The sequence below is a fragment of the Microbispora sp. H10670 genome (assembly GCF_014161385.1).
Taxonomy (GTDB): domain Bacteria; phylum Actinomycetota; class Actinomycetes; order Streptosporangiales; family Streptosporangiaceae; genus Microbispora; species Microbispora triticiradicis.
In genome coordinates this window covers 337,625-446,472 of sequence record NZ_JABBWW010000002.1, presented here as the reverse complement: position 1 = coordinate 446,472, position 108,848 = coordinate 337,625, and the positions used below count along the sequence as shown (strand labels likewise).

Genomic DNA, 108,848 nt, shown 5'->3' with positions numbered 1-108,848 from the left:
AGGCCGGCCCGCCGCATCTACAACAGGATGTTGTCGAGGAAACGCCGGGGAATGCCCTGGGCCGACGCGCCGCCCGCCGCGGCGACCAGGCGTTCGAACCCCTCGGTGCAGGAGGCGGCGTCACTGATCACCGGGAGACGGCCGCCCTCGGTGGCGGTCAGCAGGGACTCCCGCACCCGCTCGCGCATCACCTCGTAGCCCTCCGTGAACCCCTTGGACGACCACGGCGTGCCGCAGCACAGGCTCTGGACGCCCTCCGGCACGCGCAGGCGCAGACCGGCCCGTGCGGCGAGCCGTAAGACCGCGGCCATGACTCCCGGGCCGCCGTCGGCGGGGGCGAACATCGTGTTCAGGCACGACGGCACGTACACCGCGTCGGCCCGCTCCGCTGGTGCGGCCCGCCGGGGGACGCCGCCGCGCGGCAGGTCGCGGCTCCACTGGGGGACCGAGTCGGGGTCGCCGGCCGCGCGGGCCGCCCGGCTCGCCCGCTCGGCGAGCCCGGCCGGGGCCGCCGCGGCGGCGTCCATGGCGAGGTCCATGGCCCGGGTCACCGCTCCCCAGTGCCGGGCGGCGGACGTCCAGCCCGCCCGCGCCGCGCGTCCGTGGCGCTCGGCGCGCAGCCGCTTGGTGAGGTCGCCCGTGTTGATCAGTACGGGACACGCGGTGGCGCACATGCCGTCCACGGCGCAGGTGTCGACGGCGTCGTAGTCGTACTCCCGCTCCAGCCGCCGCGCGAGCGCCTCGTCGCCCGCCGCCCGGGCCGCGGTGATCTCGCGGCGCAGCACGATCCGCTGACGCGGGGTCGTGGTGAGGTCGCGGCTGGGACACACCGGCTCGCAGTAGCCGCACTCCACGCAGCGGTCCACCTCGGGCTCGACGGTGACGACGGGCTTGAGGTCGCGCAGGTGCGCCCGCGGGTCGTCGGTGAGCACGACGCCGGGGTTGAGCGTGCCGCTGGGGTCGCACAACCGCTTGACCTCCCGCATGACCTCGTACAGCTCGTCGCCGTACTGGCGGCGGACGAAGGGGGCCATGACCCGCCCGGTGCCGTGCTCCGCCTTGAGCGTGCCGCCGCGGCCGAGCACGGCGTCGACCATCTCCTCGGTGAAGCCGGCGTACCGCTCCGGATCGTCGCCGAAGCGCTCGTTCAGCATGAAGTGGAGGTTGCCGTCCTTGGCGTGGCCGAAGATCACGCTGCGCTCGTACCGGTGCCGGGCGAACAGCCCGGCGAGGTCGTCGCAGAGGTCGGCGAGGGCGGGCACCGGTACGGCCACGTCCTCCAGCAGCGCCGTCGTGCCACTGGGCCGGGCCCCGGCGACCGCGGCGTACAGGCCCTTGCGGATGCGCCACAGGGCCGCCCGGCCGGCGGCGTCCCCGCTCAGCCGGGCCGGGGCGGCGAGGTTGAGGCGGGCGAAGACCTCCGCGGCGTCCCGCTCGCGGGCGGCGAGCACCTCGGGCGCGGACTCCTGCCACTCGACCAGCAGCGCCGCGTGGTCGCGCACCTCCAGCGCGCGCAGGACGCCGTCGGCGCCCGGGTCGGTCCGCGCGACCCGCAGCGACTCGGCGTCGAGCAGTTCGACGGCGGCGGGACCCGCGGCGACGATCTCCGGCACCGCCGCCATCGCCGCCCGCAGGGTCGGGAAGACGACCAGGCCGGTCGCGGCGAGCCGGTGTGCCGGCACCGTACGCAGGACGGCCCGGGCGACGAACGCGAGCGTGCCCTCGCTGCCCACGACGAGGCGGGCGAGGATCTGGGCCGGGGAGTCGTGGTCGAGGAAGCTGTTGAGGCCGTAGCCCATGGTGTTCTTGAGGGCGAACTGCGCCTTGAGCCGCCGCACCGACTCGGGGTTGCCGCGGACGCGGTCGCGCAGCCGTTCCAGGCCCTCGGCCAGCGCGGGCTCCAGGGCGCGCAGCCGCGCGTCGGCGTCGGGCGCGCCGGTGTCGACGACGGTCCCGCCCGGCAGCACGAGGACCATCGACTCCAGCGTCCGGTAGGTGTTGGCGTGGGTGCCGCAGGTCATCCCGCTGGAGTTGTTGGCGACGACCCCGCCGATCGTGCACGCCGCCTCGCTGGCCGGGTCGGGCCCGAGCCGGCGGCCGTACGCCGCGAGCCTGGCGTTGACCTGCCGCAGCACGGCGCCGGGCTGCACCCGGACGCGGGCGCCGTCGTCCAGCACCTCGATGTCCCGGAAGTGCCTGCGGGTGTCGACGAGCAGGTGCTCGCTCACGCCCTGCCCGCTCAGGCTGGTGCCGCCGGAACGGAAGGTCAGCGGCAGGCCGGTCCGCAGCAGCGCCGCGACCTGCTCGGCGTTCTCGGGCACCAGCACCGCCTGCGGGGTCAGCAGGTAGTGCGAGGCGTCGTGCGCCATGCCGAGCCGGTCGCTCGCCCGCGCACGGGTGATCCCCGGGACGGCCGCCTCCACCGCCGCGAGGGCGGCGGGGTCCGGCTGGGTCAGCCGGCGCGCTCCGGCATCGGTAAGGCTCATGATCTCATCGCTTTCCCTCAGAGGCGGGCGAGCGCCTCCGCTATCGCCGCGGATCGATGTGGATCTTGGGGCCCGGCCCGGCGCCCGCCGGGCGTCGTCCCGCCAGCACCTCGGCGGCGTCGCCGAGCCCGACGGTGGCCGCCACGAGTGGATGGGCGTCGACCGATCCGTCCGCGTACGCCTCGATGGTTCCGGCCAGGCCGCCCGAGCCACTGAGCACGCCGACGGCGGTGACGTCCTTGAACACGAGGTCGCGGGTGTCGACGCGGCTGGGGGAGGCCGCGATTCCGATATACACTACCCGGCCCGCGGGCCTGACCAGGTCGAGCGCGAGCGCCGGGAGGTCCGCCGCGTTGGACGCGTCGACCACCGCGTCCCACGGGTGCGACGGGAGTGACGGGCGGGTCCACACGTCGCCGAAACCGAGGTCGCGGGGCAGCCGCAGCGCGGGCTCGTCGCGGCCCAGCAGGTGCACCTCGGCCCCCCGCGCCCGCGCGAGCAGCGCGACGAGCATCCCGATCGTGCCGGTGCCCAGCACCAGCAGCCGGTCGCCGGGCCCAGCGGCGGCCGCCCGTACGGCGCGCAGCGAGTTGGCGCCCGGCTCGACGAGCGCGCCGAGCGTCGCGTCGATCGTCTCCGGCAGCGCGTGCAGGGCCGACGCCGGTACGGCGAGCCGCTCGGCCAGCGCTCCGGGGAAGCCCATGCGGATCCCGATCTCGGCCCGGTCCGGGCAGACATGACGCAGGCCGGCCAGGCAGAAGCGGCAGCGGCCGCAGCCGAGCATCGTGTCGCCGGTGACGCGGCGGCCCAGCCAGCCGGGGTCGACGCCCTCCCCGAGCGCCGTGACGACCCCGCACCACTCGTGCCCCGGGCGCAGCGGATACCACGCCTGGCCGGAGTGGAGATAGCTCATCGCGCCGCTGAACAGTTCCAGGTCGGTGCCGCAGACACCGGCCCGCTCGACGTCGACGACCACCTGCCCGGGCGCGGCGACCGGCGGCTCGACGTCGAGGACCTCGGCCGCGCCGGGTCCCGTGATGACCAGTGCCCGCATGCGCCCGCCCCCTACCGGTGCGGCCGGACGGTACGGCCGGGCGGGAGGACGGATGCGGCTGCGCCGACGGGGGAGTGGTGGTGCAAGTGGTTCTCCGTGCTGTGGTTCTCCGTGCCGCGGATCGGTGTCCGCCGCCCGCTCACGATCTGCTCACGGGCGGAGCCTCACGATACGGAAGGGGCGACCGGCGGCCTCCAGTAGGGTGCCGGAAGGCCGCGTACGCCGACCCTGGCGGTGAACAGGTGCCCCGAACCGGGGTGCTCGGCCAGCTCCCGGGGAGACATGTTCTCGGTCGCCGTGGTGATCACGAGGATGTCGAGATCCGACCCGGCGAAGGCCGGGCAGGTGGGCTTCGGGGCGCCGACCTCGACCACGGCGAGCAGGCGGCCCGCCGGATCGCGGCACTCGACCCGCCCGCCGCCGAAGACGGCGATCCAGAGGTTGCCGTCGGCGTCGGCGCACATCCCGTCGGGCAGGGTGCCGGGCGGCCCGTCGTCCAGCGTGAACAGCTCCCGCCGCGGCCCGGTCCGGCCGCTGGCCGGATCGTAGTCGCGCGCCCACACCACCCCGGGGACGCTGTCGACGCTGTAGAGGCGGTCGCCGGAGGGGCTCCAGGCGAGGCCGTTCGACAGGGTCAGGTCCTCGTCGAGGTGGACGAGGGCCGTGCCGTCGAGCCGGGCCAGCACCTCCCGGCCCTTCCGGTCGTCGAGGGCCATGCTGCCGATCAGGAAGCGCCCGGCCGGGTCGACGGCGCCGTCGTTCAGCCTGCTCCGTACGTCCGGGGGGAGCACCCGGGCGAGTTCGGTGCGCCGTCCGGTGACGCCGACCCTGGTGAGGACCGCCTGTTCGGCGACGACGAGGTCGCCCTCGGCGGAGACGGCGACCGCGCCCACGGTGCCGCCGAAGGTGTGCAGCGTGGCGGCCTCGATCGCGCCGCTCGCCGGGTCGAGCCGTCCCTCGTGTACGGCGCCCGCGTCGATGTCCACCCACAGCAGGCGCTCTCGGGCGGGATCCCACACGGGACCCTCGCCGAGTGCGTACACGTCCCGGCCGGCCTGGGTCGCGGTGAACCGCCTGGTCATATTTCCGGATATTAGGTCGTTTGGCGCCACGATTGCGACTGGGAGAAAAGTGGATCACTTGGCTCTTTCGGGACAAGTGAGGCGTGGGTTAGCCTCGCAGAGTCGTTGACCTCTGTCTCTGACATCTGTCTTTGACCTCCCGAGGAACCTGGGTGCCGCATGGGGACGCGAAGCGCCGAGTGGTACGGCGGAGCCGGCCGCAACTCCTACATCCATCGCGCGTGGATGCGGCGCGGGCTGCCGGCCCATGCCTTCGACGGGCGCCCGCACATCGCGATCGCCAACACGGCGTCGGACCTCACCCCCTGCAACGCGCACCTCGACGAGGTCGCCGAGCACGTCAAGCGCGGCGTGTGGGAGGCGGGCGGCGTCCCGCTGAACCTGCCGGTGGTGTCGCTGGGGGAGACGCAGGTGCGCCCCACGGCCATGCTGTGGCGCAACATGGCCGCGATGGCCGCGGAGGAACTGCTGCGGGCCAACCCGGTCGACGGGGTCGTGCTGCTCGGCGGGTGCGACAAGACGATCCCCGCGCTGCTGATGGCCGCGGCGTCGGTGGACCTGCCCGCGATCGTCGTTCCGGGCGGGCCCATGCTCACCGGCCACTTCCGCGGCGTCCCGCTCGGCTGTGGCACGGACGTGTGGAAGCTCAGCGAGGAGGTCCGGGCCGGGACGCTGACCGAGGCCGAGTTCATGCGCTCGGAGTCGTCGATGATCCGCAGCAGGGGTCACTGCAACACGATGGGCACGGCCTCCACGATGGGGCTGCTCGCCGAGGTGCTCGGCATGACCCTGCCCGGCGTCGCCGGCACGCCGGCCGCCGACAGCAGGCTCCTGGAGGCCGCCCACGCCAGCGGCTCGCTCGCCGTCGAGATGGTCGCCGAGGACCGCCGTCCCAGCACGGTGCTGACCCGCGGGTCCTTCCTCAACGCCGTCGTCGCGCTCGCCGCGCTCGGCGGGTCCACGAACGCCGTCGTCCACCTGCTCGCCATCGCCGGGCGCCTCGGGGTGGAGCTCACCCAGGACGACTTCGACCGTACGGGGTCGGGTGTGCCGCTGCTGGTGGACCTGCTGCCCGCCGGGCGGTTCCTGATGGACGACCTGCACCGCGCCGGAGGCCTGCACGCCGTCCTGCGCGAGGTCCGCGACCTGCTCGACCCGGAGGCGATCACCGTCACCGGCCGGCCGCTGGTCGACTGGCTCGGCGCCGCGCGCATCCACGACCCCGAGGTCATCCGGCCCCGCGAGACGCCCCTGCTGGAGAACGCCGGAATCGCCGTGCTGTACGGCGACCTCGCCCCCGGCGGCGCGGTGATCAAGCCGGCCGCGGCCTCGCCGCACCTGCTGCGGCATCGCGGGCCGGCCGTCGTGTTCGACTCCGTCGAGGACTTCCACGCGAGGATCGACGATCCGGACCTCGACGTCACGCCCGACTCGGTGCTCGTCCTGCGCGGGTGCGGGCCCCGGGGCTACCCCGGCATGCCGGAGGTCGCCAACATGCCGCTGCCCGCCAAGCTGCTCGCCCAGGGCGTACGCGACATGGTCCGCGTGTGCGACGGGCGGATGAGCGGCACCGCCTACGGCACGGTCGTCCTGCACGTCGCGCCCGAGGCGGCCGCGGGCGGCCCGCTCGGCCTCGTCCGCGACGGCGACATGATCGTCCTCGACGTCGACGCCCGCAGGCTCGACGTCGAGGTCCCGGCGGAGGAGTGGGCCGCCCGCGAGCCGTCCCCGGCGATGACGAGGGCCTTCGCCGCCCCGAGCCGCGGCTGGGAGCGCCTGTACGTCGAGACGGTCGGCCAGGCGAACACCGGCGCCGATCTGGGCTTTCTCACCGGCTCCAGCGGTCACCCGGTGCCGCGCGACTCGCACTGATCGCCAACGCCGGCCTGCGAACACGACCTGCCAACGCCGGCCCGGGAACGCGACCCGCGACCGCCGGCGCCGTCGTCAGTCGGGCTTGCCGGGGTGCAGGACCACCTTGGTCCAGCCCCGGTCCCGCGCGTCGAAGCGCGCGTACGCCTCGGGCGCGTCGTCGATGTCCAGGTCGTGGGAGACGATCCAGGACGGCCGGGCGCCGACCTCGTGGATGAGGGCGCACAACTGGCGGTTGTAGTTCTTCACGTTGCACTGGCCGGTGCTCATCGTCTGCCCCTTCGACCAGAAGGTCCCGTAGTCGATCGCCACCGCTCCCCGCCGGTAGAGGGAGTCGCCGCCGCAGGGGTCGGTCGGGACGAACAGGCCCACGACCGCGATGCAGCCGGTGAACTTCACCGATTTGACCAGGTTGTTGAGGGTCATGCTGGGATGCTCGTCGCCCTCCGGGTCGTGGGCCTGGAAGCCCACGCACTCGCAGCCCCGGTCGGCGCCCGCGCCTTCGGTGAGCTCCAGGACCTGCTCCACCGGGGAGGACACGGAGTCGTCGATCGCGATCGCGCCGATCTCCTCGGCCTTGGCCAGCCGGTCCGGATGGTGGTCGATCACCATCACGCCGCTCGCGTTCCTGAGGAGGGCCGAGTAGGCGGCCATCAGGCCGACCGGTCCCGCGCCGTAGATCACGACGGTGTCGCCCGGCTGCACTCTGGCGAGCACGGTCGCATGCCAGCCGGTGGGCCAGACGTCGGCGAGCATCACGTAGTCGTCCTGCCTCTCCCGCGCGTCCTCGGGCAGCACCAGGCAGTTGAAGTCGCCGTACGGCACACGCAGCAGTTCGGCCTGGCCGCCCTGGTAGGGGCCCATGTCGGCGTAGCCGTAGGCGGCGCCTGCCCGTCCCGGCTCGGGGTTGGTGGTCAGGCAGAAGGCCGTCAGGCCGTTCTCGCAGTTGGCGCAGAAGCCGCACGAGACGTTGAACGGCATGCAGACCATGTCGCCGACCCTGACCCGGTCGACGGCCGCACCGACCTCGACCACCTCGCCGAGGTTCTCGTGACCGAGGATCCGGCCCGGCTCGAAGTCGGTGCGGCCCTCGTACATGTGCAGGTCGGAGCCGCAGATGTTGGCCGCGGTCACGCGGACGAGCACGTCGGTGTGCCGCTCCAGCCGGGCGTCCGGCACGGTGGCGACACGGACCTTGCGGGGACCTTCGTAGACCACGGCTTTCATGGCTGCCCTCGAACGCGATAGTTGCGCCGGACGGCGTGCGGGCGGTGCGCCGCCTCCGTACGCCGCACGCCGGGCGGGCACTGTCGGCCCGCGCGCCGGCGATACGCCGGCAAGGAAGGCGTACCCCCGCCGGACGTGCGAAAACGGCGGTACGCCCGGCCTTCGCCGGCCGTGTCGCCTCACTTGAGGGGGAGCCGGGCGGCGATCGTGAAGCCGCCCTCGGGGGTCGGTCCGGCGGAGAACCGGCCATGGGCGAGGCACACGCGCTCACGGATGCCGGCCAGCCCGAACCCCCCGCCGAGGGAGGGCGCGGCGCGGACGTCGGTCCGGCCGGGCCGCGCCCTGCCGGGGGTGTCGGTCACGGAGACGGCGACCTGGTCGCCGACGGTCTCGCAGGTGACCAGCACCCGGGCGCCGGGCGCGTGCTTGCGGATGTTGCTGAGCCCCTCCTGCACCAGCCGGTAACACGCGTGTGAGACCTGCCTCGGCAGCCCCTCCGCGGGGACGTCGAGGCGGAGGTCGACCTCGAGGCCGCTCGCCTTCGCCTCGCCGACCAGCCGCGCGATGGCGTCGACGCCCCCGGCGAGGTCGCCCTCCTCGTGGCGGAGCACGGTGAGCAGCTCACGCAGCTCGCTGAGCGCCTGCACCCCCTTGTCCTCGATGACGGCCGTCAGCTCGCGCACCTCGCCGGGCTCGGTGGCGTCGCGCGCCATCCCGGCGTTGAGCACCATCGCGGTGACCGCGTGCGTGACGGTGTCGTGCATCTCCCTGGCGATCTTCCGGCGTTCCTCCGCCGCGGCGATCTCCTCGCGTTCGCGCACGCCGTGCCGCAGGTCCTGGATCAGCCGCCGGTAGGCGTACACCCAGGTGCCGACCAGGGCGGGCAGGTAGATGAGGGTCAGCGCGCGCACGACGTTGAGGTAGACGGAACGGTCGGTGTGCGGGTTCGCGTAGTCGACGGCGCCGTAGACCACCACGAGGGCCAGGGCGACGTACTGCCACCGGCGCGGACGGTGCTCGGCCGTCATCGAGAAGACGGCGAGGATCATCGGCACGGTCTGCCCGGTGACGCAGGCGCAGACGGCGGAGGCGACGACGGCGGGCCACGGCGTGCGGCGCCGCACGAACATCGTCGCCGCCGTCACCGCCCCCGCCAGGATCTCGATCCAGAACGGCGCCGTGCCCCACACGGCGAAGCTGTAACCGCTGGCCGACGTCGGGATGGTGAACGCCAGCACGGCGCAGGCGAGCAACGCGTCGACGACCGGCTCGTGATTCGCTGGAACCATGCCCGCTTTATCCCGCATAGTGCTAGTTTGCTCTGTTTGGTGATTGCCGTCACCCCTCTCGCTCGCGTCGGCCGTTCGCTGCCTCTCGGTCTTGACGGATTCAAATGAACGGTCTTTTAATTCCGTTATGGGGCGGATCGCGGGAGTCACCGCGGCCGAGACGCGCGAGCGGCTGCTGCGCGCGGCCGCCGAGGTGTTCGCCCGGCGCGGGTACGACGGCACACGCGTCGCCGACATCGCCGCCGTGGCCGGGGTGAGCAACGGCGCGCTGTACGCGCACTTCGGCTCGAAGGCCGAGCTGATCGCCGCCGCGCTGCACGCCCACGGGCCGGGCCTGCTCGCCGAGCTGCTCGCCGCCGATCCGGTGCGGCCGGTCGCGGACCTGCTTGTCGCCGTGGGCCGCAGGCTCCCGCACCGGCAGGACGCGCGTAGTTCACTGATCGCCGAGGCGCTGGTCGCGGCCCGCCGCGACGAGGACGTCGCCCGGCCCATGCGTGAGTACGTCGGGGAGCGGGCCGGGTGGCTCACCGGCCTGGTACGGGCCGCCCAGGACGACGGCGCGATCGACCCCGCGCTGTCGGCCGGCGCGCTCGCCCATCTCTGCCTCCTGCTCGCGATGGGCAGCGTGATCGTCACGCCGGACCTGCACGGGGTCGGCGACGAGGAGTGGAGCGCCCTGCTCACCCGTCTCGTCGCCGCTCTCGCCCCGGCCGGACCCAGTCAACGACCAGAATCGGAAAGCACGGGAGCGACACCATGAAGGTGCAGATCGACCCTGGCCGGTGCCAGGGGCACGGCCGCTGCTACGACCTCGCCCCCGGCCTGTTCGAGGAAGACGACGAGGGGTACGGCCGGGTGCCCGGCGACGGCGCCGTACCGCCCGGCCAGGAGCAGGCGGCGCGGCTGGCCGCGGCGAACTGCCCGGAAAGAGCGGTCGTCCTCACCGAGGAGGCGTGACATGACCGTCGACGACCGCTTCACCGGTGGTTTCCGGAAGCAGGGGCCGCCCGCCGGCACGCGCAACGAGATCGTCACCGGGCCGGTGTCGGACTGGGCCACCGACTTCTCTCACCTGGAGCCCGAGTGGGCCGCCGACCCGTACCCGATCCAGGACGACCTGCGGGCTCGCTGCCCGATCGCGCACACCGGGAGGTTCGGCGGCGGGTGGCTGCCGACCCGGTACGAGGACGTGGCCGCGATCGCCTACGACACCGAGCGCTTCTCCTCGCGGTCGATCATCATGAGCAACTACCGGCCGCCCGCGGAGACCGCGCCCGTGGGGGCCACTCCGCCGATCTCCTCCGACCCGCCGTTCCACCACGACGCGCGGAAACTGCTGCTCCCGGCGTTCACGAAGAAGGCGGTGGCGAGGCGGGAGGAGGCGACGCGGGCGTTCTGCCACTCGCTCGTCGACGCGCTGGAGGGCGCCGACGTCGTGGACGCCGCCCGCGACTACGCGCAGCACATCCCGATCCGGGTGATCGCCGACATGCTCGGCTTCCCGCCCGAGGACGGGCCGCGCTTCAGCAGGTTCGTCGAGAGCGCACTGGAGGGCGTCAACCTGCCGCCGGAGGAGCGGATGGCGCGCATGGACGAGCTGTTCGACTACCTGTACGACCAGATCCGCGACCACGTGGACAACCCGCGCGACGACCTCACCACCTACCTGGTCGACGCCGAGCTGTACGGCCACAAGCTGCAGCCCAACCACGTCGCCGGCACGATCGCCCTGCTGCTCATCGCGGGCATCGACACGACGTGGAGCGCCATCGGCGCGTCGCTGTGGCACCTGGCGAAGACCCCGGCCGACCGCGAGCGGCTGGTCGCCGAGCCGGACCTGCTGCCCACGGCCATGGAGGAGTTCCTCCGGGCGTACGCCCCGGTCACGATGGCCCGGCTGGTGAAGGAGGACATGAGCTGGCGCGGCGCCGACATGCGGGCCGACGACTGGGTCCTGCTGTCGTTCCCGGCCGCCAACCGCGACCCCGAGCAGTTCGAGCGGGCCGGTGAGGTCGTCATCGACCGAGAGGTCAACCGGCACGTCGCCTTCGGCCTCGGCATCCACCGGTGCGTGGGGTCGCACCTCGCCAGGATGGAGCTGCGGGTCGCCCTGGAGGTCTGGCTGGAGCGTATCCCGGTGTTCGGCCTCGCCGACCCCGCGGCGGTGACCTGGGCCGCCGGTCAGGTGCGGGGCCCCCGCACACTGCCGCTGCGCCTGGGCGGTGCCTGACCGTCATGTCCTGCCGCGCGGGGCGCGGGCGTCGCCTCGCGGCCGCGGGCCCGGGCGCCCCTCACGGAGGCGGTACCCGGGACCGTCATCAGGGCCGTTCCCCGGTCCCGGCCGCGGCGGCGTACACCGCCAGGGTCCGCTCGGCGGTGCGCGCCCAGCCGTAGCGCTCGCGCACGTACGCCGCGCCCCGCAGCGCGAGCCGTTCCGCCTCGCCGGGGTCGTCCAGGCAGCGCAGCAGTGCGGCGGCCAGCTCGCCGGGGTCGTCGTCCGCGCAGCGGAGCGCGCCGTCGCCGACGACCTCGGGCGAGTAGCCGGGCCCGACGACCACCGGGCGGGCGAGCGCCATCGCCTCGACGGCGACCAGGCCGAACGGCTCGTACACGGACGGGAAGACGCACACGTCGGCGGCGAGGAAGTGCGCGAACACCTCGGGGGAGGGGAGGAAGCGGTTGCCGGCGACGACGTGCCCGCCCGTCCCCGTCCGCTCGATCAGCCGGGCGACCCCGGCGGCGTCGGCGGTCTGCGGAAGCCCCGCGCCGACGAGCACGAACCGCGCGTCACCGTGCTCGGAGACGACCCTCGGCACCGCCCGGATCAGCGTCCCGACCCCCTTGTGCGGCGACGGGCGCCCGGCGAACACGACGAGCCGGCCCCGTCCGCCGGGCAGGTAGCGCCGACGTACCTCCGCGCGGGTCCGTTCGCGCTCGTCGTCCGGCAGCGTGGCGAGCCTCAGCAGGTCGGGGTCCTCGAAGCCGTGCGGCACGACGACCAGCCGGTCGCCGGGCCACCCCTGGGCGGCGAGGTCGTCGCGCATGCGGGCGCTCGGCACCACGATCAGCCGCGCCGTCCGTGCCTGCGCCGTCTCCAGCAGGTCGAGCAGGGCGGCGTACGCGGAGCGGCGCGCTCCGGGCGCGTTCAGCTCGCGGGTGTGCACGTGGAACACGACCGGCAGCCGTCCGAGCGCGCCGCACAGGATCCCGGCCACGCAGCCCATCCAGTCGTGCACGGCGACCACCGCACGTCCCTCCCCGGACCGCCTCTCTCCGCGTGGTCCCGGCCGGCGGCGGGCCGCCTCGGCGCGCAGGATGCGGGCGGCGGCGCGGACGTTGAACACCAGCAGCCCGGCGACCCTGGCCGGCCGCCGCAGCACGGCCGGGACGGGGGAGCGGGCGTCGATGCCGTAACCGGGGGTGGGTAGCCGCCGGAGCGTCACGTCTCCACGACGTTCGGCCGGGGGAGCCGCGCCGCGGCGGGCGGCCCCGAAGACCTCGATCGGCACGCCGAGGTCCCGGAGGGCGGCCATGATCCGCTCGGCGTACCGGCCCAGCCCGCCGACGACGCCGGGCGGCACCTCCGAGCACACGACGTAGACCCGGGCCGGACCGTCCATCAGCCCGCTCCGGCGGCGGTCGGGAGATCATCGGTGAGCGCGGACACGAGGCGACGCTAGCGGGGCCGGGCCCTCCCCGCCAAGATCCGCCGTCCCTGTCCCGCGTTCGCGCCCGCTTGTAGTCTCGCCTCGTGCGGAACGACTCACGCGGCGGGGACTCACGGGGCGGCGGCGCGGACCCGCGCCGGCATCTGCCGGCCGGTGGGACCCTGCCCGGCCACCGCCTGAGGTTCGGGTTCGGCGCGGCCGGCATCGAGCGTCTGGAGGCCTCGCTGACCGGGGAGGGGTTCGCTCCGCACCGCCACGACACCTACGCGATCGGCATGACGTTCCACGGGGTGCAGACGTTCCGATATCGGGGCGAGGCGCGGCACTGCCTGCCGGGGGAACTGCACGTGCTGCACCCCGACGAGGTGCACGACGGAGTGGCCGGCACCGACGAGGGGTTCGGTTATCGGATCATCTACCTCGACCCGTTCCTCGTGCAGGAGGCGCTGGGCGGAGGCCCGCTGCCCTTCGTCGCCGATCCCGTGATCGGGCGGCGCGACGTCGACCCCGCGCTCGCCGCGTGCCTGCGGGACATCGACGAGCCCCTGGACGGCTTCGGCCGCCTCACGACGACGCTGCTCGCCGCCCGGACACTGGTCAGGTACGCGGCCGTGCGCCGCCCGGGCAGGCCGGCTCCGCTGGCGCTGGAGGCGCTGGCCCGCGTACGGGACCTCATCGCGGAGGATCCGGCGGTGCGGCACTCCCTCGCCGAGTTCGAGGCGGTCTCGGGCCTGGACCGATGGACGATCGCGCGGCAGTTCCGCACGGCCTTCGGCACCAGCCCGACCCGCTTCCGCACCATGCGGCAACTGGACCGGGCGCGGCGCCTGCTGCGCGACGGCGTGCCGCTGTCCGAGACGGCCCAGCTCGCCGGTTTCGCCGACCAGGCCCACCTGACGCGCATGTTCAAGCGCACCTACGGCCTCACGCCCGCCCGGTGGACCGCCGCGCTCGCCTGACCATTCTTGCCTGACCGGCTCACCTGATCGCTCGCCTGATCGGCGTTCGCCTGGTCCATACTCATCTGGTCGGCGTTCGCCTGGTCCATACTCACCCGATCCTGGCACGCGGTCATCGGGGGCGTCGCGACGCTCCGGTCCTCGCCGCGCTCCTCGCTCCCGGTCATCGCCGCGGGCCGGGAGGTCAGAGCCCTCCGGCGACCTCCAGGACGGCACCGTTGACGTAGGACGCGCGGTCCGACAGCAGCCAGCGGACCGCCTCGGCGATCTCCTCCGCCTTCCCGGGACGGCCCAGCGGCACCCGCGCCGCGACCCGTGCGGCCCTGCCCGGCTCTCCGGCCCGGGCGTGGATCGTCGTGTCGATCGTCCCCGGCGAGACGGCGTTGACCCGGATACCCGCCGGGCCGAGCTCCCTGGCCAGGCCCACGGTCAGCGTCTCGGCCGCCGCCTTGGTCGCGGCGTAGGCGACGTACTCGCCCGGCGAGCCGGTGCGGGCCGCGACCGAGGTGACGTTGACGATCACCCGGCCGATCGTCCCACCGGTCGCTGTGCCGGTCGCTGTGCCGGTCGCTGTGGCGGTCGTGGGCGTACGGCCGGACCAGCGGCGCGCCGCCTCCCGGCACAGCCGCACCGGCGCCACGAGGTTCACCTCGACCACCCGCCGCAGGTCGGCGTCGGTCAGTTCGGCGAAGGGGCCGAGCCTGCCGGTGACCCCGGCGTTGTTCACCAGGCCCGTGACCTCGCCGGCCGACTCGGCCAGGTCGAACAGCCGGGCCGGCGCGTCCTCCTCGGTCACGTCCAGGCGTACGCCCCGGACCAGGGCGCCGCGGCCGCCGAGGTCGTCCTCCAGCGCCTTGGCGTCGGCGTCGGAGCCGGAGTGCGTGAACACGACCCCGTAGCCGTCCGCGCACAGGAGTTCGACGATGCCGCGGCCGATGCCGCGGGTGCCGCCGGTGACGACGACGACCGGGCGAGAGGTCATGCGCATGCTCCTTCCTGGAGTGTTCCGCCTGTCTCCGGCGCCCCCTGCGCCTCCCGCGTCCTCGCCTCGATCGCGTGGACGACGGCCGCCATGTCGAGCGCGCCGTGGCCCAGCCCGAGGGTCTCGCCGAACAGGGTGTGACAGACGTCCAGCAGCGGCGAGGCGATGCCGGCCTGCCGCGCCGCCTCGGCGATGAGGCGGTTGTTCTTCAGCACGTCGGCGATGGCGGCCTGGGCGGCGAAGTCACGCCCGGCCAGCTTCACCGCCTTGACGCGGGAGACGTCACTCGCCATCTGGCCCGAGTTCAGCACGTCCACGAGCAGCCCGAGGTCCAGGCCCTGGCGCTCGCCGAAGTGCAGCGACTCCGCCAGGCCGGTGACCGTGGTGATCAGGAAGATGTTCACCGCGAGCTTCGTCAGCAGCGCCCTCGGCGCCGGGCCGCACACCACCGTCTTCCCGCACATCGGTGCCAGCAGCGGGCGGACCTCCGTCACCGTGTCCGGCCGCCCGGCCAGCATCGCCACCAGCCGCCCCTCCTCGGCGGGCACCCGGGAACCCGAGATCGGCGCCTCGGCGTAGCGGCCCCCGGCCGCGAGCACGTCGGCCTCCAGCCCGGCCGAGTAGGCGGGGGAGGTGGTGCCCATGTGGACCACCGTACGGCCCGCGACGAGCCCGGCGAAGCGCGGCGTGCCGCGCTCCAGAACGGCGTCGACGGCGGCCTCGTCGGCCAGCATGAGGAGAACCGTGGAGGCCCGGCGGAAGACGCCGGCCGCGTCGTCCGCGACCACCGCGCCCGCGGCCCGCAGCGGCTCGCTCCTGGCGGGCGTGCGGTTCCACACCACCAGCGGCGTCCCCGCCCGGGCCAGGTTGAGCGCCATGGGCTGTCCCATGATCCCGAGTCCGACGAAGCCCACGTCCATCGTCCGCCTCCGCGCGCAGATGCCCGCGCCGACCGCCATGGCCGGCGCCGGAGACCGTTGTAGCGCATGCCGAGGCGGTGGTCTTGAACGATTGTGCCGCCCGCCGGTGACCGAGCCGTCCCCGTGGTGGAGGCTCGCTGTGGCGGCCGGTGGCGGCGGCCCGTGGCCGGTTGCCCCTGGCGGGTGGCAGAGGCGGGTGGCGGTGGTCAGCGGGTGGTGGTCGTCAGCGGGTGGCGGCGCGGTGGCCGCACCACCAGCCGAGCGCGTAGCCGGCGACGAGCCCCGCCGCGGCGGCGAGCGCCTTCGGCGACGACATCGCGGACTTCAACTGCTTCAGGCCGCCCTTCGGGTCGGCGACGGCGCCCGCGACGCTCCCGGCCGCCGACACCACCGTGTCGCCCAGGTTCTTGATGGCGGTGTTCAGGGATTCCATGGTCGGCTCCAGTCGGCGGTGCCCCTCGCGGTGTTCCCGGGGGTGCCCGTGCCCGTGTGCCGGGATGCCCTTCCCGCCGTTCGCCCACGTAAACGGCGGGTCCGCCCGTGCGCCCCGGCCTCCCGGGCGGGACACCGGGGTTCTTTTACCTCTCCCGGAGGTCCGCCTGACCCGCGAGCGGTACAACTGACCCTGGTCGGGGTGCTAGGGTGCCGTTCGTTCAGTATTGGATCGGCGTGGGAGGGAGGTGAGGTTTGATGACCGCGGTGAAGACCGCTGCCATGCGCAGCGCCCGGACCAACCTCACGTCCCGGGCCCCGGTCTGACCTGCTTCTTCCCCCAGCCTTGAGCTATCGGGCTCGCCAGGCGGGGTGATGTCCGCGTCTCGTCGGGGCCCCTTCTCCGCAAGGGTCTCTCACGTTGCCATATACGTACACCGATCCATCCGGCCTGTCCCGGTATGGGTGGACCGGCGCACTCGACCAAACCTTCACCGAGCACTACGAAGCGGGCCTCGTGCCGGCCCGGATCTCCCGGGTCGATCGCGGCCTGTGCACGGCGATCACCACGTCGGGCCCGATGCGGGCCACGTTCGCCGCGCCGCACCCGCCCGACCCGCTCCTGACGCCCTGCACCGGCGACTGGGCCGCGCTGCGGCCGGGCGCCGAGCCGCACCTGGTGGCGCTGCTGCCGCGGCACAGCGCGATCGTGCGCTCGTCGGCGTCCAGGTCCTCCCACGGACAGGTGCTCGCCGCCAACGTCGACACGGTCGTGATCGCCCTGTCCCTGGCCACGCCCCTGGACGCGGCCAAACTGGAGCGGCTGCTCGCCCTGGCCTGGGAGAGCGGGGCACAGCCGGTGATCGTCTTGACCAAGGCGGACCTGGCCCACGATCCCGAGGCCGTCCACGCCGAGGCCGAAGCGCTGGCACCCGGCGTGGACATCCTGGTCACCAGCGTCGCCACCGGTCACAACATCGACGTGCTGACCGCGATGATGCACGGCACGACCGTGCTGCTCGGCCCCTCGGGCGCGGGCAAGTCCACCCTCGGCAACAAGCTGCTCGGCGAGGAACTGCTGGCCACCGGCACGGTACGCGAGCAGGACGGCAAGGGCCGCCACACCACCGTCCGCCGCGAGCTGCTCCCCCTGCCCGGCGGCGGGGTCCTCATCGACACGCCCGGCCTGCGCGGGATCAGCCTGCACAACGCCGCCGACGGTCTGGAGCAGGTCTTCGCCGAGGTCGAAGAACTCGCCGCGTATTGCCGCTTCGGCGATTGCTCCCACGACACCGAGCCAGGATGTGCGGTGCAGGCCGCCATCCAGGCGGGTGAACTGCCCGAACGTCGCCTGCGCAGCTACCACAAGCTGCAACGGGAGAACGCCTGGGCGGCCTCGCGTACCGATGCCCGGCTGCGCGAAGAGCGCGTCAACCGGCAGAAGGCCATCACCAGTCACCTGCGCGCCACCTACAGGTTCCGGGACCAGCAGCCATGACCGGCCGCATCCCACCGACCTTCCCGACCGCTCATCATCCACCAGAAGCCCGTACCACCATGCCCGAAAGCCCGCACGACCCGATCAGCGACCCCACAGTGCGGACTACCAGTACACCGGCTATGTCCTGCATCCGCAGAAGGACAGGGAGACGAACCTGATCATGACCTCTTCCCTCACCACCCGTCCCGAGAGCGCCGGCGACGTCGGCATCATCCGCGACATCAACCTTGCCGCCTTCCCCACCCCGCTCGAGGCCGACCTCATCGAGGCGCTGCGGGCCGACCCGCAGGCGTGGCTGGCCGGCCTGTCCTGGCTGGCCGAGGCCCCCGGCGGCGAGCCCGCCGGATACGCGCTGCTCACCCGCTGCCACGTCGGCGACTCACCCGCCCTCACCTTGGGCCCGTGCGCCGTCAAGCCCGACCATCAGCGGCGGGGCGCGGGTTCCGCCGCCATCCGCGCCGCTCTGCAAGCCGCCCGCGAGCAGGGCGAGAACCTGGTGCTCGTGCTCGGCCACGCCGAGTACTATCCGCGCTTCGGCTTCACCCCGGCCTCCGGATTCGGCATCCGCCCGCCCTTCGACGTCGAGGACAAGTACATGATGGCGCTCGCCCTCAACCCTGAACAGCCAGTCCCGAGCGGCGTCATCCGCTACCCGGCGGCGTTCGGCGTCTGACCTCCCGCTCTTCGAACGCGTCGAACGGCCCCCAGCACCGCTGGGGGCCGTTCGACCGTCGCGAAGGTTGGCGGCCTTGAGGCCGAGCATCCGTGGTGCGAGACGTGGGACTGGCCTACCTCGGACGCGGTCACGAGCTCGCGTGGGCGAGCAGCGACACGATCGGGATCCAGGTGGGCGTCGGACAGGGCCTTCCTCGCCACCCCGCGCACCGCCAACCCCGACACCCACCGCGCCTACGCCTCGGCCATCGACCGCGTCGCTGCGCTGCTCGGCCGCGACCGGCCGCTCGCCGAGGTCGCCGACGCCGAGATCGGCACCGCGCACGCCGTGCCGCGGAAGGTCGGTCAGGCCGCGGCCACGCTGGTGGGCCGGCTGCGCGACCGCGCCGGAGGCGAGCACCCCCAGTAGCGGCTCCGGCGGCGGCCGCCGGGGACGGCGGTCCGGCCGGTCAGCCGGGATGGCGGCGCAGCAGCAGCATCGCGGCGTCGTCGGGGACCGGGCCGCCGACATGGCGCAGCAGGTCGGCCCGCAGGTCGTCCAGCGCCGCCTGGGGGTCGGCGCCCCGGGCCAGGTGCGCCCGCTCGGCGAGAGGATAGAAGCGTCCCGCCCGGTCCCGCGCCTCGATCACGCCGTCGGTGTAGAAGAGGATCTGGTCGCCCTCCCCGAAGGGCAGCCGGTGCGGTTTGGGCCGCGGCGAGCCCAGCGCGCCGAGCCCGAGCGGGAGGGCCTCCTCCTGGGGTTCGGCGAAGTAGGCCGTGCCGTCGGCCCGCAGCACGAGCGGGGCCGGATGGCCGCAGTTGAGCAGAGAGATCTCTCCATCGTGGACCTCGGCGAGGATCGCGGTGACGAACTTCTCCCCGCTCAGATGGCGGCCCAGGCTGGCCTCCACGCGCTCGGCCACCCCGGAAAGCTCGGACTGGTCGTAGGCGGCCTCCCGGAAGGCGCCGAGCACCCACGCCGCGGTCTCGACCGCCTCCAGCCCCTTGCCCTGCACGTCGCCGATGAGGATCCGGACGCCCTCGGGCGTGGTGACCACCTCGTACAGGTCGCCGCCGATCTGGGCCTCCGCCGCGGCCGAGGTGTAGGAGAGCGCCACCCGCAGGTCGCCGGCCCGGCGGGGGACCGGGCGCAGCAGCACTCTCTGGGCGGCCTCGGCGACCAGGCGGACGTTGGCGAGCTCCCGCTCCCGCCGGTTCCGCAGCCTGCTGGCCAGCATGCTCGCGGCGGTGACGCCGACGATCGCAGCGATCGTGAGGTTGTTCTGCGTCCGGCCGAACAGGCCGTCGTAGACGGCGAGGGGGAGACAGATGGCCAGGGCGAGCGCGCCCACCAGGGCCGTACGGCGGACGCCGCCCGCCACCGAGGCGAAGGTCGGTCCCAGGGTGAGGAGCGGCAGGAAGCCCACACCGGGCCCGCTGATCAGGTCGACGACGACGACCAGGGAGATCGCGATGAACGGCAACGCGCGCAGGAGGCTCTGAGAACTCATCGCGACTCCAATGCCGGCCCCCGCGCCATTACGAGACACCTTCAGTGATGGCTTTACTCCTTCCCGGCTCCGAAGCGGACACTCCCGATCTTCCGCGGCGTATGACGGCTTTTTTGGATCATCCCACCCAGGTGGTCACGCGAGACGTTCGATCACTACGAGTGATGACGTTACTCGAATTCGTGATGTGGCGGGGTGGTAAAGGCGGACATTCGCGCCATCGGCCGGACCATGGACTCAGGGCAGCTCGGCGAACCGTTCGACCCGGTCCGTACGGCCGGACACGATGATCACATCACCGTAGCCGAGCTCCGTCTCGGCGGTGGCGTAGGTGAACTCCTCGTCCGGCCGTTTCACGGCCACGACCGTCACGCCGTACTTGCGGCGCAGGCTGGACTCGCCGAGGGGAACGCCGACGTACTCCTTGGGCGGGAGGGTCTTGGCCAGCGCGAAGTTCTCGTCGACCTCCATGTAGTCCAGCATCCGCCCGCTCACCATGTGGGCCACGCGCTCGCCCATGTCGTGCTCGGGGAAGACGACGTGCTGGACGCCGATCCGGCTGAGGATGCGGCCGTGCTGGCTGCTGACCGCCTTGGCCCAGATGTCGTCGATCTCCATCTCCACCAGCAGCGACGAGGTGAGGATGCTCGCCTCCAGGTCGCTGCCGATGGCGCAGACCGCGCGGTAGAAGTCGGGCAGCCCGAGCTGACGCAGCGCCTCGGGGTCGGTGGCGTCGGCCCTGGCGATGTGGGTGATCTGGCCCGCGAGGCTCTGCACCACCTTGGGCCGGTGGTCGATGGCCAGCACCTCGGTGCCGCGCCGCACCAGTTCGAGGGCGAGCGAGGTGCCGAAACGGCCGAGACCGATCACCGCCACGGGGTCGTTTCTCTTGTCAGCCAACGATGACGTCCTCCTCCGGTAATTCATAGCGGCGGGTGCGTTCCTTGAGCGCCAGCGCGGAGCCCAGCGTGAGCGGGCCGATCCGGCCGACGAACATCAGCAGCGTGAGCAGCGTCTGCGCGGCGGGGGAGACGGCGGAGACGACGCCGACCGACAGCCCGGCCGTGCCGAAGGCGGAGACCACCTCGAAGAGCACCTTGCTTGGGGCGTGCGGCGTGAGCACCAGCAGGATGTAGGTGAAGAGCGCGACCAGGCCCACGCTCAGCACGGTGAGCGAGACCGCCTGCCGCTGCGCCGCCTCGGTGAGGCGGCGGTGGCCGATGTTCACCTGGCTCTCGCCGCGCAGCTCCGCCCACACGATGAACGTGAGCAGGCCCAGCGTGGTGACCTTGATGCCGCCGGCGGTGCCCGCGCTGCCGCCGCCGACGAACATCAGCAGCTCGGTGACCAGCCAGCTGGACGGGTGCATCTGCGCGATGTCGACGCTGTTGAAGCCGGCGCTGCGCGGCATGACGGCGGTGAAGAAGGCCGTCAGCAGCTTGGCCTCCCCGTCCAGTGGGCCGAGGGTGCGGGGGTTGGCCCACTCGGTGACGAGGAAGACCAGCGTGCCGCCGGCCAGCAGGACGGCGGTGACCGCGAGCGTGATGCGGGTCAGCAGCGACCAGCGCTTCGGGCGGCGCCAGGACCGGCGCAGCTCGAACACCACGGGATAACCGAGCCCGCCCACGATCACCGCCACCGCGACGGTCAGGCAGATCCACGGATCCGCGGCGAACCGGACGAGGCTGTCGGGCCACAGCGCGAAACCGGCGTTGTTGAACGCCGAGACCGCGTGGAACACGCCTAGGTAGAGGCCGCGGCCGGGGGACTCGCCGTACCCGACGACGAACCTGAGCGTGAGGACGGTCGCCGTCACGGCCTCGCAGAGCAGGTTGAACACCACGACCTTGCCCACCACCCGCCGCAGGTCGCCTGCGTTGAGCACCCGGGTCTCCGCCTGGGCGGACAACCGGGCGCGCAGGCCCAGCCTGCGGGAGACGAGGAGGGTGAAGACGGTGGCGAGGGTCATGATGCCGAGGCCGCCCACCTGGATCAGGGCGGCGATGACCACCTCGCCGAACGGTGACCAGTGCGCGGACGTGTCCACGACGGTCAGCCCGTTCACGCACACCGCGGAGGTGGCGGTGAACAGGGCGGTGACCCAGTCGGAGGGCCTGCCCGAGGTCGTCGCGAGCGGACTGGACAGCAGGGCGGTCCCCAGGAGCACGGCCGCGCCGAACACGGTCGTGATCACCTGCGCCGGCTGGGTGAAGCGCCCCAGCACCGCCCAGAACAGCCTCATGCCGGCAGCGGCGCGCTCATCGGCGGCCCGCCGTGCTCGCTACCACCCGGAAACCTCCCCTGTCCGGAAACGGCGGGACGTCGCCGACCGGACTTCCCGGCACACCGCGGCTAACCGTAACAGCATTTATGTCGTGTAACGCACCAGGGGCGATGTCATGCCGAGGCGGTCCGGCACCGGAACGCCCCCCTGTAAATTTCACCCTCCGCTTCCCATCGACGGTCCGGGTCCCGTCCTCGAACCGGCAGATGGGGCGCGTTCCCGGCGTCTCGGCCGAAGGGGGAGGCGGCGCACGGACCTTGACGGGGTGTCACCGCCTCGTGTTTGCTCCGCTGCACCACCACCGTCACGACCCGACAGAAGAACGGCCTGTCCTCCTCGAAGACTTGTTAGCGCTAACACTTCAGGCCCCCCTGTGTTAGCGCTAACAACCCTTCTCCTCGCAGCCCGTCCGGGAGCGCTCATGAAGATTCCTCGTCTGCGGCTCTGGATCGCCGCCGGGGTCGCCGCCGTCATCGGCGCGGCCGGTGCGCTGACCACGACCACCGCCCACGCCGCCACCGGATGCCGGGTGGACTACTCGGTCAGCAGCCAGTGGCCCGGCGGCTTCGGGGCGAACGTGACCGTCAACAACCTCGGGGACCCGGTCAACGGGTGGCGGCTGACGTGGTCGTTCCCCGGCGGCCAGACGATCAGCCAGCTCTGGAACGGCACCTACACCCAGTCCGGCTCCCAGGTGACGGTGACCAACGTCTCCTACAACGGCGGCATCCCGAGCGGCGGCAGCACGAGCTTCGGCTTCAACGGCAACGGAGACGGCGCCACCTCCACCCCGTCGGGCTTCGCCCTCAACGGCACGGCCTGCACCGGTTCGACGGGACCTTCCGGCACACCGTCGAGCACGCCGTCGAGTAGCCCCTCGGCCAGCCCCTCCGCGAGTCCCTCGGCCAGTCCGTCGTCCACCCCGCAGGGGTCTTCCAAGCCCTGCGACATCTACGCGGCGGGCGGCACGCCCTGCGTGGCCGCGCACAGCACGACCCGCGCGCTCTACCGCGCCTACAACGGCAACCTGTACCAGGTCAGGCGGTCGTCCGACAACGCGACCAGGAACATCGGCGTGCTGAGCGCGGGCGGCGTCGCCAACGCCGCTTCCCAGGACTCGTTCTGCTCCGGCACCACCTGCGTCATCACCGTCGTGTACGACCAGTCCGGGCGGGGCAACGACGTCTGGTACCAGGGATCGGGCGGGGCCGGCGGCAGGGCCACCCCCGCGAAGGCGACGACCGAGTCGCTGACGGTCGGCGGCAGCAAGGCGTACTCGCTGTACATCAACCCCGGCAACAGTTACTGGCGCGACGGCCACACGACCGGCGTGCCGACCGGCAGCGCTCCCGAGGGCGTCTACATGGTCACCAGCGGCACCCACGTCAACAGCGGCTGCTGCTTCGACTACGGCAACAGCGAGACCACCCGCAAGGCCGACGGCGCCGGCGCCATGGACGCGATCTACTTCGGCACGAGCTGCTGGTTCGGCGGCTGCTCCGGAAGCGGTCCGTGGGTGCAGGCCGACCTCGAGTACGGCCTCTACCCCGGCGGCAGCAGCTCCTGGAACCCGAACCAGCGGGCCTTCACCAGCAAGTTCGTCACCGCGACGCTCAAGAACAACGGGACGTCCCGGTTCGCGATCAAGGGCAGCAACGCCCAGTCCGGCAGCCTGTACACCCTCTACGACGGCGCGCTGCCCCGCGGCTACAGCCCGATGAAGAAGCAGGGCGCGATCATCCTCGGCAGCGGCGGCGACTGCTGCGCCACCAACACCAACCTCAGCGCCGGCACCTTCTACGAGGGCGCCATCGTCTCGGGCTACCCCTCCGACGCGACCGAGAACGCGGTCCAGGCCGACGTGGTCGCCGCCGGCTACCGCTGAGGTGCCAGTCGCACCTCCGCTCCGCGGGTCCGTCCCCTGAGATCGCTCCTGAGACCGAGAAAGGAAGGCTCCTCGTGACCCTGTCCCGGAGAGACTTCACCAAGGCGGCCCTCGGTTCCGCCGCGCTCGTCACCGCGGGCGCGGCGGGCTTCCCGAGGGCGGCGCGGGCGGCGACGTACGCCGGCTACGTCTTCGCGTACTTCACCGAGTCGCCGTCGGGCCAGGGCGCGGACTACGGCCTGCACCTGGCGGTCAGCCGGGACGGTCTGAACTGGACGCCGCTGAACCAGAACAACCCGGTCGTCACCCCGACGGCCGGTCAGCTGGGCCTGCGCGACCCGCAGGTGTTCCGGAAGAACGACGGCACGTTCGTCGTGATCGCCACCGACCTCAAGGGCACCGACTGGAACTCGAACAGTCAGTATCTGCACGTCTGGGACTCGGTGAACCTGACGAACTTCACGGGATACCGCCGGGTGCGGATGCAGACCACCAACGACCACACCTGGGCGCCGACGGTCTTCTGGGACGCCTCGCGCGGGCAGTACGGCATCGTCTACTCCGCGGCCGAGGTCCTCAGGGTGAACTACACGACGGACTTCGTGACCGTCGGCGCCGCCCAGACCTTCTTCAGCCCGGGCTTCGGCGTCCTCGACGGCGACATCGTCGTGGACGGTGGAACCACCTACCTCTACTACAAGAACCTCGGCGACGGCCGTCTGTACGGCGCGCGGTCGTCCACGGGCGCCCCCAACAGCTTCACCACCTACACCAGCGGCCTGATCCAGGGGAGCGGCATCGAGGCGCCGCTGCTGCACCGGACCAACGAGGGCGGGTGGCGGCTGTGGGGCGACTCGTACAGCCCGGTCAACAACGACTACTACGCCTGGGGCTCGGCCAACGTCGGCGCCAACTCCTGGAGCGTGCTGAACCAGCGCGACTACACCCCGCCGCTGAACTCCAAGCACGGCTCGATCGCCCAGATCACCGACGCCGAGTACAACGCCCTGGTCAGCCGGTGGGGGACGCCGAGCTGGGTGCGGCTGAAGTCCTCCAACTACCCCGACCGGTTCGTACGGCACCAGAACAACGTCGCGCGCATCGACGCCTATCCCTTCGATCCGTACCGCGACCAGATGTGGCGGATGGTCCCCGGCCTCGCCGACTCGGCCGGGGTGTCGTTCGAGTCGGTGAACTACCCCGGCAGCTACCTGCGGCACTACAACTACGAGCTGCGGCTCGCCGCCAACGAGAACACCGCGACGTTCCGCGCCGACGCCACCTTCTACCGCACCGCCGGCCTGGCCGACTCGGCGTGGACGTCGTTCCGCTCCTACAACTACCCCGACCGCTACATCAGGCACTACGACTACCTGCTCCGCATCGACCCGCTCAGCGCGTCCTCCAGCTCCGTCGACCGGCAGGACGCCACCTTCCGCATCACCTCCTGACGACGTATCCATGCCGTCCAGCCTTGAATATCATGCCTTGCAATATATGATGGGCGCATGACATCACGGCCGATCACCGAACCCGCCTTTCTCGTCCTCACCGCACTGGTCGACGAGCCGCGGCACGGCTACGGCATCGCGCAGGAGGTGGAGCGGCTCTCCGGAGGGCGTGTCCAGCTCAAGATCGGCACCCTGTACGGCGTGCTCGACCGGCTCGCGGCCGACGCCCTGGTGGAGCCCGACCGGGAGGAGGTGCGGCAGGGGCGGCTGCGCCGCTACTACCGCCTGACCGACGAGGGGGCGCGGGCGCTGGAGGAGGAGGCCGTCCGGCTGGCCGACAACGCCCGCCGCGCCGTCGAGCGGCTGCGCCTCCGGCAGGCGGGAGGCCTGGCATGAGCGTGCTGGAGGAACGCTACCGGCGGGTGCTCCGGCTGCTGCCCGCGTCCTACCGGGAGCGGCGCGAGGAGGAGATGGTCTCGGCCTTCCTCGACGGCGCCCGGCGAGCGGAGACGGGCCTCGACGACCAGCGGGTGCGGTGGGCGGAGATCGCCGGCGTGGCAGCGCTCGCGCTGCGGGTGCGGCTCGGCGGACCCGGCTCGCCGCCGGGGGAGTACGCCACGGGAGAGGCGGTCCGGGGGGCAGCGATCCTCGGCCTGGTCTTCTGGACGATGGCCGGCACGCTGTTCGCCGCGCAGACGGTGCTCACGTACGGCGTCGTCGCCGGCGTGCTCCCCGACGGGCTCATGGGAATCGGCGACCCCGGGTCGCCCGAGCGGCTGCGTCAGGTGCTGTCCGGCCTCGCGCCGCTGTTGTGGGCCGCGAGCCTCGGAGCGCTCGTCGCCGGCCGGGCGGGCACGGCCAAGGCGTCGGCCTGGGCGGCCCTGGTCCTGCCGTACGCGCTGGAACCCGCGACGGCCGGCGGCCCGGCCCGGGTCGTGGGGCTCCTGACGGCGCTGCCGGCCCTGGTGACGGTGCTGGCGCTGACGGCCGGGTTCCACCGCGACGCTCCGCCGCCGCGCCTGCGCGGTGCGGCGGCCGCGCGGGTCGTCGCCTTCCCGGCCGCGGCGGGCGTCCTGCTCGCCCTGGCCGTCGGCGTGCTCGGCGCGGCGGCGAGAGCCGGAGGCGAACCGACCCCGCTCATGCTGCAGCCGTGGCTGTGGCTCGACCCACAGGGCCTCGCCTGCGTCTCGCTGCTCGCGGTGACGGCGTGGTGCGTGGCCCGGCGCCGGTCCGCACCCCGGGCTTCCGCCACCCCCGCCCCGGCCACCCCCGCCCCGGCGACCGCGGCCCCGGTCTCCGCGCCGCCGGTCGTGGCCTCCGGCTCCGTCGCACCCGCGGCGGCGATCCTGGCCGTGCCCGCCGTGGTGGCCCGGGCCGCCACTCTGCACCCGGGCGCGGAGGGGTACCTCACCGGCCTGATCACCCTCGTCGGGTCCCTGCAACTGGTCCTGCTCCTGGCGTGCGGGGTCACGCTCGTCGCTCTCGCCGTACGGACGCGGGGGGCGACGGCGCGGGACGACCTCACCGGCACCCGTGAGCAGCCCGGCTGACGAAACCGGATGCCGGACCAGAAACTCGCATATTCGACGACCTGGGAGACGGCTGTTCCGGCTGGATCGATATTTGTTGTCGTCTGGGACCGTAACGCCCAGACCGCCATCTGGGACGTCGCCGGTCAGCAGCCGCAGGTCCAGGCACGCAGCTTCGCGATGGTGCACGGAGCGGTCTACGACGCGGTGAACGCGATTGCCGACGCCCCTATCGGCCGTACCTGGCCGGTGGGCACCCGGCCCGGTCAGTGGCGGCCGGCGCCGCCCGCGTTCGCCTCGGACGGGGCATGGGTCGGTCACCTCAAGCCGTTCCTCATCCCCAGCGCGTCCAGTTCCGCACGTCCGGCCCGCCGCCGCTCACCAGCCGCCGCTACGCCCGGGACCTCAACGAGGTCAAGACGGTCGGCTCGGCGACCAGCACGGTCAGGACGACCGACCAGACCCAGGCGGCCATGTGGTGGCACGACCGGCATCTGGCCGAATGGGAGATCAAACGTCAGCTCGCGACGCGGCAGCGCCTCAACGTCCTGCAGGCGGCGCGGATGTTCGCGATGGTCGACCTGGCCGAGACCGACGCCACGATCGCCTGCTACAACGAGAAGGCGGCGTGGAACTTCTGGCGCCCGGTCACCGCGATCCGGCTGGCCGACACGGACGGCAACCCGGAGACGGCCGCCGACCCCGCCTGGACGCCGTTGCTCGTCACACCGCCGCATCCCGACTACACGTCCGGGCGCACCTGTTTCACCGCGGCGAGCATGTCGGCGTTGCGGCACGTCTTCGGCCGGGACGACATCCCCTTCAGCGGCTACAGCGCCGACTCGGGTACCACCAGGTATTTCCGGGGTTTCTCCCAGGCGCTCGCCGAGGTCGTCGAGGCCCGCGTCTGGGGCGGCATCCACACCCGCACGGCGGACGAGCGGGGCGCGAAGATCGGCGCGCAGGTCACCGCCTACATGGTCGCGCACTACTTCACGCCGAGGCCGGGGAGCCGGTAGGGCCCAGCCGTCCGCCTACCGGTGGTGGCGGTGGTGACGGTGGGAGTGGCGGTGGGGGCGCCACGGGGACCGGACGGGGGCGGTGGCCGCCGACGTGGCGACACCGCTCTCGTAGCCGGGGGCCGAGGCCGTCACCCGTACGGACAGCCGCGTGCCGCGGTCGCGGCCCGTGACATGGTAGGCCCGCCCCGTCGCGCCCCTGATCTTCGCGCCGTCGCGCAGCCACTGGTAGCGGATCTTCTTCGGCGAGGGCGTCCACGCGCCGGGAGAGGCCGTCAGCCGCCGGCCGACCCACGGGACGCCGCGCACCACCGGGGGCGCCGTGCTGACCAGGGCGGACGGCCGCGCGTCGTGCAGGTCCACGTCGGCCGCCCGGACGAACACCTGCCGGTGGGCGTACCAGAGCTGGTAGTACCGGTCCTGGCCGGTGACGTCGGTGCGGTCGCCCGAGGCCGACCCGTCGAAGGACGTCGCCCGGTAGTAGTCCGTCACCACGTCGTCGTCGCTCACCGCGTACGTCTGCCCGGCGGGGATCGTGTACTCCAAGGGCGAGACCGCCTGCACGGGGACATCGGTCCCGGTGTACGCCGCCGATTCGGGATAGGCGCGGCCGTAGACGGCGGCGGGACCGGCCGCGCCCGCCTTCACGGTGACCGTCTTCGCCGCCGCCTGGAGCACGACGGGCCGGTCGGCGGGGTTGTGCAGCCAGGCGAGTGAACCCGCCCACCACACGCCCAGCCAGTCGCCCCGCACCTCCGCGACGACGAGCTTGTGCCCGGAGACGACGCGCGCGCTGACGTCGCTCACGTACGTCGTGCCGGCCTCGCCGGAGGGCTTCCAGCCGGGGTCGGCGGCGAGCGGGGCGTCCTCCGACGGCGCCTGGCGGAGCGGCAGGAAGTTCGTGCCCGTTCCCGGGACGCACTCCGGCGAGGGCGGCGACGCCGCGGCGCAGCCCGTGAGCGGCTGCCGATTGTCCTGGTATCCGGTGCGGACCTCCACGACGTCGCCGGCCGAGACCTGCGTCGTGGCCGCCCGGCCGCCGCCGATCGGCGCGCCGAGGAGCTCGAAGTAGTGGTCCCAGTCCCAGTACGGCCCCGGGTCCCAGTGCATGCTCTTGGTCGCGCCCGGGACGGTGCCCGGCACCTGGTCGTGGCCGATGACGTGCGCCCGGTCGAGCGGGATGCCGTATGTCGCGGCGAGGTGCTTCACCAGCGTCGCCGAGGTCTGGTACGCCGACTCGGTGTACCAGGTCGCGTCCCCGGCGAAGCCCTCATGCTCGACGCCGATGGAATGCATGTTGACGTACCAGTTGCCGGCGTGCCAGCCCACGTCCTTCGGGTCGAGGTGCTGGGCGACATGGCCGTCGGAGGAGCGGATCGTGTAGTTCCACGCGAGGTACGCCGGGTCCTGCACGAGCCGCACCGAAGGGTCGTAGTAGCCCTCGGTGTCGTGGATGACGATGTAGTCCAGCTTCGGCCCGCCGGACCCGGTCCGATCGGCGATGTCGTGGTTGCCGTACTTGGTGGTGTTGTCCGGATCGGTGGGCGTGAGCTTGGCGTACGGCGCGGGGATCGCCTCACAGCCGAGATCCTGCGGGCAGCCGGTGTCAGGGGCGGCGGCGGTCTCGGCCGGGGGGAGCGGGACCGAGTCGTCGGCGGGGAGCGTCACCGTCTGGCCGTCGGCCGTGACCCGGCTCTCGCCGCCGCGCAGGGTCTGGTAGACCTGCCGGACGAAGTCGTGCCCGGCGCCGAAACGCCCGACGGCGTCCCGCCAGGCGGCCAGGTCGCCGCCGCTCCGGAGGCCTTCCCGCCGCGGGTTCTCGCGCTGGTAGGAGGCGAGCAGCGCCGCGCCGCCGCAGACACCCGCGTTCGGCACGCGCATGAGGGCGTCGGCCGTCAGACCGGTCAGCTCGGCCGCCCGCGTGATCTGGCTCTTCGCCTCGGCCACGCGGCCCTTGTCCGCGTCGGTGCCCGGGCCGGGCGTACGGTCGCTCAGGTCGAAGACGCCGTAACCGCCGTCCGCGCTGGGCCGGCCCGAGTGGTCGTCCCACCGGGAGAGCATGTAGGAGACGGCCTTGAGCAGCGGCTCCGGCACGCCGGTGTCCTGGGCCGCCGCGGCGAAGGCGGCCTCCCGGGTGGGCGCGGACAGCGTCGCCGCGCACGAGACCGGTGCCCCGGACTGTGCGCCGGTCGCGGAGGCGGGCGCCGCGGACACTGCGGACACTGGGGGCATCGAGGGCATGGCGGGCAGCAGCAGCGCCGCGACGGCCAGGGCCGCGCTGCGGGTCGCGCGTCTCACGTGGCGGGCCTCTTCCTGCTGAGTTCCTGCGGGGATTTCCTACTCGGGTTCCTGCTGGATCTCCGCCGGCGGCGGACCGGGTGAAGCACATCCCGGACGGGTACGCCGTGCCACCGGGTTGGCGGAATCTCGCCAAGATCGTAACCGAGTATGGACACGCCGAGTCAGGAAATATCCCTTTTCACGGACCACCGGTCCCGGAAGAGGTCAGACGACGCGCCAGGGGGCGGCGGTCTCCTCCCTGAACGTGAGCCCGTTGCCGGGGCCGGCGCGGTCGACCGGCGCCTCGCCGCCCACCGGCGAGGCGGCCCCGTCGAACACCATGCTCTCGATCCGCACGTGGTCGTGGAACCACTCCAGATGCCGGAGGTTCGGCACCGCGGCCGCGACCGCCAGGTGCTGGTGCGGGGCGCAGTGCCCGGAGACCTCCAGCCCGTGGGCGGCGGCGACGGCCGCCGCGCGCAGGAACTCGCTGATCCCGCCGCACCGGGTGACGTCGATCTGCAGGCAGTCCACGTATGGCGCCATGCGTTCGAAGTAGACGAGGTCGTAGCCGTACTCCCCGGCGGTCACGTCGGCCCGCACGAGATCGCGGACGAGCCCGAGGCCCTGCAGGTCGTCGGAGGAGACCGGTTCCTCGAACCACCGCACGTCGAGATCGGCGGCCCGGTCCAGCAGCCGCACGGCCTGCTTGCGGGTGTAGGCGCCGTTGGCGTCGACGAACAGCTCGGCGTCGTCGCCGATGGTCCGCCGCGCGGCGGCCATGCGCTCCAGGTCCCGCCCGGGGCGCCGCCCCCACGACTCCCCGATCTTGATCTTGACGCGGGGGATGCCCAGCTCGTGGGCCCAGTGGGCGAGCTGCCGGTGCTGCCGTTCCGCGTCGTAGGTGGTGAAGCCGCCGCTGCCGTACACCGGCACGGCGGTGCGGGCCCCGCCGAGGAGGCGGGCCAGCGGCAGCCCGTGCCGGCGCGCCTTGAGGTCCCACAGGGCGTTGTCGGCCGCCGACAGCGCCAGCCCGGCGATCCCGGGCCGTCCCGCGTTGCGGATCGCGCGGGCCATCGCCGTCCACGCGCCCGGCACGTCGTCCGGGTCGAGATCGGCGACGGCGGGGGCCAGCACGTCCGTCACCACCGACGCGGTGGCGGCGGGGCCGTAGGTCCAGCCGAGCCCGCGCACGCCGCCGGCGCCCGCGTGGACGACCACGATCGTCGTGCTCGTCCACGCGAGCGTCCCGTCGGCCTCGGGGAAGTCGGCCGGGATCGTGTACGCCCGCGCGCTGAGCCGTGCGGGCGTTTCGGGCCCGGTCGTCACCGGCTCACCTCCGCGGCAGCCGCCGCCCCGCGAGCAGCGCGCCGCCCGCCACGGCCGCGGCGGTCGCGACGGCGGCGGTCGCGACTGCCCGGGCCGCCGCCGAGGGTGGCGCGGGCCGGAGGGCGTACGTCTCCTCCGGGCACGGCGTGTCCCCCCGGTCGCCGAGCAGCCCGGCGCGCAGCAACTCGGCCAGGTGCATCGCGCGGCGGCCGTCCGCGTCGCCCTGCTCGATCTGCGTACGGCAGCTGAACCCGTCGGCGAGCAGCACCGTCGCGGGATCGGCCCGCCGTACGGCGGGCATCAGCACCCGTTCGGCGCAGGCCTCCGACACCTCGTGGTGCCCCTCCTCGAACCCGAAGTTCCCCGCCAGGCCGCAGCAGCCGGAGTCGAGCACCTCGGCGTCCACCCCGGCGGCGTCGAGCAGCGCCTCGTCGGCCCGGTGCCGCATGACCGCGTGCTGGTGACAGTGCACCTGCACCAGCGCCTCGCGCGGCACCCTCGGCGGCTTCCATCCCGGCGTGCGGTCGTGCAGCAGTTCGGCGAGCGTCACCGTGTGGCCGGCGAGCCGCCGCACGTCCTCGTCGTCGGGGAACAGTTCCGGCGCGTCGCCGCGGAAGACGGCGGTGCAGCTCGGCTCCAGGCCGACCACGAGCGTGCCCGCCCGCAGATGCGGCCGCAGTTCGTCGAGCGTACGGCGCAGCACCTTCTTGGCCGTCGCGAGCTGGCCGGTGGAGATCCAGGTGAGGCCGCAGCACACGGCGCGGTCCGGCACGCGGACCCGCCACCCGGCCGACTCCATCACCTCGACCGCCGCCCGCGCGACCTCGGGGTGGAAGTGGTCGCTGAAGGTGTCGGGCCACAGCACGACCTCCCCGCGCGACCCGTCGCCGGCCGGTTCGCGGCCCGCGAACCACTCCCGGAAGGTCCGCGGCGCGAACAGCGGCAGCTCCCGCCGCCGGTCCACCCCCGCGGCGGCCTTCGCCAGCCGGGCCGTCCCCGGCGCGTGCGACAGCGCGTTGGCCACCCGCGGCGCGTACGCCGCGAGCCTCGCCCACACGGGCAGCCACCCCATCGAGTAGTGGGCGCGCGGGCGCGGCCGCCCCTCGTAGTGGTGGGACAGGAACTCCGCCTTGTACGTCGCCATGTCGACGTTGACCGGGCAGTCGGACTTGCAGCCCTTGCAGGCCAGGCACAGGTCGAGCGCCTCGTGGACGGCCCGCGACCGCCAGCCGTGCGCCACCGCGCCGCCCCGCGCCGTGCCGTCCAGCATCTCGAACAGCAGCCGGGCCCGGCCCCGGGTGGAGTGCTCCTCGGCCCGGGTGACCATGTAGGACGGGCACATCACCCCGCCCTCGTGACGGCGGCAGTTGCCCACGCCGACGCACCGCAGCACCGCGCGGCCGAAGCTGCCCCCGTCGTGGGGATACCCGAAGTGCGTGGCCACGTCGCCGTGGTTGTAGTCGGCGCCCAGCCGCAGCAGGTCGTCGAGCGGGTACGGCGCGGCCACCTTGCCGGGGTTCATCCGGTCGCCGGGGTCGAAGATCGCCTTGAACCGGCCGAACGCCTCGACGAGTTCGTCGCCGAACATCTTCGGCAGCAGTTCCGCGCGGGCCTGCCCGTCGCCGTGCTCGCCCGAGAACGACCCGCCGTACGCGACCACCAGGTCGGCGGCCTCCTCCAGGAAGGAGCGGAACGCCGCCACCCCCTCGGCCGACGTGAGGTCGAACGGGATGCGGCAGTGCACGCAGCCCTGCCCGAAGTGCCCGTAGACCGAGGTCTGCCCGTAGCCGTACCTCTCGAACAGCTGATTGAGATCGCGCAGATAGTCGCCCAGCCGGTCGGGGGAGACCGCCGAGTCCTCCCAGCCCGGCCAGGTGTCGGGCAGCCCGGGCACGCGGGCCGTCGCGCCGAGGCCCGACTCCCGGATCTGCCACATCTGCTCTTCCAGCTTCGGGTCGTCGAAGACGGCCACGCCGGCGTCGCCGCGCCGCCTGCCGAGCGACCGCAGCACCTCCTCGGCCCTGCGGTCGGCGTCGTCCTTGTCCTCGCCGCCCATCTGGATCAGCAGCCACGCGCCGCCCTCCGGCAGCTTCTTCAGCGCCTCGGCGTTGAGGTGGACCTCGCGCTGGTAACGGATCAGCTTGTCGTCGATGCCCTCCAGGGCGATCGGCCGGTGCGGCAGGACCGCCGGCACGGCGTCCCCGGCGGCGGCGATGCCGGGGAAGGCCACGTACGCCATGGTGCGCGCCCTGACCACCGGGATCAGCTTCAGCCTGGCCCGCAGCACCGTGACGAGGGTGCCCTCGGAGCCGATCAGGGCCTGGGCCACGTTGAAGCGCTTCTCGGGCAGCAGGCTGTCGAGGTTGTAACCGGACACCCGCCGCGGGATGTGCGGGTAGCGGGTGCGGATCGGCTCCAGGTACGTGTCGCGCAGCGCCCGCAGCCGGGCGTAGACCTCGGCCTTCCGGCCGCCCTGCCGCTGGATCGCCGCGTACTCCTCGTCGCCGGTCTCGCCCACCCACATCCGGGTGCCGTCGTAGAGGAGTACCTCCATCTCGGCGATGTTGTCGACGACCTTGCCGGCCCGCTGGGCGGTCGCCCCGCAGGAGTTGTTGCCGATCATCCCGCCGATCGTGCAGTGGTTGTGCGTGGAGGGCCTCGGGCCGAACTCCAGGCCGGTGCCGAGCAGCCGCTCGTTGAGTACGTCCAGCACGATGCCCGGCTCCACCAGGCAGGTGCGGTTCTCCGGGTCGACCTCCAGCAGCCGGTCGCAGTGTTTGGACCAGTCGATCACCACGGCGGTGTTCACGCACTCACCGGCGAGGCTGGTGCCGCCGCCCCGGGACAGCAGGGGCGCGCCGTGCCGGCGGCAGACCGCCACCGCCGCCACCGCCGCGTCGACCGTACGGGGGACCACCACCCCGAGGGGCACCTGGCGGTAGTTGGACGCGTCGGTGGAGTAGGCGCCGCGCATCGTCGCGTCGAAGCGGACCTCGCCGTCCACCGCCCCCCTGAGGTCGCGTTCGAGCGCCGCGAGATCCACCCCGCCGCCGCCGGGCGGGGGAGGGACCGTCACGGGGCCGGGCAGGAGGTGCAGTGTCTCCGTCATGACAGCAGCTCGTTGATCTTGTCGCGGGCGACGGCGGCCAGAGTGCTCGCCTTGTGCGGCTGACCGCGCAGGAACGCCTCGGCGAAGTGCTTGGCCTGGTCGTACTTGACCCTGCCGGGCATGGGCGGCTCGTTGGGGTCGACGTCGCAGTCGACCAGGGCGGGGCCGTCGTGGGCGAGCGCCTCGCGGATCGCGCCGGGCAGGTCGCCGGGGTCCTTGATCTTCGCTCCGTACGCCCCGCAGGCGCGGGCCCAGGCGGCGAAGTCGGCCTCGGGCCGCTGGTGGCGTACGGCGTACTCCGGGTAGCCGAGGATGATCTGCTCCCACAGGATCTGCCCGTAGGAGTTGTTGTTGTTGACGACGACCTTGATCGGCAGGCCGTGCCGGACGGCGGTGAGGAAGTCGGCCATGAGCATGGCGAAACCGCCGTCGCCGACGAAGGCGACCACCTGCCGGCCCGGATAGGCGTGCTGGATCCCGATCGCGTACGGCAGGCCGGGGGCCATCGTGGCGAGGTTGCCCGACAGGTAGAACTCCCGGCCGCCGCGGATCGTCCAGTGCCGGGCGGCCCAGGTGGCGATCGTGCCCGAGTCGCAGGTCAGGATCGCGTCGCCGGCCGCGGCCTCGTCCACGCACCCCATGAGGTACTGCGGGGCGATGGGGTCGCGGGAGGGGTCCTGCAGCGCCTTCATGTCCGAGCGCCAGTCGTCCATCTTCCGCTGGTACTTCTCCAGGAACGACCGGTCCTTGGCCTCGTCCAGCATCGGCAGCAGCGCCTGGAGGGCGAGTCTCGCGTCGGCGGCGACCGGCGCCTCGGTGGGCCTCCGGATGCCCAGCAGGGTGGGGTCGGCGTCGATCTGCACCACCCGGGCCTGCCCCTCCGGCGGCAGATACTTCCCGTACGGGAAGGAGGTGCCGATCATGAACAGCGTGTCGCACTCCTCCATGAGCTCCTCGCTGGGCGCGGTGCCGAGGAGGCCCAGCCCGCCGGTGGTCAGCGGGTGGTCGTCGGGCACCGTGAACTTGCCCGGCAGGGTCTTCACGATCGGGCTCGCGAGCTTCTCGGCGACGGCCAGGACCTCGTCGCGGGCGTGGCGGGCGCCGACCCCGACCAGCATGGCGATCTTGCCGCCCTGCCGCAGCACGTCGGCGGCGCGGGCCAGTTCGTCCTCGGCGGGCCGCAGCGGCGCAACGGAGCGGTTGGGCATGCTGGCCGGCGGGGTGCCGGGGCCGACGTGCCGGTAGGGGTCCTCGGCCGCGGCGGCGACCTGGATGTCGTTGGGGAAGGTCAGGTGGGAGACCGTCCGCCTGGTCAGCGCGTTGCGTATCGCGAGGTCCACCACCCCCGGCATCTGCTGCGGGTTGGTGATCATCAGGTTGTACGCGGCCAGGTCCTGGTAGAGCCGGTCGAGATGCACTTCCTGCTGGTAGTGGGTGCCGAGGACGGAGGTCTCCTGCATGCCGGTCAGCGCCAGCACCGGGACGTGGTCCAGCTTGGCGTCGTACAGCCCGTTGAGCAGGTGGATCGCGCCGGGGCCGGAGGTCGCGGCGCACACGCCGAGCCTGCCGGTGGCCTTGGCGTAGCCGGTGGCCATGAACGCGGCGGCCTCCTCGTGGTGGACCAGGATGAAGCGGATCTTCTCCCGTTGCCGCCGGAAACCCTCCATCAGGCCGTTGATGCCGTCACCGGGGAGCCCGAAGATCGTGTCGACTCCCCATTCCACCAGCCGTCTGGCCAGGCTCTCACCGACGATCTCAGTCATCTGCCTCTCCGTTCGGGTAGACCGTGGACGGATCGGGCCGGCGGCGGCCGCGACGGCCGTGCCACCGCGCCCCGCCGCGTCGAGGTTTTTCGAGGTTCCGCGGCTTCGAGCGGCTCGCCGGTCGCCCTTCCCGATGCCACTCCTCCCAAACGGCGCGGCCCCCGCGGCACGGCCTTTTGCGGACGGCGAAATGTGTGTTTACCAGGCATTTTGCCTGATGCAACTTTTTTCGCGCGCGGGTGCCGTGGGGGAGCCGCCGGAACACGGGAGAGCCGCCCCCACACGGGTGCGGGGGCGGCTCCGCCGTACGGCCGGACGCCTGGTCAGGAAGGTGCCCGGCCGAAGGTCATGCGCGGATCACGCGCGGATCGGGCGGGGGCTCAGTTGCGCAGGCTCCACTGCTGGTTGTTTCCGCCGTTGCAGGCCCAGAGGATGAGCTTCGTGCCGTTGGCGGTGGCGGCCGAGTTCGCGTCCAGGCACAGCCCCGACTGCACACCGGTGATCGTGCCGTTGGAGTTGACGTTCCACTGCTGGTTGGTTCCGCCGTTGCAGTCCCAGATGACCACCTGGGTGCCGTTGGTCGTGCCCTTCGCGTAGGCGTCGAGGCACTTGTTGCCGTACACCTGGAGCTCCTTGCTGGAGGTGGCGGTCCAGCGCTGGTTGCTCTGGCCGCTGCAGTCCCACAGCTGCACCTGGGTGCCGTTGGTGGTGCTGCTGTTCGGCACGTCGACACAGCGGCCGGACTGGCCGCCCACGATCTGCTGTCCGGTGCCCGGGTTGCCGCCGCCCGTGGCGTAGCCGGCGGCGACGATGTTCGCCTGCACCGCGTCCTCGGTGGCCGCCGTCGGGTAGCCGGAGGTCATCACGCCCTCGTAGAAGGTGCCGCGGGCGCCGATGCTGTTGTCACCCCCGATGCCGAGGATGATGGCCCCTTCCTTCTTCATCGGGTTGTAACCCGCGACGTTGGGACGCACGCCGTCGTAGAAGGTGCCCAGGCCGCCCGACTGCGCGTTGCCGCCGCGGATGGCCCAGTGGTTCGGCTCGCCCTTGATGATGGCCGTCAGGAAGCGGTGGCTGATGCTCGGGTCGCCCGCGTTGTACTTCTGGTTGACGCCGGAGAACAGGCCGTTCTCCAGGTCGGCCATGATCCACGGGCCGTTGCCGGCGCCGTAGCCCCAGACCTTGATGTTGCCGAAGTAGATGGCCTCCATGGTGCCGTTGCCGTTGTCACGGCTGTTGGTCTCGGCGTTGCCGTAGTCGAAGCAGCAGCCGCCGTTGTAGTGGGTGCCGTCGAAGACGGCGTACATGCCCTCCGGCTGGTCGCCCTTGGCGACGCCGTTGGTGGCGTTGTTGCGGTAGCCGGTGCCGGGCGCGACGTAGACGCCGTACGCCTTCTGGCCGCCGACCGTGATCGGCGCGGCGGTCGCGTTGGCGAGGTTGTCGTACCCGCCCGCGGCCGGGCCCGAGAAGCCGCCGGGAGGCGCCTGGGTGAGGCGGTTGTTGCGGCCCGACTGGTCGTAGATGATCGTGATCAGGCAGGTCGTCCCGGCGCAGAACGAGTCCTGGGTCGCGGCGTTGGCGACTCCTCCGGCGCTCAGCACGCCGATGTCCCGGGTGGTGTTGTCCGAGGAGCGGCGCACCTGGTAGAGCGGGCCGTTGTAACTGCCGTACAGGGCGCGGGTCGTGCTGTGCGCCGCGACACACGGGGTGCCGCCCGCGGCGTAGATGTCACACGGACCCTGCGTCGCGGCCTCCGTCGGTGCGGAGAGACCGGCCAGCAGACCGGCCGTGAGCGTGATCGCCGAGCCCGCGGCCAGCGATGCCGTCTTCAGGCGTCGTAATGCGGAGATCATGATGAGCTTTGTGCCTTTCTGGTGGGGGGTGACTCTGGCTGACGTGCGTACCATCCTTGTTAGCGCTAACATTCACAACTGTGAACCGCCGCCTCACAGTCATGCGTGGGGATCGGTGCTCAGTTTTGACTTCTGACTCTCCCGCGTCAAGGCCCGATTTGCGGCCGGGGCGAAAGTTCCACGACCGCGGCCGTCGCGGGCCCACCCCTCTTGACGCGCGCGCCGGGAGGCGATCACAGTGGCGGCAGACGTCCGCCGTGCCCGCCGCCGGCGCGCGTCGTCGCGAGGGGTGGCCGACGCGATCGGTCGGTCAGTAGACGTAGGGCCAGCCCGCGCTGTCCCAGCCGAGCTTGTTGATGCCGAGACGCGAGGATCCGTCGTCGGCGTACCAGTGGTAGAAGAGGATGTCCCCGTCGTTGTCGGCGAGGACGGCCTGGTGGCCGGGGCCGTGGATGCTCCCGTGCCCGGCCAGCACCTGCGTGCCGCCTCCCGAGGTCATCGCGGTCCCGTTGCGGTCGACGTACGGGCCCGTGACCGAGGTGGAGCGGCCCACCATGATCCGGTACGTGCTCGACGCGCCCTTGCAGCACAGGTCGAAGGAGACGAACTGGTAGTAGTAGCCGCCGTGCCGGTAGATGAACGGTGCCTCGGTCGCACCGCCGTTACGGCCCGAGATGCTGAGAACGGTGTTGTTCAGCCGCTTTCCGGTCGCCGGGTCGAGCTGGACCATCTTGATCCCCGACCAGAACGAGCCGAAGTCGAGCCACCAGCGGCCCTGGTCGTCGACGACGAGGTTGGGGTCGATGGCGTTCCAGTTGTCCGAGGTGTTCGACTCGATGACCAGGCCCTGGTTCGTCCACGACCCCGATGCCCCGGTCGTGCTCGTCGCCAGGAAGATCCCCGAGTGGTTGGAGCCGAAGGTCGAGGCCGCGTAGTACATGTAGTACCTGCCGTTGAGGTACGTGATGTCCGGCGCCCACAGCGTGTTGCTGCCGTTGGTGTAGGCATGGGTCCACGAGGCCCCGCCGGGGAACGCGACGCCCGCGTTGCGCCAGGCGGTCCGGTCGGTCGAGGTCTTGAGCGCGATGTTGTCGCCGGTGTACGCGAGCAGGTAGGAGCCGTCCGGCTTCTTGGTCACCTCGGGGTCGTGCGCGCCGACGTCACCGGTGACGTAGCCCGGGTCGGGGTAGGCGACGAGCTTGACGAGCTGCCACTGCTGGTTGGCGCCGTTGAGGTCGGTGTACTGGGAGATGCGGCCGGCGTCGGCGGTGGACCACTCCCAGACTTCGAGGGCCTTGCCGCTGTTGCGGTTGATGAGCTTGACGTAGCCGCTGTCGGTGTCGACGACCCGGAACTGCTGGTTCGTGGCGTTCTTGTCGGTGTACTGGATGACGTCGGCCCCGTCGGCGGTCGAGCGGCCGGAGATGTCGACGACCTTGCCGCTGTGCCGCGACTTGAGGCGGTAGTAGCCGCCGCCGGAGTCGACGAACTGCCACTGCTGCCAGGCCCCGTCGTTACGGGAGTACTGCACCAGCGGCGCGCCGTCGTTGGTGGCCCAGTTGTAGACGTCCAGGACCTTGCCGCTGTTGCGGTTGACCAGCACGTACGACGCGTTCGTGTCGATCGTCGCCGCCCGGGCCGGGCCGGTCAGGACGAGCCCGAGGCCCAGGGCCAGGAGCAACGTGAGCGCCGACGCCAGAGCGCCGCGCACCGGTGAACGGGCGTTCATCGGAAACCTCCCACTGTTAGCGTTAACACTTCGATGCGTGAGTGCCGGAGTCTCATGTGCGGCGGCCGGACCGCCTGGTGGACCTCGTGAGCTCGTGCTCGTGATCGGTGGCCCGGTGAGGCGCGCTTGTAGGCTGCCGATCGTGAGCGGCGAGACCGACCTGCGTGAACTGCTGACCACGATGCGCCCGCGGCCGAATCCGGGGCGCTACGTGTTCACCACCGTCGACGGCGAGATCCCGCCCGGGGTCCGTCCCGTCGTCACGGTGGCAGAGGACGAGGGGCTCACGCTGGTCGTGCCGCAGCGGGACGCCGACGCGGCGGGACTGAAGTACGACTACGTCGCCGGGTGGATCACGCTGGGGGTCCACTCGGCGCTCGACGCGGTCGGGCTGACCGCCGCCGTCGCGCGGGAGCTCGCCGCGGCGGGCCTGAGCTGCAACGTCGTCGCCGGTTTCCACCATGATCACCTCTTCGTGCCGTACCGGCAGGCCGCCCGGGCGGTGCGCCTGCTGGAGGACCTGTCGCGACGGTCGGGCCGGTCCCGGCGGCGGGAAGGGGAGCCGCCGCCGGGACCGGACGTCATGGAGGGCGCGGACCGGGTCTACCGGTAGACGATGTCCGACGACGAGTAGAGGCAGTTGACGCCGTCGGCGCCGCTGCCGATCCGCGTCGGCTCCCCGCTGGTCACGCCCTTGTACTTGTCACAGACGACGACCTTCCTGCTCCCGTCGTTCACGATCGTGATCTGCGAGAAGCGCGCCGTGTCGCCGTAGTTGGTGTTGATGCCGGCGAGGACCTTGCCCGGCGTGGTCGCGGTGACGTTCTGGATGACGACGTTGCGCTTGTACTGCTTGGAGCAGTTGCCGCACGACCGGTAGAGCTTGCCGAAGTTCTGCACCTGGAAGTTCTTGATGACCATGGTGCCCGGGCCGTTGTGCTGGAAGACCTTGTCGCTGGCCGCCCTCGCGCCGCCGCCGTCGACCGTCATCGTCTGCGACGACGAGGTGCCCTTGAAGGTCGCGGCGTCCTCGCCGACGTCCTCCCACCACACGTTCTGCAGCGTGCAGGTGCCCGTGCAGTGGATGCCGTCGGCCGCGGGGGAGCCGAGGACGACGTTCTTCAGCACGGCGCCGTCGGCCAGCTTGAATATCGGCGACTGGCCCTCCTGCTGACCGCCGGAGCCGAGGGCGCCGGTGCCGTAGTAGCGCTTGAGCTTCCCGTCGTACGTTCCCGAGACGCTGATCGTGGCGCCGACGGCCTGCTGGCCGCTCGGGGACGGCCAGGAGGCCAGCCGCGCCGCGGCCGGGGCGGCGGCGGGAACCGCCGACGCTGAGGCGCCGCCGGCCGGAGCGGCCGTCAGCGCCATCCCCGCCGCCGAGGCGGCGACGAGCGCCGTACGGAGTCTTGCCAACGTGGTCAATGCACACTCCAGTGAGGGACACGGAGGCGAGGCCGCCGTGTGCGGTGGTGCCGCCCGAGGTTCCCCGGTCGGCTTGTTCGCGTGTGTGAACCGTACGCAGATGGAGGAACAGGCTGGGAACGACGGATCCGTGGATCCGGTCACCTGTTCGCCTCCGGTGCTCGCGGCGCGGCGTTCCCGCCCGGTTCACACTGATCGAGCCGTGGACATGACGGTCCAGGCACGTGAAACCCACGGCCCGCCGCGTCGCCGGACGCGGCACGCGTGCCACTTCCGGCGACCCCCGCCACCACCACCGACCAGGCAGGGGAGCCGTCTCGGGACAGTGTGAAAACGACCATGAAAGGTGTCAAGGCACGAAAAGCCTGCGTGCGCTCCGCCGCTCCCGGCGCGCTGACGGGCCGGGGCGACGCGCCCGGAAGCCGCACTGGTACGGCGCGCGCCGGGCCGCCGGTGCGCGGTGGCGGGTCCGCCCCGCGTCGCGGGCCGGTCCTCTGGAAGTTTCAGGGATCTTCGCCCGGGCCGCCGTCCCAGGGTGAGCCGGCACGCGCTCTCTCCCGGCCTCCGGGGAGGATAGGTTGGCTCCCGATCATGTGCGCGAGGCTGGGAGGTGCGGGACGTGGTGCCGTCCGTGCTCGGCGGTCGTTACGAGCTGGAGGGGCTGATCGGCCGGGGCGGGATGGGCGAGGTCTGGCGGGGCCGGGACCTGCGGGCCCACCGCCCCGTCGCGGTCAAGATCCTCGCGCCGCAGGTCGCCGGGGTCGCGTCACGGGAGCGCTTCGCCCGCGAGGCCAGGGCGGCCGCCCGGATCGTCCACCCCAACGTGGTGACCGTGCTGGACGTCGGTGAGGAGGACGCCCGGCCGTACCTGGTGATGGAACTGCTCACCGGTCGCAGCCTGGCCGACGAACTGGCCGACCGGGGCCGATACTCCGTGGCGGAGGCGTGCGACCTGACGAGCCAGGCCGCCGCGGGACTGGACGCCGCGCATCGCGCCGGGGTCGTGCACCGGGACGTCAAGCCCGCCAACCTGCACCGGACGGCGAACGGCGCGCTCAAGGTGGTCGACTTCGGCGTCGCGCAGGTCGCGACGGAGGCGGCGCGGCTCACCGCGGTGGGCGCCGTCGTCGGCACCGCCGCCTACCTGGCTCCCGAACAGATCGAGGGCCGGGGCGCCGGGGCGGCCTGCGACCTCTACGCGTTGGGGTGCGTCTGCTACGAGTTGCTGTGCGGGCACCCGCCGTTCACCGGGTCGGCTCCGGAACTGGTGTACCGGCACATCCACCAGGCTCCGGTGCCGCCGAGCCGGCATCGGCCGGAGATCCCCGCCGAGCTGGAGCGGCTGATCATGGCGCTGCTGGCCAAGGACCCCGCCGCCCGCCCCGGAGCGGAGGTCGCGCGCCAGGTCCTGGCCGCCGTCGCCCTCACCGCCCCACACCCGGCCGCGAGGCCCCCCGCCGCCGGGGGCGGCGCCCGCGCGGGGGACACCGCGCTGCTGGACGTGCCCTCCTTCGGCGGGCCGCCGTACGGAGGGACGTCGCCAGGTGGGCCGGCCGGGCCGTCGGCGGCGGGCGGATCGCCCGAACGGCGGACGCTCATCCGGCTGGGGGCGGCGGTGGCGGGCCTGGCCGTGATCGTCATCGGGGTGGCGGCGCTGTCCGGACCCGGAGGGCAGAGCGGGTCCACGGCCGCCGCTCCCACGGAGACGACCACCCGCGCCGAGACCTCGGCCACCCCCACGCGGACCGCCTCGCCGCGCCCGACGCCCCCGACGCCGCGGGCGTCCGGCAGGCCCACGCCCGCGCCCCCCACCCCGGTGCGCCGCGTCTACGGGGGATATCAGGAGTGGCTGGCCGCGTTCGACCACGCCGTACAGGAGCAGGAGAGCCGGGGCGGCATCGAGCAGGGGCTGGCCCGCCGGGCGCACGACACGATCAGGAAGGCGGCGAGGGATCTCCTCCACGACCGGGGCAGAGGCAGAGGCCGGGGGGACAAGGGCGCGAGGCGCGTCTACGACCTGGTCCGCGAGCTGCAGAAGGCGCACCGCGACGGCCGCCTCGCCGACGGCCCGCTGATCAGCTTCCTCGACGCCGGCGGCGTCGGCGGCCGGCCGAACTGACCGTTCCCGGGCCGTCGAATCGCCGGGACGCTCGCGACGCGAGACGCCCGCCACGGCCGCGGCCGCCGGGATCTCCGGGACGCATCAGACGCGCGACGTCCGAAACGGCCGGGCCCCCGCTGTGCGGCCGGGGACATGCCGGGGAAGCGGATGCCGTGGGTCCCGCGATGCCTCCGGAGGCGTCAGCGGGGAGGGCGGCGACCGGGCTCTCCGGCCGGGCCGGTGTCTGTGGCCGACCGGGTGTCTGTGGCCGACCCGGTGCCGCGGGTCCAGGAGCCGAGCACCAGCAGGGTCTTGGTGCCGGTCACGTCGCCGGCGCGGCGCAGCCGGTCGATCACCTGCTGAAGGTGGCTGAGGTCGCGGACGCGGACGTGGATGAGCGCGTCCGGATCGCCGGCGATCGTGAACACCTCCTGCACCTCGGGCACGTCCGTGGCGGTGCGGATGATCTTCGCGACCGGGGTCGTGCCGGGATACCGCAGTTCGGTGAACGCCTCGATGCCCCAGCCGAGCTTGGCGTAGTCGACCCGCACGGTGAAGCCCGTGATGACGCCGATCTCACGCAGCCGGTCGACGCGCCGCTTCACCGCGGCCACCGACAGGCCGATCTCGGCCGCCATCTCCGAGAAGGTCCTGCGCCCGTCCTCGCGCAGCAGGCGTAGCACCTGATGGTCGATCTCGTCTATCTCCGCGATGGGGCCACCTCCGTAACCGACGCAAAGAACAGTACTCATATGAGAGCGATTCTTCATAGTTTTGCGTCGTGGCCGCTGTCTGCCGCGCCGTGCTTGCGTACGGGGCGGGAGATTGCTGTGCTGTGGGTCACCCCCCAGTAGCCCAGGAGGTTCGCGTGAGTGTGAGCATGTCTCCGCGTCCCGTCTCGCTCGACGACAGGTACGCCGCCGAGAGCGGCACCGTGCTGATGTCGGGCGTCCAGGCGCTGGTCCGCCTGACACTTGAGCAGCGCCGCCTGGACGCCGCGCGCGGCCTGGACACGCGGGTCTTCGTCTCCGGGTACCCCGGCTCGCCGCTCGGCGGGGTCGACCTGGAGATGGCGCGGGCCGCGCGGTTCCTGGCCGAGGCGGGCGTGGTGGCCAAACCCGCGCTGAACGAGGAGCTCGCGGCGACGGCGGTCGCCGGCACGCAGTTGCTCGACCTGCTGCCGGGCCGCCGGCACGAGGGCGTGACCGGCTTCTGGTACGGCAAGAACCCCGGCCTCGACCGCGCGGCGGACGCGATCCGGCACGGCAACGTCGCCGGGACGGCGGCGCTCGGCGGCGCGGTGGCCTGGATCGGCGACGACCCCGGCAGCAAGTCGTCGACCGTCCCCAGCACGTGCGAGCCGATGTGCCAGAGCCTGTCGATGCCGCTGTTCGCCCCCGGATCCGTCGCGGAGATCATCGAGCTCGGGCTGCACGCCGTGGCGCTGTCGCGGGCCACCGGTCTGTGGGCCGGGATGAAGATCGTCACCGACGTCGCCGACTCCTCGGCGACCGTCGGCCTCGGGCCGCTCCGCGAGGGCGTCCCCGTGCCGGACCGCACCCCCCGGGGCGCGCCGCCCACGCTGGTGGGCCCGGCCTCGCTCGACGCCGAGCACGACATGCTCACCCGCAGGCTCGGCCTGGCCCGCGAGTACGCCCGCGCCCACGACCTCAACCGGGTGACGCACGACGCGCCGCGGGCCACGACGGGCGTGCTCGCGTCCGGCACCTCCTACGCGGTGGTCCTGCGCGCCCTCGCCGACCTCGGCCTGGACGAGACCGCCATGGACGACCTCGGCCTGCGGCTCATCCGGCTCGCCATGCCGTTCCCCCTCGCGTACGACCACCTCGCGGCCATGGCCGCGGGCCTCGACCGGGTGCTGGTGGTCGAGGACAAGGTGCCGTTCCTGGAGGGCCATCTCAAGCAGGCGTTGTACGACACCGATCACCGGCCCGACGTCGTCGGCCGCGGGCTGCTGACCGCCCGTGGCGGCCTCTCCGCCGAGGACGTCGCCGAGGCGCTCGCCGTCTGCCTCGGCAAGGAGCGGCTGCCCCGCCGCGCGGTGGTCCTGTCCGCCCGTCCCGCGGTGCGTCCCCTGCTTCCGCTGGTGGCGGCCCGCACGCCGTACTTCTGCTCGGGCTGCCCGCACAACATCTCCACCCGCGCCTCCGGCGACACGCTGGTCGGCCCGGGCATCGGCTGTCACGCGATGGTCGCGCTCCACACCGAGGGGCGCGGCAGGCAGGTCGGCATGACGCAGATGGGCGGCGAGGGCGCGCTGTGGTTCGGCCTCGCCCCCTTCACCTCCGACCGGCACTTCACCCAGAACCTCGGCGACGGCACCTTCCACCACTCGGGTTCGCTGGCGATCCGCGCCGCCGTGGCCGCCGGCGTCTCGATCACCTACAAGCTGCTCTACAACGACGCGGTGGCGATGACCGGCGGGCAGCGTGCCGAGGGCCGCCTCGACGTGCCCGCGCTCACGCGGTCGCTGGCCGCCGAGGGGGTGCGCCGGATCGTGGTCACCACGCCCGAGCCGGAGACCTACCGCGGCGTCCGGCTGGCGCCGATCGCGTCCGTACGGCACCGTGACGACCTCCAGGAGGTGGAACGGGAACTCGCCGAGGTCGACGGGGTGACCGTGCTGGTCCACGACGACCGCTGCGCGGCGGAGGAGCGGCGGCTGCGCAAACGCGGCAAACTGCCCACGCCGACGGCGAAGGTGGTGGTCAACGAGCGGGTGTGCGAGGGCTGCGGCGACTGCGGCGAGGCGTCCACCTGCCTGTCGGTCCAGCCGGTGGAGACCGAGTTCGGCCGCAAGACCCGCATCCACCAGGCGTCGTGCAACTCCGACCTGAGCTGTCTCAAGGGCGACTGCCCCTCGTTCCTGCTCGTCGAGCCCCGCCCGCGGGTCCGGGACGCGGTGCCCGCGCCGCCGGTCGCGCTGACCGAGCCGGCGCCGAGGTTCTCCGGGCGGCCGGTTCTGCTGCGGCTGCCCGGCATCGGCGGCACCGGGGTGGTCACCGTCTCACAGATCCTCCAGATGGCCGCGCACCTGGACGGCCTGCACGCCGCCGGGCTCGACCAGACCGGGCTGGCGCAGAAGGGCGGCCCGGTCGTCAGCGACGTGCGCCTCTCCCCGCACCCGATCACGGGCTCGGTGCGCGCCACCCGGGGCGCGGCCGACGTCCTGCTCTGCTTCGACCTGCTCGGCGCCGCCGCGGACGGCACCCTCGCCGTCGCCTCACCCGGACGCACGGTCGCCGTCGTGAACACCGCGATCGTGCCGACCGCCGCCATGCTGACCGGCCGCGCCGCGCTTCCCGGGCCCGAGGACGCGCTCGCCCGCCTGGAGTCGGCCACCGTGCCGGGCGGCAACGTCCACCTGGACGCGGGGGCGCTGTCCGACGCGCTGTTCGGCGACCACATGCCCGCCAACCTCCTGCTGGTCGGCGCGGCCTACCAGCACGGCTGCCTGCCGCTCTCGGCGGACGCCATAGAGCGGGCGATCGGGCTCAACGGGGCCGCCGTCGAGACGAACCTCGCCGCGTTCCGGTGGGGCCGGGCCGCCGTACTGGACCGCGAGGCCGTGCTCGGGGCCGTGTTCCGGGCCGCGATCCCGGGGACCGCGGCCCTGCACGAGACCCGGGAGGAGACGGCGGAGGAGACCCTGGAAGACACGCTGGCCGTGCGAACCGCCGACCTGACCGGATACCAGAACGCCGGGTACGCCGGGTCGTACGCCCGCGAGGTGCGCCGGGTGGCCGCCCTGGCCGCCGAGCGCGCGGGGGAGAAGGCGGGCGACCGGATCGCGATCGCGTACGCCCGGGGGCTGCACAAGCTGCTGGCGTACAAGGACGAGTACGAGGTCGCGCGGCTGCACCTCGACCCGGTGGAGCGCGCCAGGCGCGAGCGGGAGTTCGGCGCGGACGCCGACGTGTCGGTGCTGCTGCATCCGCCGCTGCTCAGGGCGATGGGCCTGAAGCGTAAGATCAGGCTGCGCCGGTCCGCCGGCGTCGTGTTCCGCGGGCTGCGCGCCGCCCGCGCGCTGCGGGGCACCGCTGCCGACGTGTTCGGGTACGCCGCCGTCCGCAGGGTGGAGCGCACGTTGCCCGGGGAGTACCGCGAGCTGGTGCGGCGGGCTCTCGACCGGCTCACTCCGGCGAACGCCGCCGCCGTCGCCGAGATCGCCGCGCTGCCGGACATGATCCGCGGCTACGAGGGCATCAAGCTCGCCAGGGTGGCCGAGTTCCGCGACCAAGCCGCGACCCTTCTCGCCCGGCTGGACGACCCGTCACCCGTGGAGGCACAGTGATTGGGGAGGCACGGTGACTGTCGAGCGGCTGCTGCCCGGGCAGGACGCCCGGGACCTGATCGAGCTGACCCGGGAGATCGCCGACAAGGAGCTCGCCCGCCGCGTCGACGAGCACGAGCGCGCCGAGACCTATCCCGAGGGGCTGTTCGCCACGCTCGGCTCCGCCGGGCTGCTCGGCCTGCCCTATCCGGAGGAGTACGGCGGGAGCGGCCAGCCGTACGAGGTGTATCTCCAGGTCATCGAGGAACTCGCGGCGCGGTGGGCGGCCGTCGCGGTCGCGGTCAGCGTCCACACGCTGGCCTGCTTCCCCCTGGCGGAGTACGGCACGGCGGAGCAGCGGGAGCGCCTGCTGCCGGACATGCTGGCCGGGCGGCTGATCGGCGGCTACAGCCTGTCGGAGCCGCAGGCCGGCTCCGACGCCGCCGCCCTGACCTGCAGGGCCGAGAAGACCGAGGGCGGCTACCGGATCACCGGCACCAAGGCGTGGATCACGCACGGCGGCCGGGCGGACTTCTACGCGCTGTTCGCCCGCACCGGCCCGGGCTCGCGCGGCGTCTCCTGCTTCCTCGCACCCGGCGCGGCCGAGGGCCTGACGTTCGGCCGCCCCGAGGAGAAGATGGGCCTGCACGCCATCCCGACCACCACCGCGCACTGGGACGGCGCGGTGATCGAGGCGGACCGGCTCATCGGCGCGGAGGGACAGGGCCTCTCCATCGCCTTCGGGGCGCTCGACTCCGGCAGGCTGGGCATCGCCGCCTGCGCGACCGGGCTCGCCCAGGCCGCGCTCGACGAGGCCGTCGCGTACGCCAAGGAGCGCGAGACGTTCGGCAAGAAGATCATCGACCATCAGGGGCTCGGCTTCCTGCTCGCCGACATGGCCGCCGGAGTCGACGCCGCCCGCGCCACCTACGTCGACGCGGCCCGCCGCCGCGACGCCGGACTGCCGTACAGCAGGCAGGCCAGCGTCGCCAAACTGGTCGCGACCGACACCGCGATGCGGGTCACCACCGACGCGGTCCAGGTCTTCGGCGGGTACGGCTACACGCGCGAGTTCCGGGTCGAGCGCTACATGCGCGAGGCCAAGATCATGCAGATCTTCGAGGGCACCAACCAGATCCAGCGCCTCGTCATCAGCCGCCACCTCGCCAGGTAGCGCATCGGCCTGGTCGGAGCGCCACCGTCACTGGAGGCTGGGCAGCCTGTAGACCCAGTACGTGCCCTGCCGGCCCGAGATGTCGTACGGCGTCCTCACCGCGTCCGGATAACCGTACGTTGTGGGAATCTTGTTGCCCCGTGTCCTGTCCAGGGAGGCTTCGGGGGTGTCGTAGACGCTCTCGACGATGAAGGGGACGTTGCTCCCGGCCTCCTTGGCCGCGGCGAGGAGGTCACTCTGGAAGATCCGGAGGCGGGCCTTGCAGCCCGTGCACGGCCCGATGTTGCTGATCAGGATGACCTGGACGCTCTGGGCGGCGACGTCGAATCCCCGGCCGGTCATCCACTCGTAGGCCTCGAGCAGAGTGGTGACCTCGCTGTCCTGCTGCGAGAGCCTGGCCTCGTCCACGCTGATCTCCGCGGGACGTTCGGCACCGTCTGCCCTCGTGAGGGTGTAGTAGCCCTGGCCGGACCTGGGCGCCGCGACCGGGGTCAGGTAGCAGCTTTCATCGTCGCCCTGGGAAGGGATGTTGCCGTCGACGATCACCATGATCCGGGAGTACAGCCCGGGTTCCCCTACCTGATGGTCCTTCGCGGCGAGCTGGTGGACTACGGCCAGTTCCCGCACGATCGCCTGGGTTCGCGCGTCAGAGCCCTGAGCGTGAGTGTGTGACATCGTTGTCCTCTTCGATCCGGGGACTCCACCTTCTCACCGGGGGAGAGGTAATCAAGGGGTGCCGGTGTCCTGTTCCGGCCAGCACCGCAGGCAGGGGCCCTGTCGCCTCATATCCGTACCGATCCTCGGAGCCGGCATCGCGGAGCGGAGGACGGAAAGCCGGTTCCACGGCTCAGCTGATCCAGTTGACGAGAACGCCTATGGGCACGGACGCCACCAGGCCGAGCGCGAAGAACAGCAGCTGCTGGCGCCGCTCGGCGCGAATGGTGGCCTTTGTCTCGCCGATCAGAATCTCCCGGATCTTCTCGGCCTGCTCCTTGTCGACTTCAAGAAGCTTCTGCTGCCGTTCGGCTTCGGTGAGGAGCGCTTCGCGGGCCGCCTGCTGCGCTTTGAGATCGCGCTGGAGCTCGTTCATCAGGGTCGCCGCTTCGGTGAACGCGTCGCTGACTGCTCTGATCCGGTCGTTCAGCCGCTTGCCGGGCTCGTCGGCGGCCGCGTCGAGTCGTCGCCGGTCCCGGCCACGTCGCAGCCGATCCAGAACTCCGAGGGCGACATACGGCATCGACAGGAGGGCACCAGTCAAGATCCAGACAGGGCTCAGCGGGTTGATCGCGGGAGCTGGAATCCGATCGATCAACGTATAGGTGGTGGCGACGGTCAATGCGATCGCAGAAAGAGTCGCGGCCTTGTACAAGCCTGGTAAGAGGCGCCTGCCGTACTTGGAGAGCGGGGAAGCCGGGTGGCCGGAGGAGGCGTCCGAGTCATTGCTCATGCCTCAATTGGACCCCGTCGCCGTGCCACCGGAAGGATCATCGGCCAAATCACGCGGATCTTCGAGGGTGGCGATCAGATCCGGCGCCGCGTCGTCAGCCGCCGCCTCGCCCGCCGAAGACGGCCGCGTGCGGCACCGGGCCCACGCGTTAGTCTCGCTCCGGAGCCTCATACCTGGACGACGCGGACGGAGGTGCGTGCGGCGGATGACCGAGACAGACCCGCACATCCATGTCGAGCAGAAGGTCATGCAGGCCGGTGCCGTCTACCGCGGTCTGCTCACGTCGTCGCTGGGGCGCGCGCCCGACGCGCCGAGCGTCGTCACCACCGGGTGCGGTCTCCAGGTGCCGTACGCGATGACCTCGCCTCGTCCGGAGAGCGTCACCTGCCTCGCGTGCCGCGAGCACGCGCACCGGGAGCACCTGCGCTACGCCGAGCAGGTGGAGCGCCTGGGCGGGATGCCCGGCGCGCCCGTGACCGGGGCTCAGGCGGCCGAGGCCGCGCGATGGGCCCGCGACGTCGCGAAGCGGTTCTCGGGCCGGTAACCCCGCAGGACACCGGGCCTCCCGGGATGGGGAGACCCGGTCGGTGCCCGTTCCGATCACGGCGTACCGTGGTGGGCGTTATATCCCTTGGATCGCTAAATGGGGGAATCGTGGGGAAGCCGGTTCTGCAGATCGTCGTCGCCAGCACGCGACCGGGGCGGACGGGGCTGCCGGTCGCGCGGTGGTTCCGGGAGCGCGCGGTCGCGCACGACGCGTTCGAGGTCGAGCTCGTCGACCTGGCGGAGGTGAACCTCCCGTTCCTGGACGAGCCCCACCACCCCCGGCTGCGGCAGTACGTCAACCAGCACACCAAGGAGTGGAGCGCGACCATCGAACGCGGCGACGCCTTCGTGTTCGTCACCCCGGAGTACAACTACGGCTTCAACGCGGTGCTGAAGAACGCCATCGACTACCTGCACCACGAGTGGCAGTACAAGCCGGTCGGGTTCGTCAGCTACGGCGGGGTCTCCGCCGGGACGCGCGCGGTGCAGATGCTCAAGCAGGTCGTCACCACGCTGAAGATGGTGCCGGTGTCCGAGGCGGTCTCGATCCCGTTCGTCACCCAGTTCGTCGACGCGGAGGGCGGCCTGCGGCCCAACGACGTGATGGACAGCTCGGCGGACGCGATGCTGGCCGAGCTCGCCCGGCTCGCCGCCGCGCTGCGGCACCTGCGCCCCGCCGCCTGACGCCCGGGAACGCGGCCGGGAACCAACCCGGGGGTGGTCACCCGGGCAGGGAGCCGGTCTCGGGGTCCCGTCCGGTGAGGCAGTAGACCCCGCCGGCCGGGTCGCGCATGACGATCCAGTGCCGCCCGCGCGCCACGAACGCCGCCCCGTGCCGCTCGTGCCGTACGCGGGCGGCCTCGGGATCGGCGCAGGCCAGATCGACGTGGGCGGTGCGGCCCGGCCCGTCGCCGAGCCGCTGCAGCAGGAGGCGTACGGGCATGTCCGGGCTTCGCAGCACCGTGAACTCGGGCAGCGAGCCGGTGAGCGGGGGCCATCCGGTCAGCGCCGCCCAGAACGCCACCTCCTCGCCGTACGCGCCGGGGGCGACGTCGAGGCAGACCTGGTCGAGGCGGGTGGCGGCGAACACGGGCGGCCGCCGGGCCGCCCCCTCCCACGGGGTGAGGCAGAACGCCCTGCCCTCGGGGGAGCGGAGCACGGCCCAGTCGCCGTGGTCGGCCGCGACGGCGGCGCCGAGCGCGACGGCCCTGGTCACCTCGGCGCGGACGTCGTCCACCTCCAGATCGACGTGGGCGCCGCCGCCGTCGCGTACGGCCTGGAGCTTCACGCAGGCGTCGCCGTCCTCCGGCAGCAGCGTGGCCCACTCCCCGTCGCCGCCCCGGCGGGCCGACAGCCGGGTGCCGGTGACGGCGGTCCAGAACGCCGCGCCCGCCGCGAACCGATCACGGGGCCGGTCGACATAGGCCACGATCCAGCGCACCATGACCGGAGCCTAGTCCGCCAGCAGGGGGAGCAGCGCCGCCTCCAGGTCCGCCGGCACGCGGTAGTGGACGCCGGTCATGCCGAGGGCGCTCGCCGCGGCGACGTTCTCGGCCCGGTCGTCCACGAACAGGCACCGCTCCGCCGGCGTGCCCGCGTGCTCGACGGCGATCTCGAAGATCCGCCGGTCGGGCTTGACCACGCCCACGTCGTAGCTGCTCACCACGTGATCGAAGGCGTCGTGCAGCTCCAGCTCACGCAGGTGGGCGGCCAGCTCGGAGGTCGCGTTGCTGACGAGCACGACGGGAACGCGGGCGCGGGCCCGCGTGAGCAGCGCCAGCACCTCCTCGTCGGCCCAGGTGCGGGCCGTGACCCACTCGTCGATCAGCGCGCCCGCCCGCGCCGCCGAGCCCACCAGCTCGGCGAGCACGGGCACGGCCGACGCCAGCCACTCCTCGCGGGTCACGAGCCCGGTCAGTGCGGGGACCACCAGCGCCGAAGCGCCGGTCACCCGGGCCACCGTCCCCGGCTCCACCCCGTACGCCTGCTCGATCTCCGCCTGCTGCTCCAGGTCCTGCAGTTTCAGGACGCCGTCGAAGTCGCACAGCACCGCGTCGAATGGTCTGCCCGCCACGCTTCAGAGCCTACGCGGCCAGTGCCGTGTAGAAGGCGATGTGGCGTTCGGCGGCGGCGGACCAGGTGTGGCGGGCGGCGAGCTCCCGGCCCGCCGTACGCCTGCCGGGGTCGTCGGCCGCGAGGGCGTCGCGAAGCCCGGCGGCGAGGGCGGGCGGCCCGGCGGCGAAGCGCGCGGCCGGGCCGAAGACCTCCCGCAGCACCGGCAGATCGCGGACCACCAGGGGGACGCCCGCCGCGAGCGCCTCCATCGCGGCCAGGCCGAAACCCTCCTTCAGGGAGGGGAAGGCGAAGGCGTCCGCGCCCGCCACCAGCGACGGCAGATGGGCGTCGGGCACCGGGCCGAGGACCACCGGGCCGGCGCCCAGCTCCGCCGCGCGGGCCTCCCACCGCGCCCGGTAGTCGCGGTAGTCGAAGAGCGTCTCACCGCCGGCGATCACCAGCCGGACGTCCGGGTGCGTCCCGCGCAGCAGCGCGTACGCCTCCAGCAGGTCGAGCGAGCCCTTGCGCGGCTCGATGCCGCCGACCGTCAGGACGTAGGTCCCCAGGCGGCGGCGCCACTCGCGGACGGCGGCCGGGTCGGCGGACGCGAACCGTTCGGCGGCGACCCCGTTGGGGATCACCGTGGCCCTGATGCCCCAGCCGGCCTCCAGCTCGGCCGCCACCGCCGCCGACACGCAGACGTGCGCGTACGGGGTGACGATCGCGCGCTCGTGGCAGGCGGCCAGCTCGGGGGTGGTGAAGTGGTCGACGTGGTGGACCGTGCGCACGCAGTCGCCCGCCGCGTTGGCGCTGATGCAGTCCTGGGCGTGCACGACGTCGTAGGCGGCGGCGGCCGGGGCGAAGGCCGCGCGCAGCACGGCGATCGACCGCAGCACCCGCGCGCCGACGGCCTCGCCGGGGATGTCGGGGAACGGCACCACGCGCAGCCGTACGGCGGGCTCGACCGGGCGGAAGAACCCCGCGTCGCCGCCCCGGCCGAGCGTCCACACCGTCACCCGCTGCCCGGCCGCCGCCAGCGCCTCGGCCAGGGCGAGGGTGTGCACGACCCCGCCGCGCGGCTTGGTCGAGTAGCTGAGCAGCGCGATGTTCATGTGGCGGTCTCCCGGTAGACGTCCGGCCTGCGCTCCCGGATGTGGTGGAGGATGCGCCGGGCGCGGTCGATCTCGGCCGCGACGTCGATCTCGGCGACGGCGAGCCCGGCCTTGGACCAGGTGCGGGCGAGCACGTCGCCGCCCGGGCCGACGACCTTGGCCTGCCCGAGGAACCGCATGCCGCCCATCACCCCGGTCTGGTTGGAGGAGGCGAGCACGACCTGGTTCTCGGCGGCCCGCGCCTGGTCGTACAGGTCGAACAGGCGCGACTGCCGGTCCTGGGCCATCCGCGGCGCGCGGTTGGTGACGCTGGTCGGCCAGGCCGACAGGCAGGCGAGGATCTGCGCGCCGCCGAGGGCGAGGCTGCGGGCCGACTCCGGGAAGGTCTTGTCGTAGTCGATCAGCATGCCGATCCGCCCGGCGGGGGTGTCGAACGCCTCGAACCGGTCGCCGGGCGCGTAGGCCGCCGTCTCGCCCGCGGGCAGGTGCACCTTGCGGTGCAGGCCGAGCACGCCGTCGCCGCTGACGCAGACGGCGGCGTTGTAGCGGGCATCGCCGCCGTCCTCGCAGAACCCGACGCACACGACCATCTCGGCGGCCAGCGCCGCCACGCGGGCGATCACCGCGTCGTCCGGCTTCAGCGCGGGCGGCAGCGCGTCGGGGTCCGGGCGGCGCAGGTCGGCGAGGTAGCCGCCGAGCGCGGCGTCGGGCAGCACCAGCAGCCCCGCGCCCGCGCCGCGCGCGTCGGCGATCAGCTTGGCCACGCGGGCGAGGTCGAACTCCAGGTCGCGGCCGAAGTGGGCGGCCGCGGCGGCGATCCGCAGCATGCTCACGATCGGCCTTCGCGCCGCGGCCCGTACGTCTCCGGGCGGCGGTCGCGCAGGTGGCCCATCGACCGGCGGGCGGTCTCCAGCGCCGCCGGCACGTCGATCTCCGCGACCGCCATGCCCGCCCCCACGCCGGTCCCCGCGAGGATCTCGCCGCCGGGCTCCACGACCTTCGCGCTGCCGACGAAGCGCAGCGACCCGAACGTGCCGGCCTGGTTCGCCGACAGCCACACGATCTGGTTCTCCAGGGCCCGCGCCCGGTCGAACAGGTCGAACCGCCGCTTCCAACGGTCCCGCTCCAGGTCCGGCGCCGCGTCCGTACGGGACCCGGGCCAGGCGGACACGCACACCCCGATCTGCGCGCCGTCCAGGGCCAGCGCGCGGGCGGCCTCCGGGAACGCCTTGTCGTAGCAGATCATCATGCCGATCCTGCCGACGGGCGTGTCGAAGGCGCGGAACCCGTCGCCGGAGGAGTAGCTGGCGTTCTCGCCGAGCGGCTGGTGGACCTTGCGGTGGTTGCCGAGGACCCCGTCGCCGCTCACGCACACCACGCTGTTGTAGCGGGCGTCGCCGCCGTCCTCGCAGTAGCCCGCGATCACGACCATGTCGCCGGCGAGCGCGGCCAGCCTCCGGATCTCGGGACCGTCCACGGCGAGCGGGGGAGGCCCCGCGTCCGCGGTGTCGCCGTCGAGGCTGAGAAGGTAACCGCCCAGGCACGCCTCGGGCAGCGCGAGCAGCCGTACGTCGCCGGTGCGGGCCTCCTTGATCAGGCGTTCGGCGACCGCGAAGTCGTCTTCGAGGTCGCGGCCGAACCCGGCGGACACCGCCGCCATGCGAAGGGCGCTCACGCGGTCCCCAATCCGGTCACCGGGCCGCCCACGGCCTCCGTGACCTGTCCGTCGGGCCAGCGCAGCGACACGCCCCGGCCGGTGGTCAACTCCCCGCAGACCCGCGAGACGGCCGGGCCCGCGGGCGGCGCCGGCGCGTCCGGCCGGTCCGCCGTGAGCATGCCGAAGCCGGGAAAACAGGTGAGCCAGTCGCCCATGGAGGCGGCGGCCGGGCGCGGCACCGCGGCCACGTCCAGCACGGCCCCGCAGCCGCCCGCCTCGGCCAGCATGCCGAGCGTGCCGGCGATCCCGGCCATCGACACGTCCTTGGCGGCGGCGGGCCGGGCCGCCGCGACCGCGCCGAGCATCTCGCGCAGCTCATCCGTACGGCGGCCGGTGGTGGAGTCCCACTGGCGGCTCCGGTACCCGGGCCGCCAGCCGCCGCCGAGGTCGGCGGTGAGCCGTACGGCGTGGCCCGGGCGCCCGCCGCCTCCCGGCACCGGCCGGGCGGTCCGTCCCAGCGCGGTGACCGACAGCGCCGACGGCACCCCGAGCTGCGTGTGCCCGCCGAGCACCGGCACGCCGTACGCGCGGGCGGCCCGTGAGAGGCCGCCGATCACCCGGGCGGCGTGCGCGGCGTCGGGCGCGGCGAGCGCGTCGAGCAGCCCGGCCGGGGCGGCGCCCATCGCGGCGAGGTCGTTGAGGTTGACCAGGACGGCGCACCAGCCGGCCCACTCCGGGTCACGTTCGACCATGGACGGCACGATCGCGTCGCAGGCGGCGACGAGATCGCTGCCGGGCACCGGCGCGCCGTCGTCACCGACGAAGCCCGGCCCGCCCAGCCGCGCCGGACCGCCCGGCAGGGCGGCCAGCAGCGGGCCGAGCGCCGACTTGGCCGCGGCCGCCTGCGCCGCGATCCGGCCGATCGGGTGGCGCATCAGCACGTGCGGCGCGCCCGCGACCTCCACGGGCCGCACCCGCGCCCAGCCGAGCCGCCGGAAGAACGCCTCCGCCCCGGCCCGTACGGTCGCCTCGAACCGCAGCGCGCCCTCCGCCTCGGCGCGGGCGCAGGCCGCCCGCACCAGCGCAGCGCCGATGCCTCCGCCCACATGCCGAGTGCCGCGGGCGGCGGGGGCCACGACCAGCCGTCCGCCCGTCCACCAGCCGATGTCGGGGCCGTCGCCGGCCGGGCCGAGCCGCACCCCGCCGGCGACCGAGCCGGCCGGGTCCCGGGCCACCAGCACGACCGTGCGCGGGTCGTCGTCCCGGTCGTCGAGGTCGTGGCCCTCGAACAGGCACTGCTCCCGGACGAACGCCTCCCGGCGGAGGCGGTGGTAGGCCGCAAGAGTCGCGGCGTCCCCGGCCTGCTCTATCCGGAGGCCGGTCCGGCGGGACAGCGTGCTGTGGTCGCCGAGCAGCGCGAGGATGTCTGGCGGGGTCTCCCGCGCCGGGGCACGCGTGCCGCCGTCGAGGTACACGGCCCTCACCCGCCCGCCGCGCTCAGCACGCCGCACGCTCCGCAGGCGGCGCAGCCCGCGCCCTGGTCCGCGCCGCGCATGCCGGCCGCGCGCAGCAGCGCCGCCACGCTCTCGGTGACGTGCCGCAGCACGTCGGCGGTCGGCGCGCCGATCCCGTCGCGGGCGGCGAGCGTGCCCCGCATCGGGCGGAACGGGACCACGAAGGGGTAGACCCCCCGGTCGATCAGCCGGCCCGCGCCCGCGATCAGCTCGCCGGGGTTCTCGCCCAGCCCGATCAGCAGGTACGTCGAGACGCGGTTGCGCCCGAAGACCCGGACCGCCTCGTCCCAGGCGGCCTCGTACTCGCGCAGCGGCACCGACGACTTGCCCGGCATCCAGCGCCGCCGCACCTCCTCGTCCAGGGACTCCACGTGGATGCCGATCGCGGTGGCCCCGGCCTCGCGCAGCGCGCCGATCCAGGCGAGGTCGCCCGGCGGCTCGCACTGCACCTGGATCGGCAGCCCCGGGACGGCCTCCAGCACGGCGCGCACGCACCGCGCCAGGTTCCGCGCCCCCCGGTCGCGCCCGGCGGTGGTGCCGGTGGTCATCACCATCTGCCGGACGCCGTCGAGCCGCACCGCCGCCTCCGCCACCTCGGCGAGCTGGGCGGGCGTCTTGGCGGCGGTCGTGGCGCCCGACCGCAGCGACTCCTCGATGGTGCAGAACCGGCAGCGGTCGGCCTCGCCGTACCGGACGCAGGTCTGCACGACGGTCGTGGCCAGCACGTCCGCGCCGTGCAGCCGGGCGATCCGCTCGTAGGGCACGCCGTCGGCGGTGACCAGGTCGTAGAACCGGGGCCTGCGGACGGGGACCAGCGTGACTCCGGTGTCCTGCTCGCCGAGCCAGACCGTGCCGTCCCGCACCGTGAACGGGCTGTCGGGGTTGACCGGGAGCGCGGCGCCGGCGCCGTCCACGAGGACGTGGCCGTCGCCGCTGGGCCCGGCGCCCTCCGGCCGCCGCACGGGGGTGTCCAGCGCCACGCCGCGCAGGGCCAGCTCGGCGCGGGTCATGATCCGTACGTCGGTCACGGCGCTAGAGCTGGTAGGTGGAGTTGATGACGGCGCCCTTGCGGGCGTAGTGGATCAACGCGTCCTGCACGTCCAGCGGGTGGGTCGGGATGACGCCCTCGATCAGGTCCTCCTCGCGGGCGCCGTGCAGGGACAGGCCGAAGCGGCAGCAGTAGACCTTCCCGCCCTCGGCGATGAACGTCTTGAGCTGGTTGTTGATGTTGTGCTCGCCGGGGAAGGCCGAGTTGCCGGTGGTCGGGAAGCCGCGGGTGGCCAGGCAGTTCAGCGAGCCGGGGCCGTAGAAGTAGATGGCGGTCTCGAAGCCCTTGCGCAGGGCGCGGGTGGCCTGGAGCACGGCCACGAAGCTCACCGACGACTCGTGCGCGATGCCGTGGACGAGCGTGAAGTACGACTCGCCGTTCTCGGCCTTGTAGTCGGGGAAGACCTTCGTGGTGCCGTAGATGGTGGAGCCCTCGGGCAGCGACGGGTGGGGGATCTCCTCGATGCTCTTCTTCTCGAGGTCGGTCATGTCGACGGTCACGTGCTTCTCCTTCGAATAGGTGGGATCAGTCGTAGAGAGAGGCGAAGGTGTCGTGGAAGACGAGGCGGCCCAGTTCGCCGCCGCCGGTCGCGGCGCGCATCCGGGCGTGCTCGCCCGCGAAGTCGCCCCACGGCTGGTCGCTGGCGAACAGCACCCGGTCGTGGCCGAGGCCGCGCCGCTCGATCTCCCGGGCCAGCCAGTACGGCGCGAAGCCGATGGCCCAGGACAGGTCGGTGTAGACGCGCTTGCCGGCCGCGATCCAGTCGAAGAACCGGGAGCCGGCCAGCTTGATGTGGCCGCTCATCCCGCCGCCGAAGTGCACCAGGTGGACCGGCACGCGGTCGGCGTACCACTCGACCAGGTGGCCGACCTCGTCGATGTCGGAGGCGGCGCCGGGGGAGGTGTGGACGTGGACGACCAGCCCGTGCCGCGCGGCCGCCGCGAAGATCCGGTCGAGTCCGGGCCGGCAGGCGGGGTCGGTGGGACGGCCGCCCAGGAGGAAGCTGAGCTTCAGGGCCCGCACGCCCGCCTCGCCCGCCAGGGCGAGGGCGCGGGCGGTGCGCTCCTCGTCGCGCGGCAGCGGCGAGACCCACAGCCCGGCGCGGACGCGGTCGTCGGCCTGCGCCGCCTCCAGCGCGAGTTCGTTCAGCGCGAAGGCGGCGTCCGGGTCGGGCACGCCGTAGTTGGGCAGCACGAGCGCCCGCTCGGTGCCCTCCGCGTCGAGGTCGGCGATGAGCCGCCTGACGGTGGCGCGGGCGGTGACGTCCGGGTTCACGGGAGGGCCGCCGTAGAAGGGGTGGGCGGGCAGTACGCCGATGTGGCGGTGCGCGTCGAAGACCATGGCGTCACCCGACCGGGAGGGCGGGGGAGAGTCCGGCGGGGGCCCCGGTGAGCGCCCCGCACACGTCGGCGAGTCTCCGGGACGCCTCGATGTGGGCGGCCAGGAACTCGGCGTCCCGGCCCACGGCCGCCAACCGGCCCGAGCCCCACGTGTGCTGCCAGGGCAGCCCGAGGAAGTGCAGCCCCGGGCAGCTCGTCACGCCGCGCCAGTGCATCGGGTAGCCGCGCCCGTCGAACGCGGGGATCTCGATCCATCGGTGGTCGCGGGTGAACCCGGTCGCCCAGACGACCGAGGTGACCCCGGCCTCCGCGAGGTCGAGGTGACGCACCGGCTCGCCGGGTTCCCAGACCGGGACGTAGCGGGGCTCGGTGGGGGCGGCGACGCCGCGGGCCGCGATGTGGGCGTCGATGGCGTCCTTGATGCCCTCGGCCACCGCGTCGGCCCGGTCGAGGTTGTCCTTCAGGTCGCCGGCGAACTCCAGCCTCGTGCCGTCCACGCCGGTCAGCCGGCCGTACAGGCGCATGCCGTCGCGCGCGAAGGCCCGCAGGTCGATGTCGCGCCCGCCGTCGCGGCCGGTGACGTAGTGGTTGGCGCGCATGCGCACGGCGTCGGCGTCGCCGAACTCGTCGATGCTCCTGGTGTAGTGGCCCATGTCGTGCAGCCACGCCACGCAGTCCCGGCCGCGGTAGAAGCGGGCCACCCGGGGCGCGCCGCCGACCGCGAGATGCACCCGGCGGCCGGCGAGGTGGAGGTCCTCGGCGATCTGGCAGCCCGACTGCCCGGTGCCGACCACCAGGACCTCGCCCTCGGGCAACTGGGCCGGGCGGCGGTAGCGGGAGGAGTGGACCTGCTCGACGCCGGCCGGCAGCCGCTCGGCCAGGCGGGGCAGCGACGGCGCGTGGTAGGGGCCGGTCGCCACCACCACCTGGTCGGCGGTGAGGTCCCCGGCGGTCGTCGCGAGCTCGAAGACCCCGCTCACGGCCCGCCGCAGCCGGGTCACCCGTACGCCCTCGGCCAGCGGCGGCCCGAAGGACGCGGCGTAGTCCTCCAGGTAGCGGACGACCTCCTCGCGGACCATGAAACCGTCGGGGTCGGCTCCCTTGTAGGGGAAGCCGGGCAGGTCGCACTGCCAGTTGGGGGTCACCAGGCAGAAGGAGTCCCAGCGGCGCTCGCGCCACTCGTGGCCCACCCGGTTCGCCTCGACGACGACGTGATCGACGCCGCGCCGGCCCAGGCAGTGGCTGATCGACAGCCCGGCCTGTCCGCCGCCGACGACCGCCACCGGGTAGTGTGCCCCGGCGAGCCGCGGCGTGCTGTGTGCTGCCATCCGGACCTCCAGGCGGTGCCATCGCTCTCGTGACGGCTACTTCAGTCCGGGTGTGTTACCGATCGGCGGCATCCGGAATAAAAAGCGGTTACCGATCGGACACCCTGCGTCACCGTGCGGGGTGATGGACACGTCGCACGCGACCCGGGCGGGACCGGGGACGGGCGCATAACCTGGGAGGACGCGACCGGCGCGCGAGGGGGTGGGGCGCGGGCTCATGATCGTCACGGTGTTCCTCGGCCTCGCGGCGGCGGCCCTCCTCGGGCTGGGCTTCGTCGCGCAGCAGCACGTCGCGTACACCGAGCCGCTGGGCGAGATGCTGCACGTGCGCCTGCTGCTCGACCTCGCGCGCAAGCCGGTGTGGCTGGCCGGGATCGCCCTGATGGTCGGCGGCCAGATCGCCGGCGCGCTGGCGCTGCGGCGCGCCGACGTGGCGTCGGTCGAGCCGCTTCTGGCGACCAACCTCATCTTCGCCCTGGGCGCGGCGGCCCTGCTGTACCAGGAACGCCTGGGCGGGACGGAGTGGCTGGGGGCGGTGCTGGTCAGCGGGGGCGTCGCCGCGTTCCTGGTGGCCGGGCGCCCGCACGGGGGCGGGATGCCGGCGTCGGGGTCCCTGGCGTGGATCGCCGTGCTCGTCGTGGTCGCCGTCGCCGCCGGAACGGTCGTGGTGGCGCTGCGGGTGCCCCTGCAGACCAAGGCGATGCTGTTCGCCGCCGCGGCCGGGGCGTTGTACGGCCTGCAGGACGCGCTCACCCGCGGGGCCCTGCTCACGCTGGCGCGGGGACCGGGGGCACTGTTCGCCTCCCCGCAGCTCTACGCGCTGCCGGTGATCGCGGTGACCGGCATCCTGCTCAACCAGAGCGCGTTCGACGCCGCGCCGCTGCGGATCTCGCTGCCCGCCACCACCGCGACCGAGCCGATCGTCGGCATCCTCCTCGGCGTCGCCCTCTTCGGCGAGCGCCTGCGCGTCGACCCGCCCGCCCTGGCGGGGGAGGTGGGCGGGCTGGTCGCGCTGGTGGCGGGCATCGTCGTCCTCGGCCGTTCGCCGTTCCTGCACAAGTCGGAGCAGGGCCCGAGCGGCCGCCCCGACCCGTCGTGATCAACTCCGTCGTGATCCGCGGCGGCCGGCTTCCTCCCGCTGTAAGCCGCCGCTCGGCCGGGCGGCGCTTGGGCGGCGCTCGTGCCGCGCTGAAAGGTACATGCGCGGCGGGTCCGGTTCCGCCCCCCGCACAGGTCGCGGTGTCCCGCTGTCAACGGCCAGGTCGGACGGGCCGTGCCGTGGGCCCGGTGTCCGGGCGGCGGCGCGGCGATGGATCTTACAGACATGAGTAAGGCTTGCCGACTCCGGCCTGTCGGCTACGATCGCAGCAACTCGGGAGCGCTCCCCATCTCGCCCGGAACCCCCCACCGGAAGATGGAGACCCAACAGTGCACACGCAGTCACAGCCCCACGCACAGCTCCACGCACGCCCCCGCGCCCGCCGCTGGGCCCCGCGTCTCACGGCCCTGCTGACCGCGTCGGCGGCCTGCCTGGCCACCTGGACGGGCGCCGCCCTCGCCCACGGCTCCGTCATCGACCCCGCCTCCCGCGTCTACGGCTGCTGGCAGCGCTGGGGCAACGACTTCCAGAACCCGGCCATGGCCCAGCAGGACCCGATGTGCTGGCAGGCGTGGCAGGCCGAGCCCAACGCCATGTGGAACTGGAACGGCCTGTACCGCAACGGCCTCGGCGGCAACTTCCAGGCCGGCATCCCCAACGGGCAGCTGTGCAGCGGCGGCCACGCCGAGAGCGGCCGCTACAACGCGATGGACGCGGTCGGCGCGTGGAAGACCACCACCATCCGCAACAGCTTCACGGTCAAGCTCCAGGACCAGGCCAGCCACGGCGCCGACTACTTCCTCGTCTACGTGACCAAGCCGGGCTTCGATCCGACCAGGCAAGCCCTGACCTGGAACGACCTGCAGCTGCTGACCCGCACCGGCAGGTACGCGCCGAGCCAGAGCTACTCGATCAACGCCAGCACGTCCGGGCGCAGCGGCCGGGCCGTCGTCTTCACGATCTGGCAGGCCTCGCACATGGACCAGGCGTACTTCATCTGCAGCGACGTCGTCTTCAGCTGACGGCGGGGTGAGACGCGGCGGGCCCCGCCGGACGCGAAGTCCGGCGGGGCCCGGAGGACGACCCCGCGTACGGCCGGGGGATCAGCTCGCGGTCAGGACGTGCCCGTGGTCCGCGTGGGCGCCCGCGGAGGCCGCGGCGGTCCGGGCGGTGGGCCGGGTGTCCGGCCCGGGCAGGTCGCGGCTGAAGGCGTAGACGACGGCCGCCGTGGCGATCGCGCCGGTGTTCAGCGCGAGGGCCTTGTCGTTGATGTTCGCGATGGTGTCGCAGGCCTTGTGGTAGCAGGAGTCGTACGCCTGGCCGGCGGTGCCGCCGAACAGCGCCTGCTCCTCGGGGGTCTTGACGCCCTCCGCGCCCGTGAACAGCCCGCCCGCGGGAATCCCGGCGTCGATGAACGGCCCGTAGTCCGACCGCCCGTCGAAGTCGGTGCCCACGTGGCCCTGCCGGATGGTGTCGAAGTACTTCACGAAGAGCTTCTCGATCTCGTCGGAGCCGGCCGGTCCGGCGGGCGCGCCGGTGGCGTCGGAGTCGTCACCGTCGTAGATCTTGAGCGCGTAGTTGGGGGAGGCGACCATGTCGAAGTTCAGATACAGCTTGATCTTCGCCAGGTCGGCCGGCGACAGGCTCGCGACGTAGTGCTCCGAGCCGAGCAGGCCCAGCTCCTCGGCGCTCCAGAAGGAGAAGCGCAGCGCGTTCCGGGTCGGGACGGCGCCGAGCTTCGCGGCGACCTCCAGGATCGCGGCGCTGCCCGAGCCGTTGTCGTTGATGCCCGGCCCCGGCACCACGCTGTCGAGGTGCGCCCCGATCTGAACCACCTTGTTCGGGTCGCCCCACCTGGAGTCGGCGATGACGTTGTGGGTGGTGCGGATCTCGCTGGTGGTGCTCGTCCTGACGTGGACGACGGTCCCGGCGGTGCCGGCCAGCTCCTGGCCGACCGCGAAGCTCACGCCCACGACGGGAATGTGCACGGTGGGCGCGCCCAGCGTGCCCTGCAGGGTCTCGGTGCGCCCCGGCTGGCCCTCGTTCATGATGATGACCGCGGCCGCCCCGGCGGCCTGCGCGTTCTCCGCCTTGACCTGGAAGGTGCAGGTGCCGCGCTGGACCAGCGCCACCGAGCCGGCCGGGAACGAGGCGAAGTCGGCGGCCTCGCAGCCGGAGGTGGAACTGCTGGGCGTCGGCCCGGGCGGCAGCATCAGGTCGACGTTCCGGACGGCGGCCGTGACGTCGCCGGAACCGGAGTAGGTCATCGTCGCGAACTCCCCGACGGTGCTGCCGTCCGGCGGAGTCGGCGCGTACGTCTTCGGGGTCGGCGCGGTGCGCTCCAGCGACGCGGTGGCGTTCTCCTTGAAGAACGGGAACTCGAACGCCTGCAGGGTCACCTTGTAACCGGCCTTCTTCAGCACCCCGGCGACGTAGTCGCGGGAGGCCACGTGGCCGGGAGTGCCGGCGGCCCGGGTGTGACCGTTGGCGTCGGCTATCTGCTGCAGCTTCGTCAGGTGCTTCTTGACCGCGGACGCGACGATCGTCTGCACGACCCCCGCGGGGTCGGGGTCGGCGTTCGCCGGCGCGGCGGGCAGGAGGGGAAGCACGAGGGCGGACGCCGCGACGGCGACTGCGCCCCGCATGCCGAGGGTGGCGCGCATTGGGCTCTCCTTCGGGTCCAATGACGATCCGAGACGGCCCAGCAGACTGGAGACCGAGATCGGCCTCCGCTGGACACTGATCGGGAAACTAACCGCGTTCCGCCGATGTGGGAAGGCCCTCTTTTCCGGAGTGTTTTCCGGACGCCACCTTTTCTGGTGAAGAAATCAGCTTTCGGCCGCCCAGTCGAGCAGAGATCCGGCGGTGTCCCAGCGGCGGCTGGAGTCGTCCTCGCCGAGGATGACGCCGACCAGCCGGTGGTCGTGGCGGTCGGCGGCGAACGCCAGGCAGAACCCGGCGGCGTTGGTGAAGCCGGTCTTCACGCCGATCGCGCCGGGCAGGCCGAGCATGTGGTTGGTGTTGGACCAGTCGTACCTGCCGTCGCCGGTCGAGTGGTGCCGGGTCGAGGTGATCTCGGTGAAGACCGGATTCCGCAGCGTGATCGCCGCGAGGCGGGCCTGGTCGCGGGCGGTGGAGTAGCCGTCGCCGTCGCGCGTGGGCAGCCCGTCGGCGTTGACGTAGTGCGTGTCCTTCAGTCCGAGGCTCTTGGCGGCGGCGTTCATCTTGGCCACGAAGCCGGTCACGCCCGGGCCGTACACGCGGGCCAGGGCGTGCGCGGCGTCCGCGCCCGAGGGGAGCAGCAGCGCGTAGAGCAGTTCCCCGACCGGAAGGCTGTCGCCGGGCTCGAGATCGGCCGTCGTGCCGTCGTTGTTCCAGGCGTACTCGACATCCTCACGCTTGATCTTGACGCGGTCGTCGAGGTTCGCCTCCCGCAGGACGACATAGGCGGTCATGATCTTGGTGAGGCTGGCGACCGGCATCCGCTTGCCGGCGTTCTTGTCCAGCAGTTCCTGTCCCGTGGTCGCGTCGAAAAGATAGACGGCACGGCCGTACGCGTGCGGCGCCGTGTACGCGGGAAACGCCGTGGTGTGCTCGCGGACCAGAGCGGTGGCCGGGCCGGGAGCGGCCGTGGCGGGCTGCGCGAGCGCGGGCGACGCGACCCCTGTGAACAGGGCAAAGGCCGCCATGGAGACACCAAGAAAAAGCTTACGGGTCGGCATGCGTTTCAGCGTGCCATGACGATTCCTGCCCTTCGGACGATCAATAGCAAAATATTGGCAAAACGCGTGACTAATGTGACTTCTGGGGGTTTAAGGCATAAGTGGTGGTGCGGCGAGGGGTGCGAGCGTGCGGGCGCGGCGGGGCCGGATACGTATTCCTGCCGATGCGCCGGGCCGCCCGGGTTCCCTACCGTCGAGGACGCCGACGAGACCCCGAGGTGAGCCATGCGCGTGCCGACCGCGTTCCTGTCCACCCTCCTGTCCGCCTTCCTGACGGTTGTCCTGACGGCATCCGTCCTCACCGTCCCCTCCCCGGCCACCGCCGCCGTGGCCGGGGCCAAACCCCCGCCGGGCGGCGTCGACGTCGTCTACCAGAGGGCGGTCTTCGGCCCCGGCACTCGGGAGGGCGTGAAGGCGGGGAGGACCCTCTCCTTCGCCGCCCCCGTGGGCACGATCTCGTACACCGACGCGCTCGGCACGAAGAGCTGGGAGTACGCCCGGTGGACCGGCCCCGAGCGGCCGGTCGGGTTCGCCGCCACCGAACTGGTGGCCTCGTGGACCGCCGACGTCCCGGCCGGCAGCTGGCTGCAGGTCGAGATGCGCGGCCGCCACGCCGCCGGGCAGACGAAGTGGTACGTCCTCGGTCGCTGGGCGTACGGCGACGAGGACATCCGCCGCACGTCGCTGCCGGGGCAGCGCGACGCCGACGGCACGGTCTCGGTCGACACGTTCGTGGCCGCGGCGGGCCGGGCGATCACCGCGTACCAGCTGCGTGTGACGTTGTACCGCACGCCCGGCTCGGCCGTACGGCCGGTGGTCCGCACGCTCGGCGCGATGGCCTCCGCCGTGCCGGACCGGGAGACGGTCCCGGTGAGCCCGGGCGGCATCGCGTGGGGCGTCGAACTGCCCGTGCCGCGCCGTTCGCAGAACGTCCACGAGGGCCACTACCCGCAGTGGGACGGCGGGGGAGAGGCCTGGTGCAGCCCGACCTCGACCACCATGGCGCTCGGTTACTGGGGGAGATGGCCCAGCGCGCGGGACACCTCCTGGGTCGACCCCTCCGACCCCGACCCCGAGGTCGACTACGCCGCCCGCCACACCTACGACTACGCCTACGAGGGCGCGGGCAACTGGCCGTTCAACACCGCCTACGCCGGGCGGTACGGAATGGAGGGGTTCGTCACCCGGCTGCGCTCGCTGACCGAGCTGGAGCGGCTGATCAGAGCGGGCGTCCCGGTCGTCACCTCCCAGTCGTTCAAGGCGGAGGAGCTGCCCGGCGCGGGATACAGCACCAACGGCCACCTCATGGTGATCATCGGCTTCACCGCCACGGGCGACGTCATCGCCAACGACCCCGCCTCGCGGGACGACGACGCCGTACGCCACGTGTATCCGCGGGCCGCGTTCGAGAACGTCTGGCTGCGCAGCACCGGCAGCGGCGGGGTCGTCTACGTCATCCACCCGCCGGGCCACCGGCTGCCCGCCACGACGCCGGGCCTGCCGGCCAACTGGTGACCCGATTCGACGGCGTCGGCGGAGGAGTCAGCGGAAGGCGGCCGCGTTGCGCCGCGCCCAGTCCGAGAACGGGCGCGGCGCGCGGCCGAGCACCCGCTCGACCTCCGGGCTGACCCGCCGTTCGCCGGGGGTCGGATCGCCGAGGATGGCCAGGGTGCCGTCGGCCACCTCCTCCGGCATGAACGCCGCCATCATCGCGCGTGCCTCGTCGCGGCTCTGCTCGGCGAACCGCACGGGCTCGCCGAGCGCGTCGCCGAGCGCGGCGGCGATCTGACGCGGAGAGACCCGCTCCGGCCCGGTGAGCTCGTAGACCCGGCCGTCGTGGCCGGGCCCCCGCAGGGCCGCCGCCGCGACCTCGGCGATGTCGCCGGGATCGATGACCGGCAGCGCGACGTCTCCGAACGGGGCGGTCACCGTGCGGCGCAGGCGGACGGACTCCGCCCAGGCGAAGGCGTTGGAGGCGAAGCCGCCCGGTCGCAGGATCGTCCACTCCAGCCCCGAGTTCCTGACCTCGCTCTCGTCCTCCAGCGCCCGCATGCCGTGACCCGGGGAGAGCGGGCGCGTCCCGGCGGACTGGGAGGACAGCAGGACGACCCGGCGCACCCCGGCTTCCGCGGCGGTGCGGAGGATCGGCCGCACGTTCCCGCCCAGGGCCAGGTAGTCGCCGGGCGTCACCAGGAACAGCGCGTCCGCCCCCTCCAGCGCGGGGCGCAGCCCGGCGGGATCGGCCAGGTCCGCGCTGACCGCACGGACGCCTTCGGGCACATCGGCGGACGAGACGCGGCGGGCGACGGCGGTGACGTCCTCGCCCGCCTCCGCCAGGAGCCGGACCAGGACCCGGCCGACGTTCCCGGTGGCTCCCGTTACGACGATCATGATGATCTCCCTCAAGTTAGTTAGTCAGCTGACTCAGAGAGAACCGTAGCACGGGACGCGCCTATAGTCAGTCAGGTGACTGACTCGACCGTTTCCCGCGCGGGGGCCGCGAGCGCCAAGCGGCGGCGGCTCACGGCGGCCGCCGCCGAGGTGGTGCACCGGCAGGGCGCCGAGCGCACCACCATCGCCGACATCGCCCGCGCCGCCGGCGTCCCGGTGGGCAACGTGTACTACTACTTCAAGACCAAGGACGAGCTGGTCGCCGCCGCGCTGGACGAACACGCCCGGCATCTCGCGGAGCTCACCGGACGGCTGGAGCGGCTGCCCGATCCGCGTGAGCGCCTCAAGGGGCTGGTGGAGACCTGGATCGGGCAGCGCGACGTCGCGGCGCGATGGGGCTGCCCGACCGGCACGCTCGCCGCCGAGCTGGACAAACGCGGTGAGGGCGGGCTGGACGCGGAGGCGGGGAGGGTGATCCGGCTGCTGCTCGACTGGGCCGAGCGCCAGTTCCGCGAGCTGGGCCTGCCCGAGCCCGACGGGCTCGCGCTGACCCTGGTGAGCGCCTATCAGGGCATGTCGCTGCTGGCCAACGCGCTGCGCGATCCCGAGATCATGAAGCGTGAGGGCGACCGGCTGCTCGGCTGGCTCGGCTCACTGCCCGGCTGAGCCGGCCTCGCTCCGGGACAGGAGCGTGGTCAGGGCCGTGGTCCGCGCGTCGTCCCAGCCGGCCGGCGGCGCGATCCGCGCCCAGGCGGCGGCCACCTCGCCGCCGTAGTCGTGCCCGTGGCCCGGCGGCGCGTCGAGGGAGAACACCAGATCCGCGGTGACCTGCCAGAACGTGACGAACGGATACCAGCGGATCCAGGGCAGCACGTCGCCGCCGCGCCGTTCCTCCAGCCAGTCCGGGCGGCCGAGGATCAGCCGCGGGGTCCACCACACGATCGGATCGGAGGGATGCTGGAGATAGACCACCCGCGACCCGTCCCAGGAGGCGGGCGCGGGCAGGTCCTCGGGCCCGTTGGCGAAGCGCACGGTCTCGCCGTCCCGGTAGACGGGCAGCACCTCCCGGCTGCCCGGGTCGCGGCCGTCCACGAACCGCCGCCACAGCGGGCTGCTGTCGGGCGGCCCGACGAAAAGCGCGCCGTCGGTGCGCTCGCGCAGGTCGCGGTCGTCGCGGAACGCCGACTCCGCGCCGAACGCCCCGAGGCTCTCCCCGAACACCAGCAGCCGGGGCCGGTGACCGGCGGGCAGCCGCGACCACCGGGCGTACACCTGGCCGAACAGCTCGCGCCCGGCCGCCGTGACGCGCTCGCGGTCCACCAGGAACGACAGCCAGCTCGGCAGGTAGGAGTACTGCATCGAGACCAGCGCGGTGTCCCCGCCGTACATGAACTCCAGGGCGGCGGCGGCCTGGGGGTCCACCCAGCCCGTGCCGGTCGTCGTGATCACGCACAGCACCGTCCGGCGGAACGCGCCGGTCCGGTCGAGCTCCCGTACGGCGAGGGCGGCCCGCTCACGGGCGGTCGCGGCGGAGTCGAGCCCCGCGTAGACCCGGACCGGCGGGAGCGCGGGCCGCCCGGTGAAACCGCTGAGTTCCCCGACGGTGGGGGCGCCGGCGACGAACGCCCGGCCCTCCAAACCGAGCGACGCGAAGGAGACCAGGGAGGAGGGGCCGCCCGAGACGGCGGCGGACCGGGGCCGCGAGGTGCCGGGCGCGGTCTCGCTGTTGATCGCCGCGAAGCTGTTGTCGGCCCCTCTGAGCAGGGCCTCGGTGAGGATCCCGTCGGTCAGCAGGACGGCCAGCACGCCGACGCCGAGCGTCGCGGCCAGCCGCGCCGCCGTGGCGGGGATCCACCTGCCGAGCACGCCTCCGAGCGCCCGTGCGGCGACGCGCAGCGCCCTGGCGGTGGCCAGCAGGAGCAGGAACACCGCCGCCGCGACGAACGGCACGCCGAGATAGCCGAGCCGTTCCGGCGGGCGCAGCCCCATCAGCGGGTAGATGGCCCTCTGGGCGCGTACGCCGAGGACCAGCGACGCGGCGCCCAGCCCGCAGCCGAACGTCGCGACCAGGCGGCGGACCCGCCGCCGTCCTGTACGGCGCCACCCCTCGCGCCATCCCGCGCACCGGGCCCCGGCATACCGCCGGACGACCGGGGCGGCGCTCCGGCGGGCCAGGGCGCCGGCGGTCACGCCGGCCAGGTATCCGGTCGCGGTCAGCACCCCCGCGATGATCCCCTGCAGCGGCCACGAGCGGGGCAGCAGCGACGGAGTGAGGGACAGGCAGAAGAAGATCGCGGCGAACAGGATCCCGGCCGTGTCCAGCGCTCCGCCGAGCCGTACCCGCCCCTCCCGCATCAGGCCCCCGATTCACCGCCTGTCCGCCGAACTCGCGGAGCAGGCAGGCTATCAAGTCACCGGCAGGTCACGGCCCCGCCCCCCGCGCGGCCTCATCCCCAGTGGTCGCCCCAGCCCCACAGGTTGGGCCCGAGCGCCGTGGCGGGGTCGTCGTGGTACACGCCGAACCTGCCGCGGAAGAACAGCATCGGCCGCTGCTCCGGATGGACGGGTTCGAGTTCGCGGACGAGGCCGATCACCACGTCGTGGTCTCCGGCCACGTGCACCTCCCGGACCTCGCCGTGGACGCGCAGCAGCACGTCCCGCAGGGCGGGCGTGCCCCAGCGGGACAGGTCCCAGGCGAGCCCGGCGAACTTGTCGCCGTTGCTCGATCCGAACCTGGCGCACACGTCGACCTGCTCCTCGCCGAGGACGTTGACGCAGAAGCGGCCGGACTTCCTGATCCGCGGCCAGGCGCGGCCCTTGTGGTCGGCGCAGAAGAGCACGAGCGGTGGTTCGAGGGACACCGACGCGAACGACTGGCAGGCGAACCCCACCGGATCGCCGTCGTCGAGACCCGTGACCACGGTCACGCCGGTCGCGAACATCCCGAGCGCGCGGCGGAACTCCGCGGGCGACGGCGGCGGCGCGTCTCCGGAGCCGGGGTCGCCGAGGCCGGGGCCGGCGGAAGCTGCGGTCATGGGTTCACCTCTCGCGTGCGGTCCGGTGGCTCCGGTGTGCCTTTGGTGCGGCTCTGGTCCGGTGACTCAGCGCTCAGGTCACGAACTTACAAACCCCCTCGGCGCCGCGCCGCACGGGATCCCGTCCAACGGGGCGGCCTGCATGACGAGTCTTCCCAGGTAAAAACAGGTTTTGTCAGGTTTACACCATTGTTGAGCTGTATGTACCTTTAGGTGCCACGGCATGGGTACCGGTGACATCCGCGTCGCCTCCGTTGCCGTGTCGTTGCCCGGACCGTGCGCTCTTCTGTGCGCGCGGCCGCCGAATCCGCGTTCCGCGGAGCCGGGGACCCACTTCTCGGGGTGAATCGGCGCGCAGGCCCCCAGATGCGCCCGTAGGGCACTTCCTGCCCGAACCCGTCAGCTAACCCGGTAGGCGGCATGGAAGCAAGGAGCTCAACCGCGTCATGCCCACCATCAGGTTCTCTCCCGCCGGGCGGCCCTCCGCCCGCCGCCTGCGCGCCGCCCTCGCCGCGGCGGCACTCGCGGTCACGGCCGGCACGGCCACCCTCACCGCCGCCACGCTAGCCGCCACCGCGGCCGCGCCCGCTCCCGCCTACGCGAACCCGCACACGTACGGCCAGGACGTCTCCGGCTACGAGGCCGACCACGACTGGATCAACAGCCGGGCGCAGTTCGGCTTCATCAAGGCGACCGAAGGCCTGGACTGGGTCGACTCGTCCTTCCCCCGGCACTGGCGGGAGCTGGACAAGAAGGGGATCGTCCGCGGCGTCTACCACTACGGCCACCCCTCCAACGACCCGATCGCCGAGGCCGACCACTTCCTCCGGGTGGTGAACGCGCAGCCGGGCAAGCCCGGCGACATCCTCGTGCTCGACCTGGAGACCGCCGACGGCCAGTCGGTGCAGCGCGTCAACGCCTGGGCCAGGAAATGGCTGGAGTACGTGACCGCCAAGACCGGCGTCCGGCCGATGTTCTACAGCGGCTGGAACTTCGCCGACAAGTACGGCCGCGGCCTGGGCGACTATCCGCTGTGGGTGGCCCACTACAGCCGGAACCCGGGCGACATCACCCCGCCGGCCGACTGGAAGAGCTGGGCGATCCACCAGTACACCGACTCGCCGATCGACCAGAACGTCTCCGCGCTGAGCCCTCTCGAGCTGCGCGCCCTCGGCCGCCACTGAGGCTCCGTGGTCCCGGGGCGGGCGCCGCCCGCCCCGGGACCATTCTCAGACCGCTTTCAGACCATCCCTGACCACATCAGACCACCGCGCCCGATCCGTCGCGGGCCACGGGCCGGCGACGCGGAGCGGCGGGCGCGGGCGGCGGCTGACCGGCGCGCCTCTCCAGCTCGATCGCCGCCGGCCCCGCCACGAACGACGACGACAGCGTGCCCGCCACGATGCCGATCAGCAGGGCGATCGCGAAGTCGCGCAGCGAGTCGCCGCCGAACACCGCCAGCGCCGCCAGGATGAACAGCGCGCCGAGCCCCGTGTTCACCGTACGCGGCACGGTCTGCAGGATCGCCGTGTTCACCACCCGCCCGAAGGGCGTCCCCCGCGACACCGGCCACAGCTCGCGGACCCGGTCGAAGAGCACGACCTTGTCGTTGACCGAGTACCCGATGATCGTCAGCATCGCGGCGAGGAAGACGCCGTCGATCGGCTTGCCCAGCCAGGCGAACGTGCCCACGACGACGGCCGCGTCCACGAACAGCGCCGCCACGGCCGCGGCGCCGAACGTCCACCGGAACCGGAACGCCAGGTAGGCGAGCTGCGCCGCGAGCGCGACGCCGAGCGCGATGAGCGCGTTGCGGCGCAGCTCCGCGCCCAGGCTCGGCCCGACGAGCTCGTCGCGCTGCTTGGTGACCTCCCCGACGCGCCGGTCCAGGGCCTCCTCGACGCGGACGACGTCGTCGGCGGTGATCTGCCCGGTCCGTACGGAGATCGCGTCGTCCGACCGCTGCACGACGGCCGTGGGGAACCCGGCGTCCGACACCGCCTGCCGGGCCGCGGCGACGTCGACCGGCCTGCTCGTGCCGAACTCCACGATCCGCCCGCCGGTGAACTCGACGCCGTAGTTCAGGCCGCGGGTGACCAGCCCCGCGCCCACCAGCACGAGCAGCCCGGCCGCGACGGCGAGCCAGCGCCGCCCCGCCCGCATCAGGTCGGGGTTCCGCCGGGTCAGCCAGGTCCTGACCCGGCCGATCGAGCCGAGGCCCGACACCCCCGGGCCGAACCTGCCGATCAGGGCGGCGGCGAGCACCCGGGTGATCAGCATGGCCGAGATCAGCGAGGCGAGCACGCCGATCGCCAGCGTCACGCCGAAGCCCTTCACCGGCCCCGACGCCAGCCAGAAAAGCAGCCCGGCGGCGAGCAGGGTGGTGATGTTGGAGTCGGCGACCGCGCTCCAGGCTTTCTTGAACCCCCGGTCCAGGGCGGCCTTGAGGCCCCGGCGGGGCGCCGCGCCGTACTCCTCCCTGGCCCGTTCGAAGACCAGCACGTTGGCGTCCACGGCCATGCCGATCGCCAGGACGAACCCGGCGAGGCCGGGCAGCGTGAGCGTGGCGCCCATCGCCACCAGTCCCGCGTACGAGATCAGGCCGTAGCAGGCCAGCGCGACCGCGGCCAGCAGGCCCACCAGGCGGTAGACGAGGCCGATGAACACCGCGGTGAGGATCACCCCGGCGACGCCCGCCTTGGCGCTCGCCGCGATCGCGTCGGCGCCGAGGGTGGGGCCGACCGTACGCTGCTCGACCAGCTCCAAGGGCACCGGGAGCGACCCGCCCTTGACGAGCACGGCGAGGTTCTGCGCCTCCTCGGCGGAGAACGACCCGGTGATCTGGGTGGTGCCGCCGGGGATGCCCGCCCCGCAGGTCACGGTCTCGTTCACCTGGGGCGAGGAGATGATCTCGTCGTCGAGCACGATGGCGACCCTGCGCCTGGGATCGCCGATCGGCTCGCAGGCCGCCTTGCCGGTCAGCTCCCGCCAGGGGCCCGCCTCCCGGAAGTCGATCGTCACGAACCAGCCGGGCCCGAGCTGGGGGTCGGTGCCGGCGGCGGCGTCGGTGACGCCGGCCCCGCTGAGGGCGACCGGGCCGAGCTTCAGCTTCTGGCCGCTCTCGTCGGCGACCGCGTCCTTGTCGCCGTCCCCGGCCGGGCCGAGCACCGGGTGGAAGTTGAGCTGGGCGGTCTTGCCGATGACCTCGGCGGCCTCGCGCGGGTCGAGCACGCCGGGCAGCTCCACGATGATCCGCTTCTCGCCGGAGCGGACCAGGGTGGGATCGACGACTCCGAGGGCGTCCGCACGGCGCCGGAGCACGTCGAGGGCACGGTCGGTGGCGTCGGCGTCCGCCCTGACCGTGGGGGAGTCCTTCGTCTCGAAGACGAGCTGGGTGCCGCCGCGCAGGTCGAGCCCGAGGCGCGGGGCCATGGTGAGGGCGAGCAGCAGTGAGGTGGCGATGACGGCGAGCGCCGCCACCGCGCGCCACAAAGGCGCACGTGACATTGTGCCTCCACAGGCAGGTACGAGGAGAGAAAAGGGCCTCAGTACGCCGTGGAGGGAGGAGCCCGCGCGGCCGTCGTGCGGCGCGGGCGCTGGGCGGGGCGATCGTCGTGATCCGGGCCGGCTCGGGTGACCCGGGTGCCCCCGCGCGGCGACGCGGAGGCGGGCGGCAGGACCGGCCCGGCGGTGGCGCCGGGGCCGCCCGGACCCGCGTGGATCCGGGGCTGGTCACTGTGCGCGGGCCGCCCCGCGCTGGGCGACCCCCAGTGCCGCGCCGTCGTGTTCCGCGCGCTCGTGTCCTCCGCCCTTACAGGGCGGGCGGTCGTGGGCCGCGCTGCTGTAGGTGCGGCGGTCGTGCTGCGGGAGATCGAGAGGCGCGTGATCGAGAGGCGGGCGTCGCCGACCGCCGAGGGCCAGGCACGCGCCGCGTGATGTGAGGTGCCCGTCGTGGCCGGCGGTTGGCCGAAGGCCGCTGCGGCGCCCCGCACGCCCGCGGTCTCCGCGGCGGCGGGCGCGCCCGTGAGGCGGAGCCCGCCGGCAGACTGGGATATGCCCTGAGCGGCGGCGGGCGAGCCGCCGGCGGTCAGGAAGCCGGTGGTCAGGAAGATCGCGTGCAGCAGGAGCAGCAGCGCGGCGGTCAGCCTGCTTCGCACGATCCCTCCCTCCCGTGACGACCCGGTCTCACGTCACCGTAGCCGCTCCGGCCCGGAGCCGCCGCGTGCCGTGATCGTGTAGGGCGAAAAGTGCCGAGATCATTCGAAAATGGGCGGAAATAAGGTGAGAAACGGGCGACGGAAAACGTAGATGACCGTTTCGCGAAGGTGGGCTATGGTCGGTCTCATGGCGACCTCACGACGTGGCATGTGCGGGTCCACCGCCTTCACGTGGGTGGTGGGCCTGCTGATGCTCGGCCTCGCCCTGGTCGCCTCGACGCCCGCCTGGTACGGAGGCGACCCCGCGCAGCACGCGCCCCAGGCCGCCGCCGAAGTGTGGACGCCGGGGGCGTGGTCGCCCCAGTCCGCCACCCTGCCCGCGGGCGCCGGCTCAGAGCACATGCCGCTGTCGTTGCGGCTGCGGAGCGCTGTGGCCGCGTTGGCGGCCCCGGCGTCCGTCCCGGCGCTGGTCCGGCACGACGAGGACGTCTTCCTCAGCCCGCAGCAGACCGGGCATCGCACGGTCGGATCCCGTAGCCCGCCGCTGGTCTAGAACTCCGGAGCGCTCCGAACCGCGGCGTCGGCCCGGTCTCGTCGTCGAGCAGCCCCAGCCGTCCGGTAATCAGGCCGGTCCACGCGTCGAGTGATCCTCGGCAGGGGGTCCGCGACACCGTCTGTGAAGCGGCCCGCGACCTGGCCTGCGAAACGGCCGGGCCACGGCCTCTGAACGCCGGTCGCATGGTCCGTGACCCGGCTGCTCGGAGCATCCGCCGCACGACGCGACAGGCGTCCCGCCACGGACCGCAGACGCCCCACCCGGCCCACAGCCGGGCAGGGCGCAGGTGGGCATTCCGCTTCGCGCGCCGGGTGCACGGCCCGCTCGTTCCGCCGTTCCGCCGCTTTTCCGAGCGGTGTGGTGGGGTGAGCGCTCGTCCCGGGCCCGTCTCGCGTCCGTCTCGGGCCCGTCCCGCGGCCTCGCGACCGTCGCGCTCCGCCTCGCGTCCGTTCCCGCGTCCGTGGGCCGGCCGGGCTCCGGCCGTTCGCCGCGCTCCGATCCGACCGTCACCCGGGACCACCGCTCGCACCCGTCTCGTACCGGTGCGGGGCATGGCGTCCCACCCCACCTTTTCCCATACCTGGAGTGATGCCGATCATGGCTGAGATCAGGTCGCCGGGCTCTCTCATGGAGGAGTGCCGGCAGTACGATGCGCAGCTCTCCGAGCTGCGCATGCTGCTCGACGAGCGGCTGCACGCCGCGCGGGCCGAGCTGGCCCTGGCGGGCGAACCGCACGAGGTCACGCCGCCGGTCGCGCGGGTCCGCCAGTCCGCCGAGGCCGTACGGCGGGCGAGCCGTGACGTCGCCGCGATCGAGGCGGCGATCGAGCGGATGGACCTCGGCCTCTACGGCACCTGCACGGAGTGTGAGGCGTTCCTGCCGCTCGACCGGCTCCGCTCGTCGCCGCACGTGCAACTGTGCGCCGCCTGCACCGGCGAGACCCGGATGTCGGCATGACCGGCACAACCGGGATCACGACCGGGCACGGCGTGACCCGTGCGGGTGGCGGGACGAGCGGGGGAGCGGGCCGAGCGACCGGCCTGGCCCTCGACCTCGGCACCGCGCGGACCCGGCTGCTGCTGTCCGGCAGCCCGGTGATCCGGGAGCGGCCCTCCGCGGTCGGCGCTCCGGCCGCACCGCGCCACTGGCCGGTGCGGCACGGGATGGTCTCCGACATGCCCGGCTGCTCGCGGCTGGTCCGTGCCGCGCTGCGCGAGGCCGCCGGGCAGGAGCCTCTGGAACGCGTCCTGCTCGGCGTGCCGGTGGCGGCCTCGCGGCTGGACCGGCGCGCGGCGCAGGCGGCGGTCGGCAGCGCCGCCCGCTGCCCGGTCACGATCGTCGAGGAGCCGCTCGCCGCCGCGGTGGGCTGCGGCGTCGACATCGGAGACCGGAGGCCGCGGCTGCTCCTCGACGCCGGCGCGGGGATCGCCGAGGCCGTCGTCATCCGCGGCGGCCGGATCGCCGACGCGGGGGCCGTACAGATGGGCACGCGGGACCGGTCCAAGGACCGCGCCGAGGACCCTGCCGGCGATTCGCCGGACGGTCCGCGGTTCCCGCCATACGTGCGGGAACGCATCGTGGCCATGGTCGCCGACCTCGTCGCGCGCGTTCCCGCCCGTATGCGGGGCGTCGCGCGGGGGCGCGGCCTGCTGATCACCGGCGGCGGCGCCCGCGATCCGGAGCTGGCCCGCGCGCTCTGCGCCGGGCTGCGGATCACCGTCACCCCCGCCGTCGATCCCGCCCAGGCGACCGTCAGGGGCCTGGCCTGCCTCCTGCCCGCGGTCGCGCGCCGCGCCGCCCTCATCCCCGCCGACGAAGTGAAGGACCTCGACGATGACCACCAGTGACGAGTTCACCGCCATCAGCGAGCCGCAGATACGGCTCATCCGGACCGAGCTGGAGGAGCAGCTCCAGTGGCGTGAGGTGCAGTTGCGCGACCTGCGGGCCGCGGTCGACGGCGGTGAGCAGGACACGGCCCGCCTCGCCCTGCTCGCGGACGTCGCCGCCACCGAGCGGGCGGTGACCGAACTGCGCCGGACGCTGGAGCGGATGGAGGAGGGACACTACGGCCGGTGCGCCGACTGCGCGGCGGCCATCCCGTTCGGACGGTTGAAGATCCGGCCCCTGGCCCGCTACTGCATCGCCTGCCAGCGGCGCCACGAGGCCCGCTGACGCCGATCCGGCCGCCCGCCCCGGCGTTCCCCCCGGGACGGGCGGCCGGCGTGCGGGCGTGCGGGCCGGGTCGCCCGGAGAACGTCGCCGCGGCCCTCGCATACGCGGCCTCGGCGGACGGTGTCTCCCCGCACTGATCGCCTACGCCCTGTCGTACCAGGTCACGGTCGTTCCACGGCCGAAGGACCGGGACCGGACCGGGGTGAACGGCGTGGGGCGGAAGGCCCCGATGAAGGCCGAGATCCCGTCGCCGGCCACGACCGGGTAGCTCTTGACGATGAGTTCGTCGATCTCCGGCAGCAGCGCGCCCGCGAGCGTGCCGCCTCCGCACAGCCAGATGTCCCCGCCCTCCTCCTGCTTGAGGCGCCGCACGAGACCGATGGGGTCGCTCCGCACGAGCTCCACCTGGGGATCGCCGATCTCGGGGGTCGAGGCCGACACCACGTACTGCCTCAGGTGGGCGTAAGGGCTGGTGACGCCGAGGTCGAGGCCCGGCTGGTAGGTGCCGCGGCCCATCACGACCGTGTCGAAACGCCGGTTCGGCGCTTCCAGGCCCAGTTGCGCGCGCACGTGACTCGGCACCGTCTCCGGATACTCCTCGATGATCCAGCTCAGGGTGTCCTCCAGCGGATAGAAGTCGAACTCCCCGCCGGGGCCCGCGATGTAGCCGTCGATGCTGACGCCGATGTAGTACACAAGCTTTCGCATACAAAACGCTCCGTTTAAAGTACTCTGTCTGTAGTGGTTCTGACCGTAGTACTACAACTGGAGTGGTGTCAATCGTGGTGCGACAGAATCCGGCCCGGCGGGCGGCTCTGCTCGACGCGGCCATCGAGGTGCTGGCGCGGGACGGCGCGCGGGGCCTGACCTTCCGCGCGGTGGACGCCCAGGCGCAGGTGCCGGGCGGCACCGCGTCCAACTACTTCGCCAACCGGGACGAGATGCTCACCCAGGCGGGCGCGCGCGTCTACGAACGGCTGGAGCCGGAGGCCGGGTCCCTGACCGGGAGCCCGGAGGAACGCAGGGACCGGGCGAGGGTCGCCGAGCTGACCCACGAGGTGGTCGAGCGGGTCAGCACCTACCGCACGGGATTCCTGGCCCTGCTGGAGCTGCGCCTGGAGGCGACGCGACGGCCGGCCCTGCGGGCCGTGCTCACCGAGCGGATCAGAGCGGACGTGGACGCGAACATCCGCCTCCACCTCGGCGACGGCCGGCCCGGGGACGCCACGTCGGTGGAGCTGCTCCACCTGGCCATGAACTGGCTGATCCTGGAGCGGCTCACGCTGCCCGACGTGTTCCCCGAGGCCCGTCTGCGTGAGCTCGTGGAGCAGGCGGTGGAGCGCCTGGTCCCGGAGACGCGGGACGAGGTTCCGGCGGAGGGCTGACGGACCGGCCGTCCCGTGACCAGGACGGCGGCGTCGCGATGAAGGCGCGGGCGGGAGCGGGCGGGAAGGGCCGGATCAGGCGCCGTACGGCCGGGCCGCCCGCGCGTCCCGCAGCGCCCTGCCGAACCAGACGAGCTCGTCGAGCATCGTCCTGGCCGCGCTCTCCGCGCCCGCGGGGTCCTTCGGCCAGTTGCCGTCGTCGTCGAACAGCGTCCAGGGGCTCCGGAACGCGACGGAGTCGCGGACGGTCACCGCGTGCAGTTCGGCGAAGACCAGCCGGAGCTGCTCGACCGCCCGCAGTCCGCTGGACATGCCGCCGTAGCTGACGAACCCGACGGGCTTGGCCGCCCACTCCCGGTGATAGCTGTCGATCATCAGCTTGAGGGCGGCGGGGAAGCTCCGGTTGTACTCGGGGGTCACGACGACGAAGGCGTCCGCCTCGTCCACGCGGGGCCGCAGTGCCGTGACCTCCTCGGGCCTGTCGCCGCCGAAGTGCCCGCGCAACCCGTCGGGGAGCCGGGTCTCGGCAAGGTCGATCACGTCGAGGGCGAGGTCGTCGCGCCGCTCGGCCTGGGCGGCGAACCAGTTCGCGACGAGGGGCGCCACCCGCCCGTCCCGGACGCTGCCGATGATCATCGCGATTCCGAGCCGGTCGTCGCCGGGCATGGTTCCTCCACGAGGTGAGTACGTCGTACGCAACAAGTACACCGTACGCGCAAGTGCGTACGGCGTACAAGCACGGGTACGATGTACACGCACAACGGTGAGGAGTGTGGCGATGGCCGGGAAGAGCGCGGACGAGGTCGCGGGTGACGCCGTCGAGTCCATCTGGCAGCGGATGGAACGCCCCGCCCGGCCGCCCCGCGCGGCGCTGACCCACGCCCAGATCGCCGCGGCGGCGGTGGAGATCGCGGACGCCGAGGGGCTCGACGCCGTCTCGATGCGCCACCTGGCCGAACGGCTCGGCGTGGCGACCATGGGGCTCTACCGGTACGTGCGCGGCAAGGACGACGTGATCGAGCTGATGCTCGACGCCGTCATCGCGGAGGAGGCGCTGGTGGAGCCCGCGGCCGACTGGCGTACGACGCTGCGCGAGGCGGCCCGCGGCCTGCGGCGCGCCGTGCTGCGGCACCCCTGGATGGTCCGGACGACGGCCAGGTCGGGCCAGCTCACGCCGCACCTCGTCGCGCGGGCCGACCGGCTGCTCGCCTCGCTGGAGGACCTCGGCCTGGACGCCGACGGCCGCATGGCCGTGGTCGGCACGGTGAGCGCGTACGTCAACGGGATGGTGGCGGTCGACGTCGGCCTGGCCGAGCTCATGCGCCGCGAGGGCGTCACAGGGGCGGACGAGCTGCGCGGCCTCTACTCCTCGCACCTGAGGTGGCTGCTGGAGTCGGGCCGCTACCCCGCCTTCGAGCGCTACATCCGTGAAGGCGTCCGCAAGGACGACGGCGAGTGGCAGTTCGAGCTGGGGCTCGAATGCGTGCTCGACGGCGTCGCGGCGCGGCTGGGCATCTGACCGAGACAGAAGGATTCCCCCATGAGCAACGAGGTCCTGGACGAGGTTCGCGCGCTGCTGCCGGAGATCGCCGCGCGGGCCCGCGCCGTCGACGAGGAACGGCGGGTCCCCGCGGAGTCGATCGGCGAGCTGTCCCGGGCCGGGGTGTTCCGGATGCTGCAGCCCAAGAGGTACGGCGGCGCGGAGAGCGATCCGGTGCGCTTCTACGAGGTGGTGCGGGAGATCTCGGCGGTGTGCGGGTCGACCGGCTGGCTCGTGTCCGTCCTCGGCGTGCACCCCTGGCAGCTCGCCCTGTTCGAGGAGGCCGCCCAGGACGAGGTCTGGGGGAGCGACCCCGGCGTGCTCGTCTGCTCGTCGTACGCGCCGGTCGGGCGGCTCGTCCCGGCCGAGGGGGGATACCGCCTGTCCGGCCGGTGGCGCTTCTCCTCGGGCTGCGGGCACGCGTCGTGGGCGCTGCTCGGCGGCCTCGTCCTGGGCGCCGCGGGCCGGCCGGCGGACGTCGTGACGGTGCTGGTGCCCCGCTCCGACTACGCGATCGAGGACGTCTGGGACGTCATCGGGCTGCGCGGCACGGCCAGCGACGACATCGTCGTGGACGACGCCTTCGTCCCCGCGCACCGGGTGGTGCGCAACCAGGACCTGACCCGGCTGCGCGGGCCGGGCCAGCAGGTGAACACCGGCCCGCTGTACCGGCTCCCGTTCGGCGCCGTGTTCACCACCACGATCACCGCGCCGATCGTCGGGATGGCCTCCGGCTGCTACCGGTCGTACGTGTCGGCCATGCGCGACCGCGTACGGCTGAGCCTGGGCGGCGGCGGCCGGTTCGCCGACGACCAGTTCGCGCAGGTCGCGGTCGCCCGGGCGGCGTCGGAGATCGACGCGGCGGTCCTGCAGACCGACCGCAACGTGCGGGAGGCCTACGAGCACGCGGTGCGGGGCGAGGCGATCCCGGCCGAGCTGCGGCTGCGGGTGCGCCGGGACCAGGTCCGCGCCACCGAGCGGGCGCTGGAGGCCATCGACGTCCTGTTCAAGACGGCGGGGGGCAACTCCCTCCGCCGCGGCAATCCCATCGAGCGGGCCTGGCGCGACGCCCACGCCGGCGGCGTCCACGTGGCCAACGACGTCGAGCGCGCCCTCGCGATGTACGGCAGGGGCGAGTTCGGCCTGCCCGTGGAGGACAACCTCATCTGACCGGCGGGCGGCCCGGGAGGATCTTGACCCGCTCGGAGGCGCATCCTAGCCTTCATGGCAGCGTCCCCACGGACACCCGCGTCGAAGGAGAGCCATGCGGCTTCAGGTGGGCTTCGCCTCCAGCCGTTCCGGTACAGCGGAGCTCGCCTGGGGGCAGCGGGATATCTGGGGAGCCCTCCAACAGGTCGGGCCGGACAGCGCCCACTACTTCAACGTGCCCAAGGTCCTCGCCGTCCCGCGCGCGGGCGGCCCGCGCCCTCCCGAGGTCGTGGCCGCCGCCCTGGCCGAGGTGACGGGCCGGCACGACGCCCTGCGGTCCCTGGTGCGGCTCGGTGCGGACGGGCCGTACCAGGAGGTGGCGGCGGCGGGGACGCTGCCGGTCGAGATGGCCGAGGCGGCTCGCGACGAGGCGGGCGACGTCGCGGCGGCACTCGCCGCCCGCCTGGCCGCGCGGTCCTTCGGCGATGGCGAGCAGCCGCTGCGCGCCGGATTCGTGGTCCGCGACGGTGCCGTCACCCACGTGACCCTCGTGATGAGCCATGCCGTCGCCGACTGGCACGCGGCCGGCGTCGTGGTGAACGACCTGCGGACGCTGCTGCTCCGCGGCGCGATCACGCGGCCGCCGTCGTCGCAGCTGCTCGACCTGGTGCGGGAGGAGCGGGCGGCACCGGCGCGTTCGGACCGCGCGATCGCCCAGTGGGAGGCGCTGCTCCGGACCGTGCCGTCCGCCATGTTCCCGGAATCGGTCCGGCCGACCTCGACGCCGAGGTACGCGCGGGCCGTGCTGACGTCGCCCCGTCTCAACCACGCCGCGTACGTGCTCGCCGCCCGGGCCGGGGTGAGCACCGCCACCGTCCTGCTGGTGGCGGTCGCCATGCTGCTGCGCGAGCTGACCGGGCACGAGGTCGCCGCGATCACCCCGATCGTGCACAACCGCTTCGACGACCGGACCCGGGATCTGGTCACCAGCCTCAATCAGCTCGGACTGTTCACCCTGGGCCCGAGCGGGGGCCTCGCCGAGACGGTCGCGACCGCGTACCCGGCGGTTCTCGCGTCCTACCGGCGCGCCCGATTCGACAAGCCGGCCATGCAGGCGATGATCGACCGGCTGAGCGCCGACCGCGGCGTCTCCGTGTTCCCGTCGTGCTGCTTCAACGACCTGCGCCCGGGCGAGGACCCGGGCGCCGCCGCCCGCGCGGACGAGGAGTCCGAGCTGGAGTGGCTCCCCGGCACCGATAAGCGCAGCTGCGACTTCTGCCTGGCCCTGATGCGCCGCAACGGCACGCTCGGCGTGGAGGTGAACGCCGACACCACCCGCCTGTCCGAAGGTGAGATCGAGGCCCTGCTGCACCGGCTGGAGTCCTTCGTCGTCTCCTCCGCCCACCGGGAACCCGTCACGTGACGCCATGGCGTGGAGGGTGCCCGCGGACGCGGTAACCTACGGTGTTCACCGCAGTTGGGAGCCCCGATGCCTCGATCGCACGATCACACCACGACGACCCGCGTCCGTACGCCGGGGACGCGGCGATGAGCGCCGTGACGGGTGAGGCGGCGCGGCGCCGGACGTTCGCGGTGATCAGCCACCCGGACGCCGGAAAGTCCACGATGACCGAGGCGCTCGCCCTGCACGCCTCGGCGATCACCCAGGCCGGGGCCGTGCACGGCAAGGCCGGACGGCGGGGCGTGACGTCGGACTGGATGGAGATGGAGCGCGCCCGCGGCATCTCGATCACCTCGGCGGCGCTCCGCTTCGAGTACCGCGGCCACGTGTTCAACCTGGTCGACACCCCCGGCCACGCCGACTTCTCCGAGGACACCTACCGCGTACTGGCCGCGGTCGACTGCGCGGTCATGTTGCTCGACGCGGCCAAGGGCATGGAGCCGCAGACCATGAAGCTGTTCGAGGTCTGCCGCCACCGCCGCATCCCGGTCATCACGTTCGTCAACAAGTGGGACCGGCCGGGCCGCGAGCCGCTGGAACTGCTCGACGAGATCGAGGAGCGGACCGGCCTGCGGCCCACCCCCGTGACCTGGCCCATCGGTGCCGCCGGGAACTTCCACGGAGTGGTCGACCGGCTCGACGGCCGCGCCGTCCGCTACACCCGCACCCCGGGCGGCGCCACCAAGGCGCTGGAGACCACGCTGACGCCGGAGGAGGCGGAGGCCGATCTCGGGGCCGACTGGACCCGGGCGCGGGAGGAGAGCGACCTGCTCGCCGCCATCGGCGCCGAGCACGACCAGAAGGCGTTCGAGGCGCACGAGGCCACTCCGGTGCTGTTCGGCGCGGCGCTGTCCAACTTCGGCGTGGCCCGGCTGCTCGACGTGCTGGTCGACCTCGCCCCCGCGCCCGCGCCGCGTACGGACGTCGAGGGCGCGGCCCGGCCGCTGGACGCGCCGTTCGCCGGCCTGGTGTTCAAGGTGCAGGCCAACATGGACCCCGCCCACCGGGACCGCATCGCGTTCGTCCGGGTCTGCTCCGGCCGCTTCGAGCGCGGGATGGTGCTCACCCACGCCGCGACCGGACGGCCGTTCGCCACCAAGTACGCCCAGTCGGTGTTCGGCCAGGAGCGCGCCACCATCGACGAGGCCTACCCGGGGGACGTCGTCGGGCTGGTGAACGCGACCGCCCTGCGCCCCGGCGACACCCTGTACGAGGGCACGGCAGTGGAGTTCCCGCCGATCCCGAGCTTCGCCCCCGAGCACTTCGCCGTGGCCCGCTCCCGGAGCACCGCCAAGGCCAAGCAGTTCCGCCGCGGCATCGACCAGCTCGACGGCGAGGGTGTCATCCAGGTGCTGCGCTCCGACCTGCGGGGCGACCAGGCGCCCGTGCTGGCCGCGGTCGGGCCCATGCAGTTCGAGGTCGTGCAGCACCGCCTGGCCGCCGAGTTCGGCGCGGAGATCGTGCTGGACCGGCTGGAGTACACCCTGGCCCGCCGCACCGACGCCGAGTCGGCCGAGGTGCTGCGCCGCCAGCGCGGCGCGGAGGTGCTCATGCGCGGCCGGGACCAGGCCCTGCTCGCGGTGTTCACCGACCAGTGGCGCATGCGGTCGATCCAGCGCGAGCACGAGGGCCTGACCCTGGAGCCGCTCATCGCCGGCCAGGGCTGATCCCGCCGCCTGCGCCCTACCCCAGGCGTACGGGGAGGCGGGTGAGGCGCCAGGAGAACGGCAGGAACTGGCGGCCGAGGTCCTCCGGCGCGACCGCGAGCGCGAGGCGGGGGTGGCGGCGCAGGAGGGCGCCGAAGGCCACCTCGCCCTCCTGCCGGGCCAGCGCGGCGCCCAGGCAGTAGTGCAGGCCGTGGCCGAAGCCGACGTGGACCTCCTTGTGGCCGTCGGACTCCCGCGTGACGTCGAGCCGGTCGGGGTCGTCGAAGCGGCGGGGGTCGTAGTTGGCCGACACCAGGACGGCCATCACCGGCTCGCCCCGCCGCACGGTCAGGTCGCCGATCGGCACGTCCTCGGTGGCGTACCTGATCCGGGTGCCCTGCACGGGCCCGCACCAGCGCATGAGCTCGTGCACGGCGCGCGGCAGCAGTCCGGGGTCGGCTCGCAGCGCGGCGAGCTGGCCGGGGTGGGTCAGCAGGGCGGCGGTCCCGTTGCCGATCAGATGGGCGGTGGTCTCGTGCCCGGCGAGGACGAGCGTGAGGATCATCGTGACCAGTTCGGTGTCCGACAGCCGGTCGCCGTCCTCGTCGTGGGCCCGGATCAGGCCGGTGAGCAGGTCGCCGGTGGGCTCCGCGCGACGGCGGCCGACGAGTTCGTGGATGTAGTCGACCATGGCCCGCAGCGGCTCGCTCACCGCTCCCGGTTCGAATGAGAAGAGGCCCTTGCCCCACTCCCGCCACTGCGGGCGGTCCTCCTCCGGGATGCCGACCAGCTCGCAGATGACGGTGATCGGCAGGGGATAGGCGAAGTGCTCGATCAGGTCGACGACGCCGTCCTCGGCGTGCCCGGGCAGCCGGTCGAGCAGGTCCTCGGTGATCGCCTCCACCCGGGGGCGCAGCTCCGCCACGCGGCGCGCGGTGAAGGCGCGGGAGACCAGCCTGCGCAGTCTCAGGTGGTCGTTGCCGTCGGCGTCGAGGACGGAGTCGAGCAGGTACGGCGCGTACTCGCGGGGGATGCCGCGGGCCTCGATGAGGTCCTCGCGGATGTTCTGCACGTCCGAGCCCGGCACGTTGGCCGGGTTGTTGACGAACCGGCGGTCGCTCAGCACCGTCTTCACGTCCTCGTACCGCATGACGATCCAGATCGGGGAGCTCAGGCCGGGGAAGGAACCGCGCATCATCGGGGCCTGCTCCCGCAGCCGCGAGTAGCCCCCGAACGGGTCGCTCGCCAGCTGCGGGTCGAACAGGTCGACGACGGTTGTGCCGGACCTCGTGCCGGGAGTGCTCATGCCAACCTCCACGTGCCAGGTACGTCGCGTCAGGTGCGTCCAGGTGCGTCTTTCACGTGCGGCGGACGTCAACGCTACGCCGCGGCACACCCCCCGGCAACCGGCTTCCCGGCCCGGATCGGACCGGTCAGAGCCAGCCGCTGTGGCGGGCGGCCCGGACGGCCTCCATGCGGTTGCGGGTGCCGGTCTTGGCGATGCACGACGACAGGTGGTTGCGTACGGTGCTCTCCGACAGATGGAGGCGGCGGGAGATGTCCGCGGCCGTCGAGCCGTCGGCCGCCGCGACGAGCACCTCCCGCTCGCGCGGCGTCAGCGGGCTCGGCCCCGCGCTGAGGGCGGCGGCGGCGAGGGCGGGGTCGACCACGACCTCGCCCGCCAGCACCCGCCGGATCGCCTGGGCCAGCTCGCCGACGGGCCGGTCCTTCACCACGAACCCGCGGGCGCCCGCGTCCAGCGCGCGGCGCAGGTAGCCGGGCCGGCCGAACGTGGTCACGATGACCACGGCGCACGAGGGCAGCGCCGCCCGCAGCCCGGCGGTCGCGTCGAGCCCGCCGCCGCCCGGCATCTCGATGTCGAGCAGGGCCACGCCGGGCTCCGTCCGCAGCGCCGCGGGCAGGATCTCGTCCCCGCTCGCGACCTGCGCGACCACCTCGAAGTCGTCCTCCAGGTCGAGCAGGACGGCGAGCGCGTCGCGCATCATCGCCTGGTCCTCCGCGATCAGCACGCGCGTCACGGGCGGGGTCATGGGCGGGATCACGGGTTGCGTCACGGGCCCTCGTCCCCGCCGAGGCGCGGGATCTCGGCGGCGAGGACGAACCCCCGGGGCAGCCGGGTGGCCCGCAGCCGCCCGCCCGCGGCGGCCAGGCGCTCGCGCAGCCCGCGCAGGCCGCTGCCGTTCTCCTCCTCGACCTCCGCGCCTGTGCCGCCGGTGCCGGCGGCGCCGTCGTCGCTGACCTCGACCAGCACGGGGTCGCGGTCGCGGCGGAGCGTGATGACGCAGCGCCGCGCCCCGGAGTGCCGCACGACGTTCGTGACCCCCTCCCGGACGACCCAGCTCAGCAGCATGTCGGCCTCCCGGGGCAGCGCGGGCCCCGACTCCCGCACCTCGCAGTCGATGCCGGCCGCGGCGAGCGCCGCCCGGGCGGTGTCCAGCTCGTACGCGAGGCTCGCGTCCCGGTAGCCCGTGACCGCCTCGCGCACCTCCGTCAGCGCCTGCCGCCCGATCGCCTCGATGTCCTCGGCGTGCCGCACGGCGGCCGCGACGTCGCGCGGGGCCAGCCGGCGCACGGCCTCGGCCTTCACGACCACCATCGAGAGCGTGTGCCCGAGCAGGTCGTGCAGGTCGCGGGAGAAACGCAGCCGCTCGGCCGAGACGGCGGCGGCGGCCAGCTGCTCGCGGGTGCGGGCGAGCTCCTCGATGATCTGGCCCATCCGGCGGAAGCCGTACGCAGTGATCCCCGCGAGAGTGGTGGTCAGCGCGGTGCCCCAGAGGGCGGCGTCGAAGGAGCCGCCCCGGGCCAGCACCACGGTGGCGGACAGCACGGCCGTGGCGGCGACGAGCCAGGGCGCCACGCGGAGGGGCGCGACGACTCCCACGGCCACCGCGAGCAGGGAGAACAGGGTCCGCCACTCCGTCGCCTCGTACGCGGCGTTCGCCGTGACGGCCGCCGCCGCGAGCAGCCCGGCCAGCACCGCCGGCAGGAACCGTGCGGACGGCGGTGGACGGCGGGAGGTGAGCACCGCGCCCGCGAACGACACCCCCGCGACGGCCAGGACGGCCCACTCGGAACCGCTGTGTACCGCCGACGCCGGCGCGAGCAGCAGGAGGGCGGTGAACCCCAGTGCCCATATTCCCGCCATGGCGGCCATTATGGTCCCCGGCGGCCGGGATGCGCAGAGTGGAACGTCCGCTCTCCGGCAGTACGAATCACCCGGTCCAGATCATCCGGCCCGGATCATTCCCTGCCGGGAGGGTAGGTGTCGTCGACGGCGACGACGTCGCGCCCGGCGGCGGCGAGCAGGGAGGCGGCGACGGCCGCCCGGTAGCCGGTCGCGCAGTGCGTCCACACCTCGCCGGGCGGCACCTCGTCCAGCCGCGCGGGCAGCTCGTGCAGCGGGATGTTGACCGCACCGGGCAGGTGCGACTCGCGCCACTCCGCGCGGCGGCGCACGTCCAGGACCACGACCGGCCGCTCGCGGCGTACGGCGGACAGGTCGGCGAACGTCGCGAGGGGCAGGGACGCGGGCTTCTCGCCGCCGTCACCGACCCAGTCGGCCGGGCCTCCGGTGGCGGCCGCGGCCGGGCGGTCGACGCCGATCCGCGCCAGTTCGCGCTGCGCCTCCGCCACGTCCTCCGGCATCGCGCCGAGCAGCGTCACCGGGGTGCCCCAGGGGATGAGCCAGCCCAGGTGGACGGCGAAGCCTCCGTCGAGCCCGAAATTGAGCGTCCCCGGCAGGTGGCCCGCCGCGAACGCCGTGCGGGACCGCAGGTCGACCACCCATTCGCCGTCCCGCAGGCGGCGGCGCAGCTCGGCGGCGCCGGCCCGGTGCGGCGGGGACAGGTCGGGCGCGTCCGGCCCGGCCAGGTTGAGCGCCGCCATGTGCGCGTAGTACGCCGGGTAGGCGTCCAGCCCGGCGAGCAGCGCCTCCGCGTACTCCTCCTCGCCCCGCGTCAGGACCGGGTTGGTCTTCGACTCCCGGCCGATCGTCGACTCGGTGACCTCCTCCGACTGGGCGGACGAGCAGAAGCTCCCGAAGCCGTGCGTGGGGTAGACCTCCGTCTCCGGGGGCAGTTCGCGGGCCAGGCGGTGCGCCGACGCGTACTGGGCGCGCACCAGCGTGTCCGTGTGCTCCGGGCCGAGCAGGTCGGGCCGGCCGGTCGAGCCGTAGAGCAGCGAGCCTCCCGTGAAGACCGCGGGCGTCCGGCCCGGGACCTCCAGCGCGTACGACAGGTGGGTGAACGTGTGGCCGGGAGTCGCCAGCACGCGCAGGCGCACGTCCCCGGCCTCGATCACGTCGCCGTCCTGGATCGGGCAGTGGTGGAACGCCACCGGGTCGGCCGCGTTGACGTGGTGGTCCGCGCCGGTGGCCGCGGCCAGGGCGGGCCCGCCGGTGACGTAGTCGTTGTGCACGTGGGTCTCGAAGACGCCGCGGATGTCGACGCCGCGCCGCTCGGCGAGGCGGAGCATCCGGTCGACGTCTCGCTGCGGGTCCACGACGAAGGCGACCTCCCCGTCGGTGACGAGGTAGCTGCGGTCGCCCAGGGAGGGGGTGCCGACGGCGATGATCTCGATCATGTATGTCCCTCCTCGGCTCGGGACAGACCCGTACCCAGGGAGAACGAATTCACCTCCGCCCGGGTGGGCGGGACCGCGCCGGCGCGGGTGCACACGATCGCGGCGGCGGCGCAGCCGCGCCGCAGCGCCTCGGCCACCCGCGCGGGGGTGAGGGCGCCGTCGGGCAGGGGCCCGTCGTGCAGCGCGTCGAGGTAGGCGGCGGTGAAGGTGTCGCCGGCGCCGACCGTGTCCACGACCTCGACGGCCGGGGCCGGGCAGGTGATCACTCCGTCGCCCGGAACCCCGTCGCCCGGAAGCCCGTCACCCGGAACCCCGTCATCTGAGAGCCGGTCACGCAGCACCGCTGTCGCGCCCTCGCCGCCCCGGGTGACCACCACCAGCTCCGGGCCGAGCCCGGCCCAGCGCCGCGCCACGTCGAGCCCGGCCTCGCCGGGGTAGAGCCAGTCCAGGTCCTCGGCGCTCACCTTGACCAGGCGCGACAGCCGTACGCACTCCTCGACCAGGGCCACAGCGGCGGAATGGTCGCCGGCCAGCGAGGGCCGGATGTTCGGATCGTAGGAGACGGTGACGCCCGCCGCCTTCGCGGCCCGCATCAGGGCCCTGACATGGTCGCCGCCCGGGGCCACGAGGGTGGCCAGGGAGCCGGTGTGCAGGCAGGTCACCCCGTCGAGCGCGACCGGGGCGGAGAGCCGCCACTCGAAGCGGAAGTCGTACGACGCCGAGCCGTCCGCGCCCACCCGGGCGAAGGCCAGGCCGGTGGACGCCGCCGGGGCGAGGTCGCCGGTGCCGATCCCGTGGCGGGCCAGGTGGTCGCGGAGCAGGCCGCCGAAGAGGTCGTCGCCGGTCTCCCCGGCGAACCGCACCGGCCGGCCCAGCGCCGCCAGCGCCACCGCCACGTTGAGCGGGCTGCCTCCGGGCACGGCGGTGAAGGTCCACGACCCCGGCGCGCCGATCAGGTCGACGAGGCTCTCGCCCGTCACGAGGAACGTCATGCGGCGTCCTCTCCCGGGTCCTCCGCCAGCACGCGCTGGGCGACGGCGAAGGCGGCGTTGGCGGCGGGCACCCCGCAGTAGATCGCGGTCTGCAGCAGGACCTCCTTGATCTCGTCGGTGGTGAGCCCGTTGCGCCGCGCGGCCCGCACGTGCATGGCCAGTTCTTCTAGCTGTCCCCGGGCCACGAGGGCGGTGAGCGTGACGCAACTGCGGGTTCTGCGGTCCAGTCCCGGCCGGGTCCAGATCTCGCCCCAGGCGTACCGGGTGATGAGGTCCTGGAAGTCGGCGGTGAACTCGGTGGTCGCCGCCTGCGCCCGGTCCACGTGCGCGTCGCCCAGCACCTCCCGCCGCACCCGCATGCCGTCGTCGTCGCTCATGCCGTCCTCCGGGAGGTGGTGGTCAGGTGCCGGACGATCGCCTCGGTGACGACGTCCGGCCGTTCGGCGGTGGCCAGGTGGGCCGCATCCGGCACCACCAGCAGCGTGGCGTCCGGGATGCCCCCGGCCAGGACCTCGGCGTGCGCGGGCGGGGTCGCGGGGTCCTCGGCCCCGGCGACCACCAGGGTGGGCGCGCGGACCTCCCCGAGCCGGTCGCGGACGTCGAAGGCGGCCAGGGCGTCGCAGCAGCCGGCGTACCCCTCGGGATCGGTGCCGCGCAGCATGTCGAGGTAGCGCCCGGCGCCGGGGAAGCCCGCCGTGAACCACCGCGACCGGGTCGTCTCCACCAGGGGCCCGGTGCCCTCCGCCCGCACCAGGGCAGCGCGTTCGCGCCAGCTCTCCGGAGCGCCGAACCGGGCGGAGGTGCAGCACAGCACCAGGCTCGCGACCCGGTCCGGCGCCCGCAGCGCGAGGGTGGTCCCGACGGCCCCGCCCAGCGACACCCCGGCGTACGAGAAGCGGCCGGGAGCGTGGCGGTCGAGCAGCGCCAGCACCCCGGCCGCGAGGTCGTCGACGGTGAAGCCGGACGCGGCGGGGGAGCCGCCGTGGCCGGGCAGGTCGTAACGGAGGACCCGCCAGGTGCGGGTGAGCGCGGCGAGCTGGGGCTCCCACAGGTCGAGCGTCGTGCCCAGCGACGGGCCGAGCACGACGACCGGAGCGTCCGGCGGGCCGTCGAATCGGTGGTGCGGGATCATCCGTCTTCTCTCGCGTGGCGCTCCCGGGAACGGGACTCCCGGGCATGGAACTCCAGGGCGCGGTCCACCAGGGCGGGCGCCGGCCCGGCCCCGGTGTCCTCCCCGTGCTCGCGCAGTACGGCGAGCAGCTCATCGAGATTCTGCCGCATCCGGCCGGGGAACACCTCCAGGCCCCCGGTCAGCTCCGCGGCCGTCTCCGCCGAGCCGCCGGCCAGGCGCAGGCACTCGCGCAGCGGCTGCCATTCGGCGTGCCAGCCTCCGGCGGGCCGCTCGTGCTCGGCCACCCGTGACGCGAGCAGGATCTGCGTCAGGGCGGGCGCCTGCAGCGCCGCCGACCGGATCATCGTGGCGAGCACCGGGTTGCGCTTGTGCGCCATCGCCGACGAGCCGCCCCGGCCGGGCGCGGCGGGCTCGGCGACCTCGCCCACCTCGCTCTGCGCCAGCAGGATCACGTCGACGGCGAGCTTGCCGAGCGCGCCCGTGACGGCGGCGAGCGCGGCGGCGAGGTCCGTGACCGGGGTGCGGGAGGCGTGCCAGGGCAGCACCGGCTCGGCCAGCCCGGTCTCGGCGGCGAAGAGCGGCAGGAGCTCCAGGGCCCGCTCGCCGTACCCGGCCATCGTCCCGGCCGCGCCGCCGAGCTGGACCGGCAGCCGCACCGCCGCGAGGCGGTCGCGGGCGTCCCGGCAGCCGAGCAGCCACCCGGCCGCCTTCAGCCCGAACGTGGTGGGCACCGCCCGCTGCATGAGCGTGCGTCCGGCCATCGGGGTGCCGCGGTGCTCGGCGGCCAGCCGGGCGAGCGCGGCGAGCACCCGGTCCAGGTGCGGCAGGATCACCGCGCGGGCCCGCGCCGACACCAGCATCGCCGCCGTGTCGAGCACGTCCTGGCTGGTGGCGCCGTGATGCACCCACCTACTCGCGTCCCCGGCGGCGGCGCGCAGGTCCTCGACCAGCGGCACGACGGGGTTGCCGGCGTCCCTGGCCCGCCGGGCGAGACCGGCCACGTCGAACCGCTCCGGGCGGGCCGCCTCGGCGATCGCGGCGGCGGCCCGCCCGGGGACGACGCCGAGGCGGGCCTGCGCCCGCGCGAGGCAGACCTCCGCCTCCAGCATCGCCCGCAACCAGGCGCCGTCGCCCGTCACCGCCGCCACGTCCGTGCCCGCCCAGACGGGCGTCAGCAGGCCGTGGTCAGGGCCCGCGCCGGACGCCGCATCGGGCCCTGAATCGCAACCTGCATCTGAGCGTGCGTCAGAATTCAAGGAAGACCGTCTCCCGCTCACCCTGCAGCCGTACGTCGAACCGGTAGGCGTCCTTCCCGTCCGCGCGGGCGAGCAACGTCGCGCGGCGGTCCGGGTCCAGCGAGCCGAGCAGGGGGTCGGGCACGTCGGCGAGGTAGACGCGGGTCCGCACCGGCTTCAGCAGCCCCCGGGCGAAGACCAGCAGGGGGAGGTACGGCCGGACGGGCGGCGCGGTCCGGAACCGGTAGGAGCCGTCGGGCTCGGTGGCGCACCGGCCGAACCCTCCGCCGCCGAACCCGCCTCTGCCGAATCCTGCGCTGCCTGCGCTGCCTGCGCCGGCTGGGCTGCCGAACCCCGTGCCGGCGGGCCCCCGCTGCCCGACCCCCTCGGGCTCGCCGGTCCACAGTTCCAGCAGCGCGTCGGGCACCGGCTCGCCCGCGCCGTCCAGCACCCGGCCGGTGATCGTGAGCGCGCCCGGATGCCCCTCGGGCACGAGTTCCCAGCCGCCCTCGTAGGGCAGGGCGAACCCGAAGAACGGCCCGACGGTCTGCGAAGGAGTGGTCACGCGTCCTCCTGTGCTGCCTCGATCGGGGTGCGGCCCAGCACGACGTCCCAGCGATAGCCGAGCGCCCACTCCGGCTCGGTGACGTCGAGGTCGAAGGCGGAGACGAGCCGCTCGCGGGCGGCCTGGTCCGGGACGGACTGGAAGATCGGGTCGAACGCGAACAACGGGTCGCCCGGGAAGTACATCTGCGTCACCAGGCGCTGGGTGAACGCGGTGCCGAAGACCGAGAAGTGGATGTGGGCCGGCCGCCAGGCGTTCGGATGGTTGCGCCAGGGATAGGCCCCCGGCTTGATCGTGACGAACCGGTAGCGGCCCTCGTCGTCGGTCAGGCACCGGCCCGCCCCGGTGAAGTTGGGGTCGAGCGGCGCCGGGTGCCGGTCGACCGGGTGGGCGTACCGGCCGGCCGCGTTCGCCTGCCAGATCTCCACCAGCGTCCGGGGCACCGGGCGGCCGGAGGAGTCGAGGATCCGGCCGGTGACGATGATCCGCTCGCCGAGCGGTTCGCCCGCGTGCCCGGTGGTCAGGTCGGCGTCGAGCGGGCCGACGTCCTCGTGGCCGAAGACCGGGCCGGTCAGCTCGGCCGCCTCCGGGTCCTCCTTCATCGGCAGCGGCGTCCGGGACGGCGCGCGCAGGACCGTGCTCGCGTAGCCGGGATACAGGTAGGGCGGCTGGGTCATCGGAGTCCTTCGAGGGTCAGGGCCAGTCCTTGGCCGACGCCGACGCACAGGGTCGCCACGCCGTACCCGCCGGTGCGGGAGAGACGGTGGGCGAGAGTGCCCGCGAGGCGCGCGCCGGAGCAGCCGAGCGGGTGCCCGATCGCGATCGCGCCGCCCTGCGGGTTGACCACCTCGGGGTCGAGCTCCTTCCACTCGCCGAGGCAGGCGAGCGCCTGCGCGGCGAACGCCTCGTTGAGCTCGACGGACGCCAGGTCGGCGAGGCCGAGCCCGGCCCGGCCCAGTGCCCGGGCGACCGCGGGGACGGGCCCGATGCCGAAGTCGGCCGGGTCCACGCCCGCGACCCCGGTGGACACCACCCGGGCGAGCGGGCGCAGGCCGTGCGCGGCGAGGCCGCCGGCGTCGGTGACCAGCAGCGCGGCGGCGCCGTCGTTCAGCGGCGAGGAGTTGCCCGCCGTGATCGTGCCGTCGGCGGCGAAGGCGGGCTTCAGCCGGGCCAGCGCCTCGGCGGACGTGTCGTCCCTGATCGTCTCGTCGCGGGACAGCCCCTCCCGCGGGACGATCTCCGCGTCGAACAGGCCGTCCCGCCAGGCGGCGGCGGCCCGGCGGTGGCTGCGCTCGGCGAAGGCGTCCTGCTCCTCGCGGCTCACGCCGCGCCTGCGGGCGAGCGTCTCGGTCGCCTCGCCGAGGGAGACCGTCCACCGCTCCGGCATCTCCGGGTTGACCATCCGCCAGCCGAGGGTCGTGGAGTAGAGCTGCTCGTGGCCCCGGGGGAAGCCGCGCTCGGGCTTGGGCAGCACCCAGGGGGCGCGGCTCATCGACTCGACCCCGCCCGCCACCACCACGGAGGCGTCACCGCAGGCCACGGCCCTGGCGGCCTGGATCACCGCCTCCAGGCCCGAGGCGCACAGGCGGTTGACGGTCGAGCCGGGCACCGTGACCGGCAGCCCGGCCAGCAGGGCGGCCATCCGGCCCACGTTGCGGTTGTCCTCCCCGGCGCCGTTCGCGGCGCCGAGGACCACGTCGCCGATCCGCTCCGGGTCGAGGCCGGGGGCCCGGTCCAGCAACGCCCGGATCACCCCGGCCGCCAGGTCGTCGGGGCGGATCCCGGCGAGCGCGCCGCCGTACCTCCCGATCGGGGTCCGCACGGCGTCGGCGATGAACACGTCCTTCATGCGATCTCGGCTCCCGTCTTCGCCCGCACCTCGCCGGAGGTGACACCGGGCGCGGTCTCCACCAGCCGCAGGCCCTCCGGGGTCACGTCGACCACGGCGAGGTCGGTGATGATCCTGTGGACGCACGCCCGGCCGGTCAGCGGCAGCGTGCACTCCGGCACGATCTTCGGCGTGCCGTCCTTCGCGGTGTGCTCCATCAGCACGACCAGCCGCCTCGCGCCGTGGACCAGGTCCATCGCACCCCCCATCCCCTTGATCATCTTGCCGGGGACGGCCCAGTTGGCGAGGTCGCCGCGGGCCGACACCTGCATCGCGCCGAGCACGGCGACGTCGATGTGCCCGCCGCGGATCATCCCGAACGACAGCGACGAGTCGAAGAACGCGGCCCCGGGCAGCACGGTGATCGTCTCCTTGCCCGCGTTGATCAGGTCGGGGTCGACCGCGTCCTCAGTGGGATAGGGGCCGACGCCGAGCACGCCGTTCTCCGAGTGGATCACCACGCGCCGGCCGTCCAGATGACCGGGGATCAGCGTCGGCAGCCCGATCCCCAGGTTGACGTAGCCGCCGTCGGGCAGCTCACGGGCCGCCCTCGCGGCCATCTCGTCACGGCTCCAGGCCACCTAAGCCTCCTTCACCGCAGGTGTCACGGTGCGCTTCTCGACGCCCTTGCCGGCGGCCTGCTCAGGGGTGAGCGGGACCACCCGCCGCACGAACACCCCCGGCAGGTGCACCTCGTCGGGGTCGAGGTCGCACAGATCCTCGACCTCCGCGATCGTCACCCGCCCGGCCATCGCCGCGAGCGGGTTGAAGTTACGCGCCGCCTTCGCGAAGACGAGGTTGCCGTACGCGTCCCCCTTCGCCGCCCTGACCAGCGCGAAGTCGGTCACGATGCCGCGTTCCAGCACGTACGGCACGCCGTCGAACTCGCGCACCTCCTTCGGCGGCGACGCCACGGCCACGCTGCCGTCGGGGTGGTGACGCCAGGGCAGCCCGCCCTCGGCGACCATCGTCCCCACCCCCGCAGGGGTGTAGAAGGCCGGGATGCCGCAGCCGCCCGCCCGCAGCCGCTCGGCCAGCGTGCCCTGCGGGATCAGCTCCACCTCGACCTCGCCCGCCAGGTACTGCCGGGCGAACTCCTTGTTCTCCCCGACGTACGAGCCGGTGACCCGGGCGATCCGGCCGGCGGCCAGCAGCTCGCCGAGGCCCCGGCCGTTGGTGCCGCAGTTGTTCGACACCACGTGCAGCCCGCCGACTCCGCGCTCCAGCAGCGCGCGGATCAGCACCGACGGCACACCGGACAGCCCGAAGCCGCCCACGGCCAGCGACGCGCCCTCGCCGACGTCGGCCACCGCCTCCGCGGCACTGGCCACCACCTTGTCCATAGGGCTGTTCACAGGGCTTGTGGTCACAGGCTCTCCTCGTACGGCAGGCCCACGTAGTTCTCCGCGAGCGTCGTACCCGCCGCGTCCGAGGAGGTGACGTAGTCGAGATGGGAGCCCTGCAGTTGCCGGGCGTAGGCGTCGTCGGAGTCGAAGGTGTGCAGCAGCGTCGTCATCCACCACGAGAAGTGCTGCGCCCGCCACACCCGGGGCAGGCAGGCCCGCGAGTAGCCGTCCAGCGCCTCCGCGGAGCCGCCGGCGAAGAACCGGGCCAGCGCCTCGGTCAGCACCCGCACGTCGGCCACCGCCAGGTTGAGCCCCTTCGCGCCGGTCGGCGGCACGATGTGGGCCGCGTCCCCGGCCAGGAACAGCCTGCCGTACTGCATGGGCTCGGCCACGAAGCTCCGCATCGGCGTGACGCTCTTCTCGACGATCTCGCCGGTCGCCAGGGCGAAGCCGGGCACGGTCTCCAGCCGGGTCCGCAGCTCGGCCCAGATCCGCTCGTCCGGCCACGCGGCGACGTCCTCGTCCGGGGCCACCTGGAGGTAGAAGCGGCTGATCTCCGGGGAGCGCATGCTGTGCAGGGCGAAGCCGCGCTCGGTCCGCGCGTAGATCAGCTCCTCCGACGACGGCTTCACCCGGGCGAGGATCCCGAGCCACGCGAAGGGGTAGTCCCGGCGATACTCGGTCAGCACGCCGTCCGGGATCGAGTCCCGGGACACGCCGTGGAAGCCGTCGCAGCCCGCGATCACGTCGCAGTCCAGCCGGTGTGCCGCGCCGTCGGAGCCGGTGAAGGTCAGGTACGGCCGGTCGGTCGCCGCGTCGTGCACCCGCACGTCGTCCACCTCGAAGCGGACGTCGCCCCCGGCCGCGAGCCGCGCCGCGACGAGGTCCTTGACGACCTCCTGCTGGCCGTACACCGTGATGCACCGGCCGGGCACCAGCCGCTCGAAGGCGATCCGGTGGCCCGCTCCGCCGTACCGCAGCTCGATGCCGTGGTGGGGGAGACCCTCCCGCTTCAGCCGCTCGCCCACCCCCGCCTCGACGAGCGTGTCCACCGTGCCCTGTTCGAGCACCCCGGCCCGCACCCGCCGTTCGACGTACTCCCTGCTCCGGCGTTCCAGCACGACCGATTCGATCCCGCGCAGGTGGAGCAGATGGGAGAGCAGCAGGCCGGCCGGCCCCGCCCCGATGATCCCGACCTGAGTTCGCATGGCCCAAGCATCGGCGGCGCCCGCCGTGTCACGTAGGCTTTGCTTCCGCCCAGCGGAAGTCCGCTCAGTGGAAGAGGGGGTCACATGGCCGGCGGCGCACGTGACCCCGGGCGTTCCGTGACGTCCCGGGCGCTGGCGATCCTCGGCGCCTTCGACGCCCGGCACGCCCGGCTCACGCTGACGGAGATCGCCGAACGCACCGGCCTGGCGCTCAGCACCGTCCACCGGCTGGCGGGGGAGCTGGAGGAGTGGCGGGCCCTGCGCCGCGGCGCCGACGGGCGTTTCCAGATCGGCCGCCGCCTGTGGGAGCTGGGGCAGCTCGCCCCCGACCCGCTGCAGGAGGTGGCCCATCCCTGGCTGCAGGAGCTGTTCGGCGGCACCGGAGAGAACGTCCACCTGGCCGTGCGGGACGGGCTGGAGGTCCTCTACGTCGACAAGGTGTACGGCAAGCGGGCCGTGCCGATCCTGTCGCGGACCGGTTCCCGCCTGCCGATGCACCCGACCGGCGTCGGCAAGGCCCTGCTGGCCTACGAGCCGGGATGGTTCGTCACGTCCTATCTGTCCCGGCCGCTGGAGCGGCCGACGCCGCACACGATCACCGAGCCGGGACGGCTGGCCCGCGAGCTCGCCCAGGTGCGCGCCCAGGGGTACGCCACGACCCACGAGGAGATGACGCTCGGCTCGTGCTCGGCCGCCGCGCCGGTGCTGGCCGGAGGCCCGCCCGCCGGCGGGCAGGCCTACCGGCCCGTCGCGGCCGTCGGCATCGTGGTGTCCTCACGGCGGGTGCGTGAGCTGCCCCGCCTGGTCGAACCGCTGCTGACCGTCGCGGCCCGCATCGCCGCCGACTACCGGGTCGCCGTCGCGCGGGCCTGACGGCCGGGGTGCGGGACCCCGGGTGTCACAGCGGCGTGCAGGTCAGACCGGTCATCCCGAACGTGCCGCCGGTCGAGGAGCCGTTGGCGGTGACGGCGAAACTCCCCCCGGGCGCGATGGTGCCGTTCCAGGACACGTTCGTCGCGGTGACGCTCCGCCCGGTCTGGGTCCACCTCGTGGTCAGCAGGGAGAAGAGCTTCTCGTCGCCGGTGAAGGTCCAGGAGATCCGCCAGCCGTTCAGGGCGGTCGTCCCGGTGTTCACCACTCTGCCGTCCGCCACGAAACCCGAGGGAAAGCTGTGGACGGTCGGGAAGCTGACCGAGCAGGACGCCGAGGCCGCGTTCGCCGGGGCGGGGGCGGCGACCACCGCGGCCGCGGCCAGCGTCGCCGCGGCGATCCAGGCGCCCCGCCGGGTGAAACCGGTTTCACGATACCGCCGTGCCATTCCCTCTCCTTTCGCCGGCCAGGGGGTGTCCCCGCGGCCGATTCGATGAACCTCCTCCGGATTGTGATCACGGCCGGCGGGGAATGTCATGGCCTCGGGCTCCGAACGCGCGGTAGCGCCGGTACGCGGGTGAACGTTTCATCCGCCGGTACGGCAGGCGTACGGTGAGTGCGAGGGGCATCACAGGCAGCGGCGAGAGGGGCCGCCATGGACGCCATCGTGATCGATTCTCTGGAACCACTGATCGCCGGGTTGCGGTCGCGGGGCTTCGCCGTCGTGGGCCCGGTCGTGCGCGACGGCGCGATCCGCTTCGAGGAGATCGCTTCGGCCGGCCGGCTGCCCCGGGGGGTCACCGACGACCAGGACCCCGGCCGCTACCGGCTGCGGGAGACCGGCGACGAGATGATCTTCTCGTTCGCGGCGAGCCCCGACTCGGCCAAGCGGTACACCCAGCCGCCCCGCCAGGCGCTCTTCCGCATGCGCGGCGAGCGGATCGAGGAGGCGGAGGAGGAGGCGCCCCGGATCGCCCTGCTCGGCGTGCGGGCCTGCGACCTGGCCGCGATCGGCGTGCAGGACCGGGTCTTCCTCGGCGGCCGGCACCCCGACCCGGCCTACCGGCGGCGGCGCGAGGCGCTGCTGCTGATCGCGGTCAACTGCGCGGTGCCCGGCGGCACCTGCTTCTGCGTCTCGATGGGCACCGGGCCCAAGGTGACGGCGGGCCACGACCTCGCCCTCACCGAACTGGCCGCGCCGCACCGGTTCGTCGTGGAGATCGGCGGCGAGCGGGGAGCGGAGATCGTCAGGGCGCTGCCGCACACGCCCGCCTCCGCCCGCGACCTGGCGGAGGCCGAGGAGGTGTCCCGTACGGCCGCCGGGCGCATGGGCCGCCACGTGGACACCGAGGGAATCCAGGAGCGGCTGTCCGCGCACGACTCGCCGCGCTGGCAGCAGGTCGGCGCCCGCTGCCTCACCTGCGCCAACTGCACGATGGTCTGCCCCACCTGCTTCTGCACCACGGTCGAGGACTCCACGTCCCTGACCGACGGCACGGCCGAACGCGTCGAGCGCTGGGACTCCTGCTTCACCCTGGAGTTCTCGGAGGTCAACGGGACGCCGGTGCGGGGCTCCAACCCCGGCCGCTACCGTCAGTGGCTGACCCACAAGTTCTCCACCTGGATCGACCAGTTCGGCATGTCCGGCTGCGTCGGCTGCGGCAGGTGCATCACGTGGTGCCCGGTGGGGATCGACGTAACCGAGGAACTGGCGAACCTGCCATGACCTCCCACCCGATGACTCCCGCCCTCTATCGGGTGCGCTCCCGGCGCCCGGACCGGGTCGACACGGTGACGCTGACGCTGGAGCCCGTCCGCGGTGCCTGCCCGCCGTTCCTGCCCGGGCAGTTCACCATGCTGTACGCCCCCGGGGTGGGGGAGATCCCGGTGTCGATCAGCGGCCGGTCCCGCTCCGGCGGGTACGCCCAGACGATCAGGGCGGTGGGCGCGGTGAGCGCCGCCCTGTGCGGCAAGCGCCCCGGCGAGGTGGTCGGCGTGCGCGGGCCGTACGGGCACGGCTGGGGCGTGCCCGCCGCGGCGGACCTCGACGTGGTCGTCGCCGCGGGCGGCCTGGGCATCGCCCCGCTGCGGCCGGTCGTGCGGGCGCTGCTGGCCGGCCGCCACCGGTACGGCCGGGTCAGCGTGATCGCCGGCGCGCGGTCGCCCGCCACGCTCGTGTACCCCCGGGAGCTGGCCCGGTGGGCCCGGCAGGGCGCCGACGTCCAGGTGATCGTGGACCATCCCGACCACGCCTGGCACGGCCCGGTCGGGCTGGTCACCCGGCTCGTCGACCGGATCGTCTTCGAGCCGCGCCGTACGCACGCCTTCGTGTGCGGGCCGGAGGCGATGATGCGGGCGACGGCCGAGGAGCTGGTGCGGCGCGGGGTCGCCCCCGGACGGGTGGAGCTGTCGCTGGAGCGCAACATGAAGTGCGCCGTGGTCCGCTGCGGCCACTGCCAGTTCGGCCCGCTGTTCGTCTGCGAGGACGGGCCGGTGCTGCGCTACGACCGGGCGGGGCCGATGCTCGCCGTGGAGGAGCTGTGATGGACGAGCCGGCGCCGCGCCTCGCGGTCTGGAAGTTCGCCTCCTGCGACGGCTGCCAGCTCACCCTGCTCGACTGCGAGGACGAGCTGCTGTCGGTGGCCGCCCGGCTGGAGATCGCCTACTTCCTGGAGGCGTCCAGCGCCCCCGGCCCCGGGCCGTACGACCTGTCGCTGGTGGAGGGGTCGATCACCACCCCCGAGGACCTGGAGCGCGTCAGGCACGTGCGGCGCGTGTCGAGGCGCCTGGTCACCATCGGCGCGTGCGCCACCGCGGGCGGCGTCCAGGCGCTGCGCGACTTCGCCGACGTCAAGGAGTTCGCCTCCGTCGTCTACGCCCGGCCCGACTACATCGCCACCCTCGATCGCTCGACCCCGATATCGGCGCACGTGCCGGTCGACTTCGAGCTGCGCGGGTGCCCGATCGACCGGCGGCAGCTGCTGGAGGTCATCTCCGCGTTCCTGGCGGGCCGGCGGCCGGTCGTGCCCGCGCACAGCGTCTGCGTGGAGTGCAAGGCCAGGGGGAACGTCTGCGTGATGGTCGCGCACGGCACGCCCTGCCTCGGGCCGGTCACCCAGGCGGGCTGCGGCGCGCTGTGCCCGTCCTTCAACCGGGGCTGCTACGGCTGCTTCGGCCCGATGGAGAGCCCCAACGCCGCCGGGCTGAACCACTGGCTGCGCGGGCTGGGCATGAGCACCCCCGAACTGGTGCGGATCTACCGGACCTACCACGCCACCACCGAGCCCTTCCGGAGAGCGGCCGAGGAAGCCGGGGAGGAGGGACACGAGTGACCCACAAGACGGTGCGGATCGGCGGCCTGACCCGGGTGGAGGGCGAGGGCGGGCTGGTCGTGCACGCCCGCGACGGCCGGATCACCAGTCTGGAGCTGCGCATCTACGAGCCGCCCCGGTTCTTCGAAGCACTGCTGCGCGGGCGCGGCCACACCGAGCCCCCCGACATCACCGCGAGGATCTGCGGCATCTGTCCCGTGGCGTACCAGATGAGCGCCTGCCAGGCGATCGAGGCCGCCTGCGGCGTGGAGGTGACCGGCCCGCTGCGGGACCTGCGGCTGCTGCTGTACTACGGCGAGTGGATCGAGTCGCACGCGCTGCACGTCCACCTGCTGCACGCGCCCGACTTCCTCGGCTACGACAGCGGCATCGCGATGGCCGCCGACCGCCGCGACCTGGTCGAGCGCGGCCTCGCGCTGAAGAAGGCCGGGAACGAGCTGATCGCGGTCGTCGGCGGGCGGCCCATCCATCCCGTGAACGTCCGGGTCGGCGGCTTCTACCGGGTGCCCGCCCGGGCCGAGCTGGCCCCCGTCGCCGAGAGGCTGCGCCGCGCCCGCGACGACGCCGTCGCCACCGTCACGTGGGTGGCCGGGTTCGACTTCCCCGACGTCGAGCACGACTACCGGTTCCTCGCCCTCAGCCATCCGGAGGAGTACGCCATCCTGTCCGGCAGGGTGGCGACCGGCGACGGCCGGGGCACACCGGGGGGCTTCGCGGTCGAGGACTGGCCGGAGCACGTGACCGAGGAGCAGGTGCCCCACTCCACGGCGCTGCACGCCCGGCTGGACGGCGAGAGCGGCTACCTCGTCGGCGCCCTCGCCCGCTACGCGCTCAACGCGGCGCGGCTGTCCCCGCTCGCGCGGGAGGCGGCGGCCGCCGCCGGGCTCGGGCCCGTGTGCCGCAACCCGTTCCGCGGCATCGTCGTACGCGCCGTGGAGATCGTGCACGCGTGCGACGAGGCGCTGCGGATCCTGGACGGCTACACCGAGCCCGACCGGCCCTCGGTGCCGGTCGAGCCCCGTCCCGGAGCCGGTCACGGCGCGTCGGAGGCCCCGCGCGGCACCCTCTACCACCGCTACCGGCTGGACGAGGACGGCCTCGTCGCGGAGGCGGACATCGTGCCGCCCACCGCGCAGAACCAGGCGCGCATCGAGGCGGACCTGCGTGACCTGCTCGCACCCCGCCTCGCCCCGGGCCTCGACCCGCCCGAGGCGGAGCTGGCCGCCCTGTGCGAGAGGGCGATCCGCAACCACGACCCCTGCATCTCCTGCTCCGCCCACTTCCTCGACTTCCACCTGGATCGCGGGTGACCACGGGGGAGACGGTCGTCGCCGGCCTGGGCGGCGATCTGCGGGGCGACGACGCGGCGGGCCTGGCGGTGGCCCGGCTGCTCGGCGACCCGCCGCCGCCGGGCGTCGCCGTGGAGGCCTGCGGCGACGCCGCCGCGCTGGTCGAGGCGTGGTCGGGCGCCGCGCTCGCGATCGTGGTCGACGCCGTCCGCACCGGCGCGCCCCCCGGCACCGTGCACGATCGCCTGCCGTCCCTCCCGGAGGCGGGATGGCACGCGGGATGGCACGGGGGCACCCACTCGCTCGGCCTCGTCGACGCCGTCGGCCTCGGCCGGGCCCTCGGCCGCCTGCCGGGCGAGCTGGTCGTCGTCGGCATCGAGGGCGGTGACTTCACACCGGGGGCGCCGATGACCCCGCCCGTCCTGGCCGCGGTTCACCGTACGGCTCGTGAGCTGCGGGAACGGCTGACCCGGGAACGGCCTGGCGCACGTCGAAGGTGATCCGCGGCGGCACCCGCAGCGTGGTGCAGAGCGCGCAGTGCTCCAGGACCGACAGGAGAGAGGCGCGCAGGCCCTCCGGGAGGCCGGGGGCGTCCACCGACAGCTCGACACGGTCGATCCGCCCAGGACAGACGCCCAGGCCGTACCGCGCGGTGACGCCGACCCCGGCGGCGAGCTGCCGCTGGCGCAGGAAGCGTTCGGCGCAGTGCGCGACGCCCGCGGCCAGCCCGCCCACGAACAGCTCGGCCGGCGTGGGGCCGGTGTCGCTCCCGCCGACGTCCCTGGGCTGGTCGGACCGTACGGCGTGCCGGCGGACGTGGACGTCGAAACGGCCGGCTCCGTGCCAGGCGACCTGGATGACCCCGTCACGCTGTTCAGCCGGCATGGTCCACCCCCAGTTCGAGTATCTCCGGGCGGTCGGGCCCGCCGAGGGCTCGCACTGGTAAGAAGCCCGTCGTGACCTGGCAAAGAGCCGGTGTCCGGACTGTTCTGATTTGCGACACTTTCAGATGTGGCCCACATGCCGCGGCGAGGACGAGGGTGAGCGCGGTGATTCCGCGCACGCGCCTGGACGAGCTGGTGACCGAGCTGCACGCGCGGCTGCAGGCGGTCCTGGTGACGCGTGACCGGGTGCAGGCACTGCTGGAGGCGGTCGTCTCGGTGGGCGGCGACCTCGATCTCGAAACCGTCCTGCGGCGCATCGTCGAGACCGCCACCACCCTGGTCGACGCCAGGTACGGCGCACTCGGCCTGATCGGGGAGGACAACACCCTGGCCCGGTTCGTGCCCGTCGGGATGAGCGAGGAGGAGATCGCCCGCATCGGGCACTGGCCCCACGGGCTGGGCCTCCTCGGCCTGCTGATCAAGGAGCCCCGGACGCTGCGGCTGCCCGACATCTCCCGGCACCCCGAGTCGTACGGCCTCCCGCCCGGCCATCCCCCCATGCGCGGCTTCCTCGGCGTTCCCGTACGGGTGCGGGGCGAGGTGTTCGGCAACCTCTACCTCACCGAGAAACGCGGGGGAGGGGAGTTCGACGAGGACGACGAGGCGATCGTCGTCGCCCTCGCGGGAGCCGCCGGAGTGGCCATCGAGAACGCCCGCCTCTACGAGGAGACCCGCCGCAGGGAGACCTGGCTGCAGGCGTCGGGCGAGATCACGACCAGCCTGCTGTCCGGCGCCGAGACGCCCCGCGTGCTCACCCTGATCGCCCGTCGCGCCCGGCGGATGGCCGGCGCCGACACCATGGCGATCCTGCTGCCGGACCCCGGCGGGCACACCCTCCGGGTCGCGATCGCCGACGGCGCCCTCCCCGAGACCTGCGCGGGGGCGCGCCGGATCCCCGTCGACGGCACGCTCGCCGGGCAGGCCTTCACCCTGGCGGAACCCCGCATGGCCGCCGACGCCGCCGACGACGAGGGGCCGGTGTGCGCCGTCCCGCTGGGGACCCCGGGGGCCGTACGCGGGGTGCTGTGGCTCGGCAGGCGGCCCGGCCGCATTCCGTTCAGCCGGTCGGAGGTGTGCATGCTCCACGCGTTCGCCGGGCACGCGGCCGTCGCGCTGGAACTGGCCGAGGCGCGCAAGGACGCCGAGCGGCTCGGCCTGCTCGAAGACCGCGACCGCATCGCCAGGGACCTGCACGACGTGGTCATCCAGCGGCTGTTCGCGATCGCGATGACCCTGACGGCCGCCGCTCGGGTGGTCGAGCGCCCGGAGGCGTCCGCCCGCCTGCGGTACGCGATCGACGAGCTCGACGGCACGATCCGGGAGATCCGCTCCACGATCTTCGCGCTGCAGACCCCCGCCGGCGCTCCCGGGCTGCGCGCCCGGCTCGTCGCGCTGGTCGAGAGCGCGCGGGCGCAGCTCGGCTTCCTGCCCGCCCTGCGGCTGGACGGCGGGCTCGACACCCGCGTCCCCGGTGGCATCGGCGACCATCTGCTGGCGGTGGTGCGCGAGGGCCTGTCGAACGTCGTACGGCACGCCCGCGCCACCCGCACCACGGTGAGCGTGTGCGTGGAGGGAAGCCGGCTGACGCTGGCCATGGAGGACGACGGGATCGGCATCCCGGCACAGGGCCGCCGCAGCGGCCTGCTCAACCTGCGGGAACGGGCCGAGGCCCTGGGAGGGAGCTGCACGGCCGGGCCACGCCCGGACGGAGGCACCTGCCTGCGCTGGAGCGTCCCGCTGCCGCCACCTGGAGAGGCTTGCGATGAGGACTAGTTTCGCCGACCGCCCGATCGTGGCGGGCACCGACGGCACGACCGTGGCCATCCAGGCCGTGGAATGGGCGGCCGACGAGGCCCACCGGAGGGGACTGCCCCTGCGGGTGGTCCACGCCGCCGACCGCCTGCCGTACGACGCCCCCCGCTATCCGATCCCCGACTGCTACGACCGGATGATCCCGTCCGGCCGGCAGCTTCTCGACCACGCGGAGAAGGTCGCCCGGGACCGGTGGCCCGGCCTGGAGGTGAGCACGGAACTGGCCGACGGGCGGCCCGGCCGCGTGCTGCGCGAGCAGGCCGGCCGCGCGGCCGAGCTGGTGCTGGGCGGCCACGGGCCGGTCGGCGCGCGGCTCGCCGGTCGCGTGGACGTGCCGGTCGTCGTCGTACGCCCGGCGTCTCCCGGCGCCGGCGCGGAGATCGTGGCCGGATTCGACGGCACGCACGCGGCGACGCCCGCGCTCGCGTACGCGTTCGACGAGGCCCGGCTGCGCGGGCACCGGCTCAGAGTCGTCTGCGCCTGGGAGCCGCCGATCTCCTCCGGGCCCAGGATCGCCGTGGACGTCGGCGAGATCGGGCGGATCCGGGAGGACCGGGCGCGGCGCCTGCTGACCGTATGGCGGGACAGGTACGCGGACGTCGAGACCGAACTCGACATGGTCCGCGCCCATCCGGTCTCCGCGCTCGTCGACGCCTCGGCCCGGGCCGCCCTGCTCGTCGTCGGCTCCCACGGCAGGAACGCCCTCACCGCGGCCATGCTCGGCTCGGTCAGCCGCGCCGTGCTCGAACACGCGCGCTGCCCGGTGGCCGTCGTCCGGCACGCTCTCTGACCGCTGGGCCGCCGGTGTCAGCGGCGGGCCGGCCGTACCCCGGGGACCGCCCGCTCCAGCAGGTCGGCCACGTGCTCCGGGCCCTGGCCCTCCGGGCCGCGCAGGTCGATCTCCCCGTTCCGCACGCTCACCTCCCAGGTCTCGGACGGGTAGCGCTCGCGGAGCGCGGCGAGGACCGCGTCGCGAAGCTCGGCGTCCGACCTGGCCAGTAGCGCCATGAGGTCCCGGCGGCTGACCATCCCGACGACCCGCTCGTCCCGCAGCACCGGGACGCTCTTGATCCTCCTCGCGATCATCAGGTCGGTCAGCACCGCCGTGTCGGTGGTCTCCTCGACCGTGCTTACCTGCCGCGACATGACGTCCGCCACCGTGGCCGGCCCGGACATGCCGGGCGCGAAGGCGCCGCACAGCAAATCGATCTCGCTGACCATCCCCACCAGCTCGCCGTGGTCTCCGAGCACGGGAGCGGCGGTGATGTCGTGGTCGTACAGCACCCGGATCGCGCGTCGCACCGTGTCGCCCCGGCCCAGCGTGATCACCGGGCTGCTCATGACCTCACCGGCGAGCATGGCCACCTCCCACCTGAGCGTCGACCGTCTCCACCTTCGCTGTCTCCATCCTCGCCCGGGCGGCGCCGGTGCCCGCCGGGCCGCAGGTCCCCGCGGCTCGGGACGTTCGGCACCTGCGCCGGACCGCGTCCCGGTGTCCCATGGAGATGGCAGACGCGTGCCCCGGCAGAGAGCCGGGTGCGCCGCCCGCGGGAGGTGGACGACGATGACCATGGAAGCCATGACCGCCGCCGACGTGATGAGCCGCGTGCTGGTGACCGTGAAGCCGGACGAGTCGCCGCTCATGGCCTGGGAGCTCATGCGCCGCGGGTCGATGCACCATCTGCCCGTCGTGGACTCCGGGTCCCACATCATCGGCGTGCTCACGAGGGAGGACATCGCCGCCCACTGGTCCGGCGGCCCGGCGGAGCAGTCGAGCGCCCAGGTGCGGCAGCTGCTCGGAGGGCGCAGGTGCCCGCACGTGTCCCCGGACGAGCCCCTGCCCGGGGTGGCGGCCGCGATGCTGGAGTCGGAGGTGGACGTGGTGCCCGTCATCGGGGCCTCCGGCATGCTGAAGGGCATCGTCACCGTGACCGACCTGCTGGCGGCGGTGGCGGGCAGACGGGTGGCCGTGGCACAGGACGCGGACTCGTCGGCGGGACTGTTCCGGCTGGAGCCGGTGCTCCCGCCCAAGCCGTCGCGGGCGGACTGAGTTCCTGCCCGCCGAGCCCCTGCCCACAGAGCCCTGCCCACAGAGCCCTGCCCACAGAGCCCTGCCCACCAGGACTCCGCCCGCCGAGATCCTGCACAATGGGGGCCATGCGCAACTCGGTGGTGATCTTCTCGTGAGTGCCCGTATCGACCATGCCGTCACCTCGGGCACGTTCAGCCTGGACGGCCAGACGTTCGACGTCGACAACAACGTGTGGGTGCTCGGCGACGACGCCGAATGCGTGGTGTTCGACGCGCCGCACGACGTCAAGGCGATCACGGACGTGATCGCCGGTCGGCGGGTCCTGGCGATCCTGGCCACCCACGCGCACGACGACCATGTCCGGGTCGCGCCCGAGCTGGC

The 108,848-nt window shown here is 73.4% G+C and carries 100 protein-coding genes and 1 riboswitch (1 of these 101 cut by a window edge); of the genes, 42 read left to right on the top strand and 58 right to left on the bottom strand.

Translation table 11 applies throughout. The features are described 5' to 3' along the window. Positions 1-17: 17 nt before the first annotated feature. From HHX33_RS05695 to HHX33_RS05685, 3 genes are all read right to left on the bottom strand, one after another. Positions 18-2,486: an FAD-binding and (Fe-S)-binding domain-containing protein gene (locus tag HHX33_RS05695; protein ID WP_259402154.1), complete on the bottom strand. Its 2,469-nt coding sequence runs from the start codon at positions 2,484-2,486 to the stop codon at positions 18-20. A gap of 40 nt (positions 2,487-2,526) precedes the next feature. Then, complete coding sequence (locus HHX33_RS05690) at positions 2,527-3,540, bottom strand: zinc-dependent alcohol dehydrogenase (RefSeq protein ID WP_182873632.1); 1,014 nt, start codon at positions 3,538-3,540, stop codon at positions 2,527-2,529. Between the two features lie 164 nt (positions 3,541-3,704). Further along, positions 3,705-4,622 (bottom strand): SMP-30/gluconolactonase/LRE family protein, encoded by a 918-nt coding sequence (locus HHX33_RS05685; RefSeq protein ID WP_182873631.1) that lies wholly within the window; start codon positions 4,620-4,622, stop codon positions 3,705-3,707. A gap of 159 nt (positions 4,623-4,781) precedes the next feature. On the opposite strand from HHX33_RS05685, the gene HHX33_RS05680 reads away from it, so the two are divergent. Further along, on the top strand, positions 4,782-6,494 hold the full coding sequence (locus HHX33_RS05680) for an IlvD/Edd family dehydratase (RefSeq protein ID WP_117408279.1): 1,713 nt from the start codon (positions 4,782-4,784) through the stop codon (positions 6,492-6,494). A 75-nt stretch (positions 6,495-6,569) separates the two neighbouring features. Here HHX33_RS05680 and HHX33_RS05675 read toward each other — a convergent pair whose 3' ends face one another. Then, on the bottom strand, positions 6,570-7,721 hold the full coding sequence (locus HHX33_RS05675) for a glutathione-independent formaldehyde dehydrogenase (RefSeq protein WP_182873630.1): 1,152 nt from the start codon (positions 7,719-7,721) through the stop codon (positions 6,570-6,572). A gap of 179 nt (positions 7,722-7,900) precedes the next feature. Continuing rightward, positions 7,901-9,010, bottom strand: coding sequence for a sensor histidine kinase (locus tag HHX33_RS05670; protein WP_182873629.1), 1,110 nt, complete (start codon positions 9,008-9,010; stop codon positions 7,901-7,903). A gap of 127 nt (positions 9,011-9,137) precedes the next feature. On the opposite strand from HHX33_RS05670, the gene HHX33_RS05665 reads away from it, so the two are divergent. Genes HHX33_RS05665 through HHX33_RS05655 form a run of 3 tightly spaced genes read left to right on the top strand, consistent with a single transcriptional unit; the run spans position 9,138 to position 11,240 of the window. After that, positions 9,138-9,770, top strand: a complete 633-nt coding sequence (locus HHX33_RS05665; protein WP_182873628.1) for a TetR/AcrR family transcriptional regulator — start codon at positions 9,138-9,140, stop codon at positions 9,768-9,770. Continuing rightward, positions 9,767-9,967, top strand: coding sequence for a ferredoxin (locus tag HHX33_RS05660; protein WP_117408283.1), 201 nt, complete (start codon positions 9,767-9,769; stop codon positions 9,965-9,967). Before HHX33_RS05665 ends, HHX33_RS05660 begins: the two co-directional genes overlap by 4 nt. 1 nt (position 9,968) lies before the next feature. Further along, on the top strand, positions 9,969-11,240 hold the full coding sequence (locus HHX33_RS05655; RefSeq protein WP_182873627.1) for a cytochrome P450: 1,272 nt from the start codon (positions 9,969-9,971) through the stop codon (positions 11,238-11,240). A gap of 88 nt (positions 11,241-11,328) precedes the next feature. On the opposite strand, the gene HHX33_RS05650 is transcribed toward HHX33_RS05655, so the two are convergent. After that, the gene (locus tag HHX33_RS05650; protein WP_182873626.1) at positions 11,329-12,630 is read right to left on the bottom strand and encodes a glycosyltransferase family 4 protein; all 1,302 of its coding nucleotides are present in this window, start codon (positions 12,628-12,630) and stop codon (positions 11,329-11,331) included. Positions 12,631-12,761: 131 nt separating this feature from the next. On the opposite strand from HHX33_RS05650, the gene HHX33_RS05645 reads away from it, so the two are divergent. Next, entirely contained in the window at positions 12,762-13,637 is an 876-nt protein-coding gene (locus HHX33_RS05645) for an AraC family transcriptional regulator (RefSeq protein ID WP_310741229.1), read from the top strand. 184 nt (positions 13,638-13,821) lie between these two features. On the opposite strand, the gene HHX33_RS05640 is transcribed toward HHX33_RS05645, so the two are convergent. The 3 genes from HHX33_RS05640 to HHX33_RS05630 all read right to left on the bottom strand — a co-directional run bounded on the left by HHX33_RS05640 (position 13,822) and on the right by HHX33_RS05630 (position 15,972). Then, positions 13,822-14,619 carry an SDR family oxidoreductase gene (locus tag HHX33_RS05640; protein WP_182873625.1) on the bottom strand — a complete coding sequence of 266 codons (798 nt, stop codon included), beginning with the start codon at positions 14,617-14,619 and terminating at the stop codon, positions 13,822-13,824. Further along, the gene (locus tag HHX33_RS05635; protein ID WP_182873624.1) at positions 14,616-15,539 is read right to left on the bottom strand and encodes an NAD(P)-dependent oxidoreductase; all 924 of its coding nucleotides are present in this window, start codon (positions 15,537-15,539) and stop codon (positions 14,616-14,618) included. Before HHX33_RS05635 ends, HHX33_RS05640 begins: the two co-directional genes overlap by 4 nt. Positions 15,540-15,762: 223 nt before the next feature. Further along, on the bottom strand, positions 15,763-15,972 hold the full coding sequence (locus tag HHX33_RS05630; RefSeq protein ID WP_117408289.1) for a hypothetical protein: 210 nt from the start codon (positions 15,970-15,972) through the stop codon (positions 15,763-15,765). Positions 15,973-16,392: 420 nt separating this feature from the next. Between HHX33_RS05630 and rsgA the strand changes: the two genes are divergently transcribed. Together rsgA and HHX33_RS05620 are read left to right on the top strand one after the other, a co-directional pair. After that, entirely contained in the window at positions 16,393-17,469 is a 1,077-nt protein-coding gene (gene rsgA, locus HHX33_RS05625; protein WP_182873623.1) for a ribosome small subunit-dependent GTPase A, read from the top strand. Positions 17,470-17,632: 163 nt separating this feature from the next. After that, the gene (locus HHX33_RS05620; RefSeq protein ID WP_182873622.1) at positions 17,633-18,145 is read left to right on the top strand and encodes a GNAT family N-acetyltransferase; all 513 of its coding nucleotides are present in this window, start codon (positions 17,633-17,635) and stop codon (positions 18,143-18,145) included. 451 nt (positions 18,146-18,596) lie between these two features. On the opposite strand, the gene HHX33_RS05615 is transcribed toward HHX33_RS05620, so the two are convergent. From HHX33_RS05615 to HHX33_RS05605, 3 genes are all read right to left on the bottom strand, one after another. After that, positions 18,597-19,637 (bottom strand): PP2C family protein-serine/threonine phosphatase, encoded by a 1,041-nt coding sequence (locus HHX33_RS05615; RefSeq protein ID WP_182873621.1) that lies wholly within the window; start codon positions 19,635-19,637, stop codon positions 18,597-18,599. Positions 19,638-19,874: 237 nt separating this feature from the next. Then, positions 19,875-20,564 carry a potassium channel family protein gene (locus HHX33_RS05610; RefSeq protein ID WP_208758964.1) on the bottom strand — a complete coding sequence of 230 codons (690 nt, stop codon included), beginning with the start codon at positions 20,562-20,564 and terminating at the stop codon, positions 19,875-19,877. After that, entirely contained in the window at positions 20,530-21,879 is a 1,350-nt protein-coding gene (locus HHX33_RS05605) for a TrkH family potassium uptake protein (RefSeq protein ID WP_182873619.1), read from the bottom strand. Before HHX33_RS05605 ends, HHX33_RS05610 begins: the two co-directional genes overlap by 35 nt. Before the next feature lie 463 nt (positions 21,880-22,342). Between HHX33_RS05605 and HHX33_RS05600 the strand changes: the two genes are divergently transcribed. The 5 genes from HHX33_RS05600 to HHX33_RS05580 all read left to right on the top strand — a co-directional run bounded on the left by HHX33_RS05600 (position 22,343) and on the right by HHX33_RS05580 (position 27,805). Beyond that, positions 22,343-23,806 carry an arabinofuranosidase catalytic domain-containing protein gene (locus HHX33_RS05600; protein WP_182873618.1) on the top strand — a complete coding sequence of 488 codons (1,464 nt, stop codon included), beginning with the start codon at positions 22,343-22,345 and terminating at the stop codon, positions 23,804-23,806. Positions 23,807-23,880: 74 nt separating this feature from the next. After that, positions 23,881-25,257 carry a glycoside hydrolase family 43 protein gene (locus HHX33_RS05595; RefSeq protein WP_182873617.1) on the top strand — a complete coding sequence of 459 codons (1,377 nt, stop codon included), beginning with the start codon at positions 23,881-23,883 and terminating at the stop codon, positions 25,255-25,257. Positions 25,258-25,314: 57 nt separating this feature from the next. Further along, positions 25,315-25,653: a PadR family transcriptional regulator gene (locus tag HHX33_RS05590; RefSeq protein WP_220499144.1), complete on the top strand. Its 339-nt coding sequence runs from the start codon at positions 25,315-25,317 to the stop codon at positions 25,651-25,653. After that, the gene (locus HHX33_RS05585; RefSeq protein WP_182873616.1) at positions 25,650-26,807 is read left to right on the top strand and encodes a hypothetical protein; all 1,158 of its coding nucleotides are present in this window, start codon (positions 25,650-25,652) and stop codon (positions 26,805-26,807) included. The genes HHX33_RS05590 and HHX33_RS05585 overlap by 4 nt, the downstream gene beginning before the upstream one ends. A gap of 287 nt (positions 26,808-27,094) precedes the next feature. Further along, positions 27,095-27,805 (top strand): vanadium-dependent haloperoxidase, encoded by a 711-nt coding sequence (locus tag HHX33_RS05580; RefSeq protein WP_220501501.1) that lies wholly within the window; start codon positions 27,095-27,097, stop codon positions 27,803-27,805. A gap of 15 nt (positions 27,806-27,820) precedes the next feature. Here the strand turns inward: HHX33_RS05580 and HHX33_RS05575 are convergent, their stop codons facing one another. From HHX33_RS05575 to HHX33_RS35615, 6 genes are all read right to left on the bottom strand, one after another. Then, entirely contained in the window at positions 27,821-30,103 is a 2,283-nt protein-coding gene (locus HHX33_RS05575) for an N-acetylmuramoyl-L-alanine amidase (protein WP_220501500.1), read from the bottom strand. Between the two features lie 207 nt (positions 30,104-30,310). After that, the gene (locus HHX33_RS05570) at positions 30,311-31,414 is read right to left on the bottom strand and encodes an enolase C-terminal domain-like protein (protein WP_182873615.1); all 1,104 of its coding nucleotides are present in this window, start codon (positions 31,412-31,414) and stop codon (positions 30,311-30,313) included. A 4-nt stretch (positions 31,415-31,418) separates the two neighbouring features. Next, the gene (locus tag HHX33_RS05565) at positions 31,419-34,523 is read right to left on the bottom strand and encodes an FAD-binding and (Fe-S)-binding domain-containing protein (protein WP_182873614.1); all 3,105 of its coding nucleotides are present in this window, start codon (positions 34,521-34,523) and stop codon (positions 31,419-31,421) included. Next, entirely contained in the window at positions 34,520-36,286 is a 1,767-nt protein-coding gene (locus HHX33_RS05560; protein ID WP_182873613.1) for a thiamine pyrophosphate-dependent enzyme, read from the bottom strand. Before HHX33_RS05560 ends, HHX33_RS05565 begins: the two co-directional genes overlap by 4 nt. Before the next feature lie 380 nt (positions 36,287-36,666). Then, complete coding sequence (locus HHX33_RS35620; protein ID WP_182873612.1) at positions 36,667-38,139, bottom strand: arabinofuranosidase catalytic domain-containing protein; 1,473 nt, start codon at positions 38,137-38,139, stop codon at positions 36,667-36,669. 310 nt (positions 38,140-38,449) lie between these two features. After that, positions 38,450-39,868, bottom strand: a complete 1,419-nt coding sequence (locus HHX33_RS35615; RefSeq protein ID WP_182873611.1) for a family 43 glycosylhydrolase — start codon at positions 39,866-39,868, stop codon at positions 38,450-38,452. A 142-nt stretch (positions 39,869-40,010) separates the two neighbouring features. Between HHX33_RS35615 and HHX33_RS05545 the strand changes: the two genes are divergently transcribed. Then, positions 40,011-40,481, top strand: coding sequence for an ACT domain-containing protein (locus HHX33_RS05545; RefSeq protein ID WP_182873610.1), 471 nt, complete (start codon positions 40,011-40,013; stop codon positions 40,479-40,481). Here HHX33_RS05545 and HHX33_RS05540 read toward each other — a convergent pair. Continuing rightward, positions 40,472-41,290 carry a pectate lyase gene (locus HHX33_RS05540; protein WP_259402153.1) on the bottom strand — a complete coding sequence of 273 codons (819 nt, stop codon included), beginning with the start codon at positions 41,288-41,290 and terminating at the stop codon, positions 40,472-40,474. The genes HHX33_RS05545 and HHX33_RS05540 overlap by 10 nt on opposite strands. A gap of 619 nt (positions 41,291-41,909) precedes the next feature. On the opposite strand from HHX33_RS05540, the gene HHX33_RS05535 reads away from it, so the two are divergent. Next, positions 41,910-43,409: a serine/threonine-protein kinase gene (locus HHX33_RS05535; RefSeq protein WP_182873609.1), complete on the top strand. Its 1,500-nt coding sequence runs from the start codon at positions 41,910-41,912 to the stop codon at positions 43,407-43,409. Between the two features lie 182 nt (positions 43,410-43,591). Here the strand turns inward: HHX33_RS05535 and HHX33_RS05530 are convergent, their stop codons facing one another. Next, positions 43,592-44,143 carry an Lrp/AsnC family transcriptional regulator gene (locus tag HHX33_RS05530; RefSeq protein WP_220501499.1) on the bottom strand — a complete coding sequence of 184 codons (552 nt, stop codon included), beginning with the start codon at positions 44,141-44,143 and terminating at the stop codon, positions 43,592-43,594. 116 nt (positions 44,144-44,259) lie between these two features. Between HHX33_RS05530 and HHX33_RS05525 the strand changes: the two genes are divergently transcribed. Continuing rightward, positions 44,260-47,706: an indolepyruvate ferredoxin oxidoreductase family protein gene (locus HHX33_RS05525; RefSeq protein ID WP_310741228.1), complete on the top strand. Its 3,447-nt coding sequence runs from the start codon at positions 44,260-44,262 to the stop codon at positions 47,704-47,706. Positions 47,707-47,719: 13 nt separating this feature from the next. After that, entirely contained in the window at positions 47,720-48,859 is a 1,140-nt protein-coding gene (locus HHX33_RS05520) for an acyl-CoA dehydrogenase family protein (protein WP_138460871.1), read from the top strand. A gap of 27 nt (positions 48,860-48,886) precedes the next feature. Here the strand turns inward: HHX33_RS05520 and HHX33_RS05515 are convergent, their stop codons facing one another. Together HHX33_RS05515 and HHX33_RS05510 are read right to left on the bottom strand one after the other, a co-directional pair. Further along, on the bottom strand, positions 48,887-49,534 hold the full coding sequence (locus HHX33_RS05515) for a hypothetical protein (RefSeq protein ID WP_182873608.1): 648 nt from the start codon (positions 49,532-49,534) through the stop codon (positions 48,887-48,889). A 172-nt stretch (positions 49,535-49,706) separates the two neighbouring features. Beyond that, positions 49,707-50,306, bottom strand: coding sequence for a DUF349 domain-containing protein (locus HHX33_RS05510; protein ID WP_182873607.1), 600 nt, complete (start codon positions 50,304-50,306; stop codon positions 49,707-49,709). 205 nt (positions 50,307-50,511) lie between these two features. Here HHX33_RS05510 and HHX33_RS05505 point away from each other — a divergent pair, with 205 nt between their 5' ends. After that, complete coding sequence (locus tag HHX33_RS05505) at positions 50,512-50,850, top strand: hypothetical protein (RefSeq protein ID WP_182873606.1); 339 nt, start codon at positions 50,512-50,514, stop codon at positions 50,848-50,850. 110 nt (positions 50,851-50,960) lie between these two features. Next, the gene (locus tag HHX33_RS05500) at positions 50,961-51,536 is read left to right on the top strand and encodes an NAD(P)H-dependent oxidoreductase (RefSeq protein WP_310741227.1); all 576 of its coding nucleotides are present in this window, start codon (positions 50,961-50,963) and stop codon (positions 51,534-51,536) included. Between the two features lie 37 nt (positions 51,537-51,573). Here the strand turns inward: HHX33_RS05500 and HHX33_RS05495 are convergent, their stop codons facing one another. The 10 genes from HHX33_RS05495 to HHX33_RS05450 are packed head-to-tail and all read right to left on the bottom strand — an operon-like array spanning position 51,574 to position 60,906. After that, entirely contained in the window at positions 51,574-52,296 is a 723-nt protein-coding gene (locus HHX33_RS05495; RefSeq protein ID WP_182873604.1) for a VOC family protein, read from the bottom strand. Positions 52,297-52,305: 9 nt separating this feature from the next. After that, positions 52,306-52,926 carry an HAD-IA family hydrolase gene (locus tag HHX33_RS05490; protein WP_182873603.1) on the bottom strand — a complete coding sequence of 207 codons (621 nt, stop codon included), beginning with the start codon at positions 52,924-52,926 and terminating at the stop codon, positions 52,306-52,308. Between the two features lie 10 nt (positions 52,927-52,936). Beyond that, entirely contained in the window at positions 52,937-54,019 is a 1,083-nt protein-coding gene (locus tag HHX33_RS05485; RefSeq protein ID WP_182873602.1) for an MSMEG_0565 family glycosyltransferase, read from the bottom strand. Continuing rightward, on the bottom strand, positions 54,016-54,846 hold the full coding sequence (locus HHX33_RS05480; protein ID WP_259402205.1) for a carbon-nitrogen hydrolase family protein: 831 nt from the start codon (positions 54,844-54,846) through the stop codon (positions 54,016-54,018). The genes HHX33_RS05485 and HHX33_RS05480 overlap by 4 nt, the downstream gene beginning before the upstream one ends. Positions 54,847-54,848: 2 nt before the next feature. Then, complete coding sequence (locus HHX33_RS05475; RefSeq protein ID WP_182873600.1) at positions 54,849-55,694, bottom strand: carbon-nitrogen hydrolase family protein; 846 nt, start codon at positions 55,692-55,694, stop codon at positions 54,849-54,851. Next, the gene (locus HHX33_RS05470; RefSeq protein ID WP_220501498.1) at positions 55,691-57,187 is read right to left on the bottom strand and encodes an MSMEG_0567/sll0787 family protein; all 1,497 of its coding nucleotides are present in this window, start codon (positions 57,185-57,187) and stop codon (positions 55,691-55,693) included. Before HHX33_RS05470 ends, HHX33_RS05475 begins: the two co-directional genes overlap by 4 nt. Beyond that, on the bottom strand, positions 57,157-58,218 hold the full coding sequence (locus HHX33_RS05465; RefSeq protein WP_220501497.1) for an MSMEG_0568 family radical SAM protein: 1,062 nt from the start codon (positions 58,216-58,218) through the stop codon (positions 57,157-57,159). Before HHX33_RS05465 ends, HHX33_RS05470 begins: the two co-directional genes overlap by 31 nt. Before the next feature lie 4 nt (positions 58,219-58,222). Further along, the gene (locus tag HHX33_RS05460) at positions 58,223-58,738 is read right to left on the bottom strand and encodes an MSMEG_0572/Sll0783 family nitrogen starvation response protein (protein ID WP_111702059.1); all 516 of its coding nucleotides are present in this window, start codon (positions 58,736-58,738) and stop codon (positions 58,223-58,225) included. A gap of 25 nt (positions 58,739-58,763) precedes the next feature. Then, positions 58,764-59,579, bottom strand: a complete 816-nt coding sequence (locus tag HHX33_RS05455; RefSeq protein ID WP_138460864.1) for an amidohydrolase family protein — start codon at positions 59,577-59,579, stop codon at positions 58,764-58,766. 4 nt (positions 59,580-59,583) lie between these two features. Beyond that, on the bottom strand, positions 59,584-60,906 hold the full coding sequence (locus HHX33_RS05450; RefSeq protein WP_182873599.1) for an MSMEG_0569 family flavin-dependent oxidoreductase: 1,323 nt from the start codon (positions 60,904-60,906) through the stop codon (positions 59,584-59,586). Positions 60,907-61,123: 217 nt separating this feature from the next. Here HHX33_RS05450 and HHX33_RS05445 point away from each other — a divergent pair, with 217 nt between their 5' ends. Together HHX33_RS05445 and HHX33_RS05440 are read left to right on the top strand one after the other, a co-directional pair. After that, the gene (locus tag HHX33_RS05445) at positions 61,124-62,005 is read left to right on the top strand and encodes a DMT family transporter (RefSeq protein ID WP_182873598.1); all 882 of its coding nucleotides are present in this window, start codon (positions 61,124-61,126) and stop codon (positions 62,003-62,005) included. A gap of 329 nt (positions 62,006-62,334) precedes the next feature. Beyond that, positions 62,335-63,027: a lytic polysaccharide monooxygenase auxiliary activity family 9 protein gene (locus HHX33_RS05440; protein WP_111702065.1), complete on the top strand. Its 693-nt coding sequence runs from the start codon at positions 62,335-62,337 to the stop codon at positions 63,025-63,027. A gap of 81 nt (positions 63,028-63,108) precedes the next feature. On the opposite strand, the gene HHX33_RS05435 is transcribed toward HHX33_RS05440, so the two are convergent. Then, entirely contained in the window at positions 63,109-64,668 is a 1,560-nt protein-coding gene (locus HHX33_RS05435) for a M28 family metallopeptidase (protein ID WP_138460862.1), read from the bottom strand. 165 nt (positions 64,669-64,833) lie between these two features. After that, on the bottom strand, positions 64,834-65,694 hold the full coding sequence (locus tag HHX33_RS05430; RefSeq protein WP_259402152.1) for a D-alanyl-D-alanine carboxypeptidase family protein: 861 nt from the start codon (positions 65,692-65,694) through the stop codon (positions 64,834-64,836). A gap of 258 nt (positions 65,695-65,952) precedes the next feature. Here HHX33_RS05430 and HHX33_RS05425 point away from each other — a divergent pair, with 258 nt between their 5' ends. Then, entirely contained in the window at positions 65,953-67,242 is a 1,290-nt protein-coding gene (locus HHX33_RS05425; protein ID WP_182873596.1) for a C39 family peptidase, read from the top strand. Between the two features lie 27 nt (positions 67,243-67,269). On the opposite strand, the gene HHX33_RS05420 is transcribed toward HHX33_RS05425, so the two are convergent. Beyond that, entirely contained in the window at positions 67,270-68,118 is an 849-nt protein-coding gene (locus HHX33_RS05420; RefSeq protein ID WP_182873595.1) for an NAD(P)H-binding protein, read from the bottom strand. 75 nt (positions 68,119-68,193) lie between these two features. Here HHX33_RS05420 and HHX33_RS05415 point away from each other — a divergent pair, with 75 nt between their 5' ends. Then, positions 68,194-68,784 carry a TetR/AcrR family transcriptional regulator gene (locus HHX33_RS05415; protein WP_111702075.1) on the top strand — a complete coding sequence of 197 codons (591 nt, stop codon included), beginning with the start codon at positions 68,194-68,196 and terminating at the stop codon, positions 68,782-68,784. Here the strand turns inward: HHX33_RS05415 and HHX33_RS05410 are convergent. Together HHX33_RS05410 and HHX33_RS05405 are read right to left on the bottom strand one after the other, a co-directional pair. After that, a complete protein-coding gene (locus tag HHX33_RS05410) occupies positions 68,770-70,473 on the bottom strand; it encodes an alpha/beta hydrolase (protein WP_182873594.1) in 1,704 nt (567 codons plus the stop codon). The genes HHX33_RS05415 and HHX33_RS05410 overlap by 15 nt on opposite strands. A gap of 92 nt (positions 70,474-70,565) precedes the next feature. Further along, positions 70,566-71,153: a flavin reductase family protein gene (locus tag HHX33_RS05405; RefSeq protein WP_182873593.1), complete on the bottom strand. Its 588-nt coding sequence runs from the start codon at positions 71,151-71,153 to the stop codon at positions 70,566-70,568. Positions 71,154-71,442: 289 nt separating this feature from the next. After that, a riboswitch (cyclic di-AMP (ydaO/yuaA leader) is annotated at positions 71,443-71,586 on the top strand. A 13-nt stretch (positions 71,587-71,599) separates the two neighbouring features. On the opposite strand from HHX33_RS05405, the gene HHX33_RS05400 reads away from it, so the two are divergent. Continuing rightward, on the top strand, positions 71,600-72,337 hold the full coding sequence (locus tag HHX33_RS05400) for a glycoside hydrolase family 25 protein (RefSeq protein WP_182873592.1): 738 nt from the start codon (positions 71,600-71,602) through the stop codon (positions 72,335-72,337). 76 nt (positions 72,338-72,413) lie between these two features. Here the strand turns inward: HHX33_RS05400 and secD are convergent, their stop codons facing one another. Both secD and HHX33_RS05390 read right to left on the bottom strand, forming a co-directional pair. Then, positions 72,414-74,660 (bottom strand): protein translocase subunit SecD, encoded by a 2,247-nt coding sequence (secD, locus tag HHX33_RS05395; protein WP_182873591.1) that lies wholly within the window; start codon positions 74,658-74,660, stop codon positions 72,414-72,416. 38 nt (positions 74,661-74,698) lie between these two features. Then, a complete protein-coding gene (locus tag HHX33_RS05390) occupies positions 74,699-75,310 on the bottom strand; it encodes a hypothetical protein (protein ID WP_182873590.1) in 612 nt (203 codons plus the stop codon). Between the two features lie 187 nt (positions 75,311-75,497). On the opposite strand from HHX33_RS05390, the gene HHX33_RS05385 reads away from it, so the two are divergent. The 4 genes from HHX33_RS05385 to HHX33_RS05370 all read left to right on the top strand — a co-directional run bounded on the left by HHX33_RS05385 (position 75,498) and on the right by HHX33_RS05370 (position 78,038). Next, a complete protein-coding gene (locus HHX33_RS05385) occupies positions 75,498-75,863 on the top strand; it encodes a hypothetical protein (RefSeq protein ID WP_182873589.1) in 366 nt (121 codons plus the stop codon). A gap of 600 nt (positions 75,864-76,463) precedes the next feature. Next, on the top strand, positions 76,464-76,823 hold the full coding sequence (locus HHX33_RS05380) for a TraR/DksA family transcriptional regulator (protein ID WP_182873588.1): 360 nt from the start codon (positions 76,464-76,466) through the stop codon (positions 76,821-76,823). Beyond that, positions 76,820-77,713, top strand: coding sequence for a rod shape-determining protein (locus tag HHX33_RS05375; RefSeq protein WP_182873587.1), 894 nt, complete (start codon positions 76,820-76,822; stop codon positions 77,711-77,713). The genes HHX33_RS05380 and HHX33_RS05375 overlap by 4 nt, the downstream gene beginning before the upstream one ends. Continuing rightward, positions 77,700-78,038 (top strand): TraR/DksA family transcriptional regulator, encoded by a 339-nt coding sequence (locus HHX33_RS05370; RefSeq protein WP_182873586.1) that lies wholly within the window; start codon positions 77,700-77,702, stop codon positions 78,036-78,038. The genes HHX33_RS05375 and HHX33_RS05370 overlap by 14 nt, the downstream gene beginning before the upstream one ends. 141 nt (positions 78,039-78,179) lie before the next feature. On the opposite strand, the gene HHX33_RS05365 is transcribed toward HHX33_RS05370, so the two are convergent. Further along, complete coding sequence (locus HHX33_RS05365; protein ID WP_182873585.1) at positions 78,180-78,746, bottom strand: dihydrofolate reductase family protein; 567 nt, start codon at positions 78,744-78,746, stop codon at positions 78,180-78,182. A gap of 77 nt (positions 78,747-78,823) precedes the next feature. On the opposite strand from HHX33_RS05365, the gene HHX33_RS05360 reads away from it, so the two are divergent. Continuing rightward, positions 78,824-79,423, top strand: coding sequence for a TetR/AcrR family transcriptional regulator (locus tag HHX33_RS05360; RefSeq protein ID WP_182873674.1), 600 nt, complete (start codon positions 78,824-78,826; stop codon positions 79,421-79,423). A gap of 75 nt (positions 79,424-79,498) precedes the next feature. Here the strand turns inward: HHX33_RS05360 and HHX33_RS05355 are convergent, their stop codons facing one another. Continuing rightward, complete coding sequence (locus tag HHX33_RS05355) at positions 79,499-80,089, bottom strand: NADPH-dependent FMN reductase (RefSeq protein ID WP_182873584.1); 591 nt, start codon at positions 80,087-80,089, stop codon at positions 79,499-79,501. 112 nt (positions 80,090-80,201) lie between these two features. Here HHX33_RS05355 and HHX33_RS05350 point away from each other — a divergent pair, with 112 nt between their 5' ends. The 4 genes from HHX33_RS05350 to HHX33_RS05335 all read left to right on the top strand — a co-directional run bounded on the left by HHX33_RS05350 (position 80,202) and on the right by HHX33_RS05335 (position 85,241). Continuing rightward, positions 80,202-80,942: a TetR/AcrR family transcriptional regulator C-terminal domain-containing protein gene (locus tag HHX33_RS05350; protein WP_182873583.1), complete on the top strand. Its 741-nt coding sequence runs from the start codon at positions 80,202-80,204 to the stop codon at positions 80,940-80,942. A 21-nt stretch (positions 80,943-80,963) separates the two neighbouring features. Further along, complete coding sequence (gene hsaA / locus HHX33_RS05345; RefSeq protein WP_182873582.1) at positions 80,964-82,133, top strand: 3-hydroxy-9,10-secoandrosta-1,3,5(10)-triene-9,17-dione monooxygenase oxygenase subunit; 1,170 nt, start codon at positions 80,964-80,966, stop codon at positions 82,131-82,133. A 94-nt stretch (positions 82,134-82,227) separates the two neighbouring features. Beyond that, positions 82,228-83,535 carry a condensation domain-containing protein gene (locus HHX33_RS05340; RefSeq protein ID WP_182873581.1) on the top strand — a complete coding sequence of 436 codons (1,308 nt, stop codon included), beginning with the start codon at positions 82,228-82,230 and terminating at the stop codon, positions 83,533-83,535. 125 nt (positions 83,536-83,660) lie between these two features. Continuing rightward, positions 83,661-85,241, top strand: a complete 1,581-nt coding sequence (locus HHX33_RS05335) for a peptide chain release factor 3 (RefSeq protein ID WP_111702103.1) — start codon at positions 83,661-83,663, stop codon at positions 85,239-85,241. Between the two features lie 16 nt (positions 85,242-85,257). On the opposite strand, the gene HHX33_RS05330 is transcribed toward HHX33_RS05335, so the two are convergent. The 14 genes from HHX33_RS05330 to pobA form a co-directional block, all read right to left on the bottom strand. After that, positions 85,258-86,526 (bottom strand): cytochrome P450 family protein, encoded by a 1,269-nt coding sequence (locus HHX33_RS05330; protein WP_182873580.1) that lies wholly within the window; start codon positions 86,524-86,526, stop codon positions 85,258-85,260. Positions 86,527-86,653: 127 nt separating this feature from the next. Next, positions 86,654-87,259 (bottom strand): response regulator transcription factor, encoded by a 606-nt coding sequence (locus HHX33_RS05325; protein WP_310738139.1) that lies wholly within the window; start codon positions 87,257-87,259, stop codon positions 86,654-86,656. Positions 87,260-87,291: 32 nt separating this feature from the next. Then, positions 87,292-88,386, bottom strand: a complete 1,095-nt coding sequence (locus HHX33_RS05320) for a sensor histidine kinase (RefSeq protein ID WP_220501496.1) — start codon at positions 88,384-88,386, stop codon at positions 87,292-87,294. A gap of 95 nt (positions 88,387-88,481) precedes the next feature. Next, positions 88,482-89,822 carry an MBL fold metallo-hydrolase gene (locus HHX33_RS05315; protein WP_182873578.1) on the bottom strand — a complete coding sequence of 447 codons (1,341 nt, stop codon included), beginning with the start codon at positions 89,820-89,822 and terminating at the stop codon, positions 88,482-88,484. Further along, a complete protein-coding gene (locus HHX33_RS05310) occupies positions 89,819-90,814 on the bottom strand; it encodes a carbohydrate kinase family protein (RefSeq protein ID WP_182873577.1) in 996 nt (331 codons plus the stop codon). Before HHX33_RS05310 ends, HHX33_RS05315 begins: the two co-directional genes overlap by 4 nt. Continuing rightward, positions 90,811-91,191 carry a 4-carboxymuconolactone decarboxylase gene (pcaC, locus tag HHX33_RS05305; protein WP_182873576.1) on the bottom strand — a complete coding sequence of 127 codons (381 nt, stop codon included), beginning with the start codon at positions 91,189-91,191 and terminating at the stop codon, positions 90,811-90,813. The genes HHX33_RS05310 and pcaC overlap by 4 nt, the downstream gene beginning before the upstream one ends. Next, positions 91,188-91,946, bottom strand: a complete 759-nt coding sequence (pcaD, locus tag HHX33_RS05300; protein WP_182873575.1) for a 3-oxoadipate enol-lactonase — start codon at positions 91,944-91,946, stop codon at positions 91,188-91,190. Before pcaD ends, pcaC begins: the two co-directional genes overlap by 4 nt. Beyond that, positions 91,943-93,094 carry a 3-carboxy-cis,cis-muconate cycloisomerase gene (gene pcaB / locus HHX33_RS05295; RefSeq protein ID WP_310741226.1) on the bottom strand — a complete coding sequence of 384 codons (1,152 nt, stop codon included), beginning with the start codon at positions 93,092-93,094 and terminating at the stop codon, positions 91,943-91,945. The genes pcaD and pcaB overlap by 4 nt, the downstream gene beginning before the upstream one ends. A 97-nt stretch (positions 93,095-93,191) precedes the next feature. Continuing rightward, the gene (locus tag HHX33_RS05290; protein ID WP_182873573.1) at positions 93,192-93,746 is read right to left on the bottom strand and encodes a protocatechuate 3,4-dioxygenase subunit alpha; all 555 of its coding nucleotides are present in this window, start codon (positions 93,744-93,746) and stop codon (positions 93,192-93,194) included. Beyond that, entirely contained in the window at positions 93,743-94,423 is a 681-nt protein-coding gene (gene pcaH / locus HHX33_RS05285; protein WP_182873572.1) for a protocatechuate 3,4-dioxygenase subunit beta, read from the bottom strand. Before pcaH ends, HHX33_RS05290 begins: the two co-directional genes overlap by 4 nt. Beyond that, positions 94,420-95,595, bottom strand: a complete 1,176-nt coding sequence (locus HHX33_RS05280; protein ID WP_182873571.1) for a thiolase family protein — start codon at positions 95,593-95,595, stop codon at positions 94,420-94,422. Before HHX33_RS05280 ends, pcaH begins: the two co-directional genes overlap by 4 nt. Beyond that, the gene (locus tag HHX33_RS05275; protein ID WP_220501546.1) at positions 95,592-96,194 is read right to left on the bottom strand and encodes a 3-oxoacid CoA-transferase subunit B; all 603 of its coding nucleotides are present in this window, start codon (positions 96,192-96,194) and stop codon (positions 95,592-95,594) included. The genes HHX33_RS05280 and HHX33_RS05275 overlap by 4 nt, the downstream gene beginning before the upstream one ends. 21 nt (positions 96,195-96,215) lie before the next feature. Beyond that, complete coding sequence (locus tag HHX33_RS05270; RefSeq protein ID WP_182873672.1) at positions 96,216-96,977, bottom strand: CoA transferase subunit A; 762 nt, start codon at positions 96,975-96,977, stop codon at positions 96,216-96,218. Between the two features lie 23 nt (positions 96,978-97,000). Next, positions 97,001-98,188: a 4-hydroxybenzoate 3-monooxygenase gene (pobA, locus tag HHX33_RS05265; RefSeq protein WP_182873569.1), complete on the bottom strand. Its 1,188-nt coding sequence runs from the start codon at positions 98,186-98,188 to the stop codon at positions 97,001-97,003. 84 nt (positions 98,189-98,272) lie between these two features. Here pobA and HHX33_RS05260 point away from each other — a divergent pair, with 84 nt between their 5' ends. Further along, the gene (locus HHX33_RS05260) at positions 98,273-99,061 is read left to right on the top strand and encodes an IclR family transcriptional regulator (RefSeq protein ID WP_182873568.1); all 789 of its coding nucleotides are present in this window, start codon (positions 98,273-98,275) and stop codon (positions 99,059-99,061) included. Between the two features lie 25 nt (positions 99,062-99,086). On the opposite strand, the gene HHX33_RS05255 is transcribed toward HHX33_RS05260, so the two are convergent. Continuing rightward, a complete protein-coding gene (locus HHX33_RS05255; protein ID WP_182873567.1) occupies positions 99,087-99,506 on the bottom strand; it encodes a cellulose binding domain-containing protein in 420 nt (139 codons plus the stop codon). Positions 99,507-99,725: 219 nt separating this feature from the next. Here HHX33_RS05255 and HHX33_RS05250 point away from each other — a divergent pair, with 219 nt between their 5' ends. From HHX33_RS05250 to HHX33_RS05230, 5 genes are read left to right on the top strand one after another with little or no spacing between them, the layout of a single operon-like run. Then, positions 99,726-100,784: a 4Fe-4S dicluster domain-containing protein gene (locus HHX33_RS05250; protein WP_310741225.1), complete on the top strand. Its 1,059-nt coding sequence runs from the start codon at positions 99,726-99,728 to the stop codon at positions 100,782-100,784. Beyond that, positions 100,781-101,602 carry an FAD/NAD(P)-binding protein gene (locus HHX33_RS05245; RefSeq protein WP_259402151.1) on the top strand — a complete coding sequence of 274 codons (822 nt, stop codon included), beginning with the start codon at positions 100,781-100,783 and terminating at the stop codon, positions 101,600-101,602. Before HHX33_RS05250 ends, HHX33_RS05245 begins: the two co-directional genes overlap by 4 nt. Continuing rightward, the gene (locus HHX33_RS05240) at positions 101,602-102,390 is read left to right on the top strand and encodes an oxidoreductase (protein ID WP_182873565.1); all 789 of its coding nucleotides are present in this window, start codon (positions 101,602-101,604) and stop codon (positions 102,388-102,390) included. The genes HHX33_RS05245 and HHX33_RS05240 overlap by 1 nt, the downstream gene beginning before the upstream one ends. Further along, entirely contained in the window at positions 102,387-103,700 is a 1,314-nt protein-coding gene (locus HHX33_RS05235) for a Ni/Fe hydrogenase subunit alpha (RefSeq protein ID WP_182873564.1), read from the top strand. The genes HHX33_RS05240 and HHX33_RS05235 overlap by 4 nt, the downstream gene beginning before the upstream one ends. Then, positions 103,697-104,179, top strand: a complete 483-nt coding sequence (locus HHX33_RS05230; RefSeq protein WP_182873563.1) for a hydrogenase maturation protease — start codon at positions 103,697-103,699, stop codon at positions 104,177-104,179. Before HHX33_RS05235 ends, HHX33_RS05230 begins: the two co-directional genes overlap by 4 nt. On the opposite strand, the gene HHX33_RS05225 is transcribed toward HHX33_RS05230, so the two are convergent. After that, on the bottom strand, positions 104,070-104,564 hold the full coding sequence (locus tag HHX33_RS05225) for an OsmC family protein (RefSeq protein WP_182873562.1): 495 nt from the start codon (positions 104,562-104,564) through the stop codon (positions 104,070-104,072). The two genes, HHX33_RS05230 and HHX33_RS05225, sit on opposite strands and share 110 nt — an antisense overlap. Positions 104,565-104,728: 164 nt before the next feature. Here HHX33_RS05225 and HHX33_RS05220 point away from each other — a divergent pair, with 164 nt between their 5' ends. Together HHX33_RS05220 and HHX33_RS05215 are read left to right on the top strand one after the other, a co-directional pair. Further along, positions 104,729-106,396, top strand: a complete 1,668-nt coding sequence (locus HHX33_RS05220; RefSeq protein WP_310741224.1) for a GAF domain-containing protein — start codon at positions 104,729-104,731, stop codon at positions 106,394-106,396. Next, the gene (locus HHX33_RS05215) at positions 106,386-107,225 is read left to right on the top strand and encodes a universal stress protein (protein WP_182873561.1); all 840 of its coding nucleotides are present in this window, start codon (positions 106,386-106,388) and stop codon (positions 107,223-107,225) included. The genes HHX33_RS05220 and HHX33_RS05215 overlap by 11 nt, the downstream gene beginning before the upstream one ends. Before the next feature lie 17 nt (positions 107,226-107,242). On the opposite strand, the gene HHX33_RS05210 is transcribed toward HHX33_RS05215, so the two are convergent. Beyond that, positions 107,243-107,794, bottom strand: coding sequence for a CBS domain-containing protein (locus HHX33_RS05210; RefSeq protein ID WP_182873560.1), 552 nt, complete (start codon positions 107,792-107,794; stop codon positions 107,243-107,245). A gap of 205 nt (positions 107,795-107,999) precedes the next feature. Between HHX33_RS05210 and HHX33_RS05205 the strand changes: the two genes are divergently transcribed. Next, positions 108,000-108,485, top strand: coding sequence for an HPP family protein (locus HHX33_RS05205; RefSeq protein ID WP_117408197.1), 486 nt, complete (start codon positions 108,000-108,002; stop codon positions 108,483-108,485). Between the two features lie 133 nt (positions 108,486-108,618). Then, on the top strand, positions 108,619-108,848 hold the 5' portion of the coding sequence (locus HHX33_RS05200; RefSeq protein ID WP_182873559.1) for an MBL fold metallo-hydrolase. 400 nt of this gene lie beyond the right edge of the window; 230 of the gene's 630 nt are visible here — the first part of the coding sequence; it begins with the start codon at positions 108,619-108,621; its stop codon lies off the right edge, out of view.

Coding starts and splice junctions, on each gene's coding strand:
- HHX33_RS05695 (WP_259402154.1), bottom strand. CDS start 2,486: ATGAGCCTTACCGATGCCGGAGCGCGCCGGCTGACCCAGCCGGACCCC.
- HHX33_RS05690 (WP_182873632.1), bottom strand. CDS start 3,540: ATGCGGGCACTGGTCATCACGGGACCCGGCGCGGCCGAGGTCCTCGAC.
- HHX33_RS05685 (WP_182873631.1), bottom strand. CDS start 4,622: ATGACCAGGCGGTTCACCGCGACCCAGGCCGGCCGGGACGTGTACGCA.
- HHX33_RS05680 (WP_117408279.1), top strand. CDS start 4,782: ATGGGGACGCGAAGCGCCGAGTGGTACGGCGGAGCCGGCCGCAACTCC.
- HHX33_RS05675 (WP_182873630.1), bottom strand. CDS start 7,721: ATGAAAGCCGTGGTCTACGAAGGTCCCCGCAAGGTCCGTGTCGCCACC.
- HHX33_RS05670 (WP_182873629.1), bottom strand. CDS start 9,010: ATGGTTCCAGCGAATCACGAGCCGGTCGTCGACGCGTTGCTCGCCTGC.
- HHX33_RS05665 (WP_182873628.1), top strand. CDS start 9,138: ATGGGGCGGATCGCGGGAGTCACCGCGGCCGAGACGCGCGAGCGGCTG.
- HHX33_RS05660 (WP_117408283.1), top strand. CDS start 9,767: ATGAAGGTGCAGATCGACCCTGGCCGGTGCCAGGGGCACGGCCGCTGC.
- HHX33_RS05655 (WP_182873627.1), top strand. CDS start 9,969: ATGACCGTCGACGACCGCTTCACCGGTGGTTTCCGGAAGCAGGGGCCG.
- HHX33_RS05650 (WP_182873626.1), bottom strand. CDS start 12,630: ATGGACGGTCCGGCCCGGGTCTACGTCGTGTGCTCGGAGGTGCCGCCC.
- HHX33_RS05640 (WP_182873625.1), bottom strand. CDS start 14,619: ATGACCTCTCGCCCGGTCGTCGTCGTCACCGGCGGCACCCGCGGCATC.
- HHX33_RS05635 (WP_182873624.1), bottom strand. CDS start 15,539: ATGGACGTGGGCTTCGTCGGACTCGGGATCATGGGACAGCCCATGGCG.
- HHX33_RS05630 (WP_117408289.1), bottom strand. CDS start 15,972: ATGGAATCCCTGAACACCGCCATCAAGAACCTGGGCGACACGGTGGTG.
- HHX33_RS05620 (WP_182873622.1), top strand. CDS start 17,633: ATGACCTCTTCCCTCACCACCCGTCCCGAGAGCGCCGGCGACGTCGGC.
- HHX33_RS05615 (WP_182873621.1), bottom strand. CDS start 19,637: ATGAGTTCTCAGAGCCTCCTGCGCGCGTTGCCGTTCATCGCGATCTCC.
- HHX33_RS05610 (WP_208758964.1), bottom strand. CDS start 20,564: ATGAATTACCGGAGGAGGACGTCATCGTTGGCTGACAAGAGAAACGAC.
- HHX33_RS05605 (WP_182873619.1), bottom strand. CDS start 21,879: ATGAGGCTGTTCTGGGCGGTGCTGGGGCGCTTCACCCAGCCGGCGCAG.
- HHX33_RS05600 (WP_182873618.1), top strand. CDS start 22,343: ATGAAGATTCCTCGTCTGCGGCTCTGGATCGCCGCCGGGGTCGCCGCC.
- HHX33_RS05590 (WP_220499144.1), top strand. CDS start 25,315: ATGACATCACGGCCGATCACCGAACCCGCCTTTCTCGTCCTCACCGCA.
- HHX33_RS05585 (WP_182873616.1), top strand. CDS start 25,650: ATGAGCGTGCTGGAGGAACGCTACCGGCGGGTGCTCCGGCTGCTGCCC.
- HHX33_RS05580 (WP_220501501.1), top strand. CDS start 27,095: ATGGGTCGGTCACCTCAAGCCGTTCCTCATCCCCAGCGCGTCCAGTTC.
- HHX33_RS05565 (WP_182873614.1), bottom strand. CDS start 34,523: ATGACGGAGACACTGCACCTCCTGCCCGGCCCCGTGACGGTCCCTCCC.
- HHX33_RS05560 (WP_182873613.1), bottom strand. CDS start 36,286: ATGACTGAGATCGTCGGTGAGAGCCTGGCCAGACGGCTGGTGGAATGG.
- HHX33_RS35620 (WP_182873612.1), bottom strand. CDS start 38,139: ATGATCTCCGCATTACGACGCCTGAAGACGGCATCGCTGGCCGCGGGC.
- HHX33_RS35615 (WP_182873611.1), bottom strand. CDS start 39,868: ATGAACGCCCGTTCACCGGTGCGCGGCGCTCTGGCGTCGGCGCTCACG.
- HHX33_RS05530 (WP_220501499.1), bottom strand. CDS start 44,143: ATGAGTACTGTTCTTTGCGTCGGTTACGGAGGTGGCCCCATCGCGGAG.
- HHX33_RS05515 (WP_182873608.1), bottom strand. CDS start 49,534: ATGTCACACACTCACGCTCAGGGCTCTGACGCGCGAACCCAGGCGATC.
- HHX33_RS05510 (WP_182873607.1), bottom strand. CDS start 50,306: ATGAGCAATGACTCGGACGCCTCCTCCGGCCACCCGGCTTCCCCGCTC.
- HHX33_RS05505 (WP_182873606.1), top strand. CDS start 50,512: ATGACCGAGACAGACCCGCACATCCATGTCGAGCAGAAGGTCATGCAG.
- HHX33_RS05495 (WP_182873604.1), bottom strand. CDS start 52,296: ATGGTGCGCTGGATCGTGGCCTATGTCGACCGGCCCCGTGATCGGTTC.
- HHX33_RS05485 (WP_182873602.1), bottom strand. CDS start 54,019: ATGAACATCGCGCTGCTCAGCTACTCGACCAAGCCGCGCGGCGGGGTC.
- HHX33_RS05480 (WP_259402205.1), bottom strand. CDS start 54,846: ATGCTGCGGATCGCCGCCGCGGCCGCCCACTTCGGCCGCGACCTGGAG.
- HHX33_RS05455 (WP_138460864.1), bottom strand. CDS start 59,579: ATGGTCTTCGACGCGCACCGCCACATCGGCGTACTGCCCGCCCACCCC.
- HHX33_RS05450 (WP_182873599.1), bottom strand. CDS start 60,906: ATGGCAGCACACAGCACGCCGCGGCTCGCCGGGGCACACTACCCGGTG.
- HHX33_RS05445 (WP_182873598.1), top strand. CDS start 61,124: ATGATCGTCACGGTGTTCCTCGGCCTCGCGGCGGCGGCCCTCCTCGGG.
- HHX33_RS05435 (WP_138460862.1), bottom strand. CDS start 64,668: ATGCGCGCCACCCTCGGCATGCGGGGCGCAGTCGCCGTCGCGGCGTCC.
- HHX33_RS05430 (WP_259402152.1), bottom strand. CDS start 65,694: ATGGCGGCCTTTGCCCTGTTCACAGGGGTCGCGTCGCCCGCGCTCGCG.
- HHX33_RS05425 (WP_182873596.1), top strand. CDS start 65,953: ATGCGCGTGCCGACCGCGTTCCTGTCCACCCTCCTGTCCGCCTTCCTG.
- HHX33_RS05420 (WP_182873595.1), bottom strand. CDS start 68,118: ATGATCGTCGTAACGGGAGCCACCGGGAACGTCGGCCGGGTCCTGGTC.
- HHX33_RS05410 (WP_182873594.1), bottom strand. CDS start 70,473: ATGCGGGAGGGGCGGGTACGGCTCGGCGGAGCGCTGGACACGGCCGGG.
- HHX33_RS05405 (WP_182873593.1), bottom strand. CDS start 71,153: ATGACCGCAGCTTCCGCCGGCCCCGGCCTCGGCGACCCCGGCTCCGGA.
- HHX33_RS05400 (WP_182873592.1), top strand. CDS start 71,600: ATGCCCACCATCAGGTTCTCTCCCGCCGGGCGGCCCTCCGCCCGCCGC.
- secD (WP_182873591.1), bottom strand. CDS start 74,660: ATGTCACGTGCGCCTTTGTGGCGCGCGGTGGCGGCGCTCGCCGTCATC.
- HHX33_RS05385 (WP_182873589.1), top strand. CDS start 75,498: ATGGCGACCTCACGACGTGGCATGTGCGGGTCCACCGCCTTCACGTGG.
- HHX33_RS05380 (WP_182873588.1), top strand. CDS start 76,464: ATGGCTGAGATCAGGTCGCCGGGCTCTCTCATGGAGGAGTGCCGGCAG.
- HHX33_RS05375 (WP_182873587.1), top strand. CDS start 76,820: ATGACCGGCACAACCGGGATCACGACCGGGCACGGCGTGACCCGTGCG.
- HHX33_RS05370 (WP_182873586.1), top strand. CDS start 77,700: ATGACCACCAGTGACGAGTTCACCGCCATCAGCGAGCCGCAGATACGG.
- HHX33_RS05365 (WP_182873585.1), bottom strand. CDS start 78,746: ATGCGAAAGCTTGTGTACTACATCGGCGTCAGCATCGACGGCTACATC.
- HHX33_RS05355 (WP_182873584.1), bottom strand. CDS start 80,089: ATGCCCGGCGACGACCGGCTCGGAATCGCGATGATCATCGGCAGCGTC.
- HHX33_RS05350 (WP_182873583.1), top strand. CDS start 80,202: ATGGCCGGGAAGAGCGCGGACGAGGTCGCGGGTGACGCCGTCGAGTCC.
- hsaA (WP_182873582.1), top strand. CDS start 80,964: ATGAGCAACGAGGTCCTGGACGAGGTTCGCGCGCTGCTGCCGGAGATC.
- HHX33_RS05340 (WP_182873581.1), top strand. CDS start 82,228: ATGCGGCTTCAGGTGGGCTTCGCCTCCAGCCGTTCCGGTACAGCGGAG.
- HHX33_RS05335 (WP_111702103.1), top strand. CDS start 83,661: ATGAGCGCCGTGACGGGTGAGGCGGCGCGGCGCCGGACGTTCGCGGTG.
- HHX33_RS05330 (WP_182873580.1), bottom strand. CDS start 86,526: ATGAGCACTCCCGGCACGAGGTCCGGCACAACCGTCGTCGACCTGTTC.
- HHX33_RS05320 (WP_220501496.1), bottom strand. CDS start 88,386: ATGGCGGGAATATGGGCACTGGGGTTCACCGCCCTCCTGCTGCTCGCG.
- HHX33_RS05315 (WP_182873578.1), bottom strand. CDS start 89,822: ATGATCGAGATCATCGCCGTCGGCACCCCCTCCCTGGGCGACCGCAGC.
- HHX33_RS05310 (WP_182873577.1), bottom strand. CDS start 90,814: ATGACGTTCCTCGTGACGGGCGAGAGCCTCGTCGACCTGATCGGCGCG.
- pcaC (WP_182873576.1), bottom strand. CDS start 91,191: ATGAGCGACGACGACGGCATGCGGGTGCGGCGGGAGGTGCTGGGCGAC.
- pcaD (WP_182873575.1), bottom strand. CDS start 91,946: ATGATCCCGCACCACCGATTCGACGGCCCGCCGGACGCTCCGGTCGTC.
- pcaH (WP_182873572.1), bottom strand. CDS start 94,423: ATGACCCAGCCGCCCTACCTGTATCCCGGCTACGCGAGCACGGTCCTG.
- HHX33_RS05280 (WP_182873571.1), bottom strand. CDS start 95,595: ATGAAGGACGTGTTCATCGCCGACGCCGTGCGGACCCCGATCGGGAGG.
- HHX33_RS05275 (WP_220501546.1), bottom strand. CDS start 96,194: ATGGCCGCGAGGGCGGCCCGTGAGCTGCCCGACGGCGGCTACGTCAAC.
- HHX33_RS05270 (WP_182873672.1), bottom strand. CDS start 96,977: ATGGACAAGGTGGTGGCCAGTGCCGCGGAGGCGGTGGCCGACGTCGGC.
- pobA (WP_182873569.1), bottom strand. CDS start 98,188: ATGCGAACTCAGGTCGGGATCATCGGGGCGGGGCCGGCCGGCCTGCTG.
- HHX33_RS05260 (WP_182873568.1), top strand. CDS start 98,273: ATGGCCGGCGGCGCACGTGACCCCGGGCGTTCCGTGACGTCCCGGGCG.
- HHX33_RS05255 (WP_182873567.1), bottom strand. CDS start 99,506: ATGGCACGGCGGTATCGTGAAACCGGTTTCACCCGGCGGGGCGCCTGG.
- HHX33_RS05245 (WP_259402151.1), top strand. CDS start 100,781: ATGACCTCCCACCCGATGACTCCCGCCCTCTATCGGGTGCGCTCCCGG.
- HHX33_RS05240 (WP_182873565.1), top strand. CDS start 101,602: ATGGACGAGCCGGCGCCGCGCCTCGCGGTCTGGAAGTTCGCCTCCTGC.
- HHX33_RS05225 (WP_182873562.1), bottom strand. CDS start 104,564: ATGCCGGCTGAACAGCGTGACGGGGTCATCCAGGTCGCCTGGCACGGA.
- HHX33_RS05215 (WP_182873561.1), top strand. CDS start 106,386: ATGAGGACTAGTTTCGCCGACCGCCCGATCGTGGCGGGCACCGACGGC.
- HHX33_RS05210 (WP_182873560.1), bottom strand. CDS start 107,794: ATGCTCGCCGGTGAGGTCATGAGCAGCCCGGTGATCACGCTGGGCCGG.
- HHX33_RS05205 (WP_117408197.1), top strand. CDS start 108,000: ATGACCATGGAAGCCATGACCGCCGCCGACGTGATGAGCCGCGTGCTG.